This is a genomic window from Propionispira arboris, from assembly GCF_900109225.1.
Classification (GTDB): domain Bacteria; phylum Bacillota; class Negativicutes; order Selenomonadales; family Selenomonadaceae; genus Propionispira; species Propionispira arboris.
In genome coordinates this window covers 57,672-172,726 of sequence record NZ_FNZK01000006.1, presented here as the reverse complement: position 1 = coordinate 172,726, position 115,055 = coordinate 57,672, and the positions used below count along the sequence as shown (strand labels likewise).

General features: G+C 38.9%; 136 protein-coding genes, 7 tRNA genes and 1 other annotated feature (1 of these 144 only partly in view). Of the genes, 135 read left to right on the top strand and 8 right to left on the bottom strand.

The genetic code is table 11. The features are described 5' to 3' along the window. From BMY14_RS08180 to rpoC, 22 genes are all read left to right on the top strand, one after another. Window positions 1-64: the 3' end of a Mini-ribonuclease 3 gene (locus BMY14_RS08180; RefSeq protein ID WP_091830760.1), read on the top strand. It extends 422 nt beyond the left edge of the window; 64 of the gene's 486 nt are visible here — the last part of the coding sequence; the start codon falls outside the window, past its left edge; it ends in the stop codon at window positions 62-64. A gap of 15 nt (window positions 65-79) precedes the next feature. Continuing rightward, the gene (gene thyX, locus BMY14_RS08175) at window positions 80-769 is read left to right on the top strand and encodes an FAD-dependent thymidylate synthase (RefSeq protein ID WP_091830758.1); all 690 of its coding nucleotides are present in this window, start codon (window positions 80-82) and stop codon (window positions 767-769) included. A gap of 116 nt (window positions 770-885) precedes the next feature. Beyond that, entirely contained in the window at window positions 886-1,758 is an 873-nt protein-coding gene (gene rlmB / locus BMY14_RS08170; RefSeq protein WP_245741321.1) for a 23S rRNA (guanosine(2251)-2'-O)-methyltransferase RlmB, read from the top strand. Window positions 1,759-1,852: 94 nt separating this feature from the next. After that, window positions 1,853-2,386 (top strand): NYN domain-containing protein, encoded by a 534-nt coding sequence (locus BMY14_RS08165; RefSeq protein WP_091830756.1) that lies wholly within the window; start codon window positions 1,853-1,855, stop codon window positions 2,384-2,386. 239 nt (window positions 2,387-2,625) lie between these two features. Next, window positions 2,626-3,360 (top strand): RNA polymerase sporulation sigma factor SigH, encoded by a 735-nt coding sequence (gene sigH / locus BMY14_RS08160; protein ID WP_019555297.1) that lies wholly within the window; start codon window positions 2,626-2,628, stop codon window positions 3,358-3,360. 238 nt (window positions 3,361-3,598) lie between these two features. Beyond that, the gene (gene pfp, locus BMY14_RS08155) at window positions 3,599-4,849 is read left to right on the top strand and encodes a diphosphate--fructose-6-phosphate 1-phosphotransferase (RefSeq protein ID WP_019555298.1); all 1,251 of its coding nucleotides are present in this window, start codon (window positions 3,599-3,601) and stop codon (window positions 4,847-4,849) included. 150 nt (window positions 4,850-4,999) lie between these two features. Next, window positions 5,000-5,075, top strand: a tRNA-Met gene (locus BMY14_RS08150). Between the two features lie 59 nt (window positions 5,076-5,134). Then, a tRNA-Thr gene (locus BMY14_RS08145) sits at window positions 5,135-5,210 on the top strand. Between the two features lie 10 nt (window positions 5,211-5,220). Then, window positions 5,221-5,306 (top strand) — tRNA-Tyr (locus BMY14_RS08140). 19 nt (window positions 5,307-5,325) lie between these two features. Beyond that, window positions 5,326-5,401 (top strand) — tRNA-Met (locus tag BMY14_RS08135). Between the two features lie 16 nt (window positions 5,402-5,417). Then, window positions 5,418-5,493 (top strand) — tRNA-Thr (locus BMY14_RS08130). 6 nt (window positions 5,494-5,499) lie between these two features. After that, window positions 5,500-5,576 (top strand) — tRNA-Met (locus BMY14_RS08125). Between the two features lie 197 nt (window positions 5,577-5,773). Next, a complete protein-coding gene (gene rpmG, locus BMY14_RS08120; RefSeq protein ID WP_019555299.1) occupies window positions 5,774-5,923 on the top strand; it encodes a 50S ribosomal protein L33 in 150 nt (49 codons plus the stop codon). 16 nt (window positions 5,924-5,939) lie between these two features. Further along, a tRNA-Trp gene (locus BMY14_RS08115) sits at window positions 5,940-6,015 on the top strand. A gap of 100 nt (window positions 6,016-6,115) precedes the next feature. Continuing rightward, window positions 6,116-6,289, top strand: a complete 174-nt coding sequence (secE, locus tag BMY14_RS08110; RefSeq protein ID WP_342741762.1) for a preprotein translocase subunit SecE — start codon at window positions 6,116-6,118, stop codon at window positions 6,287-6,289. A 41-nt stretch (window positions 6,290-6,330) separates the two neighbouring features. After that, window positions 6,331-6,861: a transcription termination/antitermination protein NusG gene (gene nusG, locus BMY14_RS08105; RefSeq protein ID WP_019555301.1), complete on the top strand. Its 531-nt coding sequence runs from the start codon at window positions 6,331-6,333 to the stop codon at window positions 6,859-6,861. A 32-nt stretch (window positions 6,862-6,893) separates the two neighbouring features. Continuing rightward, entirely contained in the window at window positions 6,894-7,319 is a 426-nt protein-coding gene (gene rplK, locus BMY14_RS08100; protein WP_019555302.1) for a 50S ribosomal protein L11, read from the top strand. Window positions 7,320-7,387: 68 nt separating this feature from the next. Continuing rightward, complete coding sequence (rplA, locus tag BMY14_RS08095; protein WP_019555303.1) at window positions 7,388-8,083, top strand: 50S ribosomal protein L1; 696 nt, start codon at window positions 7,388-7,390, stop codon at window positions 8,081-8,083. A 20-nt stretch (window positions 8,084-8,103) separates the two neighbouring features. Further along, window positions 8,104-8,248: a sequence feature (ribosomal protein L10 leader region), on the top strand. A 24-nt stretch (window positions 8,249-8,272) separates the two neighbouring features. Continuing rightward, on the top strand, window positions 8,273-8,812 hold the full coding sequence (rplJ, locus tag BMY14_RS08090) for a 50S ribosomal protein L10 (RefSeq protein ID WP_019555304.1): 540 nt from the start codon (window positions 8,273-8,275) through the stop codon (window positions 8,810-8,812). Between the two features lie 68 nt (window positions 8,813-8,880). After that, window positions 8,881-9,246: a 50S ribosomal protein L7/L12 gene (gene rplL, locus BMY14_RS08085; RefSeq protein ID WP_019555305.1), complete on the top strand. Its 366-nt coding sequence runs from the start codon at window positions 8,881-8,883 to the stop codon at window positions 9,244-9,246. Between the two features lie 391 nt (window positions 9,247-9,637). Next, a complete protein-coding gene (gene rpoB, locus BMY14_RS08080) occupies window positions 9,638-13,399 on the top strand; it encodes a DNA-directed RNA polymerase subunit beta (RefSeq protein ID WP_019555306.1) in 3,762 nt (1,253 codons plus the stop codon). Between the two features lie 17 nt (window positions 13,400-13,416). Continuing rightward, entirely contained in the window at window positions 13,417-17,388 is a 3,972-nt protein-coding gene (gene rpoC / locus BMY14_RS08075) for a DNA-directed RNA polymerase subunit beta' (protein ID WP_091830752.1), read from the top strand. A 71-nt stretch (window positions 17,389-17,459) separates the two neighbouring features. Here rpoC and BMY14_RS08070 read toward each other — a convergent pair whose 3' ends face one another. Continuing rightward, a complete protein-coding gene (locus tag BMY14_RS08070) occupies window positions 17,460-18,719 on the bottom strand; it encodes an Nramp family divalent metal transporter (RefSeq protein WP_091830750.1) in 1,260 nt (419 codons plus the stop codon). A gap of 378 nt (window positions 18,720-19,097) precedes the next feature. Between BMY14_RS08070 and BMY14_RS21025 the strand changes: the two genes are divergently transcribed. Further along, window positions 19,098-19,433: a rubredoxin-like domain-containing protein gene (locus BMY14_RS21025; RefSeq protein WP_019554387.1), complete on the top strand. Its 336-nt coding sequence runs from the start codon at window positions 19,098-19,100 to the stop codon at window positions 19,431-19,433. Between the two features lie 109 nt (window positions 19,434-19,542). Here the strand turns inward: BMY14_RS21025 and BMY14_RS08060 are convergent, their stop codons facing one another. Then, window positions 19,543-20,061 carry a ferritin gene (locus BMY14_RS08060; RefSeq protein ID WP_019554388.1) on the bottom strand — a complete coding sequence of 173 codons (519 nt, stop codon included), beginning with the start codon at window positions 20,059-20,061 and terminating at the stop codon, window positions 19,543-19,545. 337 nt (window positions 20,062-20,398) lie between these two features. On the opposite strand from BMY14_RS08060, the gene BMY14_RS08055 reads away from it, so the two are divergent. The 53 genes from BMY14_RS08055 to rpsI all read left to right on the top strand — a co-directional run bounded on the left by BMY14_RS08055 (window position 20,399) and on the right by rpsI (window position 58,745). Then, window positions 20,399-21,361, top strand: a complete 963-nt coding sequence (locus tag BMY14_RS08055) for a sugar-binding transcriptional regulator (protein ID WP_177177521.1) — start codon at window positions 20,399-20,401, stop codon at window positions 21,359-21,361. Window positions 21,362-21,374: 13 nt separating this feature from the next. Further along, on the top strand, window positions 21,375-21,764 hold the full coding sequence (locus BMY14_RS08050) for a transcriptional regulator GutM (protein ID WP_091830748.1): 390 nt from the start codon (window positions 21,375-21,377) through the stop codon (window positions 21,762-21,764). Between the two features lie 89 nt (window positions 21,765-21,853). Then, complete coding sequence (locus BMY14_RS08045) at window positions 21,854-22,222, top strand: PTS glucitol/sorbitol transporter subunit IIA (RefSeq protein WP_019554391.1); 369 nt, start codon at window positions 21,854-21,856, stop codon at window positions 22,220-22,222. A gap of 29 nt (window positions 22,223-22,251) precedes the next feature. After that, the gene (locus tag BMY14_RS08040; RefSeq protein ID WP_091830746.1) at window positions 22,252-23,547 is read left to right on the top strand and encodes an NAD(P)H-dependent oxidoreductase; all 1,296 of its coding nucleotides are present in this window, start codon (window positions 22,252-22,254) and stop codon (window positions 23,545-23,547) included. Between the two features lie 99 nt (window positions 23,548-23,646). After that, entirely contained in the window at window positions 23,647-24,507 is an 861-nt protein-coding gene (locus BMY14_RS08035) for a class II fructose-bisphosphate aldolase (protein ID WP_091830745.1), read from the top strand. Window positions 24,508-24,518: 11 nt separating this feature from the next. Further along, a complete protein-coding gene (locus BMY14_RS08030) occupies window positions 24,519-25,214 on the top strand; it encodes a triose-phosphate isomerase (RefSeq protein ID WP_091830743.1) in 696 nt (231 codons plus the stop codon). Window position 25,215: 1 nt separating this feature from the next. Continuing rightward, window positions 25,216-25,731: a YjbQ family protein gene (locus BMY14_RS08025; RefSeq protein WP_091830741.1), complete on the top strand. Its 516-nt coding sequence runs from the start codon at window positions 25,216-25,218 to the stop codon at window positions 25,729-25,731. A 274-nt stretch (window positions 25,732-26,005) separates the two neighbouring features. Then, window positions 26,006-26,527, top strand: coding sequence for a PTS glucitol/sorbitol transporter subunit IIC (srlA, locus tag BMY14_RS08020; protein WP_091830739.1), 522 nt, complete (start codon window positions 26,006-26,008; stop codon window positions 26,525-26,527). Window positions 26,528-26,557: 30 nt separating this feature from the next. Then, a complete protein-coding gene (gene srlE / locus BMY14_RS08015; RefSeq protein ID WP_091830737.1) occupies window positions 26,558-27,583 on the top strand; it encodes a PTS glucitol/sorbitol transporter subunit IIB in 1,026 nt (341 codons plus the stop codon). A 307-nt stretch (window positions 27,584-27,890) separates the two neighbouring features. Then, a complete protein-coding gene (gene tkt, locus BMY14_RS08010; protein ID WP_091830735.1) occupies window positions 27,891-29,900 on the top strand; it encodes a transketolase in 2,010 nt (669 codons plus the stop codon). A 245-nt stretch (window positions 29,901-30,145) separates the two neighbouring features. Next, window positions 30,146-30,391: a ribosomal L7Ae/L30e/S12e/Gadd45 family protein gene (locus BMY14_RS08005; RefSeq protein ID WP_019554399.1), complete on the top strand. Its 246-nt coding sequence runs from the start codon at window positions 30,146-30,148 to the stop codon at window positions 30,389-30,391. 92 nt (window positions 30,392-30,483) lie between these two features. Beyond that, window positions 30,484-30,861 carry a 30S ribosomal protein S12 gene (gene rpsL, locus BMY14_RS08000; protein WP_019554400.1) on the top strand — a complete coding sequence of 126 codons (378 nt, stop codon included), beginning with the start codon at window positions 30,484-30,486 and terminating at the stop codon, window positions 30,859-30,861. A 46-nt stretch (window positions 30,862-30,907) separates the two neighbouring features. After that, window positions 30,908-31,378 (top strand): 30S ribosomal protein S7, encoded by a 471-nt coding sequence (gene rpsG, locus BMY14_RS07995; RefSeq protein ID WP_019554401.1) that lies wholly within the window; start codon window positions 30,908-30,910, stop codon window positions 31,376-31,378. 34 nt (window positions 31,379-31,412) lie between these two features. Then, complete coding sequence (gene fusA, locus BMY14_RS07990; protein ID WP_019554402.1) at window positions 31,413-33,491, top strand: elongation factor G; 2,079 nt, start codon at window positions 31,413-31,415, stop codon at window positions 33,489-33,491. Between the two features lie 17 nt (window positions 33,492-33,508). After that, window positions 33,509-34,696 (top strand): elongation factor Tu, encoded by a 1,188-nt coding sequence (gene tuf, locus BMY14_RS07985; protein ID WP_019554403.1) that lies wholly within the window; start codon window positions 33,509-33,511, stop codon window positions 34,694-34,696. 161 nt (window positions 34,697-34,857) lie between these two features. Then, the gene (gene rpsJ / locus BMY14_RS07980) at window positions 34,858-35,169 is read left to right on the top strand and encodes a 30S ribosomal protein S10 (protein WP_019554404.1); all 312 of its coding nucleotides are present in this window, start codon (window positions 34,858-34,860) and stop codon (window positions 35,167-35,169) included. A 15-nt stretch (window positions 35,170-35,184) separates the two neighbouring features. Beyond that, on the top strand, window positions 35,185-35,832 hold the full coding sequence (gene rplC / locus BMY14_RS07975) for a 50S ribosomal protein L3 (RefSeq protein ID WP_019554405.1): 648 nt from the start codon (window positions 35,185-35,187) through the stop codon (window positions 35,830-35,832). Window positions 35,833-35,855: 23 nt separating this feature from the next. After that, window positions 35,856-36,479, top strand: coding sequence for a 50S ribosomal protein L4 (rplD, locus tag BMY14_RS07970; RefSeq protein WP_019554406.1), 624 nt, complete (start codon window positions 35,856-35,858; stop codon window positions 36,477-36,479). After that, the gene (rplW, locus tag BMY14_RS07965; protein WP_019554407.1) at window positions 36,479-36,760 is read left to right on the top strand and encodes a 50S ribosomal protein L23; all 282 of its coding nucleotides are present in this window, start codon (window positions 36,479-36,481) and stop codon (window positions 36,758-36,760) included. The genes rplD and rplW overlap by 1 nt, the downstream gene beginning before the upstream one ends. Before the next feature lie 31 nt (window positions 36,761-36,791). Next, window positions 36,792-37,619, top strand: coding sequence for a 50S ribosomal protein L2 (gene rplB, locus BMY14_RS07960; protein ID WP_091830733.1), 828 nt, complete (start codon window positions 36,792-36,794; stop codon window positions 37,617-37,619). Between the two features lie 71 nt (window positions 37,620-37,690). Next, entirely contained in the window at window positions 37,691-37,972 is a 282-nt protein-coding gene (gene rpsS / locus BMY14_RS07955) for a 30S ribosomal protein S19 (protein WP_019554409.1), read from the top strand. A 24-nt stretch (window positions 37,973-37,996) separates the two neighbouring features. Beyond that, complete coding sequence (gene rplV / locus BMY14_RS07950) at window positions 37,997-38,329, top strand: 50S ribosomal protein L22 (RefSeq protein ID WP_019554410.1); 333 nt, start codon at window positions 37,997-37,999, stop codon at window positions 38,327-38,329. Window positions 38,330-38,345: 16 nt separating this feature from the next. Beyond that, window positions 38,346-39,020, top strand: a complete 675-nt coding sequence (gene rpsC, locus BMY14_RS07945; protein ID WP_019554411.1) for a 30S ribosomal protein S3 — start codon at window positions 38,346-38,348, stop codon at window positions 39,018-39,020. After that, window positions 39,020-39,478 (top strand): 50S ribosomal protein L16, encoded by a 459-nt coding sequence (gene rplP / locus BMY14_RS07940; RefSeq protein ID WP_019554412.1) that lies wholly within the window; start codon window positions 39,020-39,022, stop codon window positions 39,476-39,478. Before rpsC ends, rplP begins: the two co-directional genes overlap by 1 nt. Beyond that, on the top strand, window positions 39,468-39,662 hold the full coding sequence (rpmC, locus tag BMY14_RS07935) for a 50S ribosomal protein L29 (RefSeq protein WP_091830731.1): 195 nt from the start codon (window positions 39,468-39,470) through the stop codon (window positions 39,660-39,662). Before rplP ends, rpmC begins: the two co-directional genes overlap by 11 nt. Before the next feature lie 46 nt (window positions 39,663-39,708). Next, window positions 39,709-39,969 carry a 30S ribosomal protein S17 gene (rpsQ, locus tag BMY14_RS07930; protein WP_019554414.1) on the top strand — a complete coding sequence of 87 codons (261 nt, stop codon included), beginning with the start codon at window positions 39,709-39,711 and terminating at the stop codon, window positions 39,967-39,969. Window positions 39,970-40,021: 52 nt separating this feature from the next. Then, window positions 40,022-40,390: a 50S ribosomal protein L14 gene (rplN, locus tag BMY14_RS07925; protein ID WP_019554415.1), complete on the top strand. Its 369-nt coding sequence runs from the start codon at window positions 40,022-40,024 to the stop codon at window positions 40,388-40,390. An 18-nt stretch (window positions 40,391-40,408) separates the two neighbouring features. Then, on the top strand, window positions 40,409-40,741 hold the full coding sequence (gene rplX / locus BMY14_RS07920) for a 50S ribosomal protein L24 (protein WP_019554416.1): 333 nt from the start codon (window positions 40,409-40,411) through the stop codon (window positions 40,739-40,741). Between the two features lie 20 nt (window positions 40,742-40,761). Continuing rightward, entirely contained in the window at window positions 40,762-41,301 is a 540-nt protein-coding gene (rplE, locus tag BMY14_RS07915; RefSeq protein ID WP_019554417.1) for a 50S ribosomal protein L5, read from the top strand. A 15-nt stretch (window positions 41,302-41,316) separates the two neighbouring features. Beyond that, window positions 41,317-41,502 (top strand): type Z 30S ribosomal protein S14, encoded by a 186-nt coding sequence (locus BMY14_RS07910; protein WP_019554418.1) that lies wholly within the window; start codon window positions 41,317-41,319, stop codon window positions 41,500-41,502. A gap of 30 nt (window positions 41,503-41,532) precedes the next feature. Continuing rightward, window positions 41,533-41,931 (top strand): 30S ribosomal protein S8, encoded by a 399-nt coding sequence (gene rpsH / locus BMY14_RS07905; protein WP_019554419.1) that lies wholly within the window; start codon window positions 41,533-41,535, stop codon window positions 41,929-41,931. A 28-nt stretch (window positions 41,932-41,959) separates the two neighbouring features. Beyond that, window positions 41,960-42,511, top strand: a complete 552-nt coding sequence (gene rplF / locus BMY14_RS07900) for a 50S ribosomal protein L6 (protein ID WP_019554420.1) — start codon at window positions 41,960-41,962, stop codon at window positions 42,509-42,511. Between the two features lie 28 nt (window positions 42,512-42,539). After that, window positions 42,540-42,899 carry a 50S ribosomal protein L18 gene (rplR, locus tag BMY14_RS07895; protein ID WP_019554421.1) on the top strand — a complete coding sequence of 120 codons (360 nt, stop codon included), beginning with the start codon at window positions 42,540-42,542 and terminating at the stop codon, window positions 42,897-42,899. Between the two features lie 21 nt (window positions 42,900-42,920). Further along, entirely contained in the window at window positions 42,921-43,421 is a 501-nt protein-coding gene (rpsE, locus tag BMY14_RS07890; RefSeq protein WP_019554422.1) for a 30S ribosomal protein S5, read from the top strand. Between the two features lie 12 nt (window positions 43,422-43,433). After that, window positions 43,434-43,619: a 50S ribosomal protein L30 gene (rpmD, locus tag BMY14_RS07885; RefSeq protein ID WP_019554423.1), complete on the top strand. Its 186-nt coding sequence runs from the start codon at window positions 43,434-43,436 to the stop codon at window positions 43,617-43,619. Between the two features lie 20 nt (window positions 43,620-43,639). Next, window positions 43,640-44,080 carry a 50S ribosomal protein L15 gene (rplO, locus tag BMY14_RS07880; protein ID WP_019554424.1) on the top strand — a complete coding sequence of 147 codons (441 nt, stop codon included), beginning with the start codon at window positions 43,640-43,642 and terminating at the stop codon, window positions 44,078-44,080. A 1-nt stretch (window position 44,081) separates the two neighbouring features. Next, on the top strand, window positions 44,082-45,338 hold the full coding sequence (gene secY / locus BMY14_RS07875) for a preprotein translocase subunit SecY (RefSeq protein WP_091830729.1): 1,257 nt from the start codon (window positions 44,082-44,084) through the stop codon (window positions 45,336-45,338). A gap of 14 nt (window positions 45,339-45,352) precedes the next feature. Further along, window positions 45,353-45,997 carry an adenylate kinase gene (locus BMY14_RS07870; protein WP_091830727.1) on the top strand — a complete coding sequence of 215 codons (645 nt, stop codon included), beginning with the start codon at window positions 45,353-45,355 and terminating at the stop codon, window positions 45,995-45,997. 3 nt (window positions 45,998-46,000) lie between these two features. Continuing rightward, complete coding sequence (locus tag BMY14_RS20840; RefSeq protein WP_245741320.1) at window positions 46,001-46,600, top strand: KOW domain-containing RNA-binding protein; 600 nt, start codon at window positions 46,001-46,003, stop codon at window positions 46,598-46,600. Next, the gene (gene infA, locus BMY14_RS07860) at window positions 46,582-46,800 is read left to right on the top strand and encodes a translation initiation factor IF-1 (protein WP_019554428.1); all 219 of its coding nucleotides are present in this window, start codon (window positions 46,582-46,584) and stop codon (window positions 46,798-46,800) included. The genes BMY14_RS20840 and infA overlap by 19 nt, the downstream gene beginning before the upstream one ends. A gap of 72 nt (window positions 46,801-46,872) precedes the next feature. Beyond that, a complete protein-coding gene (gene rpmJ, locus BMY14_RS07855) occupies window positions 46,873-46,986 on the top strand; it encodes a 50S ribosomal protein L36 (protein ID WP_019554429.1) in 114 nt (37 codons plus the stop codon). Between the two features lie 17 nt (window positions 46,987-47,003). Then, entirely contained in the window at window positions 47,004-47,381 is a 378-nt protein-coding gene (gene rpsM, locus BMY14_RS07850) for a 30S ribosomal protein S13 (RefSeq protein WP_091830725.1), read from the top strand. A 13-nt stretch (window positions 47,382-47,394) separates the two neighbouring features. Next, window positions 47,395-47,787, top strand: coding sequence for a 30S ribosomal protein S11 (rpsK, locus tag BMY14_RS07845; protein WP_019554431.1), 393 nt, complete (start codon window positions 47,395-47,397; stop codon window positions 47,785-47,787). A gap of 17 nt (window positions 47,788-47,804) precedes the next feature. Beyond that, the gene (rpsD, locus tag BMY14_RS07840) at window positions 47,805-48,398 is read left to right on the top strand and encodes a 30S ribosomal protein S4 (protein WP_091830723.1); all 594 of its coding nucleotides are present in this window, start codon (window positions 47,805-47,807) and stop codon (window positions 48,396-48,398) included. A gap of 71 nt (window positions 48,399-48,469) precedes the next feature. Beyond that, entirely contained in the window at window positions 48,470-49,429 is a 960-nt protein-coding gene (locus BMY14_RS07835; protein WP_019554433.1) for a DNA-directed RNA polymerase subunit alpha, read from the top strand. 11 nt (window positions 49,430-49,440) lie between these two features. Beyond that, window positions 49,441-49,779: a 50S ribosomal protein L17 gene (rplQ, locus tag BMY14_RS07830; RefSeq protein WP_019554434.1), complete on the top strand. Its 339-nt coding sequence runs from the start codon at window positions 49,441-49,443 to the stop codon at window positions 49,777-49,779. 173 nt (window positions 49,780-49,952) lie between these two features. Further along, entirely contained in the window at window positions 49,953-50,792 is an 840-nt protein-coding gene (locus BMY14_RS07825; RefSeq protein ID WP_091830789.1) for an energy-coupling factor transporter ATPase, read from the top strand. Next, window positions 50,777-51,634, top strand: coding sequence for an energy-coupling factor transporter ATPase (locus BMY14_RS07820; protein ID WP_091830721.1), 858 nt, complete (start codon window positions 50,777-50,779; stop codon window positions 51,632-51,634). Before BMY14_RS07825 ends, BMY14_RS07820 begins: the two co-directional genes overlap by 16 nt. Continuing rightward, window positions 51,634-52,437: an energy-coupling factor transporter transmembrane component T family protein gene (locus BMY14_RS07815; protein WP_091830720.1), complete on the top strand. Its 804-nt coding sequence runs from the start codon at window positions 51,634-51,636 to the stop codon at window positions 52,435-52,437. The genes BMY14_RS07820 and BMY14_RS07815 overlap by 1 nt, the downstream gene beginning before the upstream one ends. A 2-nt stretch (window positions 52,438-52,439) precedes the next feature. After that, entirely contained in the window at window positions 52,440-53,210 is a 771-nt protein-coding gene (gene truA, locus BMY14_RS07810; RefSeq protein ID WP_091830718.1) for a tRNA pseudouridine(38-40) synthase TruA, read from the top strand. Between the two features lie 149 nt (window positions 53,211-53,359). Then, window positions 53,360-57,583, top strand: a complete 4,224-nt coding sequence (locus BMY14_RS07805; RefSeq protein WP_091830716.1) for a 2-hydroxyacyl-CoA dehydratase — start codon at window positions 53,360-53,362, stop codon at window positions 57,581-57,583. Between the two features lie 304 nt (window positions 57,584-57,887). Further along, entirely contained in the window at window positions 57,888-58,328 is a 441-nt protein-coding gene (gene rplM / locus BMY14_RS07800; RefSeq protein WP_019554440.1) for a 50S ribosomal protein L13, read from the top strand. A 24-nt stretch (window positions 58,329-58,352) separates the two neighbouring features. Beyond that, window positions 58,353-58,745 (top strand): 30S ribosomal protein S9, encoded by a 393-nt coding sequence (gene rpsI / locus BMY14_RS07795; RefSeq protein ID WP_091830714.1) that lies wholly within the window; start codon window positions 58,353-58,355, stop codon window positions 58,743-58,745. Window positions 58,746-58,870: 125 nt separating this feature from the next. Here the strand turns inward: rpsI and BMY14_RS07790 are convergent, their stop codons facing one another. The 5 genes from BMY14_RS07790 to BMY14_RS07770 all read right to left on the bottom strand — a co-directional run bounded on the left by BMY14_RS07790 (window position 58,871) and on the right by BMY14_RS07770 (window position 62,390). Beyond that, a complete protein-coding gene (locus tag BMY14_RS07790) occupies window positions 58,871-59,899 on the bottom strand; it encodes a tyrosine-type recombinase/integrase (RefSeq protein ID WP_218144889.1) in 1,029 nt (342 codons plus the stop codon). A gap of 131 nt (window positions 59,900-60,030) precedes the next feature. Next, complete coding sequence (locus tag BMY14_RS21020; protein WP_091830712.1) at window positions 60,031-60,765, bottom strand: Fic family protein; 735 nt, start codon at window positions 60,763-60,765, stop codon at window positions 60,031-60,033. Window positions 60,766-60,813: 48 nt separating this feature from the next. Further along, window positions 60,814-61,434: a Fic family protein gene (locus BMY14_RS07780; protein WP_218144888.1), complete on the bottom strand. Its 621-nt coding sequence runs from the start codon at window positions 61,432-61,434 to the stop codon at window positions 60,814-60,816. Between the two features lie 70 nt (window positions 61,435-61,504). Further along, complete coding sequence (locus BMY14_RS07775) at window positions 61,505-61,930, bottom strand: ImmA/IrrE family metallo-endopeptidase (protein ID WP_091830710.1); 426 nt, start codon at window positions 61,928-61,930, stop codon at window positions 61,505-61,507. A 4-nt stretch (window positions 61,931-61,934) separates the two neighbouring features. Beyond that, window positions 61,935-62,390, bottom strand: coding sequence for a helix-turn-helix domain-containing protein (locus BMY14_RS07770; protein ID WP_091830709.1), 456 nt, complete (start codon window positions 62,388-62,390; stop codon window positions 61,935-61,937). A gap of 145 nt (window positions 62,391-62,535) precedes the next feature. Here BMY14_RS07770 and BMY14_RS07765 point away from each other — a divergent pair, with 145 nt between their 5' ends. The 24 genes from BMY14_RS07765 to BMY14_RS07655 all read left to right on the top strand — a co-directional run bounded on the left by BMY14_RS07765 (window position 62,536) and on the right by BMY14_RS07655 (window position 77,565). Further along, complete coding sequence (locus BMY14_RS07765; RefSeq protein ID WP_091830706.1) at window positions 62,536-62,742, top strand: helix-turn-helix domain-containing protein; 207 nt, start codon at window positions 62,536-62,538, stop codon at window positions 62,740-62,742. Window positions 62,743-62,793: 51 nt separating this feature from the next. Then, the gene (locus BMY14_RS07760; protein WP_091830704.1) at window positions 62,794-63,093 is read left to right on the top strand and encodes a hypothetical protein; all 300 of its coding nucleotides are present in this window, start codon (window positions 62,794-62,796) and stop codon (window positions 63,091-63,093) included. A gap of 16 nt (window positions 63,094-63,109) precedes the next feature. Further along, on the top strand, window positions 63,110-63,436 hold the full coding sequence (locus BMY14_RS07755; RefSeq protein WP_143063149.1) for a hypothetical protein: 327 nt from the start codon (window positions 63,110-63,112) through the stop codon (window positions 63,434-63,436). A gap of 192 nt (window positions 63,437-63,628) precedes the next feature. Further along, window positions 63,629-63,817 (top strand): hypothetical protein, encoded by a 189-nt coding sequence (locus tag BMY14_RS07750; protein ID WP_091830700.1) that lies wholly within the window; start codon window positions 63,629-63,631, stop codon window positions 63,815-63,817. Window positions 63,818-63,830: 13 nt separating this feature from the next. Next, the gene (locus tag BMY14_RS07745; RefSeq protein ID WP_091830698.1) at window positions 63,831-64,145 is read left to right on the top strand and encodes a LysM peptidoglycan-binding domain-containing protein; all 315 of its coding nucleotides are present in this window, start codon (window positions 63,831-63,833) and stop codon (window positions 64,143-64,145) included. A gap of 267 nt (window positions 64,146-64,412) precedes the next feature. After that, on the top strand, window positions 64,413-64,709 hold the full coding sequence (locus BMY14_RS07740) for a hypothetical protein (protein ID WP_091830696.1): 297 nt from the start codon (window positions 64,413-64,415) through the stop codon (window positions 64,707-64,709). A 48-nt stretch (window positions 64,710-64,757) separates the two neighbouring features. Continuing rightward, window positions 64,758-66,059 carry an AAA family ATPase gene (locus tag BMY14_RS07735; protein ID WP_091830694.1) on the top strand — a complete coding sequence of 434 codons (1,302 nt, stop codon included), beginning with the start codon at window positions 64,758-64,760 and terminating at the stop codon, window positions 66,057-66,059. After that, window positions 66,059-66,250 carry a hypothetical protein gene (locus tag BMY14_RS07730; protein WP_091830692.1) on the top strand — a complete coding sequence of 64 codons (192 nt, stop codon included), beginning with the start codon at window positions 66,059-66,061 and terminating at the stop codon, window positions 66,248-66,250. The genes BMY14_RS07735 and BMY14_RS07730 overlap by 1 nt, the downstream gene beginning before the upstream one ends. 12 nt (window positions 66,251-66,262) lie before the next feature. After that, the gene (locus tag BMY14_RS07725; RefSeq protein ID WP_091830690.1) at window positions 66,263-67,474 is read left to right on the top strand and encodes an ATP-binding protein; all 1,212 of its coding nucleotides are present in this window, start codon (window positions 66,263-66,265) and stop codon (window positions 67,472-67,474) included. Window positions 67,475-67,497: 23 nt separating this feature from the next. Next, on the top strand, window positions 67,498-67,959 hold the full coding sequence (locus BMY14_RS07720) for a DUF669 domain-containing protein (RefSeq protein WP_091830689.1): 462 nt from the start codon (window positions 67,498-67,500) through the stop codon (window positions 67,957-67,959). Next, on the top strand, window positions 67,959-69,548 hold the full coding sequence (locus BMY14_RS07715) for a DEAD/DEAH box helicase (protein ID WP_091830687.1): 1,590 nt from the start codon (window positions 67,959-67,961) through the stop codon (window positions 69,546-69,548). The genes BMY14_RS07720 and BMY14_RS07715 overlap by 1 nt, the downstream gene beginning before the upstream one ends. A 2-nt stretch (window positions 69,549-69,550) precedes the next feature. Further along, on the top strand, window positions 69,551-71,803 hold the full coding sequence (locus BMY14_RS07710) for an AAA family ATPase (RefSeq protein ID WP_245741319.1): 2,253 nt from the start codon (window positions 69,551-69,553) through the stop codon (window positions 71,801-71,803). A gap of 306 nt (window positions 71,804-72,109) precedes the next feature. After that, entirely contained in the window at window positions 72,110-72,349 is a 240-nt protein-coding gene (locus BMY14_RS07705) for a hypothetical protein (protein WP_091830683.1), read from the top strand. Next, on the top strand, window positions 72,333-72,734 hold the full coding sequence (locus tag BMY14_RS07700; protein ID WP_091830681.1) for a RusA family crossover junction endodeoxyribonuclease: 402 nt from the start codon (window positions 72,333-72,335) through the stop codon (window positions 72,732-72,734). Before BMY14_RS07705 ends, BMY14_RS07700 begins: the two co-directional genes overlap by 17 nt. A 13-nt stretch (window positions 72,735-72,747) precedes the next feature. Further along, a complete protein-coding gene (locus BMY14_RS07695; protein WP_019555224.1) occupies window positions 72,748-72,981 on the top strand; it encodes a hypothetical protein in 234 nt (77 codons plus the stop codon). A gap of 1 nt (window position 72,982) precedes the next feature. Beyond that, window positions 72,983-73,576, top strand: a complete 594-nt coding sequence (locus tag BMY14_RS07690; RefSeq protein ID WP_091830679.1) for an HNH endonuclease signature motif containing protein — start codon at window positions 72,983-72,985, stop codon at window positions 73,574-73,576. Between the two features lie 65 nt (window positions 73,577-73,641). Further along, on the top strand, window positions 73,642-73,896 hold the full coding sequence (locus tag BMY14_RS20505) for a hypothetical protein (protein ID WP_177177519.1): 255 nt from the start codon (window positions 73,642-73,644) through the stop codon (window positions 73,894-73,896). Then, window positions 73,883-74,227, top strand: a complete 345-nt coding sequence (locus BMY14_RS07685; protein ID WP_019555221.1) for a hypothetical protein — start codon at window positions 73,883-73,885, stop codon at window positions 74,225-74,227. The genes BMY14_RS20505 and BMY14_RS07685 overlap by 14 nt, the downstream gene beginning before the upstream one ends. Then, window positions 74,224-74,568, top strand: coding sequence for a hypothetical protein (locus tag BMY14_RS07680; protein WP_091830677.1), 345 nt, complete (start codon window positions 74,224-74,226; stop codon window positions 74,566-74,568). Before BMY14_RS07685 ends, BMY14_RS07680 begins: the two co-directional genes overlap by 4 nt. Before the next feature lie 14 nt (window positions 74,569-74,582). Next, on the top strand, window positions 74,583-74,852 hold the full coding sequence (locus tag BMY14_RS07675; protein WP_245741318.1) for a hypothetical protein: 270 nt from the start codon (window positions 74,583-74,585) through the stop codon (window positions 74,850-74,852). Between the two features lies 1 nt (window position 74,853). Beyond that, a complete protein-coding gene (locus BMY14_RS07670; protein WP_091830676.1) occupies window positions 74,854-75,360 on the top strand; it encodes a hypothetical protein in 507 nt (168 codons plus the stop codon). A gap of 114 nt (window positions 75,361-75,474) precedes the next feature. Next, window positions 75,475-76,239 (top strand): hypothetical protein, encoded by a 765-nt coding sequence (locus BMY14_RS07665; protein WP_091830674.1) that lies wholly within the window; start codon window positions 75,475-75,477, stop codon window positions 76,237-76,239. A gap of 95 nt (window positions 76,240-76,334) precedes the next feature. Then, window positions 76,335-77,075 carry a DUF2971 domain-containing protein gene (locus BMY14_RS07660; RefSeq protein WP_177177518.1) on the top strand — a complete coding sequence of 247 codons (741 nt, stop codon included), beginning with the start codon at window positions 76,335-76,337 and terminating at the stop codon, window positions 77,073-77,075. 235 nt (window positions 77,076-77,310) lie between these two features. Further along, the gene (locus BMY14_RS07655; protein WP_177177517.1) at window positions 77,311-77,565 is read left to right on the top strand and encodes a ParB N-terminal domain-containing protein; all 255 of its coding nucleotides are present in this window, start codon (window positions 77,311-77,313) and stop codon (window positions 77,563-77,565) included. Between the two features lie 158 nt (window positions 77,566-77,723). On the opposite strand, the gene BMY14_RS07650 is transcribed toward BMY14_RS07655, so the two are convergent. Then, window positions 77,724-78,227, bottom strand: a complete 504-nt coding sequence (locus BMY14_RS07650) for a YcxB family protein (RefSeq protein WP_091830668.1) — start codon at window positions 78,225-78,227, stop codon at window positions 77,724-77,726. 415 nt (window positions 78,228-78,642) lie between these two features. Between BMY14_RS07650 and BMY14_RS07645 the strand changes: the two genes are divergently transcribed. From BMY14_RS07645 to BMY14_RS07480, 35 genes are all read left to right on the top strand, one after another. Beyond that, a complete protein-coding gene (locus tag BMY14_RS07645; protein WP_091830666.1) occupies window positions 78,643-79,467 on the top strand; it encodes a phage terminase small subunit-related protein in 825 nt (274 codons plus the stop codon). Beyond that, window positions 79,451-80,734, top strand: a complete 1,284-nt coding sequence (locus tag BMY14_RS07640; protein WP_218144887.1) for a PBSX family phage terminase large subunit — start codon at window positions 79,451-79,453, stop codon at window positions 80,732-80,734. The genes BMY14_RS07645 and BMY14_RS07640 overlap by 17 nt, the downstream gene beginning before the upstream one ends. A gap of 12 nt (window positions 80,735-80,746) precedes the next feature. Continuing rightward, a complete protein-coding gene (locus BMY14_RS07635) occupies window positions 80,747-81,094 on the top strand; it encodes a hypothetical protein (RefSeq protein ID WP_091830664.1) in 348 nt (115 codons plus the stop codon). Between the two features lie 278 nt (window positions 81,095-81,372). Then, window positions 81,373-82,806: a hypothetical protein gene (locus BMY14_RS07625; RefSeq protein WP_091830661.1), complete on the top strand. Its 1,434-nt coding sequence runs from the start codon at window positions 81,373-81,375 to the stop codon at window positions 82,804-82,806. After that, a complete protein-coding gene (locus BMY14_RS07620) occupies window positions 82,793-84,598 on the top strand; it encodes a hypothetical protein (RefSeq protein ID WP_091830659.1) in 1,806 nt (601 codons plus the stop codon). Before BMY14_RS07625 ends, BMY14_RS07620 begins: the two co-directional genes overlap by 14 nt. After that, window positions 84,582-84,746 (top strand): hypothetical protein, encoded by a 165-nt coding sequence (locus BMY14_RS20500; protein ID WP_177177516.1) that lies wholly within the window; start codon window positions 84,582-84,584, stop codon window positions 84,744-84,746. Before BMY14_RS07620 ends, BMY14_RS20500 begins: the two co-directional genes overlap by 17 nt. 272 nt (window positions 84,747-85,018) lie before the next feature. Further along, window positions 85,019-85,741 (top strand): hypothetical protein, encoded by a 723-nt coding sequence (locus BMY14_RS07615; protein ID WP_091830657.1) that lies wholly within the window; start codon window positions 85,019-85,021, stop codon window positions 85,739-85,741. A gap of 13 nt (window positions 85,742-85,754) precedes the next feature. Then, complete coding sequence (locus tag BMY14_RS07610) at window positions 85,755-86,468, top strand: hypothetical protein (protein WP_091830656.1); 714 nt, start codon at window positions 85,755-85,757, stop codon at window positions 86,466-86,468. Window positions 86,469-86,483: 15 nt separating this feature from the next. Continuing rightward, window positions 86,484-87,539, top strand: a complete 1,056-nt coding sequence (locus BMY14_RS07605) for a major capsid protein (protein WP_091830654.1) — start codon at window positions 86,484-86,486, stop codon at window positions 87,537-87,539. Window positions 87,540-87,541: 2 nt separating this feature from the next. Further along, the gene (locus BMY14_RS07600; protein WP_091830652.1) at window positions 87,542-88,012 is read left to right on the top strand and encodes a hypothetical protein; all 471 of its coding nucleotides are present in this window, start codon (window positions 87,542-87,544) and stop codon (window positions 88,010-88,012) included. Then, window positions 88,012-88,419: a hypothetical protein gene (locus BMY14_RS07595; protein WP_091830651.1), complete on the top strand. Its 408-nt coding sequence runs from the start codon at window positions 88,012-88,014 to the stop codon at window positions 88,417-88,419. The genes BMY14_RS07600 and BMY14_RS07595 overlap by 1 nt, the downstream gene beginning before the upstream one ends. A gap of 2 nt (window positions 88,420-88,421) precedes the next feature. After that, on the top strand, window positions 88,422-88,853 hold the full coding sequence (locus BMY14_RS07590) for a hypothetical protein (protein ID WP_091830650.1): 432 nt from the start codon (window positions 88,422-88,424) through the stop codon (window positions 88,851-88,853). Beyond that, window positions 88,853-89,971 (top strand): phage tail tube protein, encoded by a 1,119-nt coding sequence (locus tag BMY14_RS07585; protein ID WP_091830649.1) that lies wholly within the window; start codon window positions 88,853-88,855, stop codon window positions 89,969-89,971. Before BMY14_RS07590 ends, BMY14_RS07585 begins: the two co-directional genes overlap by 1 nt. 46 nt (window positions 89,972-90,017) lie before the next feature. Continuing rightward, window positions 90,018-90,497, top strand: coding sequence for a hypothetical protein (locus BMY14_RS07580; protein WP_091830648.1), 480 nt, complete (start codon window positions 90,018-90,020; stop codon window positions 90,495-90,497). A 71-nt stretch (window positions 90,498-90,568) separates the two neighbouring features. After that, entirely contained in the window at window positions 90,569-90,727 is a 159-nt protein-coding gene (locus BMY14_RS20495) for a hypothetical protein (RefSeq protein ID WP_177177515.1), read from the top strand. 6 nt (window positions 90,728-90,733) lie between these two features. Beyond that, window positions 90,734-95,413 carry a tape measure protein gene (locus BMY14_RS07575; RefSeq protein ID WP_091830647.1) on the top strand — a complete coding sequence of 1,560 codons (4,680 nt, stop codon included), beginning with the start codon at window positions 90,734-90,736 and terminating at the stop codon, window positions 95,411-95,413. A gap of 112 nt (window positions 95,414-95,525) precedes the next feature. Continuing rightward, window positions 95,526-96,239, top strand: coding sequence for a hypothetical protein (locus BMY14_RS07570; protein WP_091830646.1), 714 nt, complete (start codon window positions 95,526-95,528; stop codon window positions 96,237-96,239). 103 nt (window positions 96,240-96,342) lie between these two features. Next, window positions 96,343-97,128: a hypothetical protein gene (locus BMY14_RS07565; protein WP_091830644.1), complete on the top strand. Its 786-nt coding sequence runs from the start codon at window positions 96,343-96,345 to the stop codon at window positions 97,126-97,128. Between the two features lie 32 nt (window positions 97,129-97,160). Further along, the gene (locus BMY14_RS07560) at window positions 97,161-98,129 is read left to right on the top strand and encodes a hypothetical protein (protein WP_245741315.1); all 969 of its coding nucleotides are present in this window, start codon (window positions 97,161-97,163) and stop codon (window positions 98,127-98,129) included. A gap of 11 nt (window positions 98,130-98,140) precedes the next feature. Continuing rightward, window positions 98,141-99,730 carry a hypothetical protein gene (locus tag BMY14_RS07555; protein WP_091830640.1) on the top strand — a complete coding sequence of 530 codons (1,590 nt, stop codon included), beginning with the start codon at window positions 98,141-98,143 and terminating at the stop codon, window positions 99,728-99,730. A 7-nt stretch (window positions 99,731-99,737) separates the two neighbouring features. Then, complete coding sequence (locus BMY14_RS07550; protein WP_091830638.1) at window positions 99,738-100,823, top strand: hypothetical protein; 1,086 nt, start codon at window positions 99,738-99,740, stop codon at window positions 100,821-100,823. Window positions 100,824-100,835: 12 nt separating this feature from the next. Continuing rightward, window positions 100,836-101,750, top strand: a complete 915-nt coding sequence (locus tag BMY14_RS07545) for a hypothetical protein (RefSeq protein ID WP_091830636.1) — start codon at window positions 100,836-100,838, stop codon at window positions 101,748-101,750. A 6-nt stretch (window positions 101,751-101,756) separates the two neighbouring features. Next, the gene (locus BMY14_RS07540; protein ID WP_091830634.1) at window positions 101,757-102,968 is read left to right on the top strand and encodes a hypothetical protein; all 1,212 of its coding nucleotides are present in this window, start codon (window positions 101,757-101,759) and stop codon (window positions 102,966-102,968) included. Further along, a complete protein-coding gene (locus tag BMY14_RS07535; protein WP_091830633.1) occupies window positions 102,969-103,871 on the top strand; it encodes a phage BR0599 family protein in 903 nt (300 codons plus the stop codon). A 10-nt stretch (window positions 103,872-103,881) separates the two neighbouring features. Then, window positions 103,882-106,971, top strand: a complete 3,090-nt coding sequence (locus BMY14_RS07530) for a GTA baseplate fiber-binding domain-containing protein (protein WP_091830631.1) — start codon at window positions 103,882-103,884, stop codon at window positions 106,969-106,971. Between the two features lie 12 nt (window positions 106,972-106,983). Beyond that, window positions 106,984-108,129: a hypothetical protein gene (locus tag BMY14_RS07525; RefSeq protein WP_091830629.1), complete on the top strand. Its 1,146-nt coding sequence runs from the start codon at window positions 106,984-106,986 to the stop codon at window positions 108,127-108,129. Between the two features lie 20 nt (window positions 108,130-108,149). Further along, the gene (locus tag BMY14_RS07520) at window positions 108,150-109,022 is read left to right on the top strand and encodes a hypothetical protein (RefSeq protein WP_091830627.1); all 873 of its coding nucleotides are present in this window, start codon (window positions 108,150-108,152) and stop codon (window positions 109,020-109,022) included. A gap of 11 nt (window positions 109,023-109,033) precedes the next feature. After that, window positions 109,034-111,106 (top strand): hypothetical protein, encoded by a 2,073-nt coding sequence (locus BMY14_RS07515; RefSeq protein ID WP_091830625.1) that lies wholly within the window; start codon window positions 109,034-109,036, stop codon window positions 111,104-111,106. A gap of 27 nt (window positions 111,107-111,133) precedes the next feature. Further along, window positions 111,134-111,427: a hypothetical protein gene (locus BMY14_RS07510; RefSeq protein ID WP_091830623.1), complete on the top strand. Its 294-nt coding sequence runs from the start codon at window positions 111,134-111,136 to the stop codon at window positions 111,425-111,427. Window positions 111,428-111,440: 13 nt separating this feature from the next. Beyond that, window positions 111,441-111,623, top strand: a complete 183-nt coding sequence (locus BMY14_RS07505; RefSeq protein ID WP_218144886.1) for a hypothetical protein — start codon at window positions 111,441-111,443, stop codon at window positions 111,621-111,623. After that, complete coding sequence (locus BMY14_RS07500; RefSeq protein ID WP_091830619.1) at window positions 111,604-111,807, top strand: hypothetical protein; 204 nt, start codon at window positions 111,604-111,606, stop codon at window positions 111,805-111,807. The genes BMY14_RS07505 and BMY14_RS07500 overlap by 20 nt, the downstream gene beginning before the upstream one ends. Before the next feature lie 28 nt (window positions 111,808-111,835). Further along, window positions 111,836-112,447 (top strand): hypothetical protein, encoded by a 612-nt coding sequence (locus tag BMY14_RS07495; protein ID WP_091830617.1) that lies wholly within the window; start codon window positions 111,836-111,838, stop codon window positions 112,445-112,447. Window positions 112,448-112,485: 38 nt separating this feature from the next. Further along, entirely contained in the window at window positions 112,486-112,914 is a 429-nt protein-coding gene (locus BMY14_RS07490; protein ID WP_091830615.1) for a hypothetical protein, read from the top strand. 353 nt (window positions 112,915-113,267) lie between these two features. Further along, window positions 113,268-114,179 (top strand): LamG domain-containing protein, encoded by a 912-nt coding sequence (locus BMY14_RS07485; RefSeq protein WP_177177514.1) that lies wholly within the window; start codon window positions 113,268-113,270, stop codon window positions 114,177-114,179. A gap of 21 nt (window positions 114,180-114,200) precedes the next feature. After that, window positions 114,201-114,830: a hypothetical protein gene (locus tag BMY14_RS07480; protein WP_091830611.1), complete on the top strand. Its 630-nt coding sequence runs from the start codon at window positions 114,201-114,203 to the stop codon at window positions 114,828-114,830. The last annotated feature ends 225 nt before the right edge of the window (window positions 114,831-115,055 follow it).

Genomic DNA, 115,055 nt, shown 5'->3' with positions numbered 1-115,055 from the left:
GATTGCAGAAAAATCTTTTGAGATTATATCAAAAGCTATGTTGGAACATGTGAATACTAAGTAGTAAGGTGGCAATAAGATGATAAAAGTGAAGTTGATACAATATACAAAAGATCCTGAACGTGTTGTGGCTATGGCGGCAAGACTGTGTTATTCACCGATCGGTGCCGAAGAACTAGCAGAGAAAATGTCGGATGCCCAGGTTGAAAAACTTGTAGATAAGATTGTAAGTCTGGGGCATGCCTCTACATTGGAACATGTGAGCTTTACCTTTGCAATTGAGGGTGTATCGAGAGTTTTGACGCATCAACTGGTGCGTCACAGAATAGCATCATATTCTCAGCAGTCACAGCGTTATGTCAGTGAACACGATTTTGAATATATAGTACCACCTACGGTTTCCTCTACTCCGGGTGCTCAGGCTAAGTTTGATGCCCTTATGGAACAGATTCGCGTGGTGTATGATGAACTTGTAGGGTTGGGTGTGCATAAAGAAGATGCTCGCTATGTTTTGGCCAATGCCGCAGAAACGAAAATTGTCGCAACGTTTAATGCAAGATCCTTGCAGAACTTTTTTGCGCTTCGCTGTTGTAATCGGGCTCATTGGGAAATTCGTGAACTTGCGGATAAAATGGTGAAACAAGTTAAACACGTAGCACCACTTTTATTTAAAAATGCGGGTGCATCTTGTGTGGCAACGGGGCATTGTCCCGAAGGCAGTATGACTTGTGGAAAGCTTGCTGAAATGCTTAAACTTCGTGATCTATAGGAAGAAGCCGCAGCTGCGGCTTTTTTTCTCATTAAAAATAAGGTATATTATATATAGTTATATAGGAGCTAAGTGAATAAAAAGACCATCATGATATTTTAGAAAAGAGGCAGTATATGGGCAGCGAAAATAAAAAAAACTATTTGTCAACACGCAGCGAAGCAAAAAAAAGAGAAAATAACAGGTTTGGCGAAAAACGGAATAAAGAAGAAATTCGTCCAGAAAAAGATACGCCGCAGGGCTTATCTGATGAAATTATCATTGGCCGCAATGCGGTAACAGAAGCTCTTCGCAGTGGGCGTTCTATTAATAAAATTCTTGTAGCGAGCGGTGATCGCCAAGGGTCTATTAAAGAAGTGATTGCAATTGCTATTGAAAATGGCGTAATGCTGCAAGAGGTTGATATTAGGAAAATTGAAGAATTGGCACAGGGACTTCGTCACCAAGGTGTTCTCGCTTATACATCACCAGTTGATTATGTTGAGATAGAAGACATTTTGCAGCGGGCTGCGGAGGCAAATGAACCACCGTTTATCGTTTTATTGGATGAATTAGAAGACCCACATAATTTAGGAGCCATACTTCGTACGGCTGATGCCGCAGGTGTCCATGGTGTACTTATTCCAAAACGCCGGAGCTGCCCGCTTTCCGCTACCGTAGCGAAAACTTCAGCTGGGGCGGTTGAATATGTTCCTGTTGCAAGAATTGGCAATGTGGTTCAGACAATCAAGGATTTAAAAAAACAGGGGTTATGGGTTGTAGGGGCTGATATGGCTGGTGAAAAAAATTATTATGATGCAGAACTTACAGGAGCGTTGGTTTTAATTATTGGCAATGAGGGAAAAGGGATTAGCCGTTTAACAAAAGAAAACTGTGATTTTCTTGTCAAACTGCCAATGCGTGGAACGATCAATTCATTGAACGCTTCGGTTGCGGGGTCAATTTTGATGTATGAATCAATGAAACAGCGTATGGTAAAGAATAACTGATCTGGTAGGATATATTTACTGCTATACAGTGGCTTTAGAGTAGTACAGAAAACATTGGGATAAAATGGAATCTGTATATAGGAGTAAAAATCAAATGAAGAGAGTTAAACGGGAGCATTTTATTATTGATGGCTACAATGTTGTGAATGCCTGGCCAGAGCTTATTGCTTTGCGAGACAGTTTAGAACATGCGAGAGATCGTTTGGTTTCTGACCTGATTGAATATGGTGAATTTCAGCATTATGATATTACAATTGTTTTCGATGCACTATTTACCGCACAAGGTTCTTCTTATGAAAAAATAAATGAACATTTGGATGTGATTTATACAGATGCTGGCGAAACAGCAGACAGTTATATCGAAAAACTGGCTTATGATTTAGTGAGAGAGGGAAAGGAAGTACATGTTGTAACATCCGATGGGATAGAACAGTCGGTGATTTTAGGGGCTGGGGCATATCGTATGCCATCACTGGAAATGAGAAAAGCAGTTTTGGCGGCCAAGAAGAAAATTCGTGACGAATATACGGAAAATCCTCTTTCGATGGCTGGGCGGCGTGAGCTTAGCGGCAGAATTGATGATGAAACAGCACGGAAGCTGGATCAAATTCGAAAAAATCGCAATTAATGTAGGATTATTGGCTAATCAGGCTTACTAGGCTTGACTATGCTGGTCGCCTAAGGTATAATTTGCATGAATAACAAATAATAATTCCTAGGAGCGCTATGGAGCGTTTTCTTTTTTTTCATAAGCTGGAAATGTATTATTTACAGCTGAATCATCTGGTTTTATAATCCGAGTCATTGATTGAAAAAGAGCGCAGGAGCGCAGTTTAAAATTTAATAAGGCTTGGGGGAGGTGGTGCGATGAGAATTAATACGCAGGAACCAGCAGAACCAGTTAATGAGTTTGCCCATTTGACAGATGAAGAAATTGTTGCTGAAATTAAAGAAACTCATACGACTATCGCACTGGATTATCTAATTAATAAGTATCGCAATTTTGTACGAGCTAAAGCGCGTTCTTATTTTTTGATTGGTGCGGATAGAGAAGATATTATTCAAGAAGGAATGATTGGCTTATATAAAGCGATACGAGATTTTCGTAATGATAAGTTGTCTTCATTTCGTGCTTTTGCTGAATTGTGTGTCACACGGCAGATTATTACAGCAATAAAAACGGCGACAAGGCAGAAACATATCCCACTCAATTCTTATGTTTCACTCAATAAACCAATTTATGATGAAGATTCCGATCGTACTTTACTGGATGTATTATCAGGGTCGAAAATATCAGATCCTGAAGAATTGGTTATTAGTCGAGAAGAATTTTTGGATATTGAATCCAAAATGGAGCAGATCTTGAGTGACTTAGAGTGGAAAGTATTGATGGCATATCTTGATGGAAAGTCATACCAAGAAATAGCTGTGGAGCTTGATAGGCACGTTAAGTCTATTGATAATGCTTTGCAACGCGTTAAAAGAAAATTAGAACGATATTTAGACAATCGTGAAGATACAGATGTGAACAGTATGTATAATGGATTAAGTTCTATCAATAAACGTTTGCATGGATTCGGTGATGGTCTGAAATCAAATTGACAAAAAGCACTTCTTTAAAGAGAGGTGCTTTTCTTTATAGTAAGATGCAGAGGAGTGTCGATATAACTTGAACTAAAACCTTGGATCATATTATTTATATATTTATCACAATTTTCAATAAAATGAAGGATAATAACCATGGGAAGAAGAATAAAGAACTAAATATATAAGGCCAATATATTCATTTAAACAGGTATAAAAACAAAAGGAACTATGTCTTGATGAGGGGGAATTCAGGATGGTCAATTCAGTTAAAAATGTGGTTGCAATTGTTTGCGGGGGCGGACCAGCACCTGGGATAAACAGCGTAATCAGTTCGGTAACGCTAGAAGCCAAAAAACATGGCTGGGATGTATTGGGGATTTATGATGGATTTTCCCGTCTGGCTAAAGGTGAAAAGAAATTTATAAATTTAACATATGATGATGTTAGCAGGATTCATTTGACTGGTGGATGTATATTACAAATGTCACGGTTCAATCCTACGAAAAAGGAAGCGGATTTGAAAAAAGTTGTTGATACTTTGACGGAGCTTGGTGTGACTCATTTGGTTACGATTGGCGGTGATGATACGGCTTTTAGCTCTGCTAAAGTAGCCGAATATGCTAAATCTTGCGGTAGAACAATCAATGTAGTTCATGTTCCGAAGACGATTGACAATGATTTGCCATTACCACCGGGCCTGCCAACCTTTGGCTTTGAAACAGCCAGAGCTATGGGGACGATGGAGATTGAAAATCTCATGGAAGATGCCAGGACAACGAATAATCGGTGGTATTTTGTGATTGCAATGGGGCGGACGGCTGGTCACTTGGCACTTGGGATGGGAAGATCAGCCGGTGCTATTATCACCATTATTCCAGAAGAGTTTGAAAAACCGAAAATTAGATTACAGCAGGTTGTCGATTTACTTGTCAGTTCGATGGTGAAGCGTTATTTAACTGGAAGAAATTATGGCGTTGCAGTCATCGCTGAAGGTGTTTTGGAAAAAATTGCTACCGAAGATTTTGCATTGCTAGGGGAGATTTGTCTTGATGAACATGGACATATTCGCTATTCAGAACTTGATTTTGGTGAAATGCTCAAAAAAACTGTATCGGCTGCTATGCAAAAAATTGGTATGAAAGTTACTGTTGTTGATAAAGAAATTGGGTATGAACTTCGTTGTGCTCCGCCGATTTCCTATGACATTGATTATACTAGATCATTGGGATATGAAGCTGTCCAATTTTTACTGGGCGGTGGGACAGGTGCAATGATCGCATTACAAGAAAATGAAGCAGTGCCGCTTTATTTTGAAGACTTAAAAGATCCAAAAACCGGAAAAACAAGAGTTCGTCGCGTACAGATTAATTCTATCAACTATAAGATTGCCAGGGGATTTATGCTGAGATTGGAGAAAGAAGATCTCGAAGATCCGGGCATTGCAAACGCTTATAAAATGAATGTGAATGATTTTAAAAAACGCTATCAGTATTTATTTAATTGATACTAAAAAGCCGCTGCAGCAGCAAGAAAACTACAACGGCTTTTTATTTTTGAAATTATATGATAAAAAAGCTTTACAAAAGATTTAGAGTATGATATCATTATTTCTTGTCAGCCAAGTGATTGTAAAAAATTATTTGGGAGTGAATATCGCGGGGTGGAGCAGTTGGTAGCTCGTCGGGCTCATAACCCGAAGGTCACAAGTTCGAGTCTTGTCCCCGCAACCAAAAATAATAAATAGTTGACGTGGAGTAAACGTTGATGTAAAATATATATTGTTATTAACGCTGGTGTAGCTCAATTGGTAGAGCAGCTGACTTGTAATCAGCAGGTTGGGAGTTCAAGTCTTCTTGCCAGCTCCATAAAGAAAATGGGTAGGTGCCCGAGTGGTTAAAGGGAGCAGACTGTAAATCTGCCAACTTCGGTTTACGATGGTTCGAATCCATCCCTGCCCACCATTTTCAATATAATTTTTACCGCGGGGTGGAGCAGTTGGTAGCTCGTCGGGCTCATAACCCGAAGGTCACAAGTTCGAGTCTTGTCCCCGCAACCAATTTTTAGTAATGATCGCTGATGTAGCTCAGTCGGTAGAGCGTATCCTTGGTAAGGATAAGGTCACCGGTTCAATCCCGGTCATTAGCTCCATAATATGGCGGCGTAGCTCAGTTGGCTAGAGCATGCGGTTCATACCCGCAGTGTCCGGAGTTCGAATCTCTGCGCCGCCACCAACTTGATAGATGAACCCCTGAGATGGGGTTTTTATTTATGTTAGCTACAGTATAAATGCTACGATGTGAAGTGTCATGATGGATTAGAGATAATCACAAATTGTTGTGGATAAGTTATTGACAGCAAGTTTTAATTATGATAAATTATATTAGTGACATTTTGAATGTAGTATATTTACAGGTAAGGGGTGCATAAAATGCGCAATGCAGTTACATTGGCCTGTACTGAATGCAAGCAACGCAACTATCAGACCAATAAAAACAAGAAAAATGACCCGGATAGATTAGAATTTAATAAATACTGCAAATTCTGTAAAAAACATACTTTACACAAAGAAACGAAATAATTTATTTCTATTTTGTAGGGGCATGGCTCAACTGGTAGAGTAGTGGTCTCCAAAACCATTGGTTGTGGGTTCAAGTCCTACTGCCCCTGCCAAAAAATTTGTGTTTTTTATGATGCAGTATGTTACGGGGATGTGAAGAATTTGGCTGAAGAAGAATCCTCAGCGGTTCAGGACAATGGTTCACGTTTTAATCTGAAAGGATTTTTAGGTGGAGTAAAGGCTGAATTAAAAAAAGTATCATGGCCAGACAAAAAGGAGCTTGCTTCTTATACAGGTGTTGTACTTATTGCAGTTGTATTTGTCTGTGCGTTAATCTGGATATGTGATACTGTCTTTGCAAAAATGCTCGAAATCATTCTAAGATAAGGCGGCTGGGAGGTGAGGGACGAGGAAGACGTCCCTTAGCGATGGAATCAGAAAAAAAATGGTATGTAATTCATACGTATTCCGGTTATGAAAACAAAGTAAAAGCTAATCTTGAACGTAAAGTTCATTCTATGGACATGGAAGATGAAATCTTTCGCGTAGTTGTTCCAATGGAAGATGAAGTTGAACATAAAGATGGCAAGAAAAAAATAACCAAGAAAAAAGTTTTCCCTGGATATGCATTAGTAGAAATGATCGTAAGTGATCGTTCTTGGTATGTTGTTCGCAATACGCCGGGTGTTACAGGGTTTGTTGGTTCCGGAACAAAACCTATTCCGCTTACGGATGCTGAAGTAAAACGTATTCTAAAATCTATGGGAATCGAAGAGCTTAGACCGACAATAGATATTGAAATTGGTCAGGCTGTTCACATTAATTCGGGAGCATTTGAAAATTTTGCTGCCACAGTAACTGAAGTAGATCCGGAAAAGGGCAAGCTCAAAGTTCTTGTTAATATGTTCGGGCGTGAAACTCCAGTTGAACTTGATTTTGAGCAAGTAGAAAAAATCTAATATATATCTTTATTTAAGGAGGTGTAAATAACATGGCTAAAAAAGTTGTTAAACTTGTAAAATTACAAGTATTAGCTGGTAAAGCTACTCCAGCTCCTCCGGTAGGTCCTGCTTTGGGTCAGGCTGGGGTTAACATCATGGCTTTTGTTAAAGAATTTAACGAAAGAACTGCTAAACAAGGCGGTTTAATCATTCCAGTTGAAATTACAGTATTTGAGGATAGATCTTTCTCGTTTGTTACGAAGACTCCTCCAGCTGCTGTTCTTTTAAAGAAAGCTGCTGGTTTAGAAAAAGCTTCTGGTGAACCTAACAAAGTAAAAGTTGCTAAATTGCCTCGTGCAAAAGCAAGAGAAATTGCTGAAAGCAAAATGCAAGATTTAAATGCTGCTGATATCGAAGCTGCAACTCGCATGATCGAAGGTACAGCTCGCAGTATGGGTATTGAAATCGTTGACTAATTCTTAGTCCGATGCTATACTCGTGGGAGGTACACACCGTTATTACCACGAAAGGGGAATTATTTTATATGGCTAAATTTGGTAAGAAATATCAAGAAGCTGCTAAGCTTATTGAAGATAAATTATACGATGCTAACGAAGCAATCGAACTTGTTAAAAAAACAGCTACAGCTAAATTCGATGAAACAATCGAAGTTTCTGTAAGATTAGGTGTAGATCCTAAGTATGCTGATCAGCAGGTACGTGGTGCAATAGTATTGCCACATGGTACAGGCAAATCCAAACGCGTTTTAGTGTTTGCTAAAGGTGACAAAGTTGCAGAAGCAGAAGCTGCCGGTGCAGATTTTGTTGGTTCTGATGAACTTGTTACAAAAATTCAGGGAGGCTGGAGCGACTTTGATGTTGCAGTAGCTACTCCTGATATGATGGGTACAGTAGGTCGTTTAGGTAAAATTTTGGGACCTAAAGGCTTAATGCCAAATCCAAAACTGGGAACAGTTACTATGGATCTTACCCGTGCAATTAATGAAATTAAGGCAGGTAAAATCGAATACCGTACTGATAAAGCGGGGAATATCCATTCTCCTATTGGTAAGGCTTCATTCGACGCTGATAAATTATTTGATAATTATCAGACCTTGATTGATACATTGGTTAAAGTTAGACCAGCAGCAGCCAAAGGCCAGTATATACGCAGCATTACTGTGAGCGCAACTATGGGCCCTGGTGTGCAGGTTACTACGTTAAAAACTTCCGGCAAATAAAATAGAGTATATCAATAATGTGTGTTATCATTATTGGGCTGTAGACAGCAGGTGCACTTTTCGTGTATAATGGAGAAATCCGCCTGCCGAGGTCGGAGTTTTGACGTGGCTTTTGCCACTGCGACCTCTGGTCTTCTCGGCTAGAGGTCGTTTTTAAGTTGTTTTTATATACGAGAGGAGGTGTAGTTCATGGCTGTAACTTCAGCAAAACAAGCGATTGTCGCTGATTTAAAAGAAAAACTCAGTACTGCTAAAGGTGCTGTTTTAACTAGTTATAGTGGATTAACTGTTGCTCAGGATACACAGCTTCGTCGCAAATTACGTGAAGCAGGTGTTTCTTATAATGTAGTGAAAAACACAATGACACGTATTGCCGCTAAAGAAGTTGGTCTTGATGGTTTAACTGAATATTTAGAAGGTACTACAGCATTAGCTGTATCATTTGATGACGCAGTTGCCCCAGCAAAAGTAATTTCTGAGTTTATTAAAGCAAATAAACTTGATCAAGAAAAAAAATTAGAAGTCAAAGCTGGTCTGGTAGAAGGTCAGGTTATTGATGCCGCAGGTGTCAAAGCTCTTGCTTCTTTACCATCCCGCGAAGTGCTTATCGCACAGGTGCTCGCTGGTATGCAATCCCCGATTGCAGGTCTGGTCAATGTATTGCAAGGTACGATTCGCAATGCTGTATATGTGCTTGACGCAGTTCGTCAACAGAAAGAATCCGCATAACGCGTATTTTCTTGTATGAGGATAAATTTAAAAAATAAAAGTTAAATATAATTTGGAGGTATTTTTAAATGACTAAAGTAGAAATTATGGAAGCTATCGAGAACATGACTGTTCTTGAATTGTCCGAATTAGTAAAAGATATGGAAGAAAAATTTGGCGTGTCTGCTGCTGCTCCTGTAGCTGTAGCTGCTGCTCCTACAGCTGGTGCTGCTGAAGAAGAAAAATCAGAATTTGATGTTATTTTGACTAGTGCTGGTGGCAGCAAAATCAATGTAATCAAAGCAGTTCGTGAAGTTACTGGTCTTGGCTTAAAAGAAGCTAAAGAATTAGTGGATGGCGCTCCTAAAGCTATTAAAGAAAAAATTTCCAAAGCTGACGCTGACGCTCTTAAAGCAAAATTAGAAGAAGCTGGCGCATCTGCAGAAGTTAAATAATTTTAACTCTAAGTAAGATTCGTATTTAGTATTAAAATTAAAGAGTACCTGTGTTGGTACTCTTTAATTTTTATCATAGATCAACAAAAAAATATTGACATTTATATACAAATGTGATAGTATTTCTTACTACAGATGTATAATTCAATATTTATTATACAAAAGAAATGCGATTGACTACCGCAGAAAAGATGTAATATGAAGTATAACGGCATACGGATTAAAAAGAATGAAAATGGAATACGATGGAAGATGAAAAAAATTTTTCATCAATAAAACAAGCAAGGTTTAAAAAAGGAAAACGGCCTTGCTTTTTAGTGTTTCATCATTCTTTTTCATGTCTGTTTAAGGTGTGTCTGAGTCAAAATTGGGCTAAGGGGTGAAGGATTTAATGTTCAATCCTGTTCCGGTAGGCAAAAGAATCAGGTATAGCTATGCGAAAATCAAAGAAGTCATGGATATGCCTCATCTTCTGGATATTCAAAGAAACTCCTATGAGTGGTTTTTAAAAGAAGGTTTGCAGGAAATTTTTCATGATATTTCACCAATTCAAGATTTCACAGGTAATTTAATATTATCTTTTGAAAGCTTTACATTGGGTGATCCGAAGTATGATATCGATGAATGCAAAGAACGAGATGTAACTTTCTCTGCACCACTTCGGGTAAATGTTCGTTTAATTAATCGTGAAACAGGCGAAATTAAAGAACAAGAAGTTTTTATGGGTGATTTTCCACTCATGACCGAAACCGGTACGTTCATTATCAATGGTGCTGAACGTGTAATTGTAAGCCAGTTGGTACGTTCTCCAGGAGCGTATTATGGCGAAACAATCGATGCTACCGGTAAAAAATTATACAATGCTACCGTAATTCCAAATCGTGGGGCATGGCTCGAATTAGAGACCGATGCGAATGATGTAATTTCAGTAAGAATTGACAGGACTCGTAAATTGCCTGTAACTGTGTTGATTCGTGCTTTAGGTTATGGATCTAATGCAGCTATTTCAGAGCTGTTTGACGATGATGTTCGTGTTAGAGCGACCATGGAACGTGATAATACGGAATCCAAAGAAGAAGCTTTGGTGGAAATTTACAAAAGGCTCCGCCCAGGTGAACCACCAACTGTAGATAATGCAAAACAGTTATTAGAATCGCTGTTTTTTGATCCAAAACGTTATGATCTTGCTACAGTGGGTCGTTATAAACTCACGAAAAAATTAGGTTGGAAACGTCGTTTACTTGGTAAAATACTGGTACAGCCTATTGTTGATAAAGAAACTGGCGAGATTATTCTGTCGGCTGATACGCTGATTGAAGAATCAATGCTGGAAAATATTGATGTAGCTGCAGAAACTGCAATTTTTGGTTCTGATAAGGCTATTGAAATCAAAGTACAGATAAAAGACGATAAAATAATGAAGATGATTTGTTCGCCGACGCTGGAATATCGTCATAGAACAATCACCAGAAGCGATATTATAGCTTCCATTAATTATTTATTAAACCTTATGGATGGCTATGGCAACACCGATGATATTGATCATTTAGGCAATCGTCGTGTGCGTTCTGTTGGGGAATTATTACAAAATCAATTTAGAATTGGTTTATCAAGAATGGAACGGGTTGTCAAAGAACGTATGACAATTCAAGATGTTGATGTAATTACTCCGCAGGCACTCATTAATATTCGTCCGGTTGTAGCTGCGATCAAAGAGTTTTTTGGATCAAGTCAGTTGTCACAGTTTATGGATCAGCATAACCCACTAAGTGAACTTACCCATAAACGCCGTTTGAGTGCACTTGGACCAGGTGGTTTGAGTCGTGAACGCGCTGGGTTTGAAGTTCGTGATGTTCATAATTCTCATTATGGACGTATGTGTCCAATTGAAACCCCGGAAGGTCCAAATATCGGTTTGATAGGCTCGCTTTCAACTTATGCACGAATCAATGAATTTGGTTTTATGGAAACACCATATCGTAAAGTTGATAAAGCACATCATAAAGTAACGGAAGAAGTTCGTTATTTGACGGCGGATGAAGAAGATGAACTCGTTATTGCGCAGGCCAATGAAAAGCTAACAGATGAAGATTGGTTTGCTGAAACGCGTGTTACATCACGTTATAACGAAGAAACTCTTTTAATGCCAAATGATCGTGTTGATTATATGGATGTATCGCCAAAACAGGTTGTATCGATTGCAACAGCAATGATTCCGTTTCTTGAAAATGATGATGCAAATCGTGCCTTAATGGGCGCGAACATGCAGCGTCAGGCAGTGCCACTGCTTCGTACACAGGCTCCACTCGTGGGGACTGGTATGGAATATAAGGCTGCCTGTGATTCGGGCGTTATGGTTCTGGCACGACGTGAAGGAACCGTTGAAAAAGTTACAGCAGATCAAATTCAAGTTCGCACAGATCATGGCGACCTTGATATCTATAAATTGCAGAAATATCTACGCTCAAATCAGGGAACTTGTATTAACCAGCTTCCAATTGTTTATAAGGGTGAACGCGTTTCTGTAAAACAACCAATCGCAGATGGTCCGGCTACCGATCATGGTGAACTTGCGTTAGGTTACAATATCGTAGTCGCATTTATGCCTTGGGAAGGGTATAACTACGAAGATGCTATTTTGCTTAGTGAAAAAATCGTCAAGGAAGATATCTACACTTCCATTCATATTGAAGAATATGAATGTGATGCTCGTGATACCAAACTTGGACCTGAAGAAATCACGCGCGACATTCCAAATGTAGCAGAAGAAGCACTACGCGATCTTGATGATCGTGGTATTATTTGTATTGGTGCAGAAGTACGTCCTGGCGATATACTTGTCGGCAAAGTGACACCAAAAGGTGAAACAGAACTTACAGCAGAAGAAAGACTGCTTCGTGCAATCTTTGGTGAAAAAGCTCGTGAAGTACGTGATACATCACTTCGTGTTCCACATGGTGAAGCTGGTAAGATTGTTGATGTCAAAGTATTTAGCCGCGAAAATAATGATGAATTGCCACCAGGTGTAAATCATCTTGTTCGTGTCTATATTGCCCAAAAACGTAAGATTTCTGTCGGTGATAAGATGGCGGGCCGTCATGGTAATAAAGGGGTTGTTTCACGTATTATGCGTGAAGAAGACATGCCATTTTTACCAGATGGAACACCAGTTAATATCGTCTTAAATCCACTTGGCGTACCATCGCGTATGAATATTGGACAGGTACTTGAAACACATTTGGGTATGGCTGTTCGTGCGCTTGGTATGCAAATTAAAGCAGGAGATCCAAATGTAGAATCCAGACTTCGTAAAATTGGTTATGATGTTGAAACAAATGGCATGCCAATCCCGGATGTTGCGGGTATTCACATTGCGACACCTGTATTTGATGGTGCGAAAGAAAATGAAGTATTTGATACACTTCGTGCAGCTGGTCTTCGTGATGATGGTAAAACGATTCTTTATGATGGTCGTACTGGAGAACCGTTTGATAATCCAGTTACGGTTGGTTGTGTGTACATGCTGAAACTGCATCATTTAGTTGATGATAAGATTCATGCACGTTCCACAGGTCCATACTCCTTAGTTACGCAGCAGCCACTTGGCGGTAAAGCTCAATTTGGTGGACAGCGTTTCGGGGAAATGGAAGTTTGGGCACTTGAAGCATATGGCGCAGCTTATACTCTACAGGAAATTTTGACGGTTAAGTCAGATGATGTTGTTGGACGTGTTAAGACCTATGAAGCCATTGTTAAGGGTGAAAATATTCCGGAACCAGGTGTGCCGGAATCCTTCAAAGTATTGATTAAAGAATTACAAAGTATTGGTCTTGATATCAAAGTTCTTTCTGAAGATGCACAAGAAATCATGATTAACGATGTTGATGAGGATATCAATGAAACTGCGAAAGAGCTTGATCTTGATGTGACTGCTGTTGCCCCAAGAAAACCACAGTTTGATGATAAACCAATTGAGGTTAATGTGAAGCATGAAGGTGCCTTATCAGAAAATGACACAGATATTATTGCTGAACTTGGTAACATGGATAGTGAACCTGAAGTTACAAAAGATGAGGCTAATAAAGATACAGAAGCTAAAGATACAGATGTTAAAAATATTAATGATCTAGTCGGTAACGACTTTGAAAAATAGAAGGGAGTGACACCCCCTTGTTGGATGTAAATAATTTTGATTCAATGCGTATTGGGCTCGCATCGCCAGAAAAGATTAGAGACTGGTCTTATGGCGAAGTAAAAAAACCGGAAACAATCAATTACCGTACATTGAAACCTGAACGAGATGGTCTGTTCTGTGAGAGAATTTTTGGACCAACACGTGACTGGGAATGTCATTGCGGTAAATATAAAAGAATACGTTATAAGGGCATTATTTGCGATCGTTGTGGTGTTGAAGTAACACGCTCCAAAGTTCGTCGTGAACGTATGGGTCATATTGAATTGGCAGCCCCAGTATCACATATATGGTACTTTAAAGGTATTCCAAGTCGTATGGGGTTGATTCTTGATGTTTCACCTCGTGCACTTGAAAAAGTACTATATTTTGCGTCTTATATCGTATTGGATCCAGCAGATACTCCTCTGATGAAAAAACAGCTTCTGACTGAAAATGAATACAGAGAACACCGTACTAAATATGGTGCTGCATTTAAAGTTGGCATGGGTGCTGAATCTGTTAAAAAACTTCTTGAGGAACTTGATCTTGATAAAATGAACATAGATCTTCGTCAAGAACTTAAAGAGGTAAGCGGACAGCGTAAAATCCGCGCGATCCGTCGACTTGAAGTCGTTGAAGCTTTCCGTAAGTCAGGCAATCATCCTTCATGGATGGTCATGGATGTTGTTCCGGTAATACCACCGGAACTTCGTCCAATGGTACAGCTTGATGGTGGTCGTTTTGCGACATCTGATTTAAATGACTTGTATCGTCGTGTAATCAACCGTAATAATCGTTTGAAACGTTTATTGGATCTTGGTGCACCGGATATTATTGTCCGCAATGAAAAACGTATGCTGCAAGAAGCTGTTGATGCATTGATTGATAATGGTCGCCGCGGTCGTCCTGTAACTGGACCGGGGAACAGACCACTTAAATCATTGAGTGACATGCTAAAGGGTAAACAAGGTCGTTTCCGTCAAAATCTATTGGGGAAACGTGTTGATTATTCTGGTCGTTCGGTTATCGTTGTTGGTCCAGAACTCAAGCTTCACCAGTGTGGTCTGCCAAAAGAAATGGCCCTTGAATTATTTAAGCCATTTGTTATGAAAAAACTTGTGAATGCAGGTTTAGCTCATAATATTAAATCAGCAAAACGCATGGTTGAACGAGTTCGTCCAGAAGTTTGGGATGTACTAGAAGAAGTTATCAAAGAACATCCAGTACTTTTGAATCGTGCCCCGACGCTTCATAGATTAGGGATACAGGCATTTGAACCAGTTCTTACAGAAGGGCGGGCGCTGAAATTGCATCCGCTTGCATGTACAGCTTATAATGCCGATTTTGATGGTGATCAGATGGCAATTCATTTGCCGCTGTCAGCTGAAGCACAAGCTGAAGCACGTGTTTTGATGCTTGCGGCTAATCATATTCTTGCACCAAAAGATGGTCGTCCGATTATCGTACCGACCCAGGATATGGTTCTAGGTTCTTATTATTTAACAATTGTAAGACCAGGGTCTTTAGGTCAGGGGAAAATCATGACCGGCATCAATGAAGCATTGCTTGCTTATCAGCAGAATGAATTATCTCTGCAAGCTGAAATTACAGTTCGTATTGATGGATATGGTTTGGTGAAAACAACACTTGGTCGTATGATTTTTAATGAAACACTTCCAGCGGAAATCCGCTATTATCATAAAGAAGCTGGTTCTGATCAATGGTGCCTCGGTATCTTGATGGATAAAAAGCAGCTTGGGCAGCTTGTTGCGAAATGTTATCGCCAATTTGGTGGTAGTAAGACAGCTACCGTAATTGACGATGTTAAAAACCTTGGTTATCATTATGCATGTATTGCTGGTATGACTGTGGCCATTTCAGATATTATCATCCCGCCGGAAAAGAAATCCATTTTGGCAGCAGCAGAAACCGAAGTAAACTTGATTGAACGTCAATTCAGTCGTGGTCTTATCACGGATGAAGAACGTTATAATAAAGTTATTACGCTTTGGACAAAAGCTACGGATGATGTAACCGAAGCCATGATGAAAAACATGGATCCGTTTAACCCGATTTATATGATGGCAGATTCTGGTGCTCGTGGTAACAAGCAACAGATGCGTCAGCTTGCCGGGATGCGTGGTCTCATGGCGGATCCATCTGGTAAAATCATCGATTTGCCAATCAAGGCAAATTTCCGTGAAGGTTTAACAGTATCGGACTATTTTATTTCCTCGCATGGTGCTCGTAAAGGTCTTGCCGATACAGCACTTAGAACAGCCGATTCTGGTTACTTGACACGTCGTCTTGTTGACGTTGCACAAGATGTAATCGTACGTGAAGATGACTGCGATATCGTAGGTATTAACCTTGTTCGTGAAAGAGCAAGACTAGCATCTTCCACGGTGAATGCGATTGCAGTTTTGAAAGATACATTGATGGGCCGTTTACTCGGAGCGGATGTTATTGATCCAAAAACCGGCAATATCTTGATTCCGGTTGATACAACCTTGGATGAAGCAGAACTCAAATTAATTGGTGAACATCATGTACCGGAAATTGTTGTTCGTGGTTCTTCGGTAACAACGGAAGCAACAATTAGTAATGCAATGGTTTCTGAGACAATCATTCTTGGTGCACCAGAAGAAAAAGTACGTATGGCTATTAAGAGATCAATGATTCGTGAAATGCTTGGGAAAAATACGACTGATTGTGTTTTAGATGCGGAAGGTAACGAAATTATTCCAGCTAATTCACCGCTTACAGAAGCATATATTGAAGCTGTACTGGGCAGTGATGCTAAGGAAGTTAAAGTGCGTAACAATAATATCCGTGGTATTGAAGTCGAAGCGATCAAAGAAGGAAACGGTGTAATCGAATCCCTTAAAGATCGTATCGTTGGCCGTGTACTTGCGGAAGATATTATCAATCTGGAAACGGGCGAAAAAGTCGCTTCACTGAATCAGAATATTGATGAAGAACTGGCTGATGAAATTTGTAAAGTACGTGAGCAAGTATCCATTCGTTCTGTACTTACTTGTAAATCTCAGTTTGGTGTATGTATCAAATGTTATGGACGTGATTTGGCAAATGCTACACAGGTTGATGTTGGAGAAGCAGTTGGTATTATCGCAGCTCAATCCATTGGTGAACCTGGTACACAACTTACAATGCGTACATTCCATACTGGTGGGGTTGCCGGGGATGATATTACACAAGGTTTGCCGCGTGTTGAAGAATTATTTGAAGCACGTAAACCAAAACATCATGCGGTCATTGTTGAAGTTGAAGGCCGTGTAGAAATCAAAGATACAAAAGGTATGCGAAAGATTACAGTCTTCCCGGAAGAAGGGGAAGAACGTTTATATCAGATTCCTTATGGCGCACGTATTGTTGTTAAAGAAGGAATGATGATTAAACCGGGGGATAAACTCACGGAAGGATCAATAAATCCGCATGATATTTTGCGTGTTTGTGGCCTGCGTGATACCCAGCGTTATCTCGTATATGAAGTACAAAAAGTTTATAAATCTCAGGGTGTTGAAATCAATGATAAACATATTGAAGTTATGGTACGCCAGATGCTTCATAAGGTTAAGATTGAAGAATCGGCAGATACTGGCTTCTTACCTGGTGAATTTGTTGATATTAATACCTTTGAAGTTGCAAATGCAAAAGCGATTGAAAACGGTGGAGAACCTTCCGTTGCCAGACCAATTCTCTTGGGAATTACAAAAGCATCGCTTGCTACGGATTCTTTCTTGTCGGCAGCATCGTTCCAGGAAACGACTCGTGTCTTGACGGATGCAGCAATTAAAGGCAAGGTTGATCCACTTATTGGTCTCAAAGAAAATGTTATTATTGGTAAACTGATCCCAGCAGGTACAGGGATGAGCCGTTATCGTAATATCAAAATTATTGAATCTGATATGGAATCAAAAACACAAGCAACTGAAATTTCAAAATAAAGCACAAAAAACCGAGCTGGTATCCATCAGCTCGGTTTTTTTATACTTGTTTTTATAAAAAAATGGTTTGTTTATTTTAACATATCCTGCAATAACATAATGTTCAATATAGCTACGATACTGCCGATGCTCCACAAAAGAGTTTTTTGTAGTTTTGTATTTGCATATTTCCCCATTATTTTTTTTGAAGATGTTAGATAAATTTGTAAAACGATTGTCCAGGGCAATTGAATGCTTAAAGCAATTTGTGAATAAATAAGTCCTTGAAATGGATCATCAATAAAAAATAAAATAAGTAAGGCCAAGCCATAAGTTAGTAAAACACCATGCCAAGAGTGATGATCTTTAATATTGTAGGCTTCTTCGAATAAACCAGCATAAATACTGCCTCCGGCTATGCCAGCGGTGGTAGTGGATGCAATTCCTGAAAAAAATAAAGCAATTGCAAAAATTAAAGCAGCACCATCGCCTAAAAGTGGTTTCAACATGGTTTGAGCTTGATCTAAAGCATCAACAGGTACTTGATTCGTAAAAAAGACAGCCGCAGCAATTAAAATCATTGCACTATTGATAGCCCAGCCCAGTCCCATGGAAAAAAGTGTATCTAAAAATTCATATTTTAATTGTTTATGAATGATTGTTTCATCTTCGAGATTCCATTGACGGCTTTGAATGATTTCAGAATGCAAAAATAGATTATGCGGCATAACGACCGCTCCGAGTACACTCATAATAATGGGCAGTGAATTTTCTGGTATGGTCGGTACAACCCAACCGGTAGCGGCCTGCCCCCAATTGATCTGAACCAGACTTAATTCTGCTAAAAAAGATAGACCAATCAAAGATACAAAACCTATAATGACTTTTTCTAGTTTTTTATACGAATTCGACCATAACAGCCAGCCACAAAAACAGGCTGTGAACACAGCACCCAGTTTTATTGGAAGATGAAATAACATCGAAAGCGCAATTGCTCCACCCAAAATTTCAGCTAAAGCTGTGGCAACAGAAGCCGCTATGGCTGAAAATAAAATCGTGCGTGAAATCCAAGGCTTAAGATAGATTGTAGCAGCTTCGGCTAAACATAAACCACTCACGATGCCTAAGTGAGCAACATTGTGCTGTAAGACAATTAACATGATGGTAGATAGTGTGACCATCCATAGTAAATCATAGCCATAATCAGCACCGGCTGCCATATTGGAGGCCCAGTTTCCCGGATCGATAAAACCAACTGTAATTAAAATACCAGGGCCAATATATTTTAAAAATTCACGGGCTTTTTCGCTGGAATCATGCGTTATTTTAAAGTAGGAATATAAATTTTTCATTCGCAAAACCTTCCTTATAGAATAAATTAAAGAATGCAGGTTCGTTTCCTATTTATTTTCGGTTCATTACTGTTTACGTAGTTAGTGAAACGTATCTAGGCACAAATTCTTGTATAGTATTATAAATTCCCGCATGACTCATTAAGTTCCTGCATGCAATAAAACTATATAATTAAAGAATGTTAACAGTCTGTTAAATGGGAATAAAAATAGGATTTTAGATTCTTTAAATTGTTATACTGCCTCAATCAGTAGATTTAAAATATCAATTTTATGTCTGACAGAAATGATAAAATTTGCTTCCGTTACAGGTATTTTGCAGATAATGTCGTATTAGCATACATAGGGACTAAATATTGTATAGGGGAGCTGCATAGTATGAAAAAGTTATTTAAATGTAGTGTATGTAATTTTATTTGGGAAGGCGAAGATGCTCCAGCCGTTTGTCCAAAATGTGGGCAGCCACATGAAAAATTTGTGGAATTGACACCAGAGCAAGCTGCTTTGGTTTACAAATCAGAAAAAACCAATGATATACACATGAAAATTGTGACATTGGTTGATAAAATGATTGAAGTTTCTAAACAGGGGATTATATTAGATCTTGATCCAGCCTGTGTTGCTGGTTTTAAAGCTGCCATTGAGGAAGGCTATATTATAAAGCAGCGCTCAAAAGCAGAAATTGAAAATCATATCGGCAAGGGTAAATGGTAAAATAACAGTAAAAGCTCTGCAATCGGAATTTTATTCCGCATTGCAGAGCTTTTTTATTTACTCGTTCTAAAAAATAGATCCGATATTTTTTCATAGAATTGCTTTAGGATTAAGCTTCATTGTTTGAAGATGGCGGCACAAAAACTCGTTTTGCGAGTTCTGCATCTAAATACAATAAATCAACACCATGATCGCCAATCAAATCTAATTTTCCAATTACCTCAGCTGCGTTGGATTCTTCTTCGATTTGTTCGTTAATATACCAATGCAGGAAGATTTGTGTAGCAAGATCGTTTTGCTCAACAGCTACTTTATATAATTTGTTAATCGATGAAGTGATTTCTTGTTCATGTTCTAATACGTGCTTAAATATTTTAGCTGGTGTGCCAAAATCAGCTGGCGGTGCATCAATATTTTGTATGACTACTACACCTTCACGACTGTTTAAATAATCATATAACTTTAGCGCATGAAATGTTTCTTCTTCATATTGAACTCGTAACCAATTGGCAAAACCTTTTAAGTTCTTTGTTTCCATATGCGCTGACATAGCTAAATACAAATTCGCCGAATAAAATTCAAGTGTAATTTGATCATTGATAGCATTTTGCATTTTTTTACTTATCATACTGAAGAACCTCCTGTAAAATAAATTGTATCTATAACACAATAATACCATTTTTGTTTTTTTATGCAAGTTTATTCTAAAAAAATAATAAGGACTTTATGCGAAATATTCAAACAAATGTAAACATAATAAAAAACAGCAAACTCTTTTACAAATGTTCTATTTATAGAATATTGAAAAAATAATATCACTGTTATATAATATGAATATAAAATATAAAATTATAAGTAACAGATAATAGATAATAGATAATAAATGATATGAAGTAATAACAAATGTACAGATCGTTAGTTAATCAACTAAAAAAAAACGATAAACCTGTAGAGGAGTTGCTTTTGTGAAAAAAATCATTGATGATATACGAATGATATTCAAATGCTGTAGTCTCTATTATGAAGATAATATGAGTCAACAAGAAATTTGCGATTTTCTTGAGATATCAAGACCATCTGTTTCTCGTATGATAAAAATGGGAAAAGAACAAGGTATTGTAAAATTTGAAATTAAAAGTCCTTATGGTCTTACCTTTGGTAAAATGGAACGTGAATTAGAAAAAAAATTCAATTTAAAAGAGGTTATTATTGTTGATTCGAGTTCCATAGTAAATGGAAATGAAGGGATAAACAGTAAATTAGTTGAAGAGTCCATCGATTTTTTAGGAAAATTGCTAGAAGATGGTGAGTACGTTGGCGTTACAATGGGGATGACATTGCAAAATCTCACAAAAATGGAATGTATTGAAGAACCAATCAAATGTACTTTTGTACCAATTGTTGGTGGTGTGGGTGAAAGTAGACCGGATATTCATTCAAATTATATTGCAATGAAAATGGCTAAAATGTTTGGCGGTGATTGTATACAATTTTTTGCTCCAGCAGTATTTTCTAATGCTGATGTATTAACTGGATTTATGATGGAAAAGTCAGTGAAAAATATTTTCAAAATATTTAGAAAAATAAATACAGTCATTATGGGGATAGGTGTACCTGATAGAATAGGTTCCACTCTAATGCATACGGGGTATGTAGATGAAAATATTTTAGAAGAGTTTGTTAAGCTGGGCGCTGTTGGTGATATAGCATTACAGTTTTTTGATGAATCTGGAAAAGTTGAAAAATTCAGAGAATTTAATGAAAGAGTTGCAGGAATGCCAATTGATCAATTAAAAAAAGTACCACAACGAATTGGAATTGCTGGTGGCGCACAAAAAGCAAAAGCTGTATATGGTGCGATAAAAGGGGAATTCTTGAATATATTAATTACCGATATTGATTGTGCCAAAGTATTATTGGAAATGTAGGAGGGTTATTTATATGGAGTTTACAACATTGATTGCAGTTTTACTAATTTTTATGCTTATTCAAGCTAGTGGGACATATCTTCAAGTTAAGCAATATAAAAAAGCGGTGCGAAGGCTGCATAAAATAGGAAATGTGGGTATTGGTAGTAGAAAATCAAAATTGAGACCTGGTAATATTGTGGTTATTGCTTGTAATAACCAAGGGGAAATTACAGGTGGTGAAATCATGGAAGGTTTTACCATATTTAATGGTTTTAAAGAGCTTAATGATATTATTGGAAAAAATATTTATGATTTAAAAGCAGAATATATGGCTTTACCAGAAAAAAAACAAAAGATTTACCAAGCTCATGTTCAAGCAATTGATGCTTTGGATATGCGTTTAAACTCCATAAAAACTTAGTGAGATGAAAAAACTTATAGGTGTTTTTAAAACAGGTGTGAGTTTTATCATATAAGATGATTAAAAAATCTATCAAAGGAGGTCATTCAATGAAATACAATGCTGAAATTACTGGATGGGGGTCAGAAGTAACAGCATTATTAGATGATAAAGATTTAAACTTTATTATCATCTTTAATGAAACAGCACCACCAGAGCTGGCTGAAATTTCAGTTTTGCATAGAGTAGCTCCACTTTTAGCTGATATCAATGTGTTAGATACATTGATTCTTTGTGACAAGGTATTTACAATTACAGCGATTGGTGACGAAGCCTTGCATACATTAAGAGAACTTGGACATTGTACGTTGTCTTTTAAGGGTGGTAATGAACCAGAAAGACCAGGCTGTATTATGATTGAAGGGGATGAATTTACATCGAAAGACTTAGTTAAAGGCGGTACTATAGAAATATTTTAAATAAAAAATGAATAACAGGAGTGATTTATATGTTAAACATGAATCAAAAATTGATTAAACGTCAACAAGAAGGAAAAATTATCCGTACAGGTATCGTAGGTGCAGGGCAAATGGGGAGAGGCATGGTAACACAAATGGCATTGATGCAAGGTATCACACCAGCAATTGTATCTGATATTGCGATAGAGAATGCTATACATGCTTTTAATTATGCTGGTATTAAAGACGATCAAATTGCAATTGTCAATACTCTTACTGAGGCAAATAAGATGATGGAAATGGGTAAATTTGTAGCAACAACAGATGCGAATTTAGTATCGCAAGCAAACTTAGTAGAGTGTGCAATTGATGCAACTGGTGTACCTGATGTAGGAGCAAAAGTAGCAACGGATGCAATGAAAAATGGTAAACATTGTGTCATGTTAAATGTAGAAACCGATGTAGTTATTGGACCCTACCTCAAAAAATTAGCGCAGCAACAAGGCGTGATTTATACAGGCTCTGCTGGTGATGAACCTGGTGCAGTAATGGAATTATATTGTTTTGCAAAGGCAATAGGGATGGATGTAAAAGTAATGGGTAAAGGTAAAAATAATAAATTGGATTATGATTGCAATCCAGATTCTGTATTAGAAGAGGCAACTCGCCGTAAAATGAGCCCTAAAATGCTTTGTTCCTTTAAAGATGGTACAAAAACAATGGTAGAAATGACTGCTATGTCTAATGCTACGGGTTTAGTTCCAGATATAATCGGTGGTCATGGGATCGTATCTGATGTAAAAGGATTAGCTGATTTGTGCAGATTGAAACAAGATGGTGGTGTGTTAAATAAACATGGCGTGGTTGAATATGTAAATGGTATTGCTCCGGGTGTATTTGTTGCTGTGTCTACTGAAAATGAAGAAATTGCATATCAAATGAGATATCATAGCATGGGGAATGGACCATTATGGATTCTATATCGTCCATACCATTTATGTAACCTTGAAACACCATTAACTGTAGCAAAAGCTGTAATTGATGGTGAAACTACGATCGTACCAATGGATGGCCTTGTAAGTGAATGTATCACAGTAGCCAAAACTGATTTAAAAGCTGGTCAAACCATTGATGGTATAGGCGGTTTTACAACGTATGGTTCTATCGCAACAGCAACAGAATCGGATGCAAAAGGATATGTACCGTATGGTTTAGTAAATAAAAACACAAAAATGTTGAAAGATGTGAAGAAAGGTCAACTTATTACGAAAGATATGGTTCAACTTGATACTTCAACGCTTATCTACAAATTACGTCAAGAACAAGATAAAATGTACGGCAAATAAAATGATTTATCAGCATGCTTGTTCCTCCTATAGTTTAGCTAGTGTAATGTAAGTTAAATTGTTAATATTGCGTAAAATTACAAAAAAAGGGGTGAAATTATGTTAGTTACATCAAAAGAACTTTTGCAAACAGCCAAACAGCAAAAGTTCGCTATACCGTCTGCTAATTTCTTTGACTGGACCTCTGTAATGGCCCATACAGAGGTTGCCAGTGAGATGAAATTGCCTATTATCTTAAGTTACGCTGAGGCGCATAAGGATTATTTATCTTTAGAAGAAGCAGCTTTACTTGGTAAATTTTATGGGGAAAAAGTAGATGTTCCTGTGGTATTGCATTTGGACCACGGCACATCTTTAGCAGTAGTAAAGCAAGCAATTGATTTAGGATTTACATCGGTTATGATCGATGCTTCTCAAGAAGTGTTAGAAAAAAATATTGTGATCACTAAAGAAGTAGTGGCGTATGCACATGCAAGAGGTGTTGTCGTGGAAGCTGAAATCGGACATGTTGGTACTGGAACTCTTGTTGGTAGTGTAGGCGAAGGTGGTGGATCTGGGCAGGATGATGATTCCATTTATACCTCGGCAGAAGAAGCGGTGGAAATGTGTAAACAAACGAAGGTTGATTCATTGGCGATATCTATCGGAACAGCACATGGTACCTATAAAGGGATACCGGTTATTAACTTTAAAAGATTAGAAGAAATTGCAGCAAGTACGAATACACCACTTGTATTGCATGGAGGTTCATCTTCTGGTGATGCAAATTTAAATAGATGTGCAACAAGTGGAATTGCTAAAATTAATATATATACGGATTTTGTCCTTGCTGCTAAAGATAAAATATCTATAGCAACTGCAGAAAATTATTATGAATTAATAGCACAGGCAAAACAAGGCATTAAAGATTGTTTGAAACATTACTATCAAGTATTTGAAACAGTAAAATACAATAAATAGGAGATGAAAACATGGAGGAGAAAATCAGAACACCATTTTTTATGGTAAACCTTAAATCATATCTTTATGGAAAGAAATCATTAGAATTGGCACTAGAGGCTGATAAATGGGCAGCAGACAAGGATTTTGATGTATTTTTTACAGCATCCTTTGCGGATATTCGATTGATTGCAGAAAAAACAAAAAATCTTATTGTAACAGCACAACATATGGATGCACTAAAAGCTGGTCGTGGTATGGGATACTTAGTGCCAGAAGCGTTAAAAGAAGCTGGTGCAAAAGCAGTATTTCTAAATCATGCTGAACATTCTTTAAAATTAGTAGATTTAGTAAAAACGATTGGAAGAGCTAAAGAGATAGGTATGTATACAGTTGTCTGTGCTGATTCTGTTAAAGAAGCACAAGCAATTGCTTTGCTCGATCCAGATATTATTTTATGTGAACCGACTGAACTTATCGGTACAGGGAACACGAGTGATCAAGCTTATATCAAGCAAACAACTGACAGTATCAAAAAAATAAATCCGAATATTTTGGTTATGCAAGCGGCCGGAATTAGTACTGCGGATGATGTGTATCGTACAATTATGGAAGGTGCAGATGGAACCGGTGGTACAAGTGGGATTGTGTGTGCTGAAGATCCAAAAGAAATGGTAAAAGACATGATTGAAGTGATTAAAAAAGCGAAGGAAGATAGGGGGATTTGAAATGACAGTATATATTGAAGAACTGATAGTGAGATCTAATGGAAACAGAGCATCTTATCATGAAATTACAAAAGAAGTTAGAGCAGTTATTGAAAAAAGTAAAGTGAAAAATGGTATTTGTGTAATCACAACACCACATACAACGTGTTCGGTAATATATGAAGAATATTCTCATGATACAAATTATTGTGGTGATGAGTATTTGCAAGTTGATTTTAATAATGTATTAGAAAAAATTGTTCCAAGATGTTTGACAGAAGGACAATATTATCATCCAGGACCGGAACATGTTGCTTTTGGTGAAAAAGATTGTGATGCAGCATTGGTACCAGACAGAAGATCTTTATTAAATACAGAAGCTCATATTAAAGCATCCCTTGTAGGAGAAAGTGTAACAAGTGCTATTGAAAATGGTGTATTGCAGATTAATCAAGTTACAGGCTACTACTACTTTATTGATTGGGATCCAAATCGTCCGAGAGATAGGCAATGTAAGATTGTTGTCATGGGGGAATAAAAAAGTTTTTTATAGGGTACAAAATAATTTTCTGTGTTAATCCATTTTATGGGCTGAAGGCTTCTTACTATTGCAAAAAATAGAATATATAAGAAGCCTTTAGTCTTAACATAAAAAATTTGAAAACTCTCTACGCAATCGATTGTTTTATAAAAAAATATAGCATGTTTTTACAAAACAATAATCGGAAAATTCTAAAGAGTGCAATATGTACGGTCAAGTTTGGTAAGTGTCATCGATGATTTTTTGAAAAAGTTAGGGAGGTAAAAGCATTATGGAATTTATTGCAGGTTTAGCCAATGGATTTATGGACGTCTTTAAAGCAGGTGCAGGTACTTTTGCAAGTTGGGTGGCAGGAATTATTCCTTTAATTGTGGTTTTAATGACCGCTGTAAGCTCAGTTATTAAATTAATTGGTGAAGAACAGGTAGATAAATTAGCACAACGAGCAACACAAAACATTATTACGAGATATACAGTGTTACCAGTGTTAGCAGTGCTATTTCTAGGAAATCCAATGTGTTATAGTTTTGGCAGATTTGTACAGGCAAAGCACAAACCAGCATTTTATGATGCAGCGGTAAGTTTTGTACATCCAATCACGGGACTATTCCCGCACGCAAATGGTGGCGAACTTTTCGTATACATGGGAATTGCAGCCGGAATTACGACGTTGGGATTGCCACTTGGTGACTTAGCGGTACGGTATTTCTTAGTCGGGATTGTCGTTATCTTTATTCGCGGGGTTGTAACAGAAAAAATCTATGCGTATATGAAAGCTAAAGAAGAAAATTAAAATTGGTCTATAGAAAGGATGGAGTAATTTATGTATAAGGCAATTACAATATCTAAAGGCAAGGGTGGCTGGGGTGGACCTTTAACGATTCAACCAACAGAAACTTGTAATAAAATCATTAGCGTTACTGGTGGTGGAATTCATCCAGTTGCGGCAAAAATTGCAGAAATGACAGGCTGTGAAGCAATTGATGGATTTAGTTCAGCTGTACCGGATATAGAAACTTTGGTAGCCGTTGTTGATTGTGGTGGCACAGCGAGATGCGGTGTATATCCGAAGAAAAAAATCTTTACTGTAAATTTAACGCCAGTTGGTAATGTTGGACCATTGGCGCAATATATTACTGAAAGCTTATATGTATCGGCAGTAACTGTAGAAACAATTACGTATGCTGCAGAAGAAACTCCACTGACTGCAAAAGATGGTTTTAAAGCAGGCAATGTAAGTCCCGCTAATGAAGCAGTGCCAAATGCGCCCAAAACTAAAGCACAAGCAAGAGCGGAACTTGCAAAGATGAATGCAGGAAAAGAAAAGAACTTTATAACAAAATTAGGAATTGGTGTTGGTGGAGTCGTAAATAAATTCTACCAAGCTGGTCGTGAAACGATAGATATGGTGGTAAAAACTATTTTACCATTTATGGCATTTGTAAGTATGTTAATCGGTATTATCAGTGCATCGGGCATTGGGGATGTAATAGCAAAAACAATTTCACCATTAGCAAGTACCTTGCCGGGGATGCTAGTCATTTCGGTAGTATGCTCATTGCCATTTATTTCGCCAGTAATTGGACCAGGTGCAGTTATTGCGCAGGTTGTAGGTACACTTTTAGGTGTGGAAATAGGATTAGGGCATATTCCAGCGCAATATGCGTTACCAGCATTGTTTGCCATTAATGCCCAGGTAGGCGGTGACTTTGTACCAGTAGGACTTAGCTTGGGCGAAGCCGATCCAGAAACAATAGAACTTGGAGTTCCGGCTGTATTATATTCACGTGTAATTACAGGTCCACTTGCGGTATTGATTGCATATGCAGCTAGCATTGGAATGTATTAATCAATACTTAAAATTGTAAAGAAAAGTTTGGATCTTAAGGAGAGATTTGGTTGAACTAAGTATTTTATGTGATATGTATTGGATTTTTAATCATACAGTTGTGCAGCTTAAAGGTCTTAGCATTTTGGCTAAGGCCTTTTTTATAATCGGAAGAGTACACTGACAATAGGAGTATTATATTTAAATAATGAGGTAAGATGGAGTATTTGATTTTTTCTAAATTCTGTACTTTTAAGCCGACATATTGTATCATTAAATTATGTTGGGTTTATCTAGCAAAATTGTTGATCAAAAGGGGAATGATTAAATGAGTAACATCGATATGACATCGGTAAATGCAATCCGTATTTTAGCAGCGGATGCAGTACAAAAAGCTAAGTCAGGGCATCCAGGTTTGCCGCTGGGCAGTGCAGCAATGGCTTATGAATTATGGGCAAAGCACATGAATCATAATCCTAAAAATCCGAAATGGGTTAATCGTGATAGATTTGTTCTTTCGGCGGGACATGGTTCAACGCTACTTTATTCACTTTTACATTTATTTGGTTATGGTTTAACAGTTGATGATTTGGCGAATTTTCGTCAAGATGGGTCACTGACTCCAGGCCATCCGGAATATGGTCATACGGTAGGGGTTGAAGCTACAACTGGACCATTAGGTGCTGGTATGGCTATGGCTGTTGGTATGGCTATGGCGGAAACACATTTGGCGGCAACATTTAATAAAGAAAATTTCCCAATTGTTGACCATTATACATATGTACTGGGCGGCGATGGCTGTTTAATGGAAGGTATTTCTTCGGAAGCCTTTTCCTTGGCAGGTACATTGGGTTTAAGTAAATTAATTGTATTTTATGATAGCAATAAAATTTCTATTGAAGGCAGTACGGATCTTGCTTTTACAGAAGATGTGCAAAAACGTCTTGCCGCATTTGGTTTTCAGATCATTATAGTTGAAAATGGCAATGACTTAGTGGAAATTGGTAAAGCAATTGAAACAGCGAAGGCTGATAAAACAAGACCATCCTTTATTACTGTAAAAACACAGATTGGTTTTGGCTGTCCGGCTAAACAAGGGAAAGCAAGTGCACATGGTGAACCACTGGGCGAAGACAATGTGAAAGCGTTAAAAGAAAACTTGAAATGGGAAAAACTTGATCCGTTTTATGTGCCAGATGCCGTGTATGCGAATTATAAAGAACTGGCAAAACAAGGTGCACAGGCAGAAGATCAGTGGAATACGCTGTTTGCAGCGTATTGTGCTAAATATCCTGACTGCAAAACATTATGGGATACATTCCACAATGACGTAGATGCAAGAAAATTATTAAATAATGAAGCATTCTGGGCTTATGAAAATAAACCGCAGGCAACACGGAATTTATCTGGTATTGCAATCAATAAGTTGAAAGATATCATGCCAAATCTATTTGGTGGTAGTGCAGATCTTGCTCCATCCACAAAGACACATATGGATGGTATCAGTGATTTTTCAAAAGAGAATTATATTGGTCGTAACCTGCACTTTGGTGTAAGAGAATTGGCTATGGCTGGTATCGCCAATGGTATTACTCTTCACGGTGGTCTTAAAACTTATATTGCAACATTCTTTGTTTTTAGTGATTATATAAAACCAATGGCGCGCTTAGCGGCTCTTATGGGAATCCCTGTAACGTATGTACTGACGCATGACAGCATTGGTGTCGGCGAAGATGGCCCAACTCATGAACCGATTGAACAATTGGCAATGCTCCGTGCTATGCCAAACTTTAATGTATTCAGACCAGCAGATGCAACAGAAACAGCAGCTGGCTGGTACTTAGCGATGACAAGTAAACATACCCCTACGGCACTAGTTTTAACAAGACAAAATCTGCCACAGCTTGCTGGCAGCAGTAAAGAAGCATTGAAAGGTGCTTATGTTATTGCGGAAGCTGCAAAAGAAGTGCCAGATGCTATTCTTATTGCGAGTGGTTCAGAAGTTGAACTTGCGGTAAATGCTAAAATTGAACTGGCTAAAGACAATATTGATGTACGTGTTGTAAGTATGCCTTGTATGGATCTGTTTGAAGAACAAACGGATGCCTATAAAGAAAGCATTCTGCCTCGAGCTGTGAAAGCTAGAGTTGCGGTTGAAGCAGCGATTGACTTTGGCTGGGGAAAATATGTTGGTATTGATGGAGCAACCGTTACTATGAAAGGGTTTGGTGCATCGGCACCGGCTGGAATCTTGTTTGATAAATTTGGCTTTACGACGCAAAATGTCGTAGAAACTATGAAAAAAGTATATTTATTGGCAACGGATACAGATCAATAAAAACATAAAAATTTAATATATGTTGAAAGAACTCTTCCTATATAATTAAGAAGGGTTCTTTCTTTTTGCGGGGTACAATATATTTTTTTTAAGTGAAATTAGGGGAATAATACAAAAAAGATACACCAGGTAACGTGTACATGGAAATATTGAGCAGATAAGTGTTGACATTGATTTTATCTGATGGTATTATATATAAGTGCCTGAAATAAAAGCATTCATGTTGGTATATAGGGGTGAGGCGAATGACGCTTGAAGCACTGAAAAACGCCAATAGAGTGATTGGCATAAAACAAGTTACGAAAGCTGTGAATAAGGGATTTGTTGAATCCGTTTTTCTTGCGGATGATGCTGATGAGAGGGTATTGAAGCCCCTTGAGGAGTTATGCAAAAGTAAAAACATTGAGGTTGTAAAAGTTTTGGCAATGAAAGATCTTGGTCAAGCTTGTATGATTGAAGTTGGCGCAGCGGCCGCAGCAATTTTGAAGTAGTTATTATTGTTAAAAATCTCATCTCTTTCATAATATGAGGAAGATTGGATTATTAAATAATAAATTTTGAATTTAAGGAAGGAGGTGCATGTATGCCTACAATTAATCAGTTAGTTCGCAACAGCAGAAAAAGTATGCAGGAGAAATCCACAGCACCAGCTTTGAAGAATTGCCCTCAGAAACGTGGCGTTTGTACAAGAGTATATACAACTACTCCTAAAAAACCAAACTCTGCACTGAGAAAAGTTGCCCGTGTTCGTTTAACGAACAGTATCGAAGTAACAGCTTATATTCCGGGTATTGGTCATAATCTTCAAGAACATAGTGTTGTTTTGATTAGAGGCGGCCGTGTAAAAGATTTACCAGGGGTTCGTTATCATATCATTCGTGGTTCTTTAGATACGGCAGGTGTTCAAGATCGTATGCAAAGCAGATCGAAATATGGTGCAAAACGCGCTAAGAAAAAATAATTTATAAAGTTTATAAATGAAGATTATTGAGTAAGGAGGGATATCAATGCCAAGAAAAGGTGCTGTACCTAAACGTGACGTATTACCGGATCCGGTATACAATTCTAAAATAGTAACGAAATTCATCAACAAGGTAATGCTTTCCGGTAAGAAAGGCGTTGCTGAAAAAGTTGTGTATGATGCATTTGAAAGCATTAGAGCAAAAACTGGTAAAGATCCATTAGAAGTTTTTGAAACTGCTTTGAAAAATGTTATGCCAGTTCTTGAAGTTCGTGCTCGCCGTGTTGGTGGTGCTAATTATCAGGTTCCAATCGAAGTTCGTCCTGATCGTCGTATGACGCTCTGTATTCGTTGGATTGTTAATTATGCAAGACTTCGTGGAGAAAAAACAATGAACGAAAGACTTTCTGGTGAATTAATGGATGCTGCCAACAATACTGGAGCAGCAATTAAGAAAAAAGAAGATACTCATAAAATGGCTGAAGCTAACAAAGCATTTGCTCATTATCGTTGGTAGTATCTATCTATAGAAAGTAAGGAGCGATGTAATAGTGGGTAGAGAGTTTTCACTTGAAAAAACTCGTAACATAGGAATTATGGCACATATTGATGCCGGTAAAACCACTACTACTGAACGTATTCTCTTCTATACAGGTATCGTACACAAGATTGGTGAAGTTCATGAAGGCGCTGCTACAATGGACTGGATGGCTCAGGAACAGGAAAGAGGTATTACAATTACTTCTGCTGCGACTACTTGCCACTGGAAAGATCATCGTATCAACATCATCGACACACCAGGCCACGTGGACTTTACAGTTGAAGTAGAACGTTCACTTAGAGTGCTTGACGGCACGGTTGCTGTGTTCTCTGCTAAGGGTGGGGTTGAACCTCAGTCTGAAACAGTATGGCGCCAGGCTGAAAAATATAATGTACCTCGTATGGCGTACATTAATAAAATGGATATTATTGGGGCGGATTTTTACAATGTTATTCAAATGATGATTGATCGTTTGAATGCAAACCCAGTTGCAATTCAACTTCCAATTGGTGCTGAAGATCATTTCCTTGGTGTAATCGATTTGATAAAGATGGATGCCATCATATATGAAGATGACCTTGGTGAAGTTAGTGAAGAAGTTGCTATTCCAGAAGATATGAAAGAAATCGCTGCAAAATATCGTCAGATATTACTTGATGCCGTTGCTGAATGTGACGATGAGTTAATGATGAAATATCTTGAAGGCGAAGAATTAACAGAAGCCGAAATCAAAGGAGCAATTCGTAAAGCGACTATCGCTTGCACAATGACTCCAGTTGTTTGCGGTTCTTCTTATAAAAACAAAGGTGTTCAGCCAATGCTTGATGCAGTAGTTGATTACATGCCTGCACCGACGGATGTTCCGGCGATTAAAGGCACAAATCCTGATACTGGTGAAGAAGATAGTCGTCCTTCTGACGATAGCGCACCATTTTCAGCTCTTGCATTTAAAATTATGGCAGATCCATTTGTTGGTAAACTTGCATTTTTCCGTGTATACTCTGGTATGCTTTCTTCTGGGTCTTATGTATTTAACTCTACAAAAGGCAAAAAAGAACGTATTGGTCGTATCCTCCAAATGCATGCCAACCATCGTGAAGAAATCAGTGCTGTTTACAGCGGTGATATCGCAGCAGCAGTTGGTTTGAAAGATACAACAACAGGTGATACACTTTGTGATGACAAAGCTCAAATCATTCTTGAATCCATGATATTCCCAGATCCAGTTATCTCGGTTGCAGTTGAACCGAAGACAAAAGCGGATCAGGAAAAAATGGGTATTGCACTTTCAAAATTAGCTGAAGAAGATCCTACATTCCGTGTAAGAACTGATCAGGAAACTGGACAGACTATTATCTCCGGAATGGGCGAACTTCATTTAGAAATTATTGTTGATCGTATGCTTCGTGAATTTAAAGTTGATTGTACTGTAGGTAAACCTCAGGTTGCTTACCGTGAAACAATTCGCAAGCAGGTTAAATCCGAAGGTAAATTTGTTCGTCAGTCTGGTGGTCGTGGTCAATACGGTCATTGCTGGCTTGAACTTGTTCCGCAGGAACCTGGTGTTGGATTCAGCTTTGAAAACAAGGTTGTTGGTGGTTCGATTCCAAGAGAATTTATCAATCCAATCGAAGCTGGGATAAAAGAAGCTATGGAAAACGGTGTTGTTGCCGGCTATCCAATGGTTGATATTAAAGCAATCGTATATGATGGTTCATACCATGATGTCGATTCTTCTGAAATGGCTTTTAAAATTGCCGGTTCGATGGCATTTAGATCAGGTGCTCAAAAAGCAACACCAGTACTTCTTGAACCATACATGAAAGTTGAAGTTATTGTTCCAGAAGATTATATGGGTGATGTAATTGGCGATTTAAATTCAAGACGTGGTCGTATTGAAGGAATGGAACCTAGAAATGGTGCACAAGTCATTGATGCATTTGTTCCACTTTCTGAAATGTTTGGTTACTCAACGGATTTACGTTCGAAAACACAGGGTCGTGGGAACTACTCAATGGAAATATCCCATTACGATGAAGTTCCTAAAAATATATCAGAAGCTATTACAGCTAAAAACAAGGGCGAATAAGGGAGGAATTATTCACAATGGCTAAGAAAAAGTTTGAAAGAACGAAACCACATGTAAATATTGGTACTATCGGTCATGTCGATCATGGTAAAACTACTTTGACGGCTGCTATCACAAAAGTGTTATCAGCACAAGGCGGCGCTGACTTCATGGATTATTCTATGATTGATAAGGCTCCAGAAGAAAGAGAACGTGGGATTACAATCAACACAGCTCACGTAGAATATGAAACTGAAAAAAGACATTATGCTCATGTTGACTGCCCGGGCCATGCCGATTATGTAAAAAACATGATCACTGGTGCGGCACAAATGGATGGTGCTATTTTGGTTGTAAGTGCAGCTGATGGTCCTATGCCACAGACTCGTGAACATATTCTTTTATCCCGTCAGGTTGGCGTACCGGCTATGGTTGTTTTCTTAAACAAAGCTGATATGGTTGATGACGAAGAATTATTGGAACTTGTAGAAATGGAAGTTCGTGAACTTCTTTCCAGCTATGAATTCCCTGGTGATGATATTCCAGTTATTACTGGTTCTGCATTAAAAGCTCTTGAAGGCGATGAAAAATATACAGCTAAAATCCTTGAACTCATGGACGCTGTTGATGAATACATCCCTACACCAGTTCGTGATACAGATAAACCTTTCTTGATGCCTGTCGAAGATGTCTTCACAATCACTGGCCGTGGTACAGTTGCTACTGGTCGTGTTGAACGTGGCGAAATCAAAATCGGCGACATTGTAGAAATTGTTGGTATGTCAGAAGCTCCTAAATCTACAACCGTAACTGGTATTGAAATGTTCCGTAAAATGCTCGATAGTGCTGTAGCTGGCGATAATGTTGGCGCACTTCTTCGTGGTGTTGAACGTAAAGAAATTGAACGTGGACAAGTTCTTGCTAAACCAGGATCTATTCATCCACATACGAAATTCATGGCTCAGGTTTACGTATTGACGAAAGAAGAAGGCGGCCGTCATACACCGTTCTTCACAAACTATCGTCCACAGTTCTACTTCCGTACAACTGACGTAACTGGCGTTGTTCGTTTACCAGAAGGTACTGAAATGGTTATGCCTGGCGATAACATCGAAATGGATATCGAATTAATCACTCCGATTGCTATTGAAAAAGGTTTACGTTTCGCTATCCGTGAAGGCGGCCATACAGTTGGTGCCGGTCGTGTAATCGAAGTTAAAGCTTAATTTTAACAATTAGTTATATAAGGGCGACGATATCGTCGCCCTTATATAAAGATTTTTTTTGGTACCCCCATGCGATGACGTGGTAGATTGCTCGCATAATCGAGGGAACTATCACGGAGAAATGTCCGGTCTTGAACCTGGGCGATAAGGAGGAAATTATATTGTCTAAACAACAGAAAATTAGAATTCGTTTAAAGGCTTATGATCATAAAGCTCTTGATCAGAGTGCAGTGAAAATTGTTGATACTGCAAAGAGAACGGGTGCAATGGTGTCCGGTCCTATTCCACTACCTACTGAAAGAAATATATATACAATTTTACGTTCTCCACATGTCAACAAGGATTCACGTGAACAGTTCGAAATGAGAACTCATAAACGTCTGATTGACATTTTAGAACCAACTTCCAAAACCGTAGACGCTTTAATGCGCTTGGATTTGCCAGCTGGTGTGGATATCGAAATCAAATTGTAAGAGGAGGTGGAATGAATGTCTAAAAAAGCAATTTTGGGTAAAAAACTTGGTATGACTCAGATTTTTACCGAAGAAGGTAAAGTAGTTCCTGTTACAGTTGTTGAATCAGGTACAAACGTTGTTGTACAAAACAGAACGTTTGAAAATGATGGTTACAATGCTGTACAGTTAGGTTTTGGAGCAATAAAAGAATTTAAAGTAACAAAACCTATGAAAGGTCATTTCGCAAAAGCTGGCGTAACACCAGTGAAATATATTCGTGAAATGCGTTTGACTGATGTTTCTGAATATAAAGTCGGTGATACAATCGGCGTTGACATATTTAGTGCTGGTGAATTAGTTGATGTTACAGGTACTTCCAAAGGTAAGGGTTTTGCTGGTACTATTAAACGTTATAACTTCGCTTGCGGCCCAATGGGTCATGGCTCTAAATCACATCGTGAACCAGGTTCTACTGGTGCAATGATCAGTGGTCACGGCGGACGCGTATTAAAAGGTAAAAAATTACCAGGTCGTATGGGTGGCGCACAAGTTACTGTACAACGCTTAAGTGTTGTACGAGTAGATGCTGATCGCAACTTGATCTTAATTAAAGGAGCTATTCCTGGTCCTAAGAATAGTTTCGTAGTAATTAAAAATACGATTAAACCAGGTAAAAACTAATTGGAAGGAGGATATGCTATATTATGCCTAAAGTAGCAGTTTATACGATCACTGGTCAAACAGCTGGTGATTTAGAATTGAATGAAAACGTCTTTGGCGTTGAAGTAAATACAGCACTTGTTCATCAAGCGATTGTTATGCAGCTTGCAGCACAGCGTCTTGGTACACATGCAACTAAAACTAGAGGTTTTGTTCGCGGTGGTGGACGTAAACCTTGGAAGCAAAAAGGCACAGGTCGTGCAAGAAGCGGAAGCACGCGTTCCCCAATTTGGGTAGGCGGCGGTACGGTTTTTGGACCATCACCTCGTTCTTATGCTTTCAGAATGCCTCGTAAACAACGTCGTTTAGCAATTAAATGTGCTTTATCTGATAAAGTACAAAGTGGCGATTTTGTCGTTTTAGAGAACCTCAATTTTGATGCTCCTAAAACAAAAGATGTTGTTAAAATGTTAAATGACTTTAGCGTTGATAAAAAAGTTCTGATTGTTACAGCCGACATGGTTGAAAACGTAGAAAAATCTTCGCGCAATATCCCTGGTGTAAAAGCTATCAGTTCTTGTGGATTGAATGTTTATGATATCTTGAATCATAACAAACTCTTCATTACAAAAGATGCGATTACACGTATTGAGGAGGTACTTGCATAATGGACGCACGCGATATTTTGATCCGTCCACTTATTACTGAAAGAACTACTGAACTTATGGCTGAAGGTAAATATGTATTTGTTGTGGCTAAAGCAGCAAATAAAATTGAAATCAGCAAAGCAGTTTCAGATATTTTTAAAGTAAAAGTTGAGTCGGTAAACACAGTAAATGTGCTTGGTAAAGTAAAACGTATGGGACGCAGCATTGGCAAACGTTCTGATTATAAAAAAGCAATTGTGAAACTTGCAGCTGGAGAAACAATCGAATTCTTCGAAGCATAAGTTTCGACTTTTTGAAAAGGAGGTTAATTACGTGGCAGTAAAAAGTTTTAAACCATATTCTGCAGGCCGAAGATTTATGACAGTGGCTTCATTTGATGAAATCACTACAGATAAGCCTCAGAAATCCCTTGTTGAAAAACTAAACCAACATGGCGGTCGTAACCAACAAGGTCGTTTGACAGTAAGACATCAAGGCGGCGGTCATAAACGTTTATATCGTGTAATCGATTTTAAAAGAAATAAAGATGGTATTCCAGCACGTGTTGCTACAATTGAATACGATCCGAATCGCAGTGCACGTATTGCGCTTTTAAATTATGTTGACGGTGAAAAACGTTATATTTTAGCACCAAACGGATTGAAAGTTGGGGATCAAGTTGTTTCAGGCGCTGATTCAGATATCAAAACTGGTAATGCACTTCCAATTTTAAATATTCCAGTTGGTACGATGATCCACAATATTGAGCTGAAAATTGGTAAAGGTGGACAATTAGTTCGTTCTGCTGGTGCGAGTGCTCAATTAATGGCAAAAGAAGGCGATTATGCACTTTTGCGTATGCCGTCCGGTGAACTTCGTAAAGTTCATATCAACTGCCGTGCAACAATCGGTCAGGTTGGTAATTTAGAACATGAAAACATTACGATCGGTAAAGCAGGTCGTTCCCGTTGGTTGGGTATTCGCCCAGCAAACCGCGGTGTATCGATGAATCCTAATGACCATCCACATGGTGGTGGTGAAGGACGCAGTCCGGTTGGCCGTAAAAATCCTGTTACTAAATGGGGTAAATGTGCTATGGGTGCTACAACTCGTCGTAAGAAAAACTCTGACAAGTTTATTGTTAAGGGTCGTACGAAATAAATAAAGTAAGATAAACAAGCAGGTGCGAACCTTAATTAATAAGTTTGCCCTGGATGAAGGGAGGACATACTTTGTCAAGATCAATAAAAAAGGGACCTTATGTTCATGAAAGTGTTATGAAAAAAATCACAGCAATGAATGAAGCCGACGAAAAAAAGGTCATCAAAACTTGGTCACGCAGCTCTACAATTTTGCCGACATTTGTTGGTCATACGTTGGCAGTGCATGATGGTCGCAAACATGTACCTGTATACGTAACTGAAGATATGGTTGGTCATAAACTTGGCGAATTCGCGCCGACACGTACTTTCAAAGGTCATTCCGGCGAAGAAAGACGTACATCACTTAAGTAGTAAGTGCCGAAAGGAGGCTCCTCTGTGGAATCGAAAGCAATAGCAAAATACATTCGCGTAGCTCCTCGTAAAGTGCGTGTTGTTATGGATCTTATCCGTGGCAAAAACATTGGAGAAGCGTTTGCGATCTTAAAGTTCACACCTAAAGTTGGTGCTGACGTAATAGAAAAAGTATTGAAATCAGCAATAGCAAATGCTGAAAACAATTTTGATATGAATGTTGATAAGCTTTATGTATCCTCGGCTTTTGTTGATCAAGGCCCTACATTAAAACGAATCCATCCGCGTTCCCGTGGACAGGCGTTCAAAATTTTGAAACGCACATCTCATGTTACAGTTGTAGTAAAAGAAAGATAAGAAGGAGGGAAACGAATTGGGTCAGAAAGTTAATCCACATGGTCTGCGTCTAGGTATTGTGAAAACTTGGGATGCAAAATGGTACGCAGATAAAGATTATGCAGCTAACCTGCATGAAGATATTAAAGTGCGCACATACTTGAAGGAAAACCTTCATACTGCTGGCGTATCTAGAATAGAAACAGAACGCTCAAAAAATCGTTTGAAATTAACGATTCATACGGCTAAACCTGGTATGGTTATTGGTCGCGGCGGTTCTGGAATTGAACAAATTAAAACTGGTTTGAAAAAACTTACTACAAAACGTGTTGATATTAATATCGCTGAAATCAAACAGCCTGATATGGATTCTACACTTGTAGCTGAAAATATTGCAGCTCAATTAGAACGCCGTATTGCGTTCCGTCGTGCAATGAAACAAGCTGTTACCCGTACAATGCGCATGGGTGCAAAAGGTATTAAGGTAATGGTTGGTGGTCGTCTTGGCGGTGCCGAAATTGCTAGAAGTGAATTCTACCGTGAAGGTAGTATCCCTCTTCATACGTTAAGAGCTGACATTGACTACGGTACAGCTGAAGCTCATACAACTTACGGCCGCATCGGTGTAAAGGTATGGATCTTCAAAGGTGAAGTTCTTCCAGAAAAGAAACAACCAGTAGCTGTTGCCTCTGTTGAAGGGAGCGAAGCTTAATGTTATTACCAAAAAGAGTAAAATATCGGAAACAATTCCGTGGACGTATGAAAGGTAAAGCCCATAGAGGCAATACTGTAAGCCATGGTGAATTTGGTCTTCAAGCATTAGAACCAGCTTGGATCACAAATAGACAAATTGAAGCAGCTCGTATTGCTATGACTCGTTATATCAAACGTGGCGGCCAAGTTTGGATTAAAATTTTCCCAGATAAGCCTGTAACTTCGAAACCTGCTGAAACTCGTATGGGTAGTGGTAAAGGTTCCCCAGAATACTGGGTAGCAGTTGTTAAACCAGGTCGTATTTTGTTTGAAATGGATGGAGTGACACCTGAGATCGCTAAAGAAGCAATGCGTCTCGCAGCTCACAAACTTCCTATTAAAACAAAATTTGTTACACGTGACCAAGCTCAACAGCTGGCGGATTTGGCAGAGGGTGGTGAAGTAAATGAAGGTTAAAGATATACGAGATATGAGTGCTGGCGAACTTAACCAGAAAATTGCTTCGCTTAAAGAAGAGTTATTTAACCTCAGATTTCAACTCGCTACTGGTCAGCTTGAAAACCCGATGCGTATCAAAGAAGTTAAGAAAACAATAGCCCGTCTTAAAACAGTTCAACGTGAACAAGAGCTTAGAGCTTAAAACGTTTACAGACGAAAATGATATGCAGAGGAAGGAGGCTCCCTAGATGAGCGAAGAAAGAAATGAACGCAAGACTAAAGTTGGTAAAGTTGTAAGTGATAAAATGGATAAAACAGTTGTAGTTGCTGTTGTTGATCTTGAACAACATCCACTCTACAAAAAAGCAGTAAAAAAGACTGTTAGATTCAAAGCGCATGATGAAAATAATGACGCACATACTGGCGATACCGTATCAATCATGGAAACTCGTCCACTGTCTAAAGACAAACGCTGGAGAGTAGTTGAAATTCTCGGAAGAGCAAAATAAGATTGATCTTATGAGGCAATTCTGTTTAGGATTTTAAGAAGGAGGTAAAACAATGATTCAACAACAAACAATGCTCACTGTTGGTGATAATACTGGTGCAAAAGAAATTATGTGCATTCGTGTTTTAGGCGGTTCATATCGCAAATTCGCTAATATTGGTGACGTAATTGTAGCTGCAGTTAAATCCGCTGCTCCTGGCGGCATGGTTAAAAAAGGTGAAGTTGTTAAGGCTGTAGTCGTACGTACTAAAAAAGGGTTACGACGTTCAGATGGCTCTTACATTCGCTTTGATGAAAACGCAGCTGTTTTAATTAAAGATGATAAAACTCCAAAAGGAACCCGTATTTTTGGACCAGTAGCTAGAGAGTTGCGTGACAAAGATTTCATGAAAATCGTCTCACTAGCTCCAGAAGTTATCTAATAGTGAGGAGGTGCCATATTGTCACTTAAAAAATTACACGTAAAAAAAGGCGATACAGTTTTAGTATTGTCTGGTAAAGATAAAGGCAAACAGGGTAAAGTTGTTCAGGCGTTACCTAAAAAAGACAAAGTTGTTATTGAAGGCGTAAACAAAATTAAACGTCATACAAAACCTAGCCAAAGTGCTCCACAAGGCGGAATTATTTCGAAAGAAGCTCCTATGGCTGCAGCAAAAGTTATGGTTGTATGTCCAGCTTGCTCGAAAGCTACCCGTATTGCGAAAAAAGAAGTCAATGGAAAGATGCTTCGTGCTTGCAAAAAATGCGGCGAAATCATCGATCAGGCTAAATAATTAAGGAAGGAGGAACACTGGTGGATAGATTAAAAGAGAAATATCTTAATGAAGTTGTTCCGGCTTTGACTGAACAATTCGGTTATAAAAATGTAATGGAAATTCCTCAAGTAGATAAAATTATCATTAACATGGGTGTTGGGGAAGCTGTTGGTAATCCAAAAGTTCTCGATGCTGCAGTGAACGATATGACTATGATTGCTGGTCAAAAACCTGTACTTACTCGTGCTAAAAAATCTTTAGCAGCTTGGAAGTTACGTGAAGGTATGCCAATTGGTGCGAAAGTAACTCTTCGCGGCTCCCGGATGTATCAATTCTTAGATAAATTTATGAACATTGCGCTTCCACGTGTACGTGATTTCCGTGGCGTAAGTGCAAAAGCATTTGATGGTCGTGGTAATTATTCTGTAGGTTTGAAAGAACAATTAATTTTCCCGGAAATCGAATATGATAAAATCGATAAACTTCGTGGCATGAATATTGTTGTTGTTACAACAGCAAACACTGATGAGGAAGCAAGAGCGCTTCTTAAATTAATGGGCATGCCATTTAGTGCGTAAAAGGAGGTACTGACTGTGGCCAAAAAGTCAATGATTGAAAAATGGAGCCAAGAACCTAAATTTAAGGTTCGCAAGTACAACAGATGTAAAATCTGTGGTCGTCCACACGGGTACATGAGGAAATTTGAAATGTGCCGTATCTGTTTCAGAGAACAAAGCTACAAAGGTGCCGTTCCTGGAATAACCAAAGCTAGTTGGTAATAAGATAGAACGAAAGGAGGATATCGATTTATGGTAATGACTGATCCTATTGCAGATCTGTTAACTCGTTTGCGTAATGCAAACTCGGTTTTTCATGAGAAAGTTGAAATTCCTGGTTCGAAAATCAAAAGAGCTATTGCGGTTGTTTTGAAAGAAGAGGGTTTCATCAAAGATTTTAGCTTTTCACAAGATAATAAACAAGGCGTTCTTACATTGACGCTTAAATATGGTCCAGAACGTGAAAAAGTAATCACTGGCATTAAACGTATTTCAAAACCTGGGTTACGTGCATATGCTAAAAGTGACCAAATACCTCGCGTACTTGGTGGTCTTGGTATCGCAATTGTTTCTACTTCAAAGGGAATCATGAGTGATAAACAAGCCCGTCGTGCTGGTCTCGGCGGCGAAGTAATCGCTTACGTTTGGTAATATATTTTTTTAGCTAGGAGGTGTACTAATGTCAAGAATTGGTAGAGCGCCGATCGAATTTGCAGCTGGCGTAACAGTTACAATTGCAGATGATAACACGGTGAACGTAAAAGGTCCAAAAGGCGAATTAACTCGCACATTTCATAAAGATATGATATTTGAAATGGAAGGCAATGTTATTACAGTAAAACGTCCTTCCGATGATAAACTACACAGATCATTACATGGTCTTTCTCGTACTTTACTTAATAATATGGTACTTGGTGTAACAGAAGGTTTTACAAAAACTCTTGAAATCAACGGTGTTGGTTATAGAGCAGCACAGACCGGTAACAACATAAACTTATCGCTTGGGTTTTCCCATCCATTGGTTGTAGAACCACCAGCTGGTATTAGCTTAGCGGTTCCTGCACCAAACAGAATTGTTGTTTCAGGTATTGATAAAGAACAAGTTGGCGCAATTGCTGCTAACATTCGCAGTTACAGAGAACCAGAACCTTATAAAGGTAAAGGTATTAAATATGAAGGTGAAGTTGTTCGTCGCAAGGTTGGTAAAGCTGGCGCGAAAGGCAAAAAATAATCATCTTTAGGGGAAAGGAGTGACTAATTTGCTTCTTAAAGCAGACAAAAATAAATCTCGTCAAAAACGTCACTTAAGAGTTCGTAATCATATTTCTGGAACTGCCGCAAGACCACGTTTGAATGTGTTTCGCAGTTTGAGTAATGTTTACGCACAAGTGATTGACGATATAAATGGTGTAACATTGGTTGCAGCAAGTTCAAAAGATAAAGGCTTCGAAAATTACGGTGGTAATGTTGAAGCAGCTAAAGCAGTCGGTACAGCAATTGCTAAACTTGCTTTAGAAAAAGGTATTACAGAAGTTGTGTTCGACCGTGGTGGTTATATATATCATGGTAGAGTTGCAGCATTAGCAGAAGCAGCTCGCGAAGCGGGTCTGAAATTCTAATTTTGTAAAGGAGGTAAATGAATGGCCAGAATCGACTATACTGCTCTTGAATTACAGGAGAAAGTTGTATATATCAATAGAGTTGCTAAGGTTGTAAAAGGTGGTCGTCGTTTTTCATTCAGCGCACTTGTTGTTGTTGGAGATGGAAACGGTCACGTTGGCGCTGGTTTGGGCAAAGCCGGTGAAGTTCCTGAAGCAATCAGAAAAGGCATCGAAGATGCTAAGAAAAATCTTATTGAAGTTTCATTGGTTGGAAAAACAATTCCACATCAGATTATCGGTGTGTTTGGCGCAGGTCGCGTTTTCTTAAAACCAGCTGCTAAAGGTACTGGTGTTATTGCTGGCGGTCCAGCACGTGCAGTGCTCGAACTTGCAGGCATTCACGATATCTTAACAAAATCTCTTGGTTCTTCAAATCCTAATAACATGGTTCGCGCTACGTTAAAAGGTTTGAATCAATTGAAAAAAGCTGAAGTTGTAGCAGAACTTCGTGGTAAAACAGTCCAGGAACTTTTGGGTTAAGGAGGCATTTCAATGGCAAAACTGAAAATTACTCTTACCAGAAGCCTGATCGGCAGACCTGAAAATCAAAGAGTTACTGTTAAGGCTTTAGGGTTACGTAAATTAAATTCGTCAGTAGAACAAGAAGATACGGCTGTGATTCGCGGCATGGTTCACAAAGTTGAACATCTTGTTACAGTTGAAGAATTACAAGACTAAGTTCAAGGAGGTGCTATGGTATGAATTTACATGAATTATCCCCAGCTCCTGGTTCCAAGAAAGTTCGCACCCGTGTAGGTCGCGGTATTGGTTCTGGACTAGGTAAAACATCTGGTAGAGGTCATAAAGGTCAAAATTCTCGTTCCGGTGGTGGTGTTCGTACTGGTTTTGAAGGCGGACAGATGCCAATTTATCGCAGATTACCGAAACGTGGTTTTACAAATATTTTTGCTAAAGTGTTTGCTGAAGTAAACGTAGCAGAATTAAATCGTTTTGAAGACGGCGCAACAGTTGATCCAGTCGCTTTAATCGAAATCGGCATCCTTAAAAATGTGCATGACGGTATTCGTATTCTAGGGAATGGTGAACTTACAAAAAAATTAACTGTAATCGCTAACGGCTTTACGAAATCTGCTGAAGCCAAAATTACAGCGGCAGGCGGAAAAGTAGAGGTGATCTAAGGTGCTTTCAGCCCTTGCGAATATCCTCAAGATTACTGAACTCAGACAAAAGATTGTATTTACATTAATCATGTTTGCGGTTTTCAGACTAGGAACACATATTCCTGCTCCAGGAGTAAATCCTGCCGTAATTGAGCAAATGTTTACGAGCGGCAACCTTTTGGGCTTGATGGATTTGTTTTCCGGTGGTGCTCTAAGTAAATTTTCTATATTTGCGATGAGTATTACTCCTTATATCAATGCTTCAATCATAATGCAGCTGTTAACAGTTGTTGTTCCGACACTTGAGCAGTGGTCCAAGGAAGGTGAAGAAGGGCGTAAACGAATCACCCAGGTTACCCGTTATTTAACCGTTGTACTTGCATTTGTACAAGCCATAGGTATGGCAATTGGTCTTAAACAGGCTATTTTAAATCCAGGTGTCGCATCAATATTAATTATTGCAATCACTCTGACAGCTGGTACTACATTTTTGATGTGGGTTGGTGAACAGATTACAGCTTATGGTGTTGGTAATGGTATTTCACTTATCATCTTTGCTGGTATCGTAGCAGCTTTACCAAAATCGTTGGGTACGATTTACAAGTATTTACAAGCAGGGACCATTAGTTATTTTAATGTGGCTTTGTTTCTAGTAATTGCGCTGTTCATGGTTGTTTTCGTTATTGCGATTCAGCAGGGACAACGCAGGATTCCAGTTTCTTATGCAAAACGAGTAGTTGGCCGCAAGACATACGGTGGTCAGTCTACGCACATTCCGCTTAAAGTTAATCAAGCGGGTGTTATTCCAATAATCTTTGCGTCATCCGTGTTAATGTTTCCAGTAACTATTGCCCAGTTTATTCAAGTTCCCTGGGTAAAAACAATTGCCGGTTATTTTGCGTGGGGTACACCTGTTCAGACGGCGTGTTATGCGTTGCTGATAATATTCTTCACGTACTTTTATACCGCGGTTACTGTAAAGATATCGGATATGGCAGAGAATCTGAAAAAATACGGTGGTTTTATACCGGGTATACGCCCTGGCAAGCCAACGGCAGAATATTTAGATCGCGTTATGACTCGAATTACGCTTGCAGGCGCTTTCTTCCTCGCATTTATCGCTATTTTGCCGAATGTGGTTGCAGGTGCAACCGGCATTCAAGGCGTATATTTTGGCGGTACAGCTCTCTTGATCGTTGTTGGGGTTGCACTTGACACGATGAAGCAGATCGAAGCGATGGTTGTAATGCGTCACTACCAAGGTTTCATGAAGTAGGGGAGGATTTTAGTATGTATATCCTGTTAATGGGACCGCCGGGGGCTGGTAAAGGTACTCAGGCGGCAAGTCTTGTGGAAAAGTTCGCGATTCCACATATTTCTACAGGCGATATGTTCCGCGCTGCTGTGAAAGAAGGAACCGAACTTGGCAAGCAAGCGAAGGCATGCATGGATGCTGGACAACTGGTTCCAGATAACGTAACAATCGGCATTGTTGGAGAACGTCTGGCAAAAGTGGATTGTAAAAAAGGTTTTATTTTGGATGGATTTCCGAGAACTGTTGACCAAGCAGATGCTTTGGACAAAATTCTCGTTAGTCTTGAAATAAAATTAACTCGTGTATTAAATATTGATGTTCCGGCCGAAGAGTTGATTGCTAGAGCAGTTGGCCGCCGTATTTGTAAAAAATGCGGTGCAACGTACCACGTAACATTTAAGCCGACAGCTAAAGCCGGCATTTGTGATGCGTGTGGCGGTGAAACATATCAAAGAGCAGATGATAGTGAAGCTACCATGAAAAATCGTTTGTCTGTATATGTTTCACAAACTAAGCCGCTCATTGATTACTATCAGAATGCAGGTTTATATACTGAAATTGATGGTAGACAAGCAATCAACAAAGTGTTTGATGATGTTGTTGCAAGCTTGAGAGGTTAATAGATGCTCATCCAAAAGTCTAGTCGGGAAACCGATGCTGAATTAGACGCTGGTAAGCCGGACGTTTGTACATCCGAAAATAATAAAATCACCGAAAGATATATACGAAGTTGTGGTGCAATTCCAACTTTAAAAGTCTATGGTGAAGATCCGGGAGCAGCCGCTAAGGCTGCACTGGAAATTCCCAATTTAAATAACGACGATGTTGGGCATGGCATTTGTAAAATGCAAAAAGCTCCTCAGATTCCGAATGCTGGTTTAGGCAGTCATGTGCCACGATTACAATCTGGACTGACTTTAGCCCAACCACAAATAGGTCAAGTTGTTGAAAGCATTACAGGTCGTGATATTTCGACGAGGTACTTGATCGTTAAGATTCAAGAAAATATGCTTTTTGTCAGTGATGGCAGAAAACGGAAAGTCGTGAATCCGAAAAAGAAAAACATTCGGCATGTCAGTGTTTATAAAAAGGTATTTGAAGAGATTGCGAAGCGCATTCAAGCTGATCGAAAGGTTACTGATGAAGAAATTCGCAGTGCTTTAAAATCCTCGGACGCTGACAGGCATCGAGAAGGGAGAAACTCATGTCCAAACAAGACGTAATTGAAGTTGAAGGTAAAGTGCTTGAATCATTGCCAAATGCAATGTTCCAAGTCGAATTAGAAAATGGTCATGTTGTATTGGCACATGTTTCAGGAAAAATTCGCATGAATTTCATTCGTATTTTACCTGGGGATAAAGTTACAATTGAACTTACGCCATACGATTTAACTCGTGGCCGTATAACCTACCGTTTCAAATAATTCGTATTGATGTCTGATGCAAACAGGCATCAGATCGATCAAAATGACATTGTAAGAAGGGGGCAGAGCGCAATGAAAGTTAAACCATCGGTTAAAGCTATTTGTGAAAAATGCAAAGTAATTAAGCGCAAAGGTCACGTAATGGTTATTTGTGAAAATCCGAAACATAAACAAAAACAAGGATAAGAGGGGGTGCTTGATATATGGCACGTATTACCGGAATAGATTTGCCGCGTGATAAGAGAATCGAAATTGCTTTAACATATATCTTTGGTATTGGTCTCACGACTTCTAAAAAGATTTTAGCAGCTACAGGTATTAATCCCGATACCCGTACTCGTGATTTGACAGAAGATGAAGTTGCAAAACTTCGTGAAATCATTGATAAAGAATGTAAAGTAGAAGGCGATTTACGTCGTGAAGAATCATTAAATATTAAACGCTTAGTAGAAATCGGTTGTTACCGTGGAAGAAGACATCGTATGGGTCTTCCAGTTCGCGGTCAGAACACGAAAAATAATGCACGTACACGTAAAGGTCCAAAAAGAGCAGTTGGAGCGAAGAAAAAGAAAATAGTGTAAAGGGGGTTAAACATTGGTAGTTAAGAAAGTATCGCGTACAAAGAAAAAAGTTCGTAAAAATATTGAATTTGGTATCGCTCATATTCGTTCAACTTTCAATAATACGATTGTAACAATTACGGATGTCCAAGGTAATGCATTATCATGGTCAAGTGCTGGTGGACTTGGGTTTAGAGGTTCTAGAAAAAGCACTCCATTCGCAGCTCAGATGGCAGCAGAAGTTGCCGCTAAAGCAGCAATGGAACATGGTTTGAAATCAGTAGAAGTATTCGTTAAAGGTCCTGGATCCGGACGTGAAGCGGCAATAAGATCATTGCAGGCTACAGGTTTGGAAGTTAACTTAATCAAAGATGTTACTCCAGTTCCTCATAATGGATGCCGTCCGCCAAAACGTAGAAGAGTATAATGGAGGTGCAAATATAGATGGCAATTGATAGAGTCCCGGCTCTCAAAAGATGCCGATCCCTCGGTATCGAACCAGCTGTTGTTGGCTTAAATAAAGAATCGAAACGTCAACCAAGACGTACGAATAAAAAAGTAAGCGAATATGGTACACAGCTTAAAGAAAAACAAAAAGCAAAATTTATCTATGGTGTTTTAGAAAAACAATTTAGATCTTATTATGATAAAGCAAAAAAAATGCCAGGTGTTACAGGTGAAAACTTATTAGGTCTTCTGGAAAGAAGAATTGATAATGTTGTTTTCCGTTTAGGTCTTGCTGCTACTCGCAGACAAGCTCGTCAAATTGTTTCCCATGGTCATATTGCTGTAAATGGTAAACGTCTTGATATTCCATCTGCTTTAGTTAAAGTGAATGACGTTGTTACGATTAAAGAAACTAGCCGTGGCAATGAATTCTTTAAAGGTGTTGTAGAATCATATGATTCATTAAGCACACCTGCTTGGATTTCTGCAGATGCTCCAAACTTGAGCGGTACAGTTACAAGATTTCCGAATCGTGATGAAATCGATGTTCCTATCGATGAACAGGCGATTGTTGAATTGTACTCCAGATAATATGTCTTTATGTATCAATATTGACATAGCGTAAGGTATTCTATTACGCAAAATTGAGGAGGGTATTCCAGATGATCGAAATCGAAAAACCGAAGATTGAGATAGTGGAAATCAGTGAAGACAATCATTATGGCAAGTTTATCTGTGAGCCGTTAGAACGTGGTTATGGTACTACGCTTGGTAACAGTCTGCGTCGCATATTATTATCGTCTTTACAGGGTGCTGCAATTACCTCCATTAGGGTTGATGGGGTTCTCCATGAGTTTTCCACCATTCCTGGTGTTCGGGATGACGTTACGAATATCATTCTAAACTTAAAATCGCTTTGCCTTAAAATGCATAGTGAAGAACCAAAAGTAATTCGGATTGATGTTGAAGGTGAAAAAGACATCACAGCTGCTGATATTATCACAGATGCTGATGTCGAAATCCTCAACCCTGAATTACACATTGCTACAGTAGATGCAAGTGGTTCTCTGAAAATGGAACTGACTGTTGAACGCGGTCGTGGTTATGTTCCAGCCGATAAGAATAAAAGACCAGATCACGTAATTGGTATTATTCCTATCGATTCACTTTTTTCGCCAATCCAGAGAGTGAACTATACAGTATCTGATACTCGTGTAGGTAACGTTACAGATTACGATAAGTTGACTCTGGAAGTTTGGACCGATGGCTCTATTCGACCGGAAGAAGCAGTAAGCAAATCTGCAAGCATATTGGTTGCACATTTGAAACTGTTCCAGAATATGGCTGGCCTTCCTGAAGAAGACGAAGAAACTGAAGGAACATTTACGGAAGCTCCAGAAAGTGACGTTTCTAAAGTTTTAGAAATGACTATCGAGGACTTGGATCTATCAGTTCGTTCATATAACTGCTTGAAAAGGGCTGGTATTAATACAGTTTCAGATCTTGCACAAAAAAGCGAAGATGATATGATGAAAGTTAGAAATCTCGGTCGTAAGTCCCTTGAAGAGGTTAAGAAAAAATTGCAAGAGCTTGATTTGGCACTTGTTGAAATTGAAGAATAGGAGAGGAAGATATGGGCTATAGAAAATTAGGACGTGACTCTAGTGCACGTAAAGCTTTGTTTCGCCACATTTTAACTTCTTTCTTTAAATATGAACGCATTGAAACTACAGAAGCTAAAGCAAAAGAAATCAGCGGACTTGCTGAGCAACTCATTACTTTAGGAAAACGCGGGGATTTACATTCACGCCGTCAGGCTATTGCGCGTCTCATTGATGAAGAAGTAGTAAGAAAATTATTTGATGAAATTGCACCTAAATACAATGATCGCCAAGGTGGTTACACTCGTGTACTCAAACTTGGTCCTCGTCGCGGCGATGCTGCTCCGATGGCAATTCTTGAATTAGTGTAATTCGCAAAGGGCGGCCATTCGGTCGCCTTTCTTGTTAAGCGAAAAGAAAATAAATTCTTTTCGTTTACCAAGAAAGGCGATTGCGTTAACAAATTGTATCAAGTATAATAAAGAGGTATTGCTTAAAGCAGTACCTCTTTATTTTAGCGGATTTTCTTAAAAGGAGTATGACAATAGTGGAGTTAATTCAAGTAGAACATTTAAGTCATCTATATCATAAGGATATGGATCATGAATATAAAGCACTCGATGATATTAATTTAACGGTTCAAGAGGGCGAATTTGTTGCTATTATCGGTACAAACGGATCTGGTAAGTCAACCTTGGCAAAACATTTTAATGCACTCTTATTGCCAACAAGTGGGATTTGTCGAGTGGCTGGAATGGAAACAAGCTCTGAAGCGAATTTGTGGAAAATAAGGCAGCACATAGGAATGGTCTTTCAAAATCCGGATAATCAGATTGTCGCTACTTTGGTCGAAGAAGATATTGCATTTGGTCCGGAAAATTTAGGGGTTCCAAGTGAAGAAATAAAAAAACGTGTAACAGAAGCTCTTCAAGTAGTTGGCATGGAAAAATACCGAAAATTTGCCCCTCACCTTTTATCAGGCGGACAAAAACAACGCGTTGCAATTGCGGGGGCACTTGCGATGCATACACGTTGTCTGGTGCTTGATGAGCCAACAGCAATGCTTGATCCAATAGGGCGTGCGGAAGTTATGGCAACTGTGAAAAATCTGCATGAAGAAGCAGGTATTACGATTATCTATATCACTCATTTTATGGAAGAAGCAGTCATGGCAGATCGGGTTGTGGTTATGAAAGAAGGACAGATTTGTGATCAAGGAACACCAACAGAAATTTTCACGCAGGTAGAAAAATTGAAAAAGTTAGGTCTTGAGGTTCCACTGGCTACAGAGGTCGCTGCAAAGCTTCGTGAACGGGGAATTTCGTTACCTCCTTATATTATTACCAATGAAGAACTGGCGGTGTGTTTATGTCAATTGAAGTGAAGAATATAACATATACATATATGGCAAAAACTCCTTTTGAAAGAGTTGCCTTGAAAAATATAGATCTAACCATTGAACAGGGTGAATTTGTCGCTATTATCGGACATACTGGCTCTGGTAAATCTACGCTGGTGCAACATCTTAATGCACTGCTTACGCCAACTATTGGGTCTGTACTGGTGGATGGGAATGATATTAATACAAAAAACGAAGCGGCAAAAACAGCCCGTCGAAAAGTTGGTATGGTTTTTCAATATCCTGAACATCAGTTGTTTGAAGAAACGGTTTATGAAGACATTGCATTTGGACCACATAATATGGGGCTTTCAGAAGAGCTGGTTGAAAATCATGTAAAAAAAGCTATGGAGTTTGTTAATTTAGATTTTGCTGAATATAAAGATCGTTCTCCCTTTCAATTAAGTGGTGGGCAGATGCGGCGTGTTGCCATTGCGGGGGTCATTGCCTTAAATCCACAATATCTTATTTTGGATGAGCCAACAGCCGGACTGGACCCCGTTGGCAGAAAAGATTTATTTAAAAAAATACAGCAAATTCATAAAAAAGAAAAGATAGCGATTGTACTTGTATCACATAATATGGATGATGTGGCTGCTCTGGCCGATCGAATTATCGTTATGAATCATGGAGAAATCACCATTGATGCGAAACCAAAGCAAGCTTTTTCTCAAATCGAAAAAATAACAGAAGCTGGCTTAGCCGTACCGCATATGACAGCTCTTTTAGAGCAGCTAAAACAAAAAGGTTTGGCAGTCGATACAACACCACTTACACTTAGTGCTGGGGTCGATAGCATTTTGGCGGCAATAAGGAGGCGGAAATGATGTTGACAGATATAACAATTGGTCAATATTTCCCGGGAAATTCATTTATTCATCGTCTCGATCCGCGAACAAAAGTTATTGTGCTGCTTTTGTTGATCGTTGCTATTTTTTTACTTGATACACCATGGGCCTATGTGGGCTTATGCGGATTTACATTTCTTATTATTCGTGTATCCGGTGTACCATTAAATATGATGATTAAATCATTGAAACCGCTTTTTTGGATTCTTTTATTTACATTTCTTATTCATTTATTTACAACACAGGGTGATATTATTTGGCAAGGCTGGATTTTTTCTATTACCGGACAAGGCTTGAAGCAGGGGGTTTTTATTTCAATACGTTTAGTCCTGTTGATTTTATTGTCTTCACTTTTGACTTTTACGACATCACCAATTGCGTTGACGGATGCACTTGAAAATTTGATGAATCCATTTAAGCGACTTGGCTTACCAGCGCATGAATTAGCCATGATGATGACAATAGCCTTACGTTTTATTCCAACATTGCTTGAAGAAACAGATAAAATTATGAAAGCACAAAAATCACGCGGAGCGGATTTTTCATCAGGAAATATTGTGAAACGACTAAAAAGTCTCATCCCGATTTTAGTTCCTCTATTTATTGGTGCTTTTCGTCGGGCCGATGAACTTGCTATAGCGATGGAAGCAAGATGCTATCGTGGCGGGGCGAATCGTACGCGTATGAAGGTACTGAAAATTGATCGGATTGATTATGTGGCATATTCGTTTCTAGCAGTCGTGCTGGTAGGACTTAGTGTACTAAAATGTAGTGGGTTATAAATATGAAAACAGAAAACAAAGATAGTATGAAACAAAGAAAACGCAATATAAAACTTTTAATTAGTTATGATGGTGGAAACTATCATGGATTTCAAAGACAAAACAATTCATTAGCGGTGCAAAATATTTTGGAAAAAAAACTTGAGATTTTGTTTGGCGATACAATTGAAATGGCGGCATCGGGGCGAACGGATGCTGGTGTTCATGCCTATGGACAAGTCGTTAATTTTTTCACGGATGGAACTATTCCAATTGATCGAGTAGTACGAGCTGCGAATAGTTTATTGCCCAATGATATTGTCGTAAAAGCAGCAGACGAAGTAGACTTTGATTTCAGTGCTCGTCATTCAGCAATTAGTAAAATCTATATATACCGTATACAACAAGGTGAAATACCAGATCCATTTTTACGCAACTATACCTGGTATATTCGTTCCAAATTAAATTTAGCTGCTATACAGGAAGCTTTAGCTTATGTTGTGGGGGAACATGATTTTTCTGCTTTTCAAGCCACTGGGAGTGTACCAATGCTGCCGATTCGGACTATCTATGAAGCAACTTGTGAACAAAAGGGTTCTATCATTGAATTTAGTTTTTTTGGTAATGGGTTTTTATACCACATGGTGCGTAATATGGTAGGAACTTTGGTAAATGTCGGGATTGGTAAAACAACACCAATTCGCTTTAAAGAAATCATGGATGGAAAAGATCGAAAAAAAGCTGGTGCGACGGCGCCAGCACAAGGATTGTATTTAAAGCAAGTTAATTATTGAAAAATAGGCTCAGCGGTTTAAACCTTTTGAGCCTATTTTTCGTTGTATTTAGATTTCTTGATAAAAAAATTAGAAATCTCTTCTTTATCTTGTTATAATATAAACATGGGTTTATAAAAAACAGAAGTGTACTTTAGGTGGTGAATGAAATGCAATCATTATTAAAAGTTGGGATTGATATAGGATCAACGACAATTAAGGTAATTGTTTTAGATGCAAAAAATCACTTGCTTTATAAAAAATATGTGCGACATTTTTCTGAAATCACGGCGGCCTTGCAAGATAATTTTCTTGCTTTAAGAAATGTGGTAGGGGCTAGCTCGTTTTCTTTTGCGCTGACAGGGTCGGCGGGAATGGGAATTGCTCAGAAATTTAGCTTGCCATTTGTGCAAGAAGTTATTGCATGCAGTGCGGCTGTTAAGGCTTTTGTGCCACAAACTGATACAGCGGTGGAGCTCGGTGGTGAAGATGCAAAAATAACCTACTTTGGCTCAGCGCAAGAACAACGTATGAATGGTGTTTGTGCCGGTGGAACAGGGTCTTTTATTGATCATATGGCATCATTGTTACATACGGATGCACAAGGACTTGATAAACTTGCAGCGAAAGGGCAACAGATTTATCCGATTGCCTCACGTTGTGGGGTATTTGCGAAAACAGATATTCAGGCCCTGATGAATGATGGCGTGGAAAAAGAAGATATCGCCCAGTCTGTTTTTCAAGCAGTAGTGAATCAGACGATCGGAAATCTTGCCCAAGGCCGACCTATAACCGGAAATGTGGCATTTTTGGGTGGTCCGCTATATTTTTTGCCACAGTTAAAAAAACGTTTCATTGAAACTTTGGAGCTTGATACAGCACATGTAGTCGATTTTTCCGAAGGTTGTTATTTTGTGGCAATGGGAGCAGTGCTGTCTAATGAAACTGAAATAATGGATTATGAAACTTTAGCGGCTCGATTTGCCGATAGTGGACAATGGATAGAGAAATCGGCTGCGAATAATTTTATTTTATTTAAGGATGACGAAGCTCGTCAAGAATTTACGAAACGACATGAAAAAGATAAAATAGCTCGTGGCGATCTTAGCCAATATAAAGGTAAGATTTATCTGGGCATTGATGCTGGTTCGACAACGACAAAACTTGTTGCAATTGGTCAAAATAAAGAAATTTTATATTCTTCTTATGGTAGTAATCAGGGGTCACCATTAAAAACCGTGATTACTGAACTGCAAGACCTTTATGCGAAACTAAATTCAGACACTCACATTGCTTGTACGGGTACGACTGGTTATGGTGAATACCTTGTAAAAGCGGCAATTCATGCTGATTTTGGTGAAGTTGAAACATTTGCTCATTTACGGGCAGCTCAAGAAGTTTGTCCAGATGTATCGTTTGTGCTTGATATTGGTGGTCAGGATATGAAGTGCTTTTTTGTGAAAGATGGCACGATTGACCAGATTGTTCTAAATGAAGCATGTTCGGCCGGCTGCGGGTCCTTTATTGAAAATTTTGCTCAAAGCCTGAATCTAACGGCGGGTGAATTTGCTCAAAAAGCAATGCAGTCGCATAAACCGGTTGATCTTGGTACACGCTGTACGGTGTTTATGAATTCAAAAGTGAAGCAGGTGCAAAAAGAAGGAGCAGATGTTAGTGATATTTCTGCGGGAATCGCATTGTCGATCATTAAAAATGCTTTATTTAAAGTGATTCAAATAAAAGATGTAAATGAGCTAGGCAATTCAATTGTTGTACAAGGTGGTACTTTTTATAATGATGCCGTCTTGCGGTCTATGGAATTACTGCTTGAACGTCCCGTCATACGCCCTGATATTTCAGGCCTTATGGGAGCCTATGGTGCAGCTATTTTAGCAGAGGAACGTTCAACAGGGACATCTGCCATTCTACCAGAGCAAGAGATAACCAATTTTACTGTGACAACAACGTCACATCGTTGTAAAATTTGCGGCAATCAATGCTTGATTACAACTCAAAAATTTTCGAATGGAGAAAAATATCATATTGGCAATCGTTGTGAACGTGGCATTGGGCAGCATAAAAAAGAAAATAAAGTGCCGAATATTTATGAATATAAATATTATCGTTTATTTGATTTTTATAAGCCGTTAGCGCATCCAAGTCGCGGAACGATCGGTCTGCCGCGGGTTTTGAATATGTATGAAGATTATCCATTCTGGTTTACTTTTTTTACAATACTTGGGTATAAAGTGATTTTATCAGGAAAATCAACACCGGAAATGTATCATAAAGGGATGGCAACAATTCCTTCTGATTCTTTATGTTATCCAGCTAAATTGGTGCATGGACATATTATGGATTTAATCCATCAGGGAATTAAGAAGATTTTTTATCCATGTATCCCCTATAATATGAAAGATACGATGAATCCAGGTGATAACCATTACAATTGTCCGGTTGTGGCTTCCTATGCAGAAAATATCCGCGCTAATATGGATATTTTACGTACTGAAAATATCCAATTTATGCAGCCATTTTTGCCAATAGATGATAGACTTCGTCTCATAACACGATTGACGGAAGAGTTTGCAATTGAACATATCAGTAAAAAAGAAATTTTGTCAGCAGTGGATGCTGCTTATATTGAACTTGAAAAATATAAAAAAGCGATCCGAGTACAGGGGATGAAGATTCTCGAGCAGATTGAAACAGATAATTTACATGGAATTGTTTTAGCAGGTCGCCCCTATCATTTAGATCCTGAGATTAATCACGGTATCGCTGAAATGATCCAAGCCTATGGACTCGCAGTATTATCAGAAGATGTAATTTATCATCTTCATGTTGAACCTGAAAAATTACAGATTATGAACCAATGGAGTTATCATGCCAGACTTTATCATGCTGCAAGTTATGTTGCGGCGCATGAGAATCTTACGCTGATCCAGTTAAGTTCATTTGGCTGTGGTTTGGATGCCATTACGATTGGGCAAGTCAAGGAAATAATGGAACAGCATCAACGTATCTATACCATGATAAAACTGGATGAAGTAACGAACCTGGGGGCAGCACGAATTCGTTTGCGTTCGCTCATGGCAGCCTTACAAAAAGGACCACATCATAAAAGTGAACCCAAATTAATTGAAGCTCGGCCAATCTTTGGTGATGATAAAAAGGAAACCAATACTATTCTGGCGCCACAGTTATCGCCAATTCATTTTTCTTTGATAACTACGGCATTGCGTAAATATGGTTATCAAGTTATGATTCCTGAACTGCCTAATCGGGCCGCGATTGATTTGGGGCTCCGTTATGTCAACAATGATATGTGCTATCCGGCGATTGTTATTGTTGGACAACTTTTAGCAGCCTTGAAGTCAGGTGTCTGTGACCCAGATAAGACCTCCATTATGTTATTTCAAACCTGTGGTGCTTGTCGGGCGACAAATTATTTGAGCTTGATGCGCAAGGCTTTAAAAGATGCAGGTTATCCACAGGTTGCTGTTTTTGCTTGCTGGGGACCAGAACAAGATGCGTTCTCCTTAAATATAGCTAGTTTTACAGATGTAATTAAAAGCATTATGTACGGAGATTTGCTAATGCGGCTGGTCAATCGGATTCGACCTTATGAAGTTGAAGATGGGTCTACGCAGCGATTATATGAAAAATGTTTGGCAAGTTGCAAAAAAGAAATCTTGAACGGCAACTATGTTAAATTTAAGCGAACTGTACAAAAAATTGTCCATGAATTTGATCATTGTATTATCCATGAACATCTTTGGAAACCAAAAGTAGGGGTAGTTGGCGAGATTTTAGTAAAATATCATCCTGTAGCCAATAATCATCTCGAAAAAATATTGGCGAATGAAGGTGCAGAAGTGATTATGCCAGATATGATGGATTTTTTATTTTATATGGCAGTTGATGATATTGTAAAATATCGTCTTTTGGCGGGGAAACTTTCAGATAAAATGAAATCGGAAGTATTTATCAAAGTGATGGAGATGATTCGTCATCCAATTCGACACGCCTTGAAAAAAAGCCAGCGTTTTACAGCACCAAATCGGATTCGCGACATTGCCGAACTTGCTAAAAAACATGTATCACTTGGTAATATGGCCGGAGAAGGTTGGTTCCTAACTGGTGAAATGTTAAAGCTGATTGAAAGTGGCACGAAAAATATCATTTGCTTACAGCCTTTTGGCTGTTTGCCGAATCATATTACCGGAAAAGGGATGATTCGGGAAATTTTACGATCCTATCCCGACAGTAATGTTATTGCTGTCGACTGTGATGCGGGTGTAAGCGAGGTCAACCAGCTTAATCGTATCAAGCTAATGTTATCTGTAGCAAAAGAAAAAAAGCCGCTGAGCGTAACGGAGGCAATATTATAAGAAAAAACAGATGAGGCCAAAGCTTCATCTGTTTTTTGGCTTTTTTATTGTAGAAAAAGCAAATAACGCTATACAAATTTGTCTGGGACTGGTATAATATTTTTTGTTGCTCTTTATCCACAGTTTAAATGTGGATAACAAAAAAAGAAAAATAACTTGACTTTAGGTTCTATTTTTATTAAAATATAGTTTATATGAGGCTTTAACCGAGATTTCCACTAGCCCCGGAGATCAGGGCGAACCTTTGTATAATAACTTTAATAATGGAAATTTAGAAAAGTTAATAAACAAGGAGGGATATCGAATGAAAACAACGTTTATGGCAAATGAGTCCAACATCGAACGTAAATGGTATGTTGTAGACGCTGAAGGTAAAACTGTAGGTAGATTAGCTGCTGAAGTTGCGAAAGTACTTCGCGGTAAACATAAACCGACCTTTACGCCTCATGTTGATACTGGAGACTTCGTAATTGTAGTCAATGCAGAAAAAGCTGTATTCACAGGTAAAAAATTAATTAATAAAACATATTTCCGTCATTCAGGATATACTGGGGGTACTACATTTACACCAGCTGGTAAAATGTTTGAAACTCATCCTGAAAGAGTAATTGAAATAGCTGTTAAGGGCATGATCCCTAAAAACAGACTTGGTTCACAAATTTACACAAAATTGAACGTATATGCTGGTCCTGAACATCCTCATGCTGCTCAGAAACCAGAAGTACTTGAATTAAATATCAGATAATATCTGGAAGGAGGAACATTATTTATGGCATTAGCTATCTATTACGGTACAGGCCGCAGAAAGACTTCGGTTGCCAGAGTTCGTCTGGTTCCAGGTGAAGGCAATGTAACTATCAATGGTCGTGAAATGAAAGAGTACTTTGGTCTTAAAACTCTTGAATTGATCGTTAGACAGCCATTACATTTAACTGAAACAGTTGATAAATATGATGTAATAGCACAAGTAGAAGGTGGCGGTTCGTCGGGACAAGCCGGAGCAATTCGTCATGGCATTTCTCGTGCACTTCTAAAAGTTGATATCGATTTACGTGCTGCTTTGAAAAAAGCAGGTTTCTTAACACGTGATCCACGTGAAAAAGAACGTCGCAAATACGGCTTGAAAAAAGCTCGTAAGGCTTCTCAGTTCTCGAAACGTTAATAATAACGAAATGAAAAGCCCCAAGAACCCAGTGTTCTTGGGGCTTTTCTTCATATAAAAACATATAAAATCAGCCCGAATTTCAACGGTAACAAACAAGTAACAAACAGGTAACAAACAAATTTTTAGATTAAATCAATGGCTTTTCGCAATTCATTTATATCTTTATGAGTATATGTTTTTTCTGTTGTTATAAATGAATTATGCCCAATAAGATTTTTAATAGAAGTTTTATTAGCCTCTGCATTATTTAAAAGTGTTGCAAAAGTATGGCGACAATCATGAGGACGATGCTTTATATTTAATTCGTCCATAATAGGCTGAAATGTTGCACGATAATAATAATCATATCCCATTTTTTTATTCTTACTTGGATGCATTATCAAATAAGGTGTATTTAATTCAAACCTGCGCCTGAAATAAGGTAATGTTTTTTTACTAATTGGAACTAACCGGTTTTGACCTGCTTCGGTTTTTGAATCAGTAACAGTAAAATATTCTTCATCTAAATTAATATCTTCGTGTTTAATATTCAAAAGTTCACCTGGACGGATTCCAGAATAAATTAGAATCAAAATAGTATCAACGAATGGTAAAGTTGGTTCAATTTCAAATAACATATTAATTTCTTCAACGCTGAATGGTTGACGGTCAGGATTTGAAGTATTTTCACCAAGCTTTACATATTCAGAATAGTCCTTTTGAATCAGGTCATTAGCCATAGCATATTCATACATTTGTTGATATAATATTTTCATTTTACGTAATGAGCCATAGCCTAATTTACAATTGCTTATGGCAGCATCCATATGCATTGTCTTAATATCTTTGAATTTCATGTTATGAAGTGATGGTGAATTCTTATATGCTGCGTTATATCCGTTAATAGTGGAAGTAGTAGCGCCTTCAAATTTTTTAGCTTTCCATAAAACAAATACTTCTTCGAAGGTTATTTTTTCATTATCAATCAGTAATGGATTTTTATTATATTCGGCAAGAGCCAGCATTGCTTGTTCACGCTTTTCATAATATCCTATTACTTGATATAACTGTTTTCCGTTATCGTCAAAGCCCAATGTTTTTTTCGCTACAAATGGGTGGCGACGTTTACCGCTTAATTTATAAACGGATCCATATCCGTTAGGATTTTTCAATATAATCAACCTTTCATTTGTATATGAGAGGCCAATCAAGTATAATTTAAGTGTGTAAGGTGATTGACCTCCAGGTTAGTTACCCCATAGATCATTCAGTGTTGTAGCACTGGATGGTCTTTTTTTTTGTATTATTGAGCTAAAATTTGAATATGTTTTTCTAATTCCTCAACTTCATAATTGGCAATAAGAGTCGTCATTGCTTCGATAGCATTGCCGTTTCGATAAGCATCAAAGGTATTATAATACTTAAGACGATCTGTAAATTTAATATTGACTGGCATCATACCCGCTTTGATAAGTTCCAGGTTCATAAGAAGACGCCCAGTACGACCATTGCCATCAATGAACGGATGGATACTTTCAAAGCGCAGGTGAAATTCAGCAATTGCTTCAATGATATGTTTTTCTTGTTGCATCTTTGTGTAGTCGTGGACAAGTTCTTCCATTTGTACCGGTACTAAATATGGTTGCGGGGGTATATGCTCAGAACCAAGGATTTTCACTGGTAAGCTACGGTAGACTCCACGGTTGTTTGCATCATTTATAAGTACAAGAGAATGAACGGTTTTGATGACGTGTTCAGTGAGGTCGGTTTCGTCAGCAGCAAGCTGCATGATGTATTCAAAAGCATCCTTGTGACCGATTGCTTCTAGATGATCCTTGATTGGTTTTTCTGCAATAGTAATACCTAATTGAAGGATAAGTGCTGTTTCTTCCAGCGTTAAGACGTTTCCTTCGATTGCATTTGAGTTGTAGGTATTATCAATCATGAATTCATCGCGCAAACGTTTCAGTTCACCAGTATTTAGTGGTTGTATCATTTTAAGCGTTGTACGGAGTTCTTCTATTTTTGTGAAATCCATATGATCACTTCCTAGTTTTGTACGTTCCTTTTATCCAGGAATGTTTTTTTATTTTACAATGCATTTTTCTTTCAAAAAGGGGTAAATGTAGGTGGTTTCATTTGTATTATAAAAATCTACCATCAATGTATTAAATTCAACAATATCTTTTGCTTTTATATTGAAGATGCCCACATCATAATGCATTAACACAATGTTAGTAACAATACGACTAGTGCGTTTATTTCCATCCCAAAAGAACTGATTATAAGCACCCCAGAGAAAAAGTCGAATCGCGCGTTCCTCAATATTTTTGATAGATAAAATCGATGGTAGTTCTTTGTCGAAAATATCATTCAGGCAGGAAGCATCTGGGGCGGAATAAGATGTTGTCCCAGCAATCCCAACAGATCCAGAACGGAAGACGCCCCATTCCATCGCTTCTTCTTTAGCAACGCTGCTATGTATATCAAGGTAGAGTATCTTATCGATAACAAGTGTATTTTTATTGGCGTAAGCAAACGCTTTTTGCCAGGCTTCTTGGAGATTTAAAATTTGTTGGGCATCACTAATCTTGTGTCCACCGACAGTGACTCCATCCAGCAAAGTTTGTACTTCTGGGAAAGTCATTGGGTTTCCTTCAAGTTGAGCAGCGTCAAATACGTATTCCGGCAACATCTTTTTTGCCATCCACATGGTTTTATTCAAATGAATCAATTCCTTTCGATCGTTCTTGTTGCTGCAGGGGCGATTCTTTATTTTAATGAATAGGTTTTTCAAATAGTTTTAATCGTAAATTAATCATTTCTGGTGTTACCATAAAATGTTCTGCCAATTCGCTGACGGTGTCAATGCAATTTTGGAAAGCATTTAATAAGGCATCATCCGTGATCAAATAATTTGCGGCCCATCTTAAAGCTTTATACTCAGCTTTATCAATATGCTGCCGCGCAGAGTAATTATAAAACTGCCGAGGAATACAATTTCCCACGCTGGTAAAATGGTGTCCAAGTTCTTCAGCCAGAACGGAACGAAGCAGTGGCAAATCATTTTGCAGGGAATAATCAAGTCCAATAACAGGTGGTAAGCCTTGCTCCACAAAATAGATTCCTTTTAGCGGGTCATTAAAAGAATAATAATCAATTTTTATATGTTCGCTTTCTGCGAGCGTAATCATACCTTCCATGGTCTCAGTCCTTTTTGTATTTTGCTCTGACGAAATTTTTAAATTCTTCAATAGATTGAAGTGCCTCTTCAGGAAGATCAGCTGATGGACTATCTGTACGATGTGCAGCAATCGTTTGATCGGCTGATTCATCTATATAGGTATCAACCATATCGGATAAGTATGCTCTGTCTGCTGGTGTAGGAGTGCGTCCGGCAAGAGTATAGGAATCATTACGGATAATTTCTACTAGATTTGGAACGGATGATGTATTTTCCCAACCCATTAAATATGCAGGAGAAACATGATATATTTCTGCTAGTATTTCTATTTTATCGGATGGAATATTAGTAATAATTCCATTTTCATATTTGTATAAAGTTTGTTTAGAAACATTTATTTTCTTACCAACTTCTTCTTGTGTTAACGAATTGTTTAATCTTAAATATTTTAACTTTTCGCCTATTGTTGAAAAATCCATATTTAATCCCCCCTTACAAATATAATAACATAAATAACTTTAAAAGCAACAAAAAAGTAACTTGGAACGAAAAAATAATCTTGACAAGTTACTTTACAATGATATAATAAAAGTAACCTTTGAAGTTACGAAAGGGGGTGGCAACGTGATTGCAACAAATAAACTCGTTGGTGTTATGGCTGAAAAAGGGATTTCTGGGAAAATGATGGCTAAACGTATAGGAATTACACCAAAAACATTTTATGCAAAAATGAAAAAGGGGATATTTGGATTAGATGAAATAGAGGTAATAATTGATGCACTGAAAATTGAAGACCCAAGACCTATTTTTTTTGCTAAAAAAGTAACTTAAAAAGTTTCAATTCAATCCAAAAGAAAATCAGTACGAGAGGAGGTGAACAGGATGGATAAACACGAGATGACATTGGAAGAACGTGTCAAACAGGTCGAAAAAGAAAATACTGAACTCAAGCAGCAACTTGGAGTTCAGCACGAAATGACAACTTACCAACAGATTGGGAATTTTATGATTTACTTGAGCGTTGCAATTCATGAAATACCAATAGATTTTCAAAAACATGAAGTATCGGAGAAAGAAAATTTAAAACAAGAATTTCATGATTATTTTGAAATGATTGGTTTATTGATTGCTATACTTCTTTCTGAAAAAATGGACAAAAAAAACCTATTAAACCAAAAATAAAATCAGCATGAGGGGGGTGAGTGATATGAGAGAAAAATCTAGGGACACCACAAATCAATCCAATGATGTCCCTGAAGAAAAGTTTTACTGTTGTGAATCAATAAACGGAATTTATTGCTACATCACGACTAATGATGAAGCACATGCAGAAAAACTCATTAATGATGGCGGTGTGCTGTTATGCCATCCTGCTTTATTCTCTGCTATTTCCAACCGTCAAAGTGAGGTAGGACGATTGGTTCCATTTGTGATTCGGCTGGTTCATACCCATCGGGGAAATCGGGTTCAAGGTCAATATGTTCCCACTGGTATGTGCGAAAGTGCTCTGGCAACAACGTACTAGTACCAATAACGGTCCATCCTTTATCAGTAAAAGTTTTATCGACATTAGCAATTTCAGCGGAGGTCATTCTCTTCGTGGCGAGGTTGTATTGATAACGAATAATAACATCTCCTTTCGATATCAGTATTCGACATGGAGGACAAAAAACCTATTCAATCCAAAAACAAATCCGCATGAGAGGGGGGCAATAGGATGGCACAAAATGTTTCTATAAAACGAGCTGCGGAAATAATGGGGAAATGCCAGCAATTCGTAAGAGTTGGCTTGCAACGTGAGAATCTTCCATTTGGAACAGCTGTAAAAGTAACTACAAAATGGAATTATTATATTTCACCAGAGCTGTTTTGTAAGTACGTTGGAATCAGCAAAGAAGATTTATGAGAGGATGGTCTGAATGAATTTAAAAACCATATCCAAAAAAATTCTATTAGGTGTAGCACTGACAGCCTTTGTCACATTTTCGACAGGCGCCTGCTCTAGTCGCCAGCAACTTGTAGAGGATACGTACACAGTTCAGAAAGGGGATTCGCTTTGGAGTATTTCTGAGGAGTTTATACAGAAAAATACTGGTGGTCGACGTTACATTTTGGAATTTAAATCTGGAATCAAAGAACTTAACCCTTGGCTTTTAGAGCGACCGAGTGAATGCGAAATTTATCCTGGTGATGAACTGCGTATTAATTATTGGGTAAAGGTGGATGAGGAATGAGACGGTTTAACATTTTAATGCCAAGAGGTTACCTGGTTGTATTTATGATTGGCGTTATTTTAGGGCTTGTGATGTTTCGATGAAAACACATTGTTACCGTTGTGGGCGTAGATTTGAGTCGGAAGACAATTATGATTTGTTAGTGGTTCGTGATCGGCTTCTTCCGGTTTGCCATGATGATCGAATGTGTATACCGAGAAAATCATCCAAGTCGAAAAAGTTCAGGAATTGGTAACAAGATTTCACTATTGAGAGGAGGTGAGCAGTTTGTCAGAGGAATTAACAGTCGATGATATTCCAGACAAGTTTAGAGGGTTACGTATATATTTTGCACAGCCAAGTGATTACACGATCGTAAAGATCGGCGGTGGGAAAAAGCTTTGGTGCAGAGTTATCGCACGTAGCAAAATTACATCCGATTTTTGTGTGGCTAATGAAAGAGCATCGGAGCCGCCATCTATGATAATGAACGCGATTAGCCTGAATATGCAAGATATTCATTTAATGGAAGAACTCATAGAAAAATCCGCATTGGCGGCAACCAATGCGGATTTCAAGGGATAAATAAAAATATTTATTAAAGAATTATAACATATTATAGGAGGCTTGGAAATGATTAAGATTAATAATCTTGAGATAGAAAATGTAAAGCGTGTAAAGGCAGTAAGGTTGGAGCCTTCTCAAAATGGTTTGACTATTATTGGTGGTAAAAATGGGCAGGGGAAAACATCTGTCCTTGATGCGATTGCCTGGGTACTTGGCGGTAATAAATTTCAGCCGTCGCAGGCGCAGCGTAATGGATCTATGACACCACCACATCTTCATATTGAACTTTCGAATGGTTTGATTGTAGAACGTAAGGGAAAAAATAGCGATTTGAAAGTAATCGATTCGAAAGGGAATAAAAGTGGGCAGCGGCTTTTGGATGAACTTGTCGAACAACTGGCGCTGAACCTGCCAAAGTTTATGCAGGCATCCAATAAAGAAAAAGGGGATTCCTTATTACAGATTATCGGTGTCGGTGACAAACTGGGGGCACTTGATCTCAAAGAACAACAGCTTTATAATCGCCGTACTGAAATTGGACGTATTGCCGATCAGAAAAAGAAATATGCAGCCGAGCTGGATATGCATCCAGATGTTCCGAAAGAGCCTGTATCGGCAGCTGAATTGATCCGGAAGCAGCAGGACATTCTTGCTAGAAATGGTGAGAATGCTCGTAAACGGCAGTCGGTTGATATTTTAAAACAGCGAGCCGTGATTTTACAGCAAGAAGTAATTCGTATGGAAGAAGCCTTGACTATTAAAAAAGAAGAACAAGCAAAAGTATCGGCCGATCTAGTGATTGCTCAAAAATCTGCACTGGATCTCTACGATGAAAATACAGCGGAACTTGAAAAAAGTATTAATAATATCGATATGCTCAATATGAAAATTCGTGCCAATATGGACCGCGAAAAGGCTGAAATGGATGCCGAAGAATATTCTAAGCAGGTAGATGGTATTACGCAGGAAATTGCGGATATCCGTAAACAGCGCACAGCTCTTTTGAATAACGCCGATCTTCCATTGCCAGATTTATCGGTAGATAAAGGGGAACTTACTTATAAAGGATATAAATGGGACAACATGAGTGCCAGTGAACAACTTAAAGTTGCCACGGCGATTATTCGCAAACTGAATCCGGAGTGTGGTTTCGTTCTTATGGATAAGCTTGAGCAGATGGATATTGAAACGCTGCAAGAATTTGGTACATGGCTTGAAGCAGAAGGTTTGCAGGCTATCGCTACCAGAGTCAGTACATCGGATGAATGCAGCATCATTATTGAGGATGGTTATATTAAGGGGGACGAAATGCCGTTTGAAACGGCGGTGCCTACTAGCAAAAAAATATGGGAAGAGGGTAAATTTTAATGGATAAAGACAATAGCTTGCTTATAAAAAAATGGAGTGCTGGCAATACGGAGTATATGCTTCCTTTAAAAATTACGGTTGATCTTCATACAAAAGTAAAAGAAATTGCGACACAAGCCAATCAACCATTAAGCAAAATAGCCTGTCAACTTATTGAGTTCGCTTTAGCGCATACAAAAGTAGAAGAGTAGGAGAGAGTCATTATGGAAATTATTAGAGGTCCAGTTTTTAAAGCGCAAAAAGTTGTGGTATACGGTCCAGAAGGCATTGGCAAATCAACCTTTGCCGCTTCGTTTCCGGAGCCATTATTTATCGATACGGAAGGCAGTACAAATTTAATGGATGTTGCTCGGGTACCAAAACCGAGCAGCTGGACGATGATGATGCAAACGATCCACGAAGTGAAAAAAACGCCTGGCTGTTGCAAGACACTTATTATCGACACAATCGATTGGGCAGAACAGCTTTGCGTGGCGCATGTTTGCTCTATCTATGATAAAAAAGGTATTGAGGATTTTGGCTATGGCAAAGGATATATTTTCGTAAAAGAAGAGTTTGGCAAGCTGCTCAATCTTTTAAGTGATGTAACGGAGGTTGGCATCAATATTGTACTTACAGCACATTCAACCATTCGCAAATTTGAATTGCCGGATGAATGTGGCAGCTATGATCGATATGAATTGAAACTTGGGAACAAGACCGGTTCCCAAACATCGGCACTTGTAAAAGAATGGGCCGATATGGTCCTTTTTGCAAACTATAAGCAATATGTAGTCGAGGTCGATAAAAAGAAAAAAGCCCAAGGCGGCACGCGCGTTATGCATTCGCAGCATCATCCTTGCTGGGATGCAAAGAATCGGCACGATCTTGCACCAGAGTTAGCATTTGATTATGCAGCGATTGCGTATTGCATTCCGAATGATAAATCGATGCAACAATCTACACCTGTGCCGGTGAAAGTGGAAAAGAAAGCTGAAACACCGAAACCAGTGCAAAATAAAAATATAGCGGATCATGACATGTATATGTACCACCCCGAATCAGATGCGTATTGGATTTTGAAAAAAGGGGAGCCTTTACTGGATGGTGACGGCATGTCACATGAAATTAGTAAGGCAGAATATGAAGTAGGAATCAAAAAACAAAAAGAACCTGCACCAATACAAACACATGAGGTTCCACAAAAAGAGCCACCGGCACAAAATGATTTAAGCGGAATTCCGCCTAAGCTTGCTGACCTTATGAAACATAATAATGTGACGGTTCAAGAGATTCAGGAAGCGGTATCCAGTAAGGGATATTATCCGGCCGGAACGCCGCTTGAAAACTATGATCAAAGCTTTATTGATGGCTGCCTGATTGCAGCCTGGGATCAAGTATTTAATATGATTGAACAACAAAAAATACCGTTTTAATGAAATTTTAGGAGGATACAAATATGGGATTTGAACAAATGGGAACAGATATGGGAGCAGAACTTGCATGGGATGACACAATCGAGAAGGAAAACGAGTTTATCTTGTTACCGGAAGGGGAATATGCGTTTCGCGTAGCAAGTTTTGAACGTTCCAGATATCCTGGCAGTGATAAGATTGGACCGTGTAACCAGGCAAAAATCGTACTGGAAGTTGAATCACCGGAAGGTGTGGCATCGATTCGCCATAATCTTTTCTTACACAGTAAATGCGAAGGTTTATTATGTGCATTCTTCCGTGGGATTGGTCAGAAAAAACATGGAGAAAAACTCAAAATGGACTGGAATAAAGTGATGGGTTCTATAGGTCGAGCAAAAATTGGAATTCGAATTTATGATGGTAAAAAATTCAATGAAGTGAAACAGTTTATATATCCTGATGAAGAAACCACTCAACCAACTACTTTTAAACCCGGATCCTTTTAATGGAACTTCGCACGTACCAGGAGGAAGCGCGGGCTGCTATACATGATGAGTGGGGAAAAGGCAATAAGCGCACGCTTCTCGTACTTCCGACGGGGTGCGGAAAGACCATCGTATTTGCTAAGGTCACCGAAGATTGTGTCCGTAATGGCAGCCGTGTACTAATTATGGCGCATCGCGGAGAACTTCTCGATCAGGCAAGTGACAAGATAAAAAAAGCCACCGGACTTACATGTTCGGTGGAAAAAGCAGAAGAAAGCTGTATTGGCAGCTGGTACCGGGTCGTTGTCGGCTCGGTACAAACTTTAACAAGAGAAAAAAGGCTGAAGCGTTTCAGCAAAAATTATTTTGACGTAATTATTGTGGATGAAGCACATCACTGCATATCAGACAGCTATCAAAATGTTTTGCAATATTTTGAGGAAGCAGATGTGCTCGGCGTAACTGCTACGCCCGATCGGGGTGATATGCAAAACCTTGGCGCCTATTTTAACAGCATGGCTTATGAATATACACTGCCGAAAGCAATTCGCGAAGGATATCTTTGCAAGATTCAAGCACAGACCATACCGCTGAAATTGGATCTTACAGGTGTGGGAATGCAAAGCGGTGATTTTAAAGCAGGTGATCTCGGAACGCTGCTAGATCCGTATCTTTTTCAGATCGCACAGGAAATGGTTAAGTATTGTATTGATCGTAAGATTGTTATATTTTTGCCGCTTGTAAAGACCAGCCAGAAATTTAGAGATATTTTAAATGAAGCCGGCTTTAAAGCGGCCGAAGTGAATGGCAATAGTGAAGATCGTGCCGAAGTACTGCAGGATTTTCAAGCAGGAAAATATAATGTGCTTTGCAATTCTATGCTACTTACCGAAGGCTGGGATTGTCCGAGTGTTGATTGTGTCATTGTTTTAAGACCAACTAAAGTACGCAGCCTTTATTGCCAAATGGTGGGGCGTGGTACGCGGTTGTTTCCTGGTAAGAAAGAATTATTACTCTTAGATTTTTTATGGATGACAGAACGCCATGAGCTTTGCCGGCCAGCGAATTTACTTGCGTCCAGTGAAGATATTGCAAAGAAAATGACGGAAAAAATAGAAGAAGCGCCATGCCCGCTTGATTTGGAAGTTGTGGAAAAACAAGCAGCGGAAGATGTTATAGCGCAGCGCGAAGAAGCTTTGGCCAAAAAACTGGCAGAAATGAAAAAGAGAAAACGGAAACTTGTGGATCCCTTGCAATTTGAAATGTCGATACAATCGGAAGATCTTTCAGGATATGTACCGGCTTTTGGTTGGGAAATGGGGCCGCCAAGTGATAAACAGGCAAAAACGCTTGAAAAGTTAGGCATCTTTCCTGATGAAATTGAAAATGCAGGGAAAGCGGCGAAACTTTTGGATCGTTTGGATAAGCGGAAAGTAGACGGACTTACCACACCGAAACAGATCCGCTTTTTAGAAAGCCGCGGGTTTCAACATGTCGGAACATGGCAGTTTGACCACGCAAAACACTTAATTGATCGAATCGCAGGAGGAGGATGGCATATTCCCAAGGGAATCGTTCCGCAGGAATATTGTCCAGGAGGTGACTTTTGACTTTGGATGATAACAAAAATGATTTGCTGCCGTTATTGGCGTATATTGATCCGGCAGCTCTTACCTATCAAGATTGGGTAAATGTTGGGATGGCCTTAAAAGAAGAAGGCTATACGGCATCCGATTGGGATCAGTGGAGTGCAAGAGATACTGCTCGGTATCATGCCGGCGAATGTTTTAAAAAATGGACCAGCTTTTTAGGAACAACAACCAATCTAGTGACGGCCGGCACGATTGTTGATATGGCAAAACGCAGCGGCTGGCAGCCACCTTATTCTAGTGGAGAAGATAAAGAACTTGACTGGGATGATTTTATTGGCAGCACCAAAGAAAATAAAGTCCTCATCGATAAGAATTGGCTGGAAGGCAAAGAAGTGATTGAACCGCAAACATGGAATCCGGTCAAAGATCTTATCAAATATTTAGAAACACTCTTTGACAGTACCGAAAATGTAGGCTATGTTACAACTTCCTGGCAAAAAGAAGGCGACAATAAATATCTCCCCACAAAAGGGAATTTTGATCGGACTGCAGGTGAACTTATTGAACTTTTAAATATTTGTGATGGCGATGTTGGCGGTGTATTTGGTGATTATAACGAAGCATGCGGCGCGTGGATCCGTTTTAATCCGCTAGATGGGAAAGGCGTAAAAAACGAGAATGTGACAGAATTTCGTTTTGCGCTGGTTGAATCCGATAGCATGGAGATTGATAAGCAAAATGAAATTATTCGTACACTGGAGCTTCCTGTTGCCTGTCTGGTGCATTCTGGCGGTAAGAGTCTGCATGCAATCGTTCGGATCGATGCGGGAAGTTATGAAGAATACCGTAAACGCGTGGATTATCTCTATGCGGTATGTAAGAAAAATGGATTAGAAATCGATAGTCAAAACCGCAATCCCTCGAGGCTTTCGAGAATGCCTGGTGTTATCCGCAATGCCCGCAAACAATGGCTTGTCGATACCAACATCGGGAAAACAAGTTTTGCTGAATGGCAGGAATGGATTGAGGCGGTGAATGATGATTTACCCAATCCCGAAAGCATGGCGGATGCCTGGGACAATCTGCCGGATCTCGCACCACCGCTGATTGACAATATGCTGCGCCAAGGTCATAAAATGCTGATTGCAGGACCATCAAAAGCAGGTAAGTCCTTTAGTCTTATTGAGTTATGTATAGCAATTGCTGAAGGTAAGAAATGGATTCAATGGGATTGCGCCCAAGGGCGAATTCTATATGTAAATCTCGAGTTAGATAGGGCAAGCTGTCTGCATCGATTCAAAGATGTTTATGAAGAGCTAGGGTTACGGCCCGAGCATCTTTCCAATATTGATATTTGGAATCTCAGAGGCAAGTCCGTACCCATGGATAAATTAGCACCAAAACTTATACGACGTGCTGCTAAGAAAAATTATCTTGCCATCATTATCGATCCAATCTACAAGGTCATTACCGGTGACGAAAACAGCGCAGATCAGATGGCCAACTTTTGTAACCAATTTGATAAGGTATGTACTGAACTTGGATGTGCGGTTATTTATTGCCATCATCACAGCAAAGGTGCACAAGGCGGCAAACGCTCCATGGACAGGGCATCTGGATCAGGCGTATTTGCCCGCGATCCGGATGCATTACTGGATCTGATTGAACTTGAGATCACAGAGGATTTAGTGAAGCAAGAAGAAAATAAAGCTGTTTGTGCGGCCTGTGTGGCTTTTCTCGAAGAACATTATCCAAAGTGGGAAGATGATATCTCGCAAGATGATCAATGCAGCGAACGGGTTATGCTCGACTACTGTCATAAGGTTTTGACGGTAGATGCGTACGCTTCACTTACGAATAACTATGTGTATGTTGCCAGGCAAAAGGTTCGGCAGCGGACAGCTTGGCGCATTGAAGGTACACTTCGTGAGTTTCCGAAGTTTCCACCCATTGACCTTTGGTTTGACTATCCAGTTCATCATGTTGATGAGATTGGTGTTCTTAAGGATATTGATGCAGAAGGTGACCAGCCAAGCTGGAAAAAAAACTTTAAAAAGAAAAAATCACCGGATGATCATAAGAATGATCGCAGGAAATCGGTTGACTCCACGTATGATATTGTGAAATCCTTTGGTGAAAAAGTTACATTAAAAGGGATGGCTGAGTATGGTGGTGTAACGGAAAAAACTGTAAAAAACCATCTAAAAGAGCATGGCGATTTCATCATAACGAACCAGGGTGAGGTAATGCGGAAAACGGAAAAAGTCGAATAGGGAAAAGTTTTTCTTATTCGGAAAATATCGAACGATTTTCGACTTTTTCCGATTTAAACATAACGTGTTTTATCGAGAAAGGAAGAAGCGGAAAATATCGGTAAAAAATCGACTTTTTCCGAATTGGCGGAAAACCCTATTATTATAAATAATACAAACTGTTTTTCCACCTGCGGGTCAAGGGAAAAAATAGTCGGGGGCGTAGAAAGCCCCCCGACATACTTTTCACTATCCTTGACAAAATAAAAATTTCTTCCAAAACGGTAAATGGAAATAATTCTCAATAGTGAAAGGGTGATTTTAAAAATGAAAAATACAGCAAAGAGGCGTAGCGGAAAATTAATTGTTGCCAGAAATCTTCCACCGCTTTTTCATAAATTACCAAAGTGTGAGTATTCGCCTAAAAATAGCCAGGTTATTAAATGGCTGATCGAAAGACCATCTATTCTTGATTTCATTTGGGATCAGATCAAGCAATCCGGTGATGTTTTTTATAATCATGAAACTGGTAAATGGCAGGGGGTAGATTATGAACCAGACAATTGAATTTTTTATTACGATGCGGGTGCCGACTGTAACTCATCAGGAAAAGAAAGTGTCTGTGGTAAATGGTAAACCACATTTTTATGAACCGCCTGAGCTTGCAGACGCGCGAAACAAGTTCGAGACATATTTTGCCCCGCATAGACCGGAAAAACCGTTTACTGGGACTGTGAGGCTTATGACAAAGTGGTTATTTCCAGTCACAGGTAAGCATCGATCTGGTGAGTATAAAGCTACAAAGCCAGATACGGACAATATGATTAAGCTGCTAAAAGATGTTATGACCAAGCTTGAGTTTTGGGGTGATGATGCCCAGGTGGCAAGTGAGATCACTGAAAAGTTTTGGAGTGACAGGCAAGGCATTTACGTAAAAATTGAAAAAGTGTGAGGAGCGATAAAGCGTGAAAAATACTCTTGGTGATTTAAATAATCATTTGTTTGCACAGCTTGAAAGACTAAACGATGAAGATTTAACGGGTGATAAGCTAGCCGAAGAGATCCGAAGGACTGAAGCTGTAACGGATGTAGCGTCGCAAATTATTGCCAATGGTGCTCTGGTTTTAAAAGCAAAGGTCGCGTATGAAGATAATTTAAGTGCAGATAAAACGGATCGCCCGAAAATGCTGGAGGGATAAAATGGCGGATAATCTTTTTTCTTCGGATCAATCAGAATATCTAAAGCAACATGTAAAAAATATTTCAAACAGCGATCTTGCCGATTTGATGAATACGCGCTTCGGGTTATCTCTAACGTGTCGGCAAATTAATACTTACAAGAAGAATCATAATCTTAGCAGTGGTCTTAATGGGCATTTTACCAAAGGACACATTCCCGTAAATAAGGGGAAAAAATATCCTGATATGCCGAGAAATGCTGGAATGTTTAAAAAGGGTCAGAAACCGCACAACTATCTGCCGGTGGGGTCGGAACGGGTTAATGGTGATGGCTATGTAGATATAAAAGTTGCGGACCCTCATAAATGGGTTGGTAAGCATATTCTTCTTTGGGAAGCGGCGCATGGCAAGAAACCCCGAGGCCATGTAATCATATTTGCGGACAGAAATACGAAGAATTTTGAGTTGGATAATTTGGTGTTAGTGCAACGAATAGAATTTCTGATCATGAACAAAAGGTCGTTAATTACTCAAAATACAGAGCTTACGAAATCTGGATTGAACCTAGCAAAACTATACTCAAAACTCAATGAACGGAAAAAGAAAGGAAAATAAAGGAAAATGATAAATAGAATATTGCCGATTCACCGAATTAGGCATCGAATAAAGTCTTTTCGGGAATGGAATCGGAAGAACAAAAAAGCAAGCAAACGATTTGCCGAGATCTTGGCAGCGGAAACAACTCAAACAAAGCGAGGCGCGGAATGATGGAAAAGCTTAAGCCATGTAAATGCGGTAATATTTGTATTGTTCGAGTGTGCGTGTACGGTTATTATGTGCATTGCCATAAGTGCGGAAAAGAGACTGAATGCTATATGACGGAAAGGCAAGTTAGTGAATCGTGGAATCGGAGGGCTGATAATGCGATTAAGTGATGAAATACTGCAAAAGACAATAGAAAAGACAAAAGGTATAAGGCAGAGGATGTCATGCAGGCACGAACACAATAAAAACGTATTCCTTGCGCTCATAGAGCTAAAGGAACGCCGCGAAGCCGACAATGTTGCTGACACCAGCAATATAATGTCGTTGGATATCAAAGGGCAGTTGCGGCTGATTAGAGATAAATGCCCGGATATTTATATAAGAATATGTAATGGCCCAGATTGCGCAGGTTCTGTTGATTTAGAAGTAAGAAAAGATTGCAATTATCCTACAAGTGATTGTCAGGAGTGCTGGAATAAAGCGTTAGAAGGTGAAGAATGATGGACACGATCGGAAAATTAAAGCAAATACGAGACTATATGAATTCATCGCCATTTCCAAAGCCTGAATTTGGTGATGCATGTGATGAAGCCATCAAAGCCTTAGATCATAAGCAATTTAGCAAACACAAAATAGAAGTGTTGGAGCAGGAAAACGAAATTTTAACAAAGCGCAGCCAATGGGCATTGGAAGAGATTGTTAAGTATGAAAAGGCATTGGAAATTATGTCTGATAAAATACTCGGATGTTCAGGATGCCCAAATGACTCAATAGAAAAGCGTTGCAATCGAAATGATTGCAAAATTTGGGCTAAGTATCAAGCCGGATTGGATGTTGATTAAGAGGAGGTTTCGGAATGGAAATGATGTATATGGTTTTGTTGGTGCCAGTCGTGTTTATCGCGGTATCGTATTTCAAGCTTTATCGCTTGTCGCACGTGACAGTGGCTTACGAAGATAGTATCGGGCAGGTTCGAGGATACAAGTTTGATTATGCGGATCACTGGAAAGAGAAGTGGTTGGACATAGGGTTGTTTGAGCGATATGTAGCAGATAAAAAGAAAATGCCAGCGGTGAAAATCACTGGCATAATGGTAAAATCGGAATGGAAGATCAGGAGGTCGTAGGATGACGAAAGAGGAAATAATAGAATTGGTCGTTGAGACTGTCCGGAAACATGACGCCAAACAGAAAAAGGTTAGGCATGATAGACGGCTTTACAACACGCGGCTGCTGATGAAAAATTATAAAGTATTGATGGATCACTGTAATCAATCCATCACTGCAATTCAGGATATAGAACAAAATGAGAGTGCAATTGACATTTTGGATAGTATTGACGATACGAATCGGGAACTTTACATCGAAACAATTAAGCGTAGCAATTTAAGGACATACATTATTTTGCAGCACATTGAGTCGATGCTTCAGCTTTTAGAAATATATTGCGAGCGCACAGATAAAAGTCGGTGTTATAGAGTTTTGTCCAGGCATTATGTTGATGGTGATACTCTAATTGATATTGCAAAACGTGAAAATGTAGAACGTCGAACTGTCTATCGTGACATTAATTTCGCAATAGAAAAGCTGAGTGCCTTGATTTTCGGGGTTGATGGTCTAGCCGTAATGTCATAAAGTTGTCACTTTACATGTCACTTTTAAGGTGGTAATATGGTACTATAAAAATTTGTGAGTAGAAATAGAGCCGTTCGATTGATTCGAGCGGCTCTTTTATATGGATGTGATAAAATGTTAAAAGTTTTGGTCGGAGTGCTAATTTCACTTATAGGTTTATTGATTTTTGAAAATTTTATAAAAAATAATTGGAATTACAATGACTTAGATGCTTTTGTAAAATTTTTAACGTGTTTTGGTGGAATTGTTACGGCGTGGGGGGTTTATTGGAAATGGAATGATGAAAAAGGAAGAAAGTTTTATGAAGAGAGAATCCAAAAGGTATACGCCCCATTAACTAGTGTTTATATATTTCAAGAAACTTATAGGGGTATTTTGCAAGATGTTGAATCGGTAGATATTAGCAGAGAAAACCATCCCATATTTGGAGATTCAAAATATCAAACGCATTATAAACGTAATGCTGATGGAAAAACAGTATTTTATGAGACTCGTGAAAATGAAGAGAAAAAATATATGTCGAGAAAAATTTTTTTAGCAACTTGTGAAAGTACTTATTTAGGGCTAGCAAGGCCTATGCTATTAACACTTATTTCAAAATACAAATTTCTTTTACCTTATAAAGAGGAACATTGGGAAATCCTTCTAAAAAACTATCCAGATATTTATTCCAAGGTGAAGACTAAATATAGAGAAACGCAAATATTTAATTCTAAAATATATATGGAATGTAGAGGCATCGATGATGAACTTAAAAAGGTAGAAAGACAGTTATGTGAAGAAATTATATCAGGTTATAATGATTCACTGGAAAAATTAGGCTTAGATAAGCAAAAAATAGATATAACTCAATCGGATTTCATTCAAAGCAGTGATTGACGTTTCTTCTTAAACTGGGAAGTTGTTTCATCTTGAAAAAAGTGACTTAATAAAAATTTATATTTGGAAGTGGTTTTTTGTTTATTTATAAGTATATGTCTTTTGAGAATTTTGTAGCAATGATTGAAAAACAAAAAATGTATTTAACTCGGGTTGATTGTTGGGATGATGTGTTTGAAGGATACCTCATTACACATTTATTTAATCATATAAATATACAGTTGAGTTTTTGTCCAGAGAAAATAAAAATGTTGAAAAATTTAGCTTTTCATTGTCTTTATGCACAATCATGGTGTTCTGATGAGAATGAATCAGATGCAATGTGGCGAATTTATAGTCAAAATAAAAATGGCGTAAGGGTCAAGTTCGAGTGTGCTAAAATTCAGGAAGATATTAAAAGAATAGCAACTAAATCAATAGAAATAGTTAATCCTTTTGCAGTGACATATGATAAGCAAATATCAGTAAATAGTCAACTAACATTAAGTAATATCACTAAAGACGGATTAATATATGCACTTCAAAATAAGAGACCTGCTTTTTGTCATGAAAAAGAGTATAGATTTGTTGCTTGTTATTTACCTGAGATCAATTTCTTACAAAGCATAATTAAACGTAAAGATACAAGCGATTATGATCGTTTATTAAGAGCATTTACAGATAGTAAAGGCCCAACGTTAGAATATAAATATTCGATGGACGGATTAAAAGAAGTATTATTAGACCCAAGGGCTCCCGGACACCATAAAGAAACATTTGAGGAATATTGTAAAAATAGAGATTTTAACGCTCAAAATATAGAGTTTGGGCAGTCAAAACTTTATACGCTTAACTGAGTATAGGCACCTCGTATGAGGTGCTTTTTTATGCCGAAAATCAAGGATTATGTGTAATTTGAAAGTATAAATCAAAAGATGAACAAGCCATAAAATGAGGTTCCAATAATCAAGTGTTATCGAAAATAAATGCAGATAATACTTTAAAAACAAGTGTTATCTGCATTTTTATATTCATTTGCTTACGTAATGCCAACGAGACTTATTTTTATTGACAATGAAAGAGGGTGAAGAAATGCAAGAAATACCAATACATTGCTCATACACGGATCTTATTGATCCAACGGAACTGGTGCCGAATCCGCGTAATCCGAATCAGCATCCTAAAAAACAAATAGAGCTTTTAGCAAAAATCATACAAAGCCAGGGCTGGAGGACATCGGTGACGGTATCCAAACGCTCTGGCTTTGTTGTTCGTGGTCATGGACGTTTAATGATCTTTACGAATCTGCCACTGTCACCTATCAAGATGGTAACAAAGAAAAACTGACTATCAAAAACGATAACATGCCCTCTGGTTTTTTACGGTTTCGGTAATACGTTAATAGCTACTAAACAGATGGGGCGCTCATGTTATTACATGGAATTAGACCTGGTGAAAGTCTGGTATTGGGAAGAACTTAGTGGACAGAAAGCTATGTATGAGTATTAAAATATAAAAAATGTTTTTGTCTTAATTTTATTTTTTGGCAAACTATTGGTTAAAATATTCTCGAAATTTTCTATTTCAATTGAACTACTAAACCAACTTTTGGGAATTATAAAAGATTGATTACTCGATATAAAAATTGCGATGAGATCCTTTAATATTACTACTTTATAAATATCATTCCAGGAGGTTGTAGAGCTACCAGATTCAAAAGAAACATCTACACCTTTACTAGAAAAGAGATATTTAAATTGTGATTGTAAAACCTTGTTGCTCTTGTAGCTTTTCTTTATTGATCTTCTTATAGCCCAATAGTAGAAAATTAACGAAAAAACAGGGACGAAAATATAAAAAGGTCCATGTTGGTTACTACCGTAAGACATAACCATAGCAAGTAGGAATAAGACGCTAAAAAAATGTCTTGTAAAGGATGAAAAAATTGAAAAATTTAGTACGTTATTGAAAGATAGAGTTCCTGTTATTTTGATTTCAACGTTATTCATAAAATTCCCCCAGTAAATTTATTAAAATGTTATGAGACTATGTGTAACATCCGTCCTATTTGGGTAACACTTACGGCAATTGTTAATAGGTGTGTGACCACCGATTAGGACGCCTACTATCCTTTGCCAATTTTACAGAATTGTGCAGGGAGTGTCAATAATTAATAATACGAGATGATCTAAAGATGAGTTATTATTTGAAAATGGGTTAGCTATTTAGCAAGACATTACTGAATTAAAAAAGTATCGAAAACTTGTTCAGGCCGGAATTGCAAAATGGATATCAGATTTTCAAAAAGGAAATATTGTTATAAATTCAGTTACTGATCTTCGTCAGTTGATTGAAATGGATTTACAGCTACAGAAAGATGATGAATAGCTGTATTTTGTTTTAGGATGGTGGTGACTATGTAAAATGGGAAGAGCGAGAAGTCCAGACAGAGATAAAGCATTTCAGCTTTGGCAAGATAGCGGCGGTAAGAAGCTGCTTAAAGACATTGCCGGAGAGTTAAATCTTACTGATTCAAAAATTCGTAAGTGGAAAACGGTAGATAAATGGGACGAAAAAATAAAGGAGCGCTCCAATTCAAATAAGGGAGCGCTCCCATTGGAAAAAGGGAACGCTCCAATAAAAAAGGGAGCCCCACCTGGTAATAAAAATGCAAAAGGGCATGGGGCACCGCCCGGTAACAAAAATGCTTTAGGAAATTCCGGCGGTGCACCACCTAAAAATACGAATGCGGTCGCTACCGGTGAATATCAAACTATTTGGTTAGATATGATGGATGAAACGGAACAAAACCTGCTTGCGGCTATTAATACCGATCCAATCACACAGATGGATGAAGATATCCGGCTTTTAACATTTCGTGAGCGCCGTATGCTGCAGCATCTTAAAGATTTAAAAGATCAAAAAGAATTGGTCGAAACCAAAACGATGTATGAAATTAGGAAAATACCAATTATTACGGATGTCTACGATGATCGTACAGGGATCGTTCGTCAGGTTAAAACCTACCAGGAAGAAAAATCAATGGTTGCGCATGAAGAGCATAAGAAAATGTTAATCAGTCAAATCCTTCGTATTGAAGAAGCATTGACGCGTGTACAAATGGCAAAGACTCGGGCAATTGAAAGTAAACATCGAATATTGACGGCAACACAGGGGGCTAGAGATAAAGATGAACCTATCCACATCACTATAGGCAGAAAGGAACGCCGCGATGATGGAAGTCAATAAAGAGGTAAATCCACATTTTGAAGATTTTCTTTTTGATTGGGACAGTAAGTTCTATTTCCTTGTGGGCGGCTATGGTTCATCGAAGTCATATCATGTTGCTTTAAAGATCATTTTGAAATTATTGGCTGAAAAACGAACCGCCTTAGTGGTCCGTGATGTATATGACACAATTCGTGATAGCTGTTTTTCGTTGTTTGAAGAAATTGTAATCGATCTTGGTTTAGACGATAAGATCCGCTTTGTTACATCCCCGATGCAGATCCGCTTTCCGAATGGCAGCAAGATTATTTTCAAAGGGATGGATAAACCGCAAAAACTCAAGTCAATCCATAACATCAGCATTATCTGGCTTGAAGAGTGCAGTGAAATAAAGTATGCGGGGTTTAAAGAACTTATCGGACGTTTACGTCATCCAACGTTAAAGCTTCACATGATTTTGTCTACAAATCCAGTGGCAAAATCAAATTGGACGTATAAGCATTTCTTTAAGGTACCGAAAATTAAAGACACCATGCTTTATAAACAACGTATTATGCGAATTGGCGATACCTATTATCATCATTCGGTAGCGGATGATAATTACTTTTTGCCTTACAGTTATATTGAGCAATTGGATGCTCTTAAGGCATATGATATGGATTTATACCGGATTGCTCGTAAGGGCCAGTTTGGCGTGAATGGGACGCTCGTATTGCCACAATTTATAGTACAATCACATACAAAAGTTATGAATGCGGTGGGAGATATCCCTTCGCGTTTTTTACGTGTTGGAATGGATTTTGGTTTTGAAGATTCCTATAATGCAGTGCTTCGCATTGCCATCGATGATAAACGTAAATATCTTTATATTTACTGGGAATATTACAAAAATCATATGACTGATGATGCTACCGCCGTCGACTTGCAGGAGTTTGCTGAAAGTAGAGAGTTGATTCGGGCAGATTCGGCCGAACCGAAAACGATTAAATATTATAATCAAGAAGGTTTTCGGATGATCGGTGCCAAAAAGCCGCCAGGTAGTCGAACACAAAACACAAAGAAGGTAAAGCGGTTTAAGAAAATTATTTGTTCAGCCGAATGCGTGCATACGATTGATGAATTACAGGATCTAACGTATGCCGTAAATAAAGATGGTGAACTTATTGAAGATGAATTCAGTATTGATCCGCATACATTTAGTGCAACGTGGTATGGGCTTGATGGTTATGAAGTGGCTGACATTAAGGGCAGTTATAAAAATTATGGCTTGCAGACAGGCAAGTTCTAGGGGGGAATAATTATGGAACATTTATCAATTCCTAAAATTTTATTACAGGAATGTGTAGAAAGATTTTATCAAGATTTAGATAAAACATATCAGTCTCAAGGACTGAAAAAAAACAATGCTGGATTATATCCAGCTAAAGACTTTCATTTTTCAATGGAATATATCAATAATCAAGTTGACCATGGCGAAGATAGTTATTTATTTGAATTGGCGGCGCGTGGTCGCCAATTTGATGATATTAATAAAGCAGCCGAAGATGTAATGCAGATTATTAAGAAAATGGACTTTTCTGTGGCAGAGGCATTGTTATTTATGAAATTTCTCGAAACATTGTTTTTAACGAGTCCCGTTAAGTATTAGGTTTTTCAAGAAAACTTACAGATCCGCCATTGAAAGTGCAGTTTGAGTTATCGCATCGATCAAGGCAGTTTAAATGTAGATAGGCTGTAGCAAGAATTTCATGAGTAACGCTCATGGAACTTCGCTTTACTTTTTTTAAGCCTTCCGCGTTTACTTGCTTGTTCAGATAAGTACATGATGTTTTAAAATGTTCCAAGGAATCACCTCCTTGTCAACTTCAGCTGCAATTAAATTATAACATAGGGTTTGATCTGTGAGAAAAGGGAGTAGGTGATAGATTGAGACCAAGGCAGAAAAAGAAAGCACGACAAATGACGGAATATGAGATCGTAAAAAATGCGGTACCTTTTGGTGGAGGCATTCCGGATAAATATATTTTCTTAAAAGATGCGTATGCTGGTACGGGCGGCTTTGAAGATGGAGAATACTTAGTTCCTCATCCCCGCGAAAGTATGGGGAAATATGTACGTCGGCGATTTATGGCATATTATTGCAATTATCTTAAACCCTGCATTGAGGCGCACGTTAATCCGATTTTTAAAGAACCGCCAGTCAGGGAATATACAAAGAATGCTCTCTTTGATGGATTCTTGCAAAATGTGGATGGTAAAGGAACGAGATTAGATCGATTCATGAAGCGGGTGGCTGATCGGGCAAAGCTGTTTGGGTGCGTATTTGGTGTTGTTGATAATTTTTCTAAGACAGAGGAAGACTTGGCAGCTGCACTGAAAAATCGGCAATACCCGTTCATATATATTGTTAAACCGGATCAAGTTAGAGCCTGGGCTATGGATCGATTCGGTAATTTATCTCTGTTGAAATACACTATGAAATATACCGATGTTGTTGATGGCAATAAAATGCAGAAAACAGTGACCTGGACTTGGACTGCGGAGCAATGGATCAGGGAAGATGAGCACGGGAAAACAGATGGTGTCAATACGATTGGGGTATTGCCCATTGTGCCGCTTTATGGCGCACTGAATGATGATGATGAAAATGAATTGCCACAGTCAGAATATTATTCGATTGCGAAAACAAATCTTGCTATATATAATGCCTGCAGCGAACTTCGAGAACGAAATCGAAATCAAGCATTTAGCTTACTGATTTACCCGATTGCTGAAGATGATGATTATAATGATGCGAATGAGTTGGTTGTTAGTACAACCGATATGCTTTTATTTAAGAGCATATCCGGAGCTAAACCAGACTTTATTACTCCAGAAAGTGGACCATCCGAAATGCTGCTTAGCGAAATCCAGAACATGATTCAGGAGATTTACCGCATGGCAGAACGGGCGAATGTCACAGGGGTGCAACAACAGACATCCGGGTTATCAAAGGAATGGGATAATCAGTCGTCAAATCAGACCATTGCAGATTTTGCTAAAAATTTAGAAGCTTTTGAAGAGAAAATTGCTGAGATTTTTGGACTATATATAAAGACAAATTTGGCATTCATATCAAAGTATAACGATGATTATGGTGTTGTCGATGTCTCTACGGAGCTCGATAAAGTCACAAAAGCCTTACTGCTTGGGATTGGTGGTAAATTCGATAAAGAAGTCAAGAAGATTGCTGCACGAACCATGCTGAATAATCAAGACGATAAAGTAGTGAATGCAGTTATCGGCGATATTGATGCGCAGCCAGACGATAAAACCTATTTAGAATCAGAAACGCCAGGGGCTAATAATGGCAACGTTTAAGAGCGAAGACTTTCGCGAAGCGGTAAGAAACATTCTTCAGGACTATCAAAAAGAATATCAGTCGATTGCGCAGCCGGTTGTCGAAAAAATCATCCAGGACATTCAAACCGGCAAATCTTTGGTGAAGGCGGTATCCGATGCACTTTCGGAAACGTCTTTTTTTGATGCCAACAAAGAGGCAACGGTAAATGCCATTTATCTTGCTGCTTGTGCCGGCTATGGTGTTTTGCCAAAGCTTGTTGTTAATAGTGAAAAGATAAAAAACACATTGCTTTCTGATGCCTGGACCGGTGATGATATGCCACTTTCGAAGCGATTGCATGGCACAACACCTTTGATGCGAGAATCCATCGTAACAACAATCCGTAAAAGTATGTTGGCGGCTCAAACGGTAAAAGATATGGCCATAAATTTATATGATGGCTATAATAGTGGGAAAACAGTTATTCAGCAAGCGGAGTTACCTCAATATCTGAAAAAAATAGAAATGTATGCCCGTTGGGCCGCCGATGGCGATATGCAAATGGCTCAGACTATATTGGCTTTATCAGATGATATAAAAAAGAAAATAAATATGGGAAAAACACCGAATTTGCGGACTGCGTATAGTGAGCTTGTGAACGCTTGCAAGACATTTAGTGTCGAGACAATTAATAAAGCTGTGCATACGGCTCTTGAAGAAAAGTTACGCTATCATGCAGAACGTATCGCCCGTACAGAATCGGCACGTGCTTGGTTTGATGGATTTATTGCTAAAAATCAAAATGATTCCGATGTCTGGGGATATCGTTGGGTGTTATCTAGCCGACACGCTCTTGTACCATTTGATCAGTGTGATGTTTGTGCAAACATGAATGTGGGGTTTGGTAAAGGCGTTTATCCGAAAAATAAGGTGCCAAGTATTCCACGGCATCCGCACTGCATGTGCATGCTGCAGGTTATTTATGTTTGGGAAGTTAAAGCAGATCAAGAATTTCAGCCGAAAAAAGCACGAGAATATATTGATGCTTTACCAGAAGGAAAACAGCAGCAACTCTTTGGAAAAGCTGGTGTTGAGGCTTATCATTTAGGAAGTGATTGGGAAAAGATTTTGCGTGGCTGGGATGGGTTTAATAAACCCCAAAGTCGCTTGAATAAAAAATATTTTGATAAACACGATCCACATAATGCAGGTGAAGGTGATATAATTAATCTTGAAGGAGTGGAGTCGTTGGAGTCATTGGAACAATCGAAAAAACGAGATCATAAAATTTTTATAACAGATATTGCCATTGATAAAGTTGGGTTGGTAGAAGTTGACGGTTTTTCAGAAGAACAAAAAATTCTATTGCAAGAAGCACATCAATCGGTATTGAAAACAGCAAAGGACCACAACAAAAGTAATGAAGTATTAGGTATTTATAAAGTGGATTTTGCTGAGCATGTACAAGTTTTAGGTAGTAGAAACAGTGTTAATCCTGGGAGAAATCCGCAAGCCTTTGCTTTGGTTAGTACTTCCAGGGAACGAGAACTTTTGTATATCCATAATCATCCCAATACTACGAATCTTTCTTTAGCAGATATCATGACTTTTATTAGCTATGGACAGATAAAAATAATGTCAGTAGTAACGAATCAAGGCGAAATTTATCTATTGAATAAAACTCAAAAGTATGCTTATAATAGGATAAGAGAATTATTTAGTATAATTTATAATAAATATGAAGATGAGGTTTATACAGAGAGGGAAGCAATTAATGAATTCTTATCTGTATGTTCTGAAGGAGGGGTAGAGTATGGGAAATCTAAATAAAATACCAGGTATTAATGATGCCGCAACAAAAGACGAGTTAAAGAAACTGTTTAAGGATTTGATGGCACAAAAAAACGATATGGATCATTCCAATAATCCTACCAACAAACCTACTAGAAAAAAGAAAACCTCTGATATAGCAGTTTGAGAAAAAAGAGAATTCTTTGAGGTGGTAAATTTCGTGTGAACCACACGCCGATGGTACCGACAGGGGCAACCCGAGAGATGCAGGAGAAGGCACGCCTGCCAAGGAATCTCTATTTTTATATTGATATTTAACCGCTTGCTAAATGCATAGCGGTTTTCTTATGCCCAAAAATCAAATAAGGTGGTGGTGCCATTGTTTGAACAAGTTACCGCGGGAGAATTCTCCTAGCGGTATTTTTTATGTTTATTTTTAGAAAAAAGGAGTCGATAAATTTGACATTTGAACAGATTGTAGCACTTTTAGAAAAAACAGATGTGGCAGCAGCTAAGGCTTTACGAGACTTTGTGGCTGCGAAAGATGGCGAAATTTCTAAAGTAAAGGGAGATTTTAAGACGCTGAAAACAAAAGCCAAGGATGATGCTGACAAAGCAATGGCTGCCAGTGAAAAAGCAGAAAAGGTTTTGGAAGCTCTGGGTGTTGATGTAGATGCAGACGCGGCTGATCTTGATGAAGCAATTTCTAAAGCTTTAAAAGATAAGTCAGCGGATCCAGCGTTACAAAAACAAATTGCGAAACTTAAGGGCAAGATTTCGGAACAGGAAACAACCTATAAAACGCAGCTTGCCGATGAACGTGGTAAACGTTTTGACGGTATGAAGCGAACCACACTTATGGAAGCACTTGCGAAAAATAATGCAGATGATCCGTCGCTTATTGTGGACATGCTGCTAGGAAAAATGGTTGTTAGTGAAGAGGATGAGTCTATCACATTTAATGATGATAAAAACTCCAAAGTTGATGATTTCGTTAAAGACTTTTTGATGGCACATCCGAAACTTGTAGCGAATACGCAAAATCCAGGTGCAGGAAGTTTGTTAGGCAATAAAGGCGGTGTTGGTGACGATTCACCGGATGTAGCTTTTGTGAAATCTCTGGCAAAAGGTAATGAGCAATCAGAAGGCAATGCAAAAGCATTAGCCGGATATTTTGAGTAAGGGGGAATAAAAATTGAAATTTACGCAAACAAATTATTTAGGAACAAAGCAGATTTTGAAATTTCCGGATCACTATGTTGCGATGACGGTAACGGTCGATGATACCGGAGTTATTGCCGATGAAGATGGTAATAAGATTGTACCGGCAGGTACGATTGTGGGCGGTAATGGTGTACTGCTTGATTCGAGTAAGGTGGTATCAGATGTGAATCTGGGAATTGTTGCAGCATCGCTTACAACTGCTTTTGCAGCTAAAAACAGCAATTTGCTATTTACAGCAAAGGCAGAAGGAACTCCGGGAAATGCTATCAAAGTGGCTCTTGTGGATCCGGCAGCGGCTGATCAGACTTTAGCGATTGCCGTTACAGATAAAACAATCACCGTTAATCTTGCAACCGATGATAGTAAAGCCATCATTACGACTGCAAATGATGTGGTTGGTGCGATCATGGATGATGCAGTGGCACGTAAACTGATTGATGTGAAACCTGCAAAAGGCAATACTGGTGCGGGTGTTGTCGGAGCTCTCGCGGCTACTGCACTTAGTGGTGGGACCGCTGGGGCCGGTGGAAGCGCAGAGGGCGTTTTGATGAATGACACCGACGTTACGTATGGTTCGGCTTTAAGCGCCATGATCATTCATGGCTATATTGATGTTAATAAGATTCCGGTACCACCGAGTGCCGCAGATATTGCGGCTCTCAAACAAATTACATTTTTAGGATAAGAGGAGGATATTTATATGCCAAAAACAATTTTTGATTTAGTTGCGGCGCCGCTCATAAGCACATATTATATAGAAAATCCAAGCAATAAGATTCCGTATCTTGGGAGCTTACTTTTTCCAGCAGAAAAACAAGTGGGGCTAGATCTTTCATGGATTCGTGGATTTAATGGGTTAGCGGTATCTTTGGCACCAAGTGCATTTGATGCCAAAGCCCCAGTTAGAGAACGTATTGGACTTGCAAAAATCGAAACAGAAATGCCGTTCTTTCGTGAAAGCTTTAGGATTGGTGAAAAAGAACGCATGGAACTTTTAAAGGTTCTAGCGGGGATGAACAGGGCTATCGTAGAGCCGATTATTAAGAAAATTTATAACGATGCGCAAAATCTTATTGATGGTGCAGATGTCGTGGCTGAGCGCATGAGAATGCAGCTTTTGTCTATGGGGAAAATTCAAGTCGTGGGGAAAGATGGTCAGGGTTATTCTTATGATTACAAATTTCCTAATAAACACCGGGCAGCACTTACCGGTACGGATAAATTTTCAGATACAGAAAATGCAGATGCTGTTGAACTGATTCAAGGATGGCAGGATCAAGTGGAAACGGATACAGGGAATCGGCCATCACTCGGTCTTTGCACACGTAAAACTTGGGGATATCTGCTTAAAAATAAGAAAATCCGGTTAGATATGAATCCGATTGGCGGGCAAAATATCATCATGACCGATAGTATGCTGAAATCCTATATTTCAGAAAAACTTGGCTTGAAAGTTTCCGTATACAACAAGAAATTTGCGATGGAAGTCGGTGGTGCTGGTGAACAGTTCTATCCGGATAATTATTTTACATTAATGCCAGATGGAAATCTTGGCAAGTCTTATTATGGTACTACACCAGAGGAAGCTGACTTGATGAGTGGGCAATCGGTAGCAGAGACCAGTATCGTTAATACAGGTATTGCGGTGACAACAATCAAAGAACCGCATCCAGTCAATACACAGACGATTGTATCTGAAATTGTATTACCGTCTTTTGAAGCCATCGACAGCGTATTTATCGCAAAGGTTGGCTGATTATGGACCTTAAAATTCAATTTGATGCGGCAGCCGTATTGCGCACCATGGAACGTGCTCCCGATAGCACTGCTGAAGAAATGCGGCGAGCCCTTTTAGAATCTTGCCGGCTTGTGCAGCAAGGTGCTAGAGAAAAACATAAATTTAGAGCAAGGACAGGAATGCTAGAACGGGCAATTGATTATCATGTGGACGGCAGTAAGTGCGAAGGGGTTATTGAGATCGATCCAGCCCTGGCACCTTATGGAAAATGGGTGCATCAAGGTACGCGTCCACATCTTATCGTTCCGAAAAATAAACAATCACTTCGGTGGGCTGGTGCGGGCGGTAAATTCATTTTTGCTAAAAAAGTGCATCACCCAGGAACAAAAAAAGATGAATTCCTTTACGAGGCGGCAGAGCGCAGCCGCATAGAAATCAATTCAATATTTGCCAGGCATATTGATAAGGCAACAAAGGAGGCGGGGCTTTAATGGCAGATGAAGAAAAATACCTTGGCCGTGTTTATTTTGATGCAGCCACGGTAGATGATGAAATGCTGAAAGATTGTATTTTACAAAAACATATTGCAAAATCTAGCAAGTATATTGAGGATTTAGCCGAAAGTCTGAATGTTGATATTGATGAAATACTAGATCCGACCCCTTTTAAAATCGCCGAACTTGCTGAATCCTATGCACTTATGGAAACAGCGAAAAAGCAATCTATGATGAATACAACCGGAACAGCAGAGGGAGCAGACTCCTATGAGTTGAAACGGCGAGTATATGCGTCTGAGGTCAATCGGCTGGAAGCACAGATTACAGCGGACACCTTTACTGGCGGAAAATCAGCAAGTCGTAGAACGTTCCCAATGTCTGCTCCAGTATATCGGGGGTAAGTATGGATAATAGAATAACAATGTGGTGGCCGCTGGCGAAAAGTCTAGCGGCCTTTTTGAATACTCAAATTATAGAAGAGGGTCTTTCAATTTATCCAGGAACAAAAGGAACTGGGAAAAAATATCCCAGTATGGAAATTACATGGGATGATGAAACGGATATTTTCATTCAAAAACCTACAAACAGTAACGTTAAGCTATGGGTTGATATTGCTTTGAAATGCAATAGTTCGGACCCGGTACAAGCCTATGAGCTGCAAGATATTTACCAAAATAAAGTACTTTGCGCAATCAAAGAATGGCCAGAGCAGGTTTTGAATGAACTTGGGATCGCATCGAAAGTAAGCATACCAGATATTATTTCGGATGGAGATATAGATCGACCAACTTCAACATCACGTATCGTTGTAAAAATAGAATGGAGGAATAGTTAATGGATTTTAAATTTGATTTACAGAGATTTGCTAATGCACCATCAGCAGATAACTTAATGCTTGGTGCAGGCAAACCATATTTTCGTCGTTGGTTAAATGGAACGCCTACTGTTTTACGGAATTTAGGCAACGTACCTAAATTTAATTTAACCCCAACTATAGAAAAAATTCAGAAGTTCAGTTCAATGGATGAAGGAAGAGAATTGTACGGAGAAGCAATCAAGTCACAGCTTTATAAGGTCACAGTCGATCTTAATGAAATCACGCCTTATAATTTAGCGTTAGGTTTATATGGTGAAGAAGGCGTTGAAAAACAAGAAGCAAAAGCGATTTCGGATGAAGTCTATACCGTTGCACTAGGGTCGCCGATTGCTATACCATATAAAAATATTAAAGATGTTGTTGTATCGCCTATTACGGCATTAGCGGCAAGTATGGGAGCGGCAGTTTCTTATGCCGTAACAGGAATACCAGGTACCGCGAAAACGACATCAAGCGGCTCTTTTACAGGAACAGTATCGGGCTCATATTTGATTACCATCACGAAAGCAAACGCGGTGCAAGGAACCATTACAGATGGAGAGTTCACGTGGCAGAAAGGGTTGGGCGGTACCGTGAGCGTACCAACAAAAATCACTGGTTTAGCACAAACGCTGGATGAAGGCGTGAAAATTGCGTTTGCTCCAGGCGTCAGTGGTCAAGATTTAGTTGTTGGTGAAATTTATGAAATCAAAGTGATAGCAGCGGGAACTTCCTATGTTGCTAGTAAGGACTATATTTTGGATAAATCGCAATTGCGTGCAGGGATTATCCCTGTTCCAGAAACGTCCAGTATTCCCGATGGTGCAAAAGTAAAAGTAAGTTATACAGTACCAGAAGGACTTTATCCAAAGGTTATGGGTGGAACCGTAAAGAAAATTGAAGGTGATTTGCTCTTTATCGGCGATCCATCAATGGGACGTGCCTATGTAGGTGAGTTTTGGCATGTATTAATTTCACCAAGTGGAGATATAGGGTTAATTGGCGACGATTGGGGCGTATTTACTGTGGAAATGACGGTTATGGCTGACCGAATCAATCACCCTGACGAGCCGTTTTTTAAACTTACAAATGCATAAAACAAAGCCGCCTTTCGGGGCGGCTTTTACATAAGGAGGAAAAACCATGGCAAAAAAACAGAATGAATCCGAAATTCTTTTTGCACAAGAAAAAATTTCGGTTAATGGGAAAGATATCATTGTTCATCCATATTCTTGGGCTGGGGCAATTCTAGTGGCAAAACCGTTGGCGGTAATTATGAAAACGGTTGTGGAAAACGTAGATGCACTCAATTTGGTACTGAAAACGTTGAGAAAGAAAGAGATTGCAGAGAATACGGAAGAACCAAAAGAAGAGGAAGGCATTTCAGGACAATTGATGGCGATCGCTGATTTTATAGATGGCGTACAAAATCCGACAGATATTATTCAGGCACTATCTGAATTGGTTTCAGCAAGTACAGCACTTTCTACAGATGAGGTTGAAGCTTTGCTGATAGACGATATGTATAAAGTATCAAAGGCAGTCTATGAGGTAAATAAAGCTTTTTTCGACAAACGCTTGGTCCCGATGATGAAGAGTCCGAGCAAAAAACAAGAGAAGTAACCCCATATGAAGTATTACAAAAATTAATTTCGCACGGGCATACAAAAACTGTGATTTTACATGAGTATAGTATGCCAGAAGTTAAATTGTTTTATGAGAAAATTATTGCGGAAGAAATGTTTGAACAGGCAGATTTTATTGAAGGTGTGGTTGCCGGCATTGGCGGTGCTTTTGGTGACTACGATAAGATTGCGACGATGCTGCAGAAAATGCGCCGGATAGGAGAGTGATAGGTCATGCCAGATATTCAAGTTCATATTACTGCGGAAAATGAAGGCTTTGTTGAAAAGCTGCAGCAGGTTGTTAATGCAATCAAAGGTACAAAAGAATCTTCGGAAAAAAGTTCGCAGGCTGTCAGTGGATTTTCCTCAAAACTAGCAAATCTTGGCATGATTGTCACGGGAGCCTATGCGGGACTGAATATGCTAAAAGCGGCGATTGATGGAACGGTAGGTTCTATTTTAAAATACAATGCGGGTCTTGAAAACAATGAAGCGGCTTTTGAAGTATTTTTGGGCAGTACGCAATTGGCACAGCAGTATCTTGGAGATCTAAAGAAGATTGCCGCCGATACACCGTTTGATCTTCCAGGTGTAACCGATGCGGGTAAAAAACTTCTGGCTTTTGGTTTTGATGCGGAAACGTCCTTAAAACTTCTGCGGTCTATTGGTGATGCGTCTGCTGGTCTTGGGCTTGGTACAGAAGGTGTTCAGCGAATTACACTTGCACTCGGTCAAATCAAAGCCAAAGGGCGCGTTATGGGTGATGAACTCCTGCAACTGACCGAGGCAGGTATTCCGGCTTATACAATTCTGGCAGATAAGCTGCATTTAACTGCAGATCAGGTGAAAAACATCGGGGATGCCGGTATTGATGCAGATACCGCGATTAGTGCCTTAATGGAAGGCATGAATGATAAATTTGCCGGTATGTCTCAGAAAATGTCAGATCGGATGCTGGGATTGCTTTCGACAATTAAAGATAACTTCATGTCAATGGGTGGATTCATTTTGGATCCACTTTTTCAGTCGCTGGAAACAGGTTTGACGAAAGTACGTAATTGGTCAAATCAATTTGCTGATGCAATTAATGGGCAAGGTGATGCTCCGGAAGATACTGGGGTTTTGCTTACGATCGTAAAAATTCAAGTAGGAATAGAAAAAGCAAAAGATCTATTTGTTGAGTTCACGGAACTTTTCGGTGCATACGATGATGATGGAAAGTTTTATTTTTCAGAGGAGGCACTTGCTTCTTTTGATAAAGCAAGCCAGTTGTTGAGTGGAATTATTAATTTGCTTGGTGATGTTGGAAGTTTGATTCTTGCGTTAGGACCGACGGCTGGTGAGATTACAAGCCGAATCGGAGAATGGCTTGATGGAATTATTGCAGTAGCGGATGCGGTTGTTAATCTTTTAAAAGGTGGCGTGGATAAGGCAAACGGATCTTTTGCTGCAACGAAAGTTATCATTGATGTTATTGTTGATACGTTGATGAGCTTTTTTATTATTGAAAAAATCATAACCATGGTTCAAGGCATGTGCACTGCTTTTCGACTTGTGAAAACAGCGATTGTGGAAGTTCAGGCGGCTATAAAGGCAGCTTCGGTTGCACAAGTTGCACTAAATGTATTAACGGGAGCAATGGGCGGACCTGCTGGTGTTGCTGCAGCATTAGCCGTGAGTGCAGTAGCCGTTGGCGCAGGTTATGCGCTTGATAAATCAGGCGTTTTTGATCTTGGCAGCATAAAAAGTACGCACGATAGTACAAAAGAAGACTCTGAACTACAGAAATTGCTTGATAAGTTAAAGAACAATAATAATAGCGTGCCATACGCTGGTCCAAAGCCGAATTCTATGAGTGGGCAGATAAGCGCTAAAGATTCACAGGAAGCTCTAAAAGTTCTGCAGGCGCAGTTGAAAGATTTCCTTGATCAAGAACTCCAAGCATATAAAGATTCCTTAGAAAAATTATCGCTTCAATATAAGCAGGATAATATTTCATGGCAGGATTATTCGCAAGGTGAAGCACAGAATAAAATTAATAGCGAACAGGCTTACATTGACAATATAAATCAACAAATTGAAGCCGTAAACAATACCGTTTATAAAACGCAGAATGAAAAAGACGTTGCTCTGCAAAAACTAAATACAGAATTGAATAAGCATACAGGTGCTTTGCAAAAAGCTGTTGAGGCCCAGCAAGACGTGGCAAATGTTATTGCTGCTTATAGCCAACATGTTCAGGGTGTAAGTGATCAGATGCATGCCGATGCAAATGGTATGGTTCCAACCGGCCGAGAAATTCCACAAGGGTCTACGCCCGAAGAGGCGGCATTATATAATGCTTATCAAAGCCTTAAAGATCAAGATAAGACGGGACAATTGACGTATGATCTAGTTCTTGGAATGGCAGAGCAAGAATCATCACGTCGCCATTGGTCTGATGACGGAAGCGTTAAGACCTCCTTTGATGGCGGTATTGGATTAATGCAGTTGACATCAGATCATGCTAGGAGCTTAGCTGACAATGGAAACCCTTGGGACTTGCAATCCAATGCAAATGGTGGGGTTCGTTATCTTATAGAGCTATTAAATCAATATGGGAATCAACATACGGCGTTATCTCGCTATAATGGGAGTGGTCCAGCAGCTGAAGCGTATGCTAATAGTGTAGAAGGTCATGCTTCAGATCTGCTTGCACGAGCAACGGAACTGATGAATGCACCTAAAATTCAAGAAACAAGATCGGCTGCGACAGCTATGCCGGAGGGAAGTACTTGGCATAGAGAAGTTGATGGTGTAAATATCGAAGGGTTGAGTGATGTTGCAAAACAAGCAATTTCTGCAGTCAGTCAAAAATATCAGGAACTGACAGGAAACCAAATGGTAGTATCTTCTGGGTACCGAGATTGGGGTGGTCATGTCAGCGGAAACAAATTTGATGTTGTAGACGATGCCGATTCTACTCTTTTGGAAAAGAATCAAAATGAAATTCGGGATCAAATTATCCAATATGCAGAAAATATAGGGTTGCATGTTCTGGATGAATATAAAAACCCATCAGAAAAAGCAACGGCTGGTCATTTGGATTTTGATGCTACAAACTTCAAAAAAGAATCGTTCATGACGTTTCAAGCGCCTACTGTGAATTCTGAATTAGGCATTAAAACTAGTGAAAGAGCCAAGGAAAATGAAAAACGTACGGATGAAACCACAAAAGCCTTTCTGGAATTAATTGATGATATTTCTACGATTCCCAAAAAACAAGCAATACAGGCATCTCAAGAAAAAATCAAAACATATAAGGCAGAAAGCAATACAGATGCTGTAGGCAAAGAACAAATTATTTTGAATGCAAAAGAACTGGATCTTGAGTCTACGCAGGCACAGCGTTATCTGACAAGAGGAATGCAGACGGTCAAAGATAATGCTGACGATATGTATTATAAAATTGCTGCAGGTTTTTATACGGCTGGTGATGCTGCGAAGAGCTATATTGATTATATAAACAAAGGAAATTATGGCCAACAAATAAATGTGTGGGTTGAAAAACTTAAAAATATTGCTGATGAAGCAGCTAATATGGGGGATCTTGGTTTAGCTGAAAGCATAAAAAAAGTTATTGATAATGTCAAAAAAGACTTAAATGCTATGCTTGATAAATTTCAGCAATCCGTTAAGGAATATGCAACCTGGCAAAATAATATGATCGATTCTGATTTTTGGCGAACGACTGGTCAAAAGACCAGGGCAAAACAGCAAGTAAATTCTTGGGAGTATCAGCAAGAGCAGGATATTGCACAAGCAAGGCTGGATGCGGGTCGCGGTCATTATGCGGATGCTCAAAAAAAGTTAGCTGATAGATTGAAAGCTGCACAAACGCCTGAAGATCGGGCGGAAATTATTGAAAATGGGAACAACGAAAAACAAACTATCTTTTCCGAGGAAATTGATAAAAATCAACGATTAATTGCTTATAATGAACAGTTGAAAAAAATTCCACCACTGTTGGATAAAATCCGTATGGCGGCGAAACAATCTCTTGAAGATGGTTTAGTTACTTTTTTGACCGATGGTATTACGCAAGCTGCATCGTTGGGCGAAGCTTTCCGAAATTTGGCATCAACGATCTTAAAATCAATGCAAAAAGTGTTTGCTGAAGATATTGTTGGAAACCTTATGGATAAATGGTACCCACAAAAGGAAATTTCAAAGGATAAAAAGACGACGGCGGATGCAGATCAAACGGTATCTTATTTAAATGGTTTATCAACACAATTTGGTTCGATAACAAATAATACAAGTGAATTTTTATCAACTTTTAGTGGGCAGACTCAAGATTTTGCGACGCGAACACAGTCATTCTTTTCGAATATATCACAAATTATGCAGTCAGCCGTGAACTCGATTCCAAATGGATCTGGATTGAATTTATCAACAGCTTCATCGGGTTCAACTTCTAAATCAAATCCATATGATTTTTCATGGAATGGGTTCAATTTAGAAAAACATGCAGATGGTGGCTTGATTACAGGACCGGGAACTGGAACTAGTGACAGCATATTATCAAGACTATCTCATGGCGAATTTGTTGTGAAAGCATCAGCGGTTAAGCGCTATGGGTTAAATGTTTTGGATCGTATCAATAATGGAACTTTTGGTAATATGCGTGTGAATCTTCCCGCTTTTGCAAGTGGCGGGTTTGTAGGTCGGACTGGCTCACAAACAGCAGGTAAAGGGTTGACATCCTTTACAGCAGATCTTGGTACGCAGGTCAGTTCGCCTGTTCGTATTGAAAACTATGTTGATGGCCAACGTGTTTTTGATACATATGGACGTTCTCTTATTCGGAGTGAAGTTCGAAAAGAAAATATAGAAAATGCAAAGTTATATAGTAAGATAAATAAGAAATTCTAATGAATCATTATGGAAGGATTATGTGTTTCATTTGATAGCGCCTTCAGTCTTTTTGACTAGGATTTTGGTATATTGTATAATCAGAATAAAAAAGCATGGAGGCGCTATCAAGATGTTTATATTTGTCGTATCATTCTTAGTGTTTGCTTTATTTGCGTATTTTTTTATATCACGCAAAAATTTTCAAGACCAATTGAAACCTGCCTTATTGAAAAATGGATTTAGCAAATCATATCAACTGTATCCTTTAAAGGGATCTAATCTATGGATAGTAAAGGATAAATCCATACAAAAATTTGGTGTGATAAATGAGAAATCGTCAAAGTTTATTACAGATGTATTTACTGATTTTGAATTATCTAATTGCGTAACTAGTAATAACTTATTTATTGGTGTTGATAATACTACCCGAAGAACTTGTATTATTAGGAAAAACAGTAGTGGAATGCCAGATATTCACTTTTTTGATAGCAAGGATATTATATCAATTGAGGTAAGCGAAACTACTGATTCCGAAACAAGAACAATAACTAAAACAAACCGTGGAAGTCAGGTCCTTGGTGCAGCAGTTGGCGGTATTCTCTTAGGGGGAGCAGGTTTGATTGTTGGCGGAGTAACAGGATCAAAACGATCAAAAGCAAAAACGACTACATATGTAAATAAAGTTGAGCTGAAATTAATGGTAAATGACATGCAGAATCCAGTTAATTCGATTACATTATATGTGGGTAAGACCGAGGAAAATGGACTGGTTCATCAAGATATAATGAAAAAAGCGGACTTGTGGAATGGTATTTTTAAAGCTATTATTCATTCGGGTAAATAGTCATTAAGTGCTTGCAAATATGTGAGTGCCTTCTTTTGTGTCGATATTGATAACAAATATACGACATTGTATAATTAAAGTAAAAACATGGAGGTTAGTTTACGTGAAAAGGATATCGATATTATTAGGAATAATTTTTTGTACTATCATCTTTATACAAGGAGAAACTGGGGCCCAACGATTACATGATCAAGTCGCAATGAAGCATCAACAAGAAGTAGCTGTGCAAGCAAATCAGGTTGAAAATAAAGAGAATGAAGATACTGTAAAAGTATCAAAAAATGTCGCTGTTACCGAAATTAGTGAATCTAATGAAGAGCCAATTGTAACTTCAAAGAATCAATCAAAAGATAATATTGTTCTTTTAAATCATTCTGATCGGAAAAGAATTGCTATAGTGCTTGCCGGTGATAATCAGATTTTAGCTGAGAAAAAAATAATTGATGAGATAGATAAAATTTTAAATCAAAAATTTCCAAGTAAACAATTTGAATTAGTAAAAGATAAAAAAGTCTATACGAAATTACAAGAGTATGCTGAAGATAAAAGCATTACACAATTAGATGCTCTAAAAAAGATGGATTTTATTTCGGCTGGCGCGAAGTATGGATATGATTATGTCATAGTTTTACCAGTCTATTTTTCAGGATGGACTGCAACGACTAGTGGTTGGACGAATATTCTTCAGCAAAATGTTACATTGCGAGCTCGTATCGTAGATGTAAATAGTGCTGAATATTTATACCGTATGGATATAGTAAAACAGGGAGAGGCGGGTAATGCATTTGGTTCCCCAAGTTGGGTGAGAGCCACAAAAGAAGCCATACATAAAAGTTTAATAGAAGTTTTATCAGATATTGATATTGGAAATAAACTTGAAAAGGTTTGATGATGTAGCGCCTCTATAGGGGCGCTTTTCTTATGCCAAAAATAAAGGAGGTTGATGAAATGGCCTGTATAGATTTTGTTGCGAATAGCGCAAAAGATTTTGTAAAACAAGTGGTAGCATTTTTAATAGATCCGGCTAATTTTGCACCAGGCATGGCTTGGCAGTTGATACGTCCTGCTACTTTAGCAGAATTTGCAAATGCGGCTTATGACCAGGGCACGGGCATTGGCGGTGAGCTTATATTAAAAGGTGTTGGTGATGGTGAGGATGAGATTTATGTAGGCATTCAGGTCGTTAATAAAGGCGAACAAACAGATATTAGATTCAATGGTTTCGCAGGATATGACCCAGGTCTTGAGTGGTTTGAACAACCAGGCTGTATTTATCATGCAACATTGCCAATTATTCCACTGGCCGACGGGACACGTTTGAACTGCTGGGTAACAGCCAATCCGGCACGCTTTATTTTAGTCGTGCAGATGTCTACGCAATACGAGTCAGCCTATATTGGTTTTGTAAAAACGGTATCAGTAGAAAGGCAGTATCCATATCCGTTGGTAATTGGTGCGAGTGCTTATGATGGTGTGGCTTGGTCAGCTACGTCAGATGCACATAGTGCTTTTATGAATCCGGGCGGAGATGGAGATAATACATCTCTGCGAATGCGCCGAATGGATGGAACTTGGCGGGCGGGACAAAATAAAGGCAGCAGTCCTATAAAAGGAAAACTTTGCACATGGCCACAAAATACGAAACCGACAAACGTTTTAACAGTGCTGGATAATTCTCTAACGATAGAAAATGTAATCGAATTTCCAGTGCTTCTTTATGAATGTGATAATCCAGGAATTGTTGGGCAGTTTGACGGTGTATATTTCATCGGCAATCGCGAAGATCTTTCCGCAAAAGATACACTGATTCATGAGGGGAAACCTTATAAAGTTTTTAATAATATCTTCCGGAGAGATAATGATGAATATTTTGCGATTGAATGGTTTTGAGGTGGTAGAACATGCCTTTTATTAAAAAAAAATATCAAGGTCCATCGGATTCATTTTTGGATGAGGTCCTTACAGACGTCATCGCTTATGTAACAGATAAAACCATCCATGGCGATGATACGTGGCAACTCATACGAAGTCTAAGCTGGCCTTTTGGAACAGTGCTCAAAATACCGAATCATCAAGATGGGGAATATGGATATATGGGGCTCATGACCGACAAAATCCGTGTAGGGTCATCCTACGCAAACTGGTTTAAGCAGGATGATATTTTACGCAAAGAGTTTGCTTTGAACAAAAATGGACTGGGAATATCAGATCAAACAGATTTTTCTATCTTAAATGGCAAGGTAACTACAAAAATACGAATCCCGCATGATGTGGTGATTCGTACAAAATATGGGGCGGATGGTAAACCGATTCGCGAATATAGTACAAATTACACCTTTAATGAAGCCGATTCTTTTGTTTTTCAACCAACACCAGATATTTTTGCGAGTGATGCGAACGTCTTGTTTTTTTCGATGTTTAAACAATACCAGGCTGATTTTGATTGGTCGGAACTTATGGGGAATGAGCGCAACAAGATAAAAGCGAAGCCTTTGAAATACTACAATACAAAAGAAATGAGGATACCCTTTCTCTTTGATGCACCAAATTATCCTGGCGTGGGCTGTCCGGCAATCGGGTATAGTCCAACTTGTTTTGATATGGTAAAAAATGAAGAAACACAAGACGCTGCCGAACGTACCCGAACCGTATATATTTGCAAAGATCGACATCGGCTTACTCTTATCATTCATTGGCTTGATCACTGGGACATGGCGAGTGTTGGTTTTTTTGAGCCATTTGACAGCCAAAAAGAATATTCATTTCCAGCGATGGCACTGGGCGGAACGAGTGGCGTTTTACCACTCACTGAGATATTTAAAGAGTCTGTTGAATATGGTTTTAGATTGGATTACACGGAAAAAAATTGGTCGCTTTCTCACGGGATTCCGATGTTACCTGCTACTTGGTGGGATGGATCGAATTCTTTTTTAGATGGATCTATATACTCACAAGTGCAGGCGATGCTGCCAAACGGGAACTGGCAATCCTTTGCAAATATTGGATTGCAGGAAGATGCTTATTATAATAAAAAGCTGGGTCAATATTATTCCGCGCACAAAGAGCCGGAACGCCTACCTGGTTCAAAGTATTATATAGCGCCATTTCTGACTGATTTCAGCGCGGTGCGTTCTATCTACAATGGACCGATTGATACGATCGATAAGGAAAATAGTGAGCAATATGAATTAGAACCGTTACTGCTTGTGATGGCAACAGCAGCCAATACAGAGCAAAATATTCTTGGTAAAATCCCCAATATATATTGGACAGCCAGTCCAATTACGCGCTATGGGTTATATGAAGAAAATGGTAATACGTATCTTGCGATACCAAGTGGATGGGTCGGCAGAAAGTTTCATATCAAAAACTTTTTTTCGGTTCTATTTGGCGAACAGCAATCCAATGAACGACAAATTGCCGAACTCAATCGGATTGAGCGGCTCTCACGCAATATGAATTGCATCATAAAAATAGATGAAAGGAAGTGAGCTCCTTATGGCTTATGTATTATATGAAAATCTGGGCGGGCCGGATGACGTTCTGAGTAAAATAAGAGATTTTCTTCTAAGTAAAGATTTTACGATTTTAAATAACTGCACAGCAGATTTAGATATTAATGGCAGCGGATCCAGCGATGGTAAAGTTTTAGCTGTTAAGAAAAATGATATTTACGCTGTCTTTCGATCGGCAAATGGCAAAGTGATTTTTGATAGTCAGCAAAATTCCCAACAAGCCTATGGAATAGGGCTGATCGGAGCAACAAATTATACGGTCAACCCTCCGAGTGGAAAGTGGTTTGATCAACCAAATGCAACCGTTAATAATGCACAGCAGGTAATCGGTGCGGGAATTCCAGTCAACCAAAATGGAAATTATCGCTTATGGTGCAATTATGCAGTCGATGCAAAAAATTCTACGTATATGGTAATGATTTCTTTGGAACTTCAAAAAGGACTGTTTCAACATCTCGCTTTTGGAGAAACACAGAAAGTTGGAGCCTGGACAGGTGGAATGCTCGTCAGTGGCAGTAAAAATTCATATACGATGTTTCCGACAGGCTGGTCGGTAGATGAACTTTTTGCCGGATCAAACCATTTATTTGGAATGTCCGCCAATCCAAGTACATTTTTGAGAATTGATGTGGATGCAGCACCACTTCGATTAAAGCCGGTTCTTTGGGCTGCAGCCGGTCCTGCGAGCGGTGTTTGCAGCACTGGGAAAATATTAGCAACGCCTTTGACCAATTTAGATGCATTTAGTGCGGGCTGGTTTCCGAAGGTACCGCATTACGCCTATTTACAGTCGCAGTCGGTGGGTGATTATGGACGAAATGTTAACACAGCAAACTGCATTAGTGTTAATTTGCCGATCGTTCTTTATATCCAACGCGATCCGGATTCACTGATGAACTTTTCACAGGTTGGATATGTTTCGACGCTTTATTCCATCTCAATGCGAAATGTAGCGCCGACCAGTTTTTATGAAATAGCCTATCGAAAATCGGGCAATCTGCATCAAGTTTTTCCACACGTGAAGCGAGCAGGAATGTTTGGGTATGATGGATTGTCCATCATGCAGTAAAGGAGTGAGGCAATGTCTACGGAAAGAGGCAGCGCTATGCTCGATATGTTATCGGGCGGATATCTACCAAACGTATCCTCAAGTTTAAATCGTTGTCCTCGCGGTATTGATCGAATCCGGATGAAAGCATTAGGACAAATTGGTGTTAACTATCACGCAGAGTATTATGGGGATGAAATGACATGGACCGAATTTGAATCAATCGGGATCGTTCATGGCAACAGTACCATTGTAAAATATCCGCAACTTAATGCAGGCTGGACGTATTATTATGATGCAGTTGGCGGCATCTTTACCGTGACGGATGATAAGGGTAATGTAGTAGAAGAAAAGATTCATACGTTGTCTGATATGGGGATTGTATGGGAGATTTTAAGTTCGCATCAGTTTAAAATCTATTTTTCAGCAAAGTTTATCGATGATGCATTTTTGATTGCTTGGATTAAAAGGCGGGGCAGTGATTATGATCCAACGAATCCCAAGGATGACATGTCAATTTCACAGGGTTATAAATTAGCCTATGTGGATCAATATTTTAATGAAACATTGCATAATCGTTGTGATCGGATTGTGCGGAGTGAATCCGAATCCGTAAATTTAAAAAATACAGTGACACAATCTTTGCAAGAGGCGATTGGAATCCATGATTTGCGGTCGAAAACACCAATGCGAAATGCAACGGGTGATTATACGGCAATGGCAATAAAAGGACCCGATAGTATTTTCTCATTGGCAACGAAACAAAGAAATGCAGCCATCGATCTCGTTTTAGGAGAATTTATGATGGTTGCATTTTTTGCGTCCATTATGAATATGAGTAAACCTGTTTACGAACCATGGATGTTATGGTCTCTATGGAAATGGCTTGGCAGTGGTAGTATTACAGAATCGGTTGAACGAATCTTTGATTTGTCGCCAAGGTGGTGAGTTTTATTGAGTGAAGAAACAATAACAGAACGAATTGAATATCTAACCCAAATTTTAACCGCTTGGGATAATACCGAACAACGCTCTGCTCTTCGGGGCAATCCGCGACGTTACGTCGGGTATGAATATATCGGATTAGAGAGTAAGCAAAGTCAGTATTTACGGGCATTAACCTGCAGCACACAAACACAAACCTTGCAATTTCCGCTCTGGCATGCAAATAGTCGGCTGCGTAAAAAAATCTATGCCGAGCAAACTATTGTGGAAGTGACAAAAGATGATATGTGGAATTATAGGGGTTGTACAGGCACAATGCTTTGGTCGAACGATCAAGACGGTGGGGAATATTTTTCTATTATAAATACAACAGCAGATGGTGTATTGCACTTAGCAAAACAAGTCACCCATGATTTTTTACCGCGCAAGACGGTTGTTGTGCCGGTCTTTTGGGGGATTTTACAGCAAGAAGATAAATATACGAATGAAACATCGAATGTAACGACAATGACAATTAATGTTGAATTTATAAATCGTGGGCTGCAGATCAAATTGCCTGATGCGATTGACGCGTATCAATACCCAAGAATATCGTTTGCCGAATCTAAAAATGCACCAGGCGAATATGTGGGACGCGAACTCTTTATGATGCCGCCAACGTGGAATGACGACATCGGCAGTAGTTACCGCCGAAATGCCAATCGACTCGACAATCAATCCGGTCCAATTCGCTATGATCTAAAATCAAAAGAAACAACCGAGATTCGATCGATAGAATACACGGCAATTGCCCGGGAAGAAATACAGTTTTTACAGCGCTTCTTTTATCGGTGCAAAGGTCGGCTTAAATCGTTTTATGCTCCCACTTGGGTGAATGATGTAGAGCTTGTGGCGGATGTGGTATCGGGCAGTATTTTACTGGCTCGTTTTAGTTTATATTGGAAATATTATGCCAGCAATAAAAGACGAAAGACTCTGATTGTGTTTTTCAGAGATGGAACCATTGCTATTTTGAAAATAGCTGGCTTTAGCCTTGATGATAGCCAAACTTATGCAAAAATATATTTGGAAATGCCGATTCAAAGAGCTTTAAACAGAACACAAATAAGGATGATATCATTCTTGTGCTTATATCGGCATAACAGCGATACGCTAACAACAAATTATCAAACAACGGGAATCGCAAATATGAATTTGGAATTTGCGGAGGTGACCGAGTAAATGAAAGATGACAGCAATATTACGCTCTATGAACAATCCATTGAAGACGGTGAGCCGATTGAACTGTATGCTTTTACGCAAAACGATATCAGTTATTTGTATACTTCGAATTTCGAAGATGTTAGCATTACCATTCCGACCACTGCAGGTGTTCGTACGGAAACCTATTTTGCAGATTATATCGAACGTGCAGAAATTACCCCAAATACGAGTGGATCCTCCGCGACGAATATGGAAATTACGGTTTGGAAAGATCATCCGGTTGCAAAGCTGTTCCAAGGTGCGCCACCGGAAAAAACGGTTGTTGTTAAAATCTATCGTCTCCATGCCGCCAATGTTGATAAATACGATGTTGTTTTTTATGGAAAAATCAGTCAGGCGAATTTTGAAGAATCAAAATGCACACTGACAGCAAAACTAGAAAATTGGCTTGAAAAAGAATTACCAAACGGTACATATCGATATTCTTGCAGCAATTCGATCTTTGATCAAAACTGCCAATTACGAAAAGAAGACTGGCAGGTTAAAATTTTCGTTGATAAAGTCAGTGAGCTTACAATCTATTCCGCGCAGTTTACAAACTTTGAAGATGGATATTTTGTGGGAGGTCGCTTTTATTATGACAATCAGGTCAGAATGATCGAGTCCCACAAAGGGGAAGTAATCACCATTCGGTATCCATTTTTAAGAAATCCATATAATGATGCGATCGTTACACCGGGATGCTCACATCTATTTTCAATTTGTGCAAAGCGATTTAAAAATACCGATAATTTTACGGGGTTTCCGTATATCAAACCAACGGACAGCGAAAAAAATCCAGTTGGTAAAGGAATCTACTGGGTTGATTCACAGGTGGTAAATCGAGATTCAAAAGGGTTTGTGGGAACAATAAAACTATAGAGGTGATGAGATGTCATTAGATCCATATGTAGGCTGGGGCATTACAACGTTCTTGTCACAGCTGGTCAATAAAAGTTCAAATTCAAATAGTGATTCCAGTTCACCAAGTACACTCAATGTAACTGCAACAAAATTAGGTGATGTGATTCCGGCTGTTATAGGAACGGGCCTGGTAAAATCTCCGATTACAAGTTATTATGGTGATTTTAAATCTGAAATTTATACAGAAACCTATGCGGCTCATGCAAATTTTAATGCATGGCCGTTAGTTTTTACTTTGATAGCACAATATATTGCATCGCCGGCAACAACAAAAGGAAAAGGCGGCGGGACAGTTACTGGTGGTGAAGGAGGCTATGCTCATGTAGAAATTCTAGGTAAAGATATGGCGGTAGGTCCTTTGATTAATTCACTTTTCATGTGGCTGCTATCCTGGCTCATCAATGGACGGAATCTTAAAACAACCATTCAAAAAGGCTTTAAATATTATCTGGGGTATCAACAAATTCTTTGTTGGTCCAGTCCGAATGCAAAGCTCAAAAAAATATATATGAATGAAAAGCTTGCTTGGGAAGGTAGTATTAGTGCTCGTGAGCAAAATGGAGCACCGTTTATTATAAAAATCGATAATGACCAATTATTTGGCGGCCCGGACGAGGAAGGCGGCTTTGTTGGTGAAATACATGTGTATTTGGGTGGCACAAATCAAAAACCCGATCCATGGATGTCCAATCAAATGCAAGCCGATACGGTGCAGGAAGAACTGCGCGGGCTTACACCGGCTTATCGACCGTTTATATCGGTTGTAGTTCCGACGGCTTATGTTGGTAAACAGGCAACGGTACCGACGATGTGGTATGACATTGAAAATATACCGGATGCTTTGGGGTTAGGCGGGATTGACGAAGATGCAAATCCAGCAGAATTTTTTTATGAAACACATGTCAATAAAAATTGGGGCTTGGCAGAATCAGAGGAACTGTTAGATTTGGCATCACTGAAAGAAATTGGTGAAACGTTAAAAACAGAAAAGATAGGGATTACCACAAATTTAAATAGTAAACTTACGGCCGGCAGTTTGTTATCCTCTATTTGTGAACATATTAATGCTGTGAAATATATCGAGCCTAAGACAGGAAAATTAAAATATAAACTCATTCGAAATGATACCGATTTTACAGATCCAGATGGTATCTTTTTGCTAAATGAAAGCAATATTTCAACCATTTCCTTTTCCCGATTGGATTGGCGCGAAACGATATCAGAAATATCGGCTACGTACACCGATCGAGCTTCTTTATATGAAACAGGTTCCTTGTCCGATACGGATCCGGCTAATGTTGAGATAAATAATGGTATTTTGACAACAAAAACATATTCCTATCCATATTTCACAAAAGCCGAAAATGCTTTATGGGCTGCAAAACGAGAGCTTATGCAGCAGGGCTATCCTTTAGCGACTGTATCCATTGAAGGCAATCGAATGCTCTATAAACTTCGAATTGGAGATGTGTGTCGATTGGATTTTCCGGCATATGGGATCAAAAACATGCTGCTTCGCATTACAAATACGAATTCGGGAAAGTTTACAGAAGGAATCGTCAAAATAGAAGCAATGGAAGATATTTTCAGTCTGGCCAAAACAGATTTTAACTATTCCGATTCGTCTGATTGGAAACCAGAACCACTTTATCCAACGGGGGTTCAGCTCTTTCAGTATTTCGAATTGCCCTATGAAATTCGGCAAATTAAAGATACCTATGTCTTTGCGCTTGCCGTAAAACCCGATTTAAAAATGCAGTCTTGGACAGTCTGGCGAAAGCGTATGGGAGCAGCCTTTGAAACAACCAATACCATGAGCAAATGGACTGCTGCAGGGCGATTGGTGTATGACTATGCTGAATTTAGTAATGCCGAAGATTTAATCGGTATTGAAATCGTTGATTTGGGAGGAATTGAAGATTTGCGTTTCAATACAAGTGCTGATTCCTCCACAGATATTATATCCGCAAGACGTGGCGGAAAACTTGTTTTGATCGGTACGGAAATTATGGCATGGAGTAATCTTACCGAGATGCCAAATGGACATTGGCAACTTGAAGGTCTGATCCGTGGCGTATATGATACAGTTCCGGTGAACCATGGAAATGGAGAAATTCTCTATTTTATTGAATCCGGGCATTGTGCCAATGTTACGACGGGTGGTCCGGTTTGCAGCGAAGGAAACGTTGTGGCTGAAAGTTATAATATTACGGCGAATACGGTTGATAAGAAAGAAGACTTTGACGCAAGTAAAGTTAAGAATCTTACAACGGTGCGCCGCGCTGAACGACCTTCTCCACCGGGCCGAATTCGTATCAGTGGGCATTTACTTTCAGATCAGGTGCATGCAGATGATATTGCCGGCAATTTCGGTATCAAATGGGTGACACGCAACAAGCAGTTGAGTTTTGGCTGTGTAAGTCAGGCTGATGAAAAAGCATACTGGACGAATGCCGATTTTTCTATACCCGATGGACTGGAATATAAGGTCAATATATATGCGGATAGTACGCTCATAAAAGAATATACGCTGCCAGGCACACAGCTGGAATTACCGTATTCTTGGGCACAGCGGGCAATGGATGGTGGCACTCTGGCGCAAATTCAAGGAGAAACTACCATCGAGATTTATGCAAAGCGCAATGATCTATTGTCATATCAGGCGCAAAAAAGAACGTTCCATTGGATTACACCAACGATGGTGCAAGGGACTGCCGATGCGCTGACGGCAATGCAGTTTATTACGGCTTGGGCTGATTCAACAGAAATCATTGTGCCGCCAAATGCGTCCTCTGATGTACAGAAAATATCCTATGCAAGTCTTCCGGTGATTCTGCTTGGAATGCCCGCAATACAGGCTGGAGCCAATACGGTTTTGTGCTATGATGGCACATACCTGATTCCGAACGGTCAAGCTCTGCTGATTAAAAATGAAACGGAATATGATGTGGTTACGTTAGACATAGGGTTTGTTTTGAAAACGAAATTTAAAGAAGTCGGGGAAACTGTAGAAAAATATATACAGTGGAATGGTACAGAATTTGTTGACTTTAATTAAGGAGGATACACGATGGCTGAAGAGAGCACAACAAAAGAATTAGGCTTACCTTTGATTTTAAAATCAGATCTTGTAATGAAAGAAAAAATAAATGCAACCTTTCAAAAAATCGATGCAGCCGTTTTACCAAAAACGCATGCAGATACAAAAGCTCATTTTGATATGTGGCAGCCAAATAAAGATTATAAAAAACAAGACGTCGTTCGATCCTCAACTTGTCCTAGTTGGGGATTTTTTATGTGCAAAACGCCAGGGACTTCAGGAACAAGCGAACCAAGTGGCTATGGTGAAGGTGATGTTGCCACAGATGGAACTTGCACTTGGATTTTGAAACTGTTTGGCGGGGCAACGGTTATAAAGCATCAAGACCTGCAGGGGCGTAATTTACCGGATCAGCATACGATTGCAGCCATTACAGATTTGCAATCGGTGCTCGACTCCAAAGAAACACCTCAAAACAAAGGAAAAGCAGGCGGTTATCCTGAGCTAAACAACAGTGGCTATATACCAATGTCACAACTACCGCCCAATGTTAAAGAAATGCGGGTTCTAAATACCATCGTTGATCGCGATGCTATAACAGGATCTTTACTTTACGATGGATTGCAGGTCCATGTTTTAAACGCTACGGCTGATCCTACTGTTAAATCTGGATGGGCTGAATACATGTATGATGCGGCAAATTCTGTTTGGATTAAAAGAGCCGAAAAAGAAAGTATGGACATTGTACTGAATTGGATGAACCTGCAAGATATTCCAGTTGTTTTGACAGAGCTGTCAGAGAAAAATGGTGCGTTACAGTACAAGGGAAATCCTGTCTATGAAGACATAAGAAACGTGGTTTTTGTAGGCGGGGATAACGAATTAATGTATCCATGGAATGGAACCATACAAAATATTGCAGTTGTTTGTTCAGAGCCGCAGGCGACAGCTTTACAATTCAATATAGAAGTGCAAGCGAAAGCGGACTATGCAGCAAAGGCAGATAAGTGGACTCTTGCTGGCGGCAGTATTTTAACGTTTCCGGCAAATACAGCTTATCAAGAATTCACGGGACTTACGCAGAACAATTCTATTAAGGCCGGGGATGTGATTAGGGCAGCTACAGCCGGGGATGATACCGGCATTGTTTTTCATGTAACGATAAAAAATAATTAAAAAATTAGGGGGATTTTATAATGGCAGTTCCAACAAATTATGTATTCACTTCAGGGAGTTGTGCTAAATCAGCTATCTACCAGTTGATATGTGATCAATTAACAGCAGCAGGGTGGACAGATATAGCATCTCTGGCTAGTGCAGACTTTAAAGTTTTTAAATCGGCGGGCAACACCGGAGACAAAAACTTATTGTTAAATATTAGAGATACCAGCGCTGCAGCAACCAATTCAATTGTTACCACGGATTTTTGTGCAATGTCTTACAGATTACAAGATACGTATGTACCAGGTGCAACAGGTGTTGCCGGTGTGTTTGGAAGACCGACCTTAGCTTGGAGTAATTTGTATATTGCACCAGTTGCAGCGGTTGGCACAGCGTTAGGTAAAGATACGGTCGTAAATTATAAAATTTATGCAGACGCTTCAAAACTTATTTTGGAAATTGAATATCCGAATCCATCAGGTCTTGGACCAATGGTCATTTATATGGGTGAACCGGATTCTTTATTCGTGGCAGATTCTGCATCTAGAGGCGTCCTTGTAGCAGCTTCGGCACAAAATCCGGCAGGTGCATCACTTCTATCCATTTGTAATTCTTCCGATACTGTTGCAGCGGTAACAGCACCTTATAATTTAAATTCATATGCTTTACTTCCACCAGGTGATCCAAATGCAGCGAATAAATTTTCGGTTTCTTCTATATATTATGGTAGCGTAGCGGAAGGCTTTAGAGGCAAACTAGACGGAGTCAAATGTGCTTTCTACTCAGGAACCAATTTATCGACCGGGGACACCATTACAATAGGAACTGAAGTATATTACGTGGTAATCACCATGGTTCAGGTTTCAACCGCTTTCCCTAGCAGAGCCTTGTTAATTCGCATAAACTAAGGAGGTAAATCATGATATCATTTATACCAAATGTTGCAACTGCTGCCGCAGGAAGCCTGGTTTTCAAGGGAATTACCTATTCCTTCACTATCGCAGCCAGTTCTTATTATGATGCCAAATCAATGCCGTACATGGCTTTTGATTCCAACCGTGGGGCTGGACTAAGTTTTGGAGGAGCGGGGGGGAATCGTTGGGTCTCCATTATATATTCCTCCCCTATTTTGGTTAATTATATGACCATGATTTATAGAAGTTTTGCTAGTTTTAAAGTACAGGCTTGGGATGGGAGTTCTTGGATAGACATCCAAAGTAATATAACTAACGCCAATGGGGTAAAGGACACAAATTTCGAGATGGAAATGCACCTTGAAATTAATACTGCATATTTAGGATATAGATTGTATGTTTTGTCTGGGGTGTTGGATGGTTGGCCAAATATCTCCAATCTCTCGTGGGGAGTATCAGAACCACATAATTTTGGAGGAAACGAAATAATTCCGATGGAATCAGATATATTGATTCCATCTTCCCATTTGGGGAAGGCTTCCGAAGAAATTAAGTCATATTTACCAAACAAAGCTAATTTAGCTGTAGCAAATGCAGAAGAAAACAAATTCTCCGTAGTATTGCCGAAGAGCAATAAAGCTTTTCTCATAGAAGCAAATAAAGCCTTTCAAACTCCAAATAACAAATTTTCTTATGAAATTTGCAACAAAGCGGGATTATACGGTGGTTCCGGCTGTATTGGCATGGAGGCAACTCAAGAATTCGGCAAGAGATCAACAATAAGCTTGATTGGGATGGCTTTCGAGAAAGAGGAGCTTGGCAAGACAAATGTGCATGATGCTCCCGGTGTTTTCGTTGAAGACCAACCTGGCTCAATAAAAGTTGATAAGTATCTTGGCTTCTTGGAAGACACCAGAGAATCTGACTCAGTTCCCCGATTGTTGAGAAATTTCATGGGGATAGATCTAAAAGTATTAGAAGAAAATTCTTATGCGTCCAATCATTATACTTTGCTGGTAACAGCGACGCATCAATACCGGGCTGCAATTGTTAATGTCCACGCCAAAACCTATGGGAGAACAGACTTTAGAGGTTCTTATCAATTGCTTATAAACGGAACGATAGCAGTTGATTATTCAGCGGGGGAATTGGACATAACTGCCATTGACATTAATTTGTCGTCCGGTCAGTGGCTTAAGGGTGTCAACAAGTGCTGGCTTAATATCAAGCATTCCAATGGCTGTCTTGAGTACTTGGACTTCGAAGTATTTAAGGAAGAAGCCCGCCGGACAACTGCAGAAAGGTTGTTTCGAGACTATGACGGCGGTTTTGATGGTGAGTTCTGGTGTCCTCCAAAGATATTGAACGTCGGCACACCACCTTGTGCAATGGTTCCGAATTACGGAGATCATGCTGTAATAACCACTACCGATTTCACCAATATAAATCTCAAAAACATTTTGTCCATACAAAATTTAGTGGCAACTGGCAAGAGCCTTAGAATATTGGTAAGTTTCGACGGTAGATTAACTTGGTCAGCTTTTTCAGCAAACGCTTGGCACACCATAGATAAGACAAACATTGCAACGTCTGGAATGACAATGGCCGTGATAAATGCAATAACCGAAGCCCAATGGGGAGATGTAATGAACCCGGCAAATGGCACTAAAGGCAAGGCTTTGGATGTATCGGTGTATATTGGCAACGACATTTCAGATACTCTAGTATTTTATAGTATAAATCCGACTTCTTCCGCTTTTGCTAGTTTTCCAACTTATCCAACTAAGATTACTCAAATAATTTCTTCAGCATATGCAAATGCAAATGCTAGTTATTTAACTGTTTATAGTAATTTATATCCAAACGGGTATTCAATTCGAGTCGCGTGGGCTGACCATAATCCGACTAATTATTACTATAATGTTAGTCCAGGAGAAATAGTGACAGGAATTTCATTTCCTAATGGATATGGTCACACCCAAACAACAGTATACGGCAAAATGTACGATTCCTATCTAAAATCAATAAAGGTAAACATGACGGTTAATCCATTTAAGGGTTATGCCTTTATAATTTAAAAAATAAAATGAAAAGAGATGATGTGAATGACATTTTGGGAGAGTGTAATCTTTTGGGCGGTAACAGGCATGTTTTCGCTTGCATCAGCAAGATTGATGATGGAATTTAAAAAACAGGTAGCAATACGAGATGGGGTAAGAGCAATCCTAAGAGACCGTATCTTGCAAAATTATAATCATTATTGTGAGAAAGGATGGGCGCCTTTTTATGCGGTGGATAACGTAACTATTATGTATAATGCATATCATGCTTTAGATGGGAATGGAGCCATTACAGAGATATATCATAAGTTTTTACAATTACCGCAGCAAGAGCCATGAAGGGAGGTGATGTGTGGTGGGTGAAAAACTGAATACAGAAAAAATCGTCGGAATCGGGCTGGTTGCAGCGCTGATTGCGGCGATTTTTTTAGGAATGAATGAGCTGGCGATGTCCATTGCATCCGGTCTTGTCGGATATATGGGCGGTAAAGCAGAAAAGAGAGGCGGTGATATAAATGATAATCACAGTAATTAAAGGCGGTAAGCCGCTCACAGAAACAGAGCGCAATAAAATTCGGGCAATCTTTCAAGAAAGCAGTTGCCCAAATGAAAGCTTAAAAAATTCCTTCGAGGGATTTGTGAGTTTTGATGGGCATGTGCTGCATATCGATTCGCATGAGGGCGATCGGTATGCGTATCCAGAAGATTTATCAATTTAAAATAAGAGATGAAATGGGGAAATGAAAAATGACAAAAGAAGAATTAGCTAGAGAAATAGCAAAAGGGCTTGTAAATACTGGCGTTGAAGGTGGATTTAATGCGGTGTCATGCAGCACAGCCGGTGATTATCCAAGTATAGGTTGTTCGCAATGGGAAGGCGGCAGAGCAGAGTCGTTACTATCTTCGATACCAGGCGGCGATTATTATACGGGTCGAACTTATAGCGATATCGAGGCAGCTGGAGAACTTGACTCGTTGGCGCAGTTACTTGATTCACCGGAAGGCCAAGAGGCGCAAATTGCTTTACTAGCAGAAGACACTGCAACTTATGTGGATACATTGCAGGAGGTTGAAACGCTTGATGATAGTCGTTGCACGATTTATGCCGGCATTTGGTGCCCTACCAGTCATTATATAGTGTCGAGGTTTTTGCAGCGTCGGCAAGACCGTGGCTATGATCTTAGGTCGTTGGCAACAGTACGGGATTTGTTCCACGAACAGTATGCATCAGCTGCAAGTTGTGGAGAGTATGCTGTCGGATATGCAAATAGAGCAGATAATACATTTGATTATGTTACTGGATTAGATTTATCGGCATATGGTGTGCCTGTATATGAAGAAAATGCTAAGGCTGAGTAATATTGACTTTGTACAAATTATTTTAAGGGGTGGAAAAATTGAATGAACAAACTAAAACTTATATACGTATCGGTGGCTATATTCTTGCTGCCATTATTCTTATCGCCCTCGGTTGGTTTTTGTTCCGAGACGTACCAAATAACAGAGCAACAACTAATGACGTTACAGAACAACTTGATACAGCTGCAGAGCAACAACGAAAAGCTGAAGACGCTATTAAGTCAGTCCAGTCAGAACTTGACGACAGCGAGCGAACAGTCGTCAATCTTGACCAGTCAAATCGAGCTGCTCAAACAACAGCTGACCGAATCGCAGAATCAAATACAAACATTGCAAACGCAGTTAGCGACGCTCAAAGTTCAAACAGCAGCAGCGCAGCAATCCTTGCAGATAGCCAATCAAGAATTACAGAATGCGAATCAATCCTTCAAGAAATACGAGCAGGAGCAGGAAAAGCTGCAGAGTAAGCTAAAAACACAAAAAAATATCTGGGAAGCTATAGCGGCAGTATCTTTGGGGTATGTTGTAGCAAAATAAAATATTTATTAAATTTAAGCGGTAGATACTATGGAAATGTAGTGTCTACCGCTTTTTTTATTTCTATAAAGGTGTTATAATAGAACATGTGTTCGATACTAAACATAGAAATGAATACTATTTTTGGTAAAGATAAGAATGCATGCTTATGGATGACCTTATAAACAACGCTGGCCAGCATTTTGTTTATAAATAGTGTTCGAAGAGTTTTAAAAATATAAGTTGAAGGTCAAGATACAGGAAAAACAAAATGAAGGTAGAGTTTCTTAATTATATTGACCTTATGAAAAATATTAGTTTAAAAAATATACGTGAAAATAAAAAATATTTGGAGGAAATAATTATGTATCAAGTTGACACAAATACAGTATCATTATTACATTTTGATGATAGTTTTAAAGATGAAACGGGAAAAGTTTGGACGGCTAATGGTAGCTCGGCCATATCGTCAGTACAAAGTAAGTTTGGTGGAAAAAGTTTATATTTGGATGGCAGTAGTAGCTATTTAACAACCCCAAATTCTACCGATTTTAATTTTGGTTCTGGTGATTTTACAATTGATTGGTGGGAGTATAGAACAAGCTTTGATAAAACATCACGAGTTTTATCTGTTATGCAAGGAAAATATCCACCTTTTGTTGTCGGACAAGCATCGCTCGATGGGGGACCAAACTATGTATGCTTGACATCAAATGGCTCTTCTTGGGATATATTAAATGGATTTAATCTTGGTACACAAAATTTAAATCAATTAAACCATTATGCTATAGTAAGAAATGGTAATACGTTTTACGGGTTTAAAAACGGGGTTTTAACTTCTACTGCGACAAGTCCATTATCAATATTAGCTCCATCAGCAAATATAACAATTGGATATGATGTGGCTGATAACTCTTTCTTCCCAGGTTATATTGATGAATTTAGAATTTCTAATATTGCTCGGTGGACAGAAAACTTTGATCCTGTGCCCATTAAAACTAATAATTTATTACGGATTACGCTGAATGATTCCAGCGAACGTGAATATCAATGTTCTGATGATGAAATTACTAGTTTTGTTACATGGTGTAATCGAACAGTTGACACAGGCACGGCATATTATGTGTTTGACAAGATTATTGGTGAGCAGACAAGCAAAGAATATTTATTTTTTGAAAAAATTATCAGCTTTGAAGTATTAACAGTAGGTAAATAAAAATATTTGGAGGAATGGAAAATGGCAACAGTAGGAGACATATTAACAGCGCCTGAAGCCGGGTGGAAAAGATATAAGTGTTCTGACTCGAGATTTACTTATACAGATGGTACATGGATTCTAGATAGTAACTATGATATTATTTGGGCAATAGATGGCAAAATTAAATTTAAATTTGTAGGAACTAAATTAAGAATTTTAATCCAGGGACATCCGAATCATAGTGGTTCAGTTGATGTTTATATTGATGGAACAAAGACAGTGAACTTCTCAGAAAAAACAAGTTCAGACAGAACATCATATATTTTAGCATGTGATATACAAAATTTAAGTAATAAGGAACATTATGTTGTTATTGAAGATATGGATAGTACGGCAAATTATACTTTTCAAGCAATTGATATTGATGAAACAGGTGATATTTTACCACATGATATAACTGATGATAAAAAACTTTTACGTGTTACCTTAATCGATTCAAGTGATCATGATTACCAGCTTTCATCAGATGAAATATCAGCATTTGTGAAATGGTACAACGGCCATGCCAATACGGATACACATGCTTACGGCCTTGGTAAAAAAATTGGTACACAGGCGAGTACGGAATATGTGGCTTTCGAAAAAATCATCAGTTTTGAAGTCATTTAAAAGTAAATAACTTTAGCAAACGGGACTATTTCTAATTGGAGGTAGTCCTGTTTATTTGTATAAAAAAATCCCGCATACTGTTAGCTATGCACCAAAAGATATACAGGATTGAGATAAAGCCCCGAATTCAAGGAATAGAAATGTTCTAAGGATCCGGGGCTTTTTTATTTTGCCGTAAAAATTTATATACTTAATAGGATGCAAATATATAAATTTCGACATTGA

Excerpts from the sequence above, each read along its gene's own strand:
- BMY14_RS08005 (WP_019554399.1), top strand. The coding sequence starts at position 30,146 with ATGACGCTTGAAGCACTGAAAAACGCCAATAGAGTGATTGGCATAAAA.
- truA (WP_091830718.1), top strand. The coding sequence starts at position 52,440 with ATGAAAACAGAAAACAAAGATAGTATGAAACAAAGAAAACGCAATATA.
- rplA (WP_019555303.1), top strand. The coding sequence starts at position 7,388 with ATGGCTAAATTTGGTAAGAAATATCAAGAAGCTGCTAAGCTTATTGAA.
- rpmG (WP_019555299.1), top strand. The coding sequence starts at position 5,774 with ATGCGCAATGCAGTTACATTGGCCTGTACTGAATGCAAGCAACGCAAC.
- BMY14_RS07835 (WP_019554433.1), top strand. The coding sequence starts at position 48,470 with ATGATCGAAATCGAAAAACCGAAGATTGAGATAGTGGAAATCAGTGAA.
- rpsL (WP_019554400.1), top strand. The coding sequence starts at position 30,484 with ATGCCTACAATTAATCAGTTAGTTCGCAACAGCAGAAAAAGTATGCAG.
- sigH (WP_019555297.1), top strand. The coding sequence starts at position 2,626 with ATGAGAATTAATACGCAGGAACCAGCAGAACCAGTTAATGAGTTTGCC.
- rlmB (WP_245741321.1), top strand. The coding sequence starts at position 886 with ATGGGCAGCGAAAATAAAAAAAACTATTTGTCAACACGCAGCGAAGCA.
- BMY14_RS07805 (WP_091830716.1), top strand. The coding sequence starts at position 53,360 with ATGCAATCATTATTAAAAGTTGGGATTGATATAGGATCAACGACAATT.
- rplQ (WP_019554434.1), top strand. The coding sequence starts at position 49,441 with ATGGGCTATAGAAAATTAGGACGTGACTCTAGTGCACGTAAAGCTTTG.
- rplW (WP_019554407.1), top strand. The coding sequence starts at position 36,479 with ATGGACGCACGCGATATTTTGATCCGTCCACTTATTACTGAAAGAACT.
- BMY14_RS07500 (WP_091830619.1), top strand. The coding sequence starts at position 111,604 with ATGATAATCACAGTAATTAAAGGCGGTAAGCCGCTCACAGAAACAGAG.
- BMY14_RS07725 (WP_091830690.1), top strand. The coding sequence starts at position 66,263 with ATGGAAATTATTAGAGGTCCAGTTTTTAAAGCGCAAAAAGTTGTGGTA.
- BMY14_RS07780 (WP_218144888.1), bottom strand. The coding sequence starts at position 61,434 with ATGGCAAAAAAGATGTTGCCGGAATACGTATTTGACGCTGCTCAACTT.
- BMY14_RS07815 (WP_091830720.1), top strand. The coding sequence starts at position 51,634 with ATGTTGACAGATATAACAATTGGTCAATATTTCCCGGGAAATTCATTT.
- BMY14_RS07870 (WP_091830727.1), top strand. The coding sequence starts at position 45,353 with ATGTATATCCTGTTAATGGGACCGCCGGGGGCTGGTAAAGGTACTCAG.
- rplF (WP_019554420.1), top strand. The coding sequence starts at position 41,960 with ATGTCAAGAATTGGTAGAGCGCCGATCGAATTTGCAGCTGGCGTAACA.
- BMY14_RS07715 (WP_091830687.1), top strand. The coding sequence starts at position 67,959 with ATGGAACTTCGCACGTACCAGGAGGAAGCGCGGGCTGCTATACATGAT.
- BMY14_RS21025 (WP_019554387.1), top strand. The coding sequence starts at position 19,098 with ATGAAAAAGTTATTTAAATGTAGTGTATGTAATTTTATTTGGGAAGGC.
- BMY14_RS08040 (WP_091830746.1), top strand. The coding sequence starts at position 22,252 with ATGTTAAACATGAATCAAAAATTGATTAAACGTCAACAAGAAGGAAAA.
- thyX (WP_091830758.1), top strand. The coding sequence starts at position 80 with ATGATAAAAGTGAAGTTGATACAATATACAAAAGATCCTGAACGTGTT.
- rpsQ (WP_019554414.1), top strand. The coding sequence starts at position 39,709 with ATGAGCGAAGAAAGAAATGAACGCAAGACTAAAGTTGGTAAAGTTGTA.
- BMY14_RS07675 (WP_245741318.1), top strand. The coding sequence starts at position 74,583 with ATGGAAATGATGTATATGGTTTTGTTGGTGCCAGTCGTGTTTATCGCG.
- BMY14_RS07730 (WP_091830692.1), top strand. The coding sequence starts at position 66,059 with ATGGATAAAGACAATAGCTTGCTTATAAAAAAATGGAGTGCTGGCAAT.
- BMY14_RS20495 (WP_177177515.1), top strand. The coding sequence starts at position 90,569 with ATGCCAGAAGTTAAATTGTTTTATGAGAAAATTATTGCGGAAGAAATG.
- BMY14_RS07620 (WP_091830659.1), top strand. The coding sequence starts at position 82,793 with ATGGCAACGTTTAAGAGCGAAGACTTTCGCGAAGCGGTAAGAAACATT.
- BMY14_RS08165 (WP_091830756.1), top strand. The coding sequence starts at position 1,853 with ATGAAGAGAGTTAAACGGGAGCATTTTATTATTGATGGCTACAATGTT.
- BMY14_RS07655 (WP_177177517.1), top strand. The coding sequence starts at position 77,311 with ATGCAAGAAATACCAATACATTGCTCATACACGGATCTTATTGATCCA.
- BMY14_RS07580 (WP_091830648.1), top strand. The coding sequence starts at position 90,018 with ATGGCAAAAAAACAGAATGAATCCGAAATTCTTTTTGCACAAGAAAAA.
- BMY14_RS08070 (WP_091830750.1), bottom strand. The coding sequence starts at position 18,719 with ATGAAAAATTTATATTCCTACTTTAAAATAACGCATGATTCCAGCGAA.
- rplJ (WP_019555304.1), top strand. The coding sequence starts at position 8,273 with ATGGCTGTAACTTCAGCAAAACAAGCGATTGTCGCTGATTTAAAAGAA.
- rpsG (WP_019554401.1), top strand. The coding sequence starts at position 30,908 with ATGCCAAGAAAAGGTGCTGTACCTAAACGTGACGTATTACCGGATCCG.
- BMY14_RS07600 (WP_091830652.1), top strand. The coding sequence starts at position 87,542 with ATGGACCTTAAAATTCAATTTGATGCGGCAGCCGTATTGCGCACCATG.
- nusG (WP_019555301.1), top strand. The coding sequence starts at position 6,331 with ATGGAATCAGAAAAAAAATGGTATGTAATTCATACGTATTCCGGTTAT.
- rpsD (WP_091830723.1), top strand. The coding sequence starts at position 47,805 with ATGGCAATTGATAGAGTCCCGGCTCTCAAAAGATGCCGATCCCTCGGT.
- rpoB (WP_019555306.1), top strand. The coding sequence starts at position 9,638 with ATGTTCAATCCTGTTCCGGTAGGCAAAAGAATCAGGTATAGCTATGCG.
- BMY14_RS07685 (WP_019555221.1), top strand. The coding sequence starts at position 73,883 with ATGCGATTAAGTGATGAAATACTGCAAAAGACAATAGAAAAGACAAAA.
- BMY14_RS07635 (WP_091830664.1), top strand. The coding sequence starts at position 80,747 with ATGGAACATTTATCAATTCCTAAAATTTTATTACAGGAATGTGTAGAA.
- BMY14_RS07670 (WP_091830676.1), top strand. The coding sequence starts at position 74,854 with ATGACGAAAGAGGAAATAATAGAATTGGTCGTTGAGACTGTCCGGAAA.
- infA (WP_019554428.1), top strand. The coding sequence starts at position 46,582 with ATGTCCAAACAAGACGTAATTGAAGTTGAAGGTAAAGTGCTTGAATCA.
- BMY14_RS07530 (WP_091830631.1), top strand. The coding sequence starts at position 103,882 with ATGTCATTAGATCCATATGTAGGCTGGGGCATTACAACGTTCTTGTCA.
- rpmC (WP_091830731.1), top strand. The coding sequence starts at position 39,468 with ATGAAGGTTAAAGATATACGAGATATGAGTGCTGGCGAACTTAACCAG.
- BMY14_RS07640 (WP_218144887.1), top strand. The coding sequence starts at position 79,451 with ATGATGGAAGTCAATAAAGAGGTAAATCCACATTTTGAAGATTTTCTT.
- BMY14_RS07690 (WP_091830679.1), top strand. The coding sequence starts at position 72,983 with ATGGCGGATAATCTTTTTTCTTCGGATCAATCAGAATATCTAAAGCAA.
- BMY14_RS07750 (WP_091830700.1), top strand. The coding sequence starts at position 63,629 with ATGGCACAAAATGTTTCTATAAAACGAGCTGCGGAAATAATGGGGAAA.
- BMY14_RS07705 (WP_091830683.1), top strand. The coding sequence starts at position 72,110 with ATGAAAAATACAGCAAAGAGGCGTAGCGGAAAATTAATTGTTGCCAGA.
- rpsE (WP_019554422.1), top strand. The coding sequence starts at position 42,921 with ATGGCCAGAATCGACTATACTGCTCTTGAATTACAGGAGAAAGTTGTA.
- BMY14_RS07660 (WP_177177518.1), top strand. The coding sequence starts at position 76,335 with ATGTCTTTTGAGAATTTTGTAGCAATGATTGAAAAACAAAAAATGTAT.
- BMY14_RS07770 (WP_091830709.1), bottom strand. The coding sequence starts at position 62,390 with ATGGATTTTTCAACAATAGGCGAAAAGTTAAAATATTTAAGATTAAAC.
- BMY14_RS07570 (WP_091830646.1), top strand. The coding sequence starts at position 95,526 with ATGTTTATATTTGTCGTATCATTCTTAGTGTTTGCTTTATTTGCGTAT.
- srlA (WP_091830739.1), top strand. The coding sequence starts at position 26,006 with ATGGAATTTATTGCAGGTTTAGCCAATGGATTTATGGACGTCTTTAAA.
- BMY14_RS08030 (WP_091830743.1), top strand. The coding sequence starts at position 24,519 with ATGGAGGAGAAAATCAGAACACCATTTTTTATGGTAAACCTTAAATCA.
- BMY14_RS07555 (WP_091830640.1), top strand. The coding sequence starts at position 98,141 with ATGCCTTTTATTAAAAAAAAATATCAAGGTCCATCGGATTCATTTTTG.
- tuf (WP_019554403.1), top strand. The coding sequence starts at position 33,509 with ATGGCTAAGAAAAAGTTTGAAAGAACGAAACCACATGTAAATATTGGT.
- BMY14_RS07480 (WP_091830611.1), top strand. The coding sequence starts at position 114,201 with ATGGCAACAGTAGGAGACATATTAACAGCGCCTGAAGCCGGGTGGAAA.
- rplN (WP_019554415.1), top strand. The coding sequence starts at position 40,022 with ATGATTCAACAACAAACAATGCTCACTGTTGGTGATAATACTGGTGCA.
- rpsH (WP_019554419.1), top strand. The coding sequence starts at position 41,533 with ATGGTAATGACTGATCCTATTGCAGATCTGTTAACTCGTTTGCGTAAT.
- BMY14_RS07590 (WP_091830650.1), top strand. The coding sequence starts at position 88,422 with ATGGATAATAGAATAACAATGTGGTGGCCGCTGGCGAAAAGTCTAGCG.
- BMY14_RS07700 (WP_091830681.1), top strand. The coding sequence starts at position 72,333 with ATGAACCAGACAATTGAATTTTTTATTACGATGCGGGTGCCGACTGTA.
- BMY14_RS20505 (WP_177177519.1), top strand. The coding sequence starts at position 73,642 with ATGGAATCGGAAGAACAAAAAAGCAAGCAAACGATTTGCCGAGATCTT.
- BMY14_RS07485 (WP_177177514.1), top strand. The coding sequence starts at position 113,268 with ATGAAAAATATTAGTTTAAAAAATATACGTGAAAATAAAAAATATTTG.
- BMY14_RS07550 (WP_091830638.1), top strand. The coding sequence starts at position 99,738 with ATGGCTTATGTATTATATGAAAATCTGGGCGGGCCGGATGACGTTCTG.
- BMY14_RS07735 (WP_091830694.1), top strand. The coding sequence starts at position 64,758 with ATGATTAAGATTAATAATCTTGAGATAGAAAATGTAAAGCGTGTAAAG.
- BMY14_RS07650 (WP_091830668.1), bottom strand. The coding sequence starts at position 78,227 with ATGAATAACGTTGAAATCAAAATAACAGGAACTCTATCTTTCAATAAC.
- rpsI (WP_091830714.1), top strand. The coding sequence starts at position 58,353 with ATGGCATTAGCTATCTATTACGGTACAGGCCGCAGAAAGACTTCGGTT.
- rplP (WP_019554412.1), top strand. The coding sequence starts at position 39,020 with ATGTTATTACCAAAAAGAGTAAAATATCGGAAACAATTCCGTGGACGT.
- tkt (WP_091830735.1), top strand. The coding sequence starts at position 27,891 with ATGAGTAACATCGATATGACATCGGTAAATGCAATCCGTATTTTAGCA.
- rplK (WP_019555302.1), top strand. The coding sequence starts at position 6,894 with ATGGCTAAAAAAGTTGTTAAACTTGTAAAATTACAAGTATTAGCTGGT.
- BMY14_RS21020 (WP_091830712.1), bottom strand. The coding sequence starts at position 60,765 with ATGGATTTCACAAAAATAGAAGAACTCCGTACAACGCTTAAAATGATA.
- BMY14_RS08035 (WP_091830745.1), top strand. The coding sequence starts at position 23,647 with ATGTTAGTTACATCAAAAGAACTTTTGCAAACAGCCAAACAGCAAAAG.
- BMY14_RS07575 (WP_091830647.1), top strand. The coding sequence starts at position 90,734 with ATGCCAGATATTCAAGTTCATATTACTGCGGAAAATGAAGGCTTTGTT.
- rpmD (WP_019554423.1), top strand. The coding sequence starts at position 43,434 with ATGGCAAAACTGAAAATTACTCTTACCAGAAGCCTGATCGGCAGACCT.
- BMY14_RS07495 (WP_091830617.1), top strand. The coding sequence starts at position 111,836 with ATGACAAAAGAAGAATTAGCTAGAGAAATAGCAAAAGGGCTTGTAAAT.
- srlE (WP_091830737.1), top strand. The coding sequence starts at position 26,558 with ATGTATAAGGCAATTACAATATCTAAAGGCAAGGGTGGCTGGGGTGGA.
- BMY14_RS07520 (WP_091830627.1), top strand. The coding sequence starts at position 108,150 with ATGGCAGTTCCAACAAATTATGTATTCACTTCAGGGAGTTGTGCTAAA.
- BMY14_RS20500 (WP_177177516.1), top strand. The coding sequence starts at position 84,582 with ATGGGAAATCTAAATAAAATACCAGGTATTAATGATGCCGCAACAAAA.
- BMY14_RS07605 (WP_091830654.1), top strand. The coding sequence starts at position 86,484 with ATGCCAAAAACAATTTTTGATTTAGTTGCGGCGCCGCTCATAAGCACA.
- BMY14_RS07510 (WP_091830623.1), top strand. The coding sequence starts at position 111,134 with ATGACATTTTGGGAGAGTGTAATCTTTTGGGCGGTAACAGGCATGTTT.
- BMY14_RS07545 (WP_091830636.1), top strand. The coding sequence starts at position 100,836 with ATGTCTACGGAAAGAGGCAGCGCTATGCTCGATATGTTATCGGGCGGA.
- rplO (WP_019554424.1), top strand. The coding sequence starts at position 43,640 with ATGAATTTACATGAATTATCCCCAGCTCCTGGTTCCAAGAAAGTTCGC.
- BMY14_RS07760 (WP_091830704.1), top strand. The coding sequence starts at position 62,794 with ATGGATAAACACGAGATGACATTGGAAGAACGTGTCAAACAGGTCGAA.
- BMY14_RS08060 (WP_019554388.1), bottom strand. The coding sequence starts at position 20,061 with ATGATAAGTAAAAAAATGCAAAATGCTATCAATGATCAAATTACACTT.
- BMY14_RS07820 (WP_091830721.1), top strand. The coding sequence starts at position 50,777 with ATGTCAATTGAAGTGAAGAATATAACATATACATATATGGCAAAAACT.
- BMY14_RS20840 (WP_245741320.1), top strand. The coding sequence starts at position 46,001 with ATGCTCATCCAAAAGTCTAGTCGGGAAACCGATGCTGAATTAGACGCT.
- BMY14_RS07665 (WP_091830674.1), top strand. The coding sequence starts at position 75,475 with ATGTTAAAAGTTTTGGTCGGAGTGCTAATTTCACTTATAGGTTTATTG.
- rpsM (WP_091830725.1), top strand. The coding sequence starts at position 47,004 with ATGGCACGTATTACCGGAATAGATTTGCCGCGTGATAAGAGAATCGAA.
- BMY14_RS08045 (WP_019554391.1), top strand. The coding sequence starts at position 21,854 with ATGAAATACAATGCTGAAATTACTGGATGGGGGTCAGAAGTAACAGCA.
- BMY14_RS07680 (WP_091830677.1), top strand. The coding sequence starts at position 74,224 with ATGATGGACACGATCGGAAAATTAAAGCAAATACGAGACTATATGAAT.
- BMY14_RS07560 (WP_245741315.1), top strand. The coding sequence starts at position 97,161 with ATGCCAAAAATAAAGGAGGTTGATGAAATGGCCTGTATAGATTTTGTT.
- BMY14_RS07525 (WP_091830629.1), top strand. The coding sequence starts at position 106,984 with ATGGCTGAAGAGAGCACAACAAAAGAATTAGGCTTACCTTTGATTTTA.
- BMY14_RS07720 (WP_091830689.1), top strand. The coding sequence starts at position 67,498 with ATGGGATTTGAACAAATGGGAACAGATATGGGAGCAGAACTTGCATGG.
- rplD (WP_019554406.1), top strand. The coding sequence starts at position 35,856 with ATGCCTAAAGTAGCAGTTTATACGATCACTGGTCAAACAGCTGGTGAT.
- BMY14_RS08025 (WP_091830741.1), top strand. The coding sequence starts at position 25,216 with ATGACAGTATATATTGAAGAACTGATAGTGAGATCTAATGGAAACAGA.
- BMY14_RS08050 (WP_091830748.1), top strand. The coding sequence starts at position 21,375 with ATGGAGTTTACAACATTGATTGCAGTTTTACTAATTTTTATGCTTATT.
- BMY14_RS07535 (WP_091830633.1), top strand. The coding sequence starts at position 102,969 with ATGAAAGATGACAGCAATATTACGCTCTATGAACAATCCATTGAAGAC.
- BMY14_RS07645 (WP_091830666.1), top strand. The coding sequence starts at position 78,643 with ATGGGAAGAGCGAGAAGTCCAGACAGAGATAAAGCATTTCAGCTTTGG.
- rplL (WP_019555305.1), top strand. The coding sequence starts at position 8,881 with ATGACTAAAGTAGAAATTATGGAAGCTATCGAGAACATGACTGTTCTT.
- rpmJ (WP_019554429.1), top strand. The coding sequence starts at position 46,873 with ATGAAAGTTAAACCATCGGTTAAAGCTATTTGTGAAAAATGCAAAGTA.
- BMY14_RS07595 (WP_091830651.1), top strand. The coding sequence starts at position 88,012 with ATGGCAGATGAAGAAAAATACCTTGGCCGTGTTTATTTTGATGCAGCC.
- BMY14_RS07585 (WP_091830649.1), top strand. The coding sequence starts at position 88,853 with ATGGATTTTAAATTTGATTTACAGAGATTTGCTAATGCACCATCAGCA.
- BMY14_RS07515 (WP_091830625.1), top strand. The coding sequence starts at position 109,034 with ATGATATCATTTATACCAAATGTTGCAACTGCTGCCGCAGGAAGCCTG.
- BMY14_RS07775 (WP_091830710.1), bottom strand. The coding sequence starts at position 61,930 with ATGGAAGGTATGATTACGCTCGCAGAAAGCGAACATATAAAAATTGAT.
- rplC (WP_019554405.1), top strand. The coding sequence starts at position 35,185 with ATGTCTAAAAAAGCAATTTTGGGTAAAAAACTTGGTATGACTCAGATT.
- rplM (WP_019554440.1), top strand. The coding sequence starts at position 57,888 with ATGAAAACAACGTTTATGGCAAATGAGTCCAACATCGAACGTAAATGG.
- BMY14_RS07745 (WP_091830698.1), top strand. The coding sequence starts at position 63,831 with ATGAATTTAAAAACCATATCCAAAAAAATTCTATTAGGTGTAGCACTG.
- pfp (WP_019555298.1), top strand. The coding sequence starts at position 3,599 with ATGGTCAATTCAGTTAAAAATGTGGTTGCAATTGTTTGCGGGGGCGGA.